Genomic DNA, 105,093 nt, shown 5'->3' on the forward strand with positions numbered 1-105,093 from the left:
ATTTCCTTGGCCACGGACACACCGTCCTTGGTCACCGTGGGGGCGCCGAACGAGCGTTCGAGCACCACGTTGCGGCCCTTGGGGCCCAGGGTCACTTTGACTGCGTTGGCCAGGATGTTGACACCCTCGACCATGCGTGCGCGGGCTTCACCGCCGAAGACTACGTCTTTTGCTGCCATGTTCAATTACTCCGAATGGGATGGAATGGATTACTTCTCGACGACCGCGAACAGGTCGTCTTCCTTCATGACGAGCAATTCGTCACCGTCGACCTTGACGGTCTGGCCGCTGTACTTGCCGAACAGGACGCGGTCGCCGACCTTGACGGTCAGTGCGGTCAGTTCGCCCTTGTCGGTGCGCTTGCCCGGGCCCACGGCCAGGACTTCGCCCTGATCGGGCTTTTCTGCGGCTGCGTCGGGGATGACGATGCCGGAGGCGGTCTTGGTTTCGCTGTCGATACGCTTGACGATCACACGATCGGCCAAAGGACGAAGTTTCATTGCATCTCCTGGATAAGAAACGGGGTTGGGGTCGGGCGCCGGACTGAAGGTCGGCGGCCCATCGACTGGGAGCGAGGGCTTGTTAGCACTCATCATCAGCGAGTGCTAATCATAAGGGCAATCGGTGGCCTTTCAAGGCCTGGGGGTTGCCGGCGGGCGGTCGCTTACAACTGGTCCGTGGGCACGAACCACGAGAAAAGCAGCAGTTGCAGCCGGGTCAGCATGCTGGAGTCGGGCTCGCTGTCGAGCACTTCGTTGGTGACGTCGCCGGTGCCGATCCACTGCACGTTCTGGCCGTCGGGCTTGAGCACGACGCGGTAGACGCCCTCGATGTCGTCCAGCTGGTAGGCGAAAAGCAGCGCCTGCGTGAGGTCGAAGCTGCGCACCCGCACGCCGAATTCGGTGTTCAGGCGGGCGGAGCGCGGATCCAGATTCATGGAGCCGAGCAGCACCCACTGGCGGTCGACCAGCGCCAGCTTGGCGTGCAGCCGGCCACGCGCCTTCTTGAGCAGATCGCGGAACTGGCCGCTGCGGCGCAGCTGCTGGGTGCTGACCTCGTACAGGTTCACGCCCAGCTTGAGCATGTCGACGCGGTAGCGGTTGTAGTTGATGTTGACCAGCGGCTCGTCGCTGTCGGCGAGCGAATTGGTGATGACGGTGATGTTGATCCCGTGCTCGCGCCCCATGCGGATGCGCGCCATGCCCTCCTCGCCCGGAATGAAGTAGGGCGAGATCACCACCACGTTCGACTGGGCGGTGGCCAGCATCTCGTGAAAGCGCTGCGCCAGCGACTCGGTGGGATGCGCCATCACGCCCAGTGCCTTGTTGGGGCTGTCGGCAGTGGCATGCGCTTCGGCGCGCATCCATTTCGCCTCGTCGATGTTGGCCAGCTGCGCGGCCAGCGGCGGGTCGCCCAGCAGGTCGGTGGCGGGCAGCGGATCGGGCGGCGGGGCGTGGGCGGGGCCGGTGTCGGCATCGAACGCGGATTTCAGCTCGGCCGGCGTGCGGGTGGTGCCGGCGACCCGCTGGAGCGGGTAGACCACGTCGCTGTTCCAGTAGGTGTCGAAGATGGCGGCCGACTCCGGCACCACGGGGCCGGCCATGACCAGCTCGAAATCGATGAAGTTCGCGACTTCGCTGCGCTGGAAATACTCGTCGGCGAGATTGCGGCCGCCCGCGATGGCCATGGCGCCGTCGGCCACGAACAGCTTGTTGTGCATGCGGTGGTTGAGCCGCCGGAAATCGCCGAAGAACTCCAGCCATCGCCCTGAGGAATGGTCGCGCAGGTTGACGAAGGGGTTGAACAGCCGGACCTCGGCGTTGGGCTCGGCGGCCAGGCCCAGCAGGAGGCGGTCCATGCCGGCCGTGTAGAAATCGTCGAGCAAAAGGCGAACGCGCACGCCGCGCCGGGCGGCATCGCGCAACTCGCGCAGCAGGAGCCGTCCGGTCTTGTCGTTGCCCAGTTGGTAGGTCTGCACGTCGAGCGAGGACTGCGCGCGCCGGATGAGTTCCAGCCGCGCGTCGAGCGCATAGGACGACTCGATCAGCGGCCGGAGGCTGGAGAGCCCGTCGGGCGGCGTGTTCAGGCGGATGGCGGCGCGGCCGAGCGCGGTGGCGGGGGAGGCCGCGATGGATGCGGTCGGCGGCTCGGGCGTGCGCGGGGGGAGCCCGGCGCAGCCGGTCAGCACCAGCGCGATCAGCAGCAGAACCGGGGCGCGCAGCGCAGGAAACAGAAGGGCGATGAGCTTGTGCATGAGGCCTGCCAGCACGGAAAAACGTGCCGCGGCATCGTAGCCGCTCTGCTTCGGGCCGAGGACGCGAATTCGCAACGCAACTCCCTTCGCCGAGCTTGGAAATGGGATGAATTGAGACTTTGTGACTATTACAATGAGAATGGTTCTTAATTGATATTTGGAGTGGAGCAGGATGAAGAGGACGTTGGTGCAGCGCAGAGCCGCTTCGGTGCTGGTGGGATGCATGGCCGTTTACACGCAGCACCAGGTGTTGGCGCAGACCGCCGCAGAGGGTTCGCTGTCTGAAATACGGGTCGATGCGAACGCCGCCCCCGAGACCGCCACCACCCCCGTCATCGGCTACCGCGCGAAAAACGCCGCGACCGCCACCAAGACCGACACGCCGCTGTCCGAAACGCCCCAGTCCGTGACCATCGTCACGCGCGACCAGATGGTCGACCAGGGCGCGACCAGCCTGCAGGACGCGCTCAACTACGCCGCCGGCGTGCGCTCCGACGCCTACGGCCTGGACTCGCGGACCGACTCCGTGCGCGTGCGCGGCGCCTACCCCGACGTCTACCTGGACGGCCTGCGCCAAGCCTACGGCTACTACACCAGCACCACCCGCACCGAGCCCTACACGCTGGAGCGGCTCGAAGTGCTGCGCGGTCCCTCGGGCATGCTGTTCGGCGCGGGCACGGCCGCGGGCGTGGTCAACATGGTCAGCAAGCGGCCGTTGCAGGACGCCCAGCGCGAAGTGGGCGTGCAGTTCGGCAGTTTCGGCCGCAAGCAGATCCAGGCCGACCTGACCGGCCCGCTCAATGCCGACGGCTCCCTGTCGTACCGGCTGATCGCCTTGCAGCGCAAGTCCGACACGCAGGTCGACTACGTGCCCGACGACCGCAGCCTGATCGCCCCTTCGCTCACCTGGCGGCCCAGCGCGGCGACCTCGCTCACGCTGCAAGGCCTGTGGCAAAAAGACAAGAGCGGCAGCAGCTCGCAGTTCCTGCCGTGGGAGGGCACGCTGCTGCCGAACCCGAACGGGCGTTTGCCGAGCAGCCGATTCATCGGCGAGCCGGGCGACTTCTACAACAGCGAGCGCAAGACCTTCGGCTGGCTGTTCGAGCACAAGTTCAACGACAACTGGACCGTGCGCCAGAACTTCCGCTACGCGCAGAACGAAAACGCCAACCAGTACCACTATGGCGCCGCGTTCAGCGGTTTCGACAGCTGGTCCAGCGACCCCGTCGCCAAGCGCGTGCTCGGCCGCTACTTCGACAACCAGCTGACCCTGAACCGCACCCAGACGCTGGACAACCACATCGAAGGCCATTTCCAGACAGGTGCGCTGAAGCACACGCTGCTCGTCGGCGCGGACTTCGCGCGCCAGCGCGAGAACGTCTGGAGCGGCACGACCGTCGACACCATCGACGTCTACGCGCCGGTCTACGGCCATCGCGATGTGCCCGAAGCCGTCGCGCTGCCGCGCACCCGCCAGCGCCAGACGGGCCTGTACCTGCAGGACCAGATCAAGCTCGATAACTGGATCTTCGTCGCGGGCCTGCGCCACGACAAGGCCGTCTCCAACGCCGCCGGCAGCGACGAGCAAAAGAGCAGCGCCACCACCAAGCGCTTCGGCCTCATGTACGCCTCGCCCTCGGGCTGGTCGCCCTACGTGAGCTACAGCGAGTCGTTCACGCCGCAGTCGCCGCGCCAGGGGCGCATCTTCACGCCGCTGCGCGGCGAGCAATGGGAAGTGGGCGTGAAATACGAGCCCAAGGACCGCGCCCTGGCCTTCAGTGCCGCGGTGTACGACCTGCGCGAGAAGAACCAGATCGTCGAGGAGCAGCCGAACGTGTTCTCGCAGCGCGGCCTCACCAAGACCAAGGGCGTCGAGCTCGAGGCCAAGGGCTCGATCGGCCGCGACCTGGACCTGGTCGCCCACTACAACTACACCGATGCCGACGCACAGATCGAGGGCCTGCCCAAGCACCAGGCCAGCGTCTGGGCCAAGTACCGCTTCTCGATCGGCGGCGTGAACGGCTTCTCGGCCGGTGCCGGCGTGCGCCTGATGAGCTCGTTCCGCGACACCCAGTTCGGCGTGGGCCCGCGCGTGCCGGGCATCGCGCTGGCCGACCTGGTGTTCGCCTACGAGACCGCGCAGTGGCGCTATGCGCTCAACATCAACAACGTGACGGACAAGGTGTACTTCAGCACCTGCCTGTCGCGCGGCGACTGCTGGTATGGCTCCCGCCGCAACGTCGTCGCGAGCGCGACCTACCGCTTCTAAACTCCGCCTTCAACCCACAGAGCACGACGACATGAACAGCCGAAAGATCAAGACCTGGGCCTGGGTGCACAAGTGGAGCAGCCTCGTGTGCACGGTGTTCATGCTGCTCCTGTGCATCACCGGGCTGCCGCTGATCTTCCACCACGAGATCGGCCACCTGCTGGGCACCGAGGTCGAGGCACCCAAGATGCCGGCGAACGCGCCGCGGGTGAGCCTGGACAAGGTGCTGGAGATCGCCAAGGCCAAGCACCCCGACCGCGTGGTGCAGTTCGCCTCGCAGCCCGAGGACGACGACGGACTGTGGTTCGTGACGCTCACGCCCACGCCCGAGCCCACCGACGACTTCAAGTCGGTCGCGGTCGACGCGCGCACCGGCGTCGTGCTGGCCCAGCCCAAGTTCGACGAGGGCTTCATGTACGTGATGTTCAAGCTGCACGTGGACCTGTTCGCGGGCCTGGCGGGCAAGCTCTTCCTGGGCTTCATGGGCCTCCTGCTGCTGGTGGCGATCGTCTCGGGCGTGGTGCTCTATTCGCCCTTCATGCGCAAGCTCGATTTCGGCACCGTGCGCCGCGAGAAGCGCCCGCGCCTGAAGTGGCTCGACCTGCACAACCTCCTGGGCGTGGTCACGCTGGTGTGGCTGTTCGTGGTGGGCTCCACCGGCATGATCAACACGTGGGCCGACCTGGTCATCAAGTACTGGCAGTACGACCAGCTCAGCGCGCTGCTCACGCCCTACAAGAACGAGCCGATCGTGCCTGCGGCCGAGCGCGGCTCGGTGCAGCGCTCGATGGACGAGGCCATGCAGCGCACGCCCGGCATGAAGCTGTCGTTCATCGCCTTTCCCGGCACCTCGTTTTCCAGCCCGCACCACAACACCTTCTTCATGCGCGGCAACGAGCCCTTCACCTCGAAGCTCCTGCAGCCCGTGCTGGTCGACGCCAAGACCGCGGAAGTGACGGCGGCGCCCAAGATGCCCTGGTACCTCACGGCGCTCCTGGTGTCGCAGCCGCTGCACTTCGGCGACTACGGCGGCATGCCGATGCAGATCCTCTGGGCGCTGCTGGACATCGCCACCATCATCGTGCTGGGCAGCGGGCTCTATCTCTGGCTCAAGCGCGGCAACACCGTGCCGGCCAAATCGACCGCGACCTCGACCGCGCCCGCCACGGAGCGCGCGCCACCCGCGGGATCGGGCCCGCAGCCCGACCCGGCACCGGCCATGAAGGTGCAGGCATGACGGCGCACCACAAGACGCAGCACCAGTCCTTCTGGCGCATGTGGGGCTGGCCGATCGTGCTCGGCCTCTTGACGAGCATCGGCCTCGTCTCCGCGCTTTTCAGCGACGGCGGGTTGGGCGACATGCTGGCCTGGGCGGCACTGGGCATTCCGGTCGCGGTGTGCGCCTGGTACGGCTGGCGCCGGTCGCCCGAGCGCTAGCCGCACGCCGTTTCCTTCTCGTCGGGTTCTCGCTAGGCGAGGGTGTTGGCGCGTCAACGCAGAATCGGTGCAATGAATGCCGCACTCGCCCACGCCGCCCGACTGCTGTTGCTGGGCGTTCCCATCGCGGCGAATGCCCAGCCGGCGCCAATGGCCGAAGCGCCAGCGGGCCAACTGCCCCCGATCACCGTCTCCACGCCCCGCGGCCAGGTCGCGCCGTTCAACGTGCCCGGCTCCGTCGACCGGGTCGATGGCCAGGAAATGCGCGAGGGCCGCCTGCAGGTGAACCTCTCCGAAAGCCTGGGCGCGGTGCCGGGGCTGCAGGTGCAGAACCGCTTGAACTACGCGCAAGACCTGCAGTTGTCGATCCGCGGCTTCGGCGCGCGCTCGACCTTCGGCGTGCGCGGGGTGCGGCTCTATGTCGACGGCATTCCGGCCACGCTGCCCGACGGGCAGGGGCAGACGTCGAACATCGACATCGGCTCCGTCGATCGCGTCGAGGTGCTGCGCGGGCCGTTCTCGGCGCTCTACGGCAACTCGTCGGGCGGGGTGCTGCAGGCCTTCACCGCATCGGGGGAGGGCGCGCCGCGCCTTTCCTATTCCGCGGCCGGCGGCAGCTTCGGCACCTGGCGGCAGTCGATGCAACTGAGCGGCTCGCAGGGCGCGGTCGACTACCTGCTGGGCGCGAGCCGCTTTCACACCGACGGCTGGCGCGAGCACAGCGCCGCGCGGCGCGACATCGCCAACGGCAAGCTGGGCATCGCGCTGGACAACGGCGACAAGCTCACGATCGTGCTCAACAGCGTGCGCATCGACGCGCAGGACCCGCTGGGCCTGACCGCCGACCAGTACGCGCTCGCGCCCCGCAACGCGCCGCTCGCGACGCAGTACGACACGCGCAAGACGGTCGAGCAGACGCAGGTGGGCCTGCTCTATGAGCGGCGCATCGACGCGACGCAGGGGCTGCGCCTCATGGTCTACGGCGGCGAGCGCAAGACGACGCAGTACCAGTCGATTCCGCCCTCGGCGCAGCAGAACCCGTTGCATGCGGGCGGCGTGATCGATCTCTCGCGGCAGTACGGCGGCGTCGATGTGCGCTGGACCGCCGCGCTGCAGCTGGCGGACCGGCCGCTCGACGTGGTGGCGGGTCTTGGCTACGACAGCCTGCGCGAGCGCCGCCGCGGCTACGAGAACTATCTGGGCAGCGTCGCGAATCCGGTGCTGGGCGTGCAGGGTCGCCTGCGCCGCAGCGAGCGCAACGAGGTCTGGAACCTCGACCCCTACGCGCAGGCCACCTGGCGCTTCACCGACCGCTGGACGCTGGAGGCCGGCGTGCGCCGCAGCAGCGTGCACTTCGCATCGAACGACCGCTACATCGTGGGCGCGAATCGCGACGACAGCGGCACCGCGCGCTACAGCAAGACGCTGCCGGTGGCGTCGCTGCGCTACCAGGCCACGCCCGATCTCGCGCTCTATGGTTCCATCGGCCGCGGGTTCGAAACGCCGACGCTCAACGAGCTCTCGTACCGCTCGGGCGGCGCGAGCGGCCTCAACTTCGCGCTGCGGCCGTCGGTCAACGACAGCATCGAGCTGGGCGCCAAGGCGCGGCTCGCGGGCGGACTGCTGACGGCGGCGCTGTTCCAGACACGCACGCGCGATGAGATCGTGACCGACACCAACGTCGGCGGCCGCGCGACCTTTCAGAACGCGGGGCGCACACGGCGCAACGGCTTCGAGCTCGGTTGGCAGCACGAGACGGCGAACCACTGGCGCACGCAGCTGGCCTACACGTGGCTCGATGCGACGTACCGCGATGCCTTCTGCTCGCCGTCGCCGTGCGCGGCCGCCAACACGGTGGCGGGCGGCAATCGCATTCCGGGCATCGCGCGGCAGTCGCTCTTCGCATCGCTGGGCTGGGTGCCGCCCGAGGGCTGGCGCGCCGGCATCGAGATGCGCGCGCTCGGGCGCATCCAGGCGAACGACGTCAACACCGCGAGCGCGCCGGGCTATGCCGTCGCGGCGCTGTATGCGGGCTATCTGAAGAAATGGGAGCGTTGGGAGTTCAACGCCTTCGCGCGTGTCGACAACCTGTTCGACCGGCGCTACGTGGGCTCGGTCATCGTCAACGAGGGCAATGCGCGCTATTACGAGCCCGCGCCGGGCCGTAACTGGACGGTGGGCCTCGGCGGCGCATACCGCTTCTGACGACCCACCGTCTTTTTCTGCTTACTTGAGGCCGGCTGCCGCGCGCAGTGCGGGCGCTTGCGTGGTCGCCTCCCAGGTGAACTCGGGCTCTTCGCGGCCGAAGTGGCCGTAGGCGGCGGTCTTCTGGTAGATCGGGCGCAGCAGGTCGAGCATCTGGATGATGCCCTTGGGACGCAGGTCGAAGTGCTCGCGCACGAGTTCGGCGATCTTCTCGTCGGGGATCACGCCGGTGCCTTCGGTGTAGACCGTGATGTTCATCGGCTCGGCCACGCCGATCGCGTAGGCCACCTGGATCTGGCACTGGCGCGCAATGCCGGCGGCCACGATGTTCTTGGCCACGTAGCGCGCGGCATAGGCGGCCGAGCGGTCGACCTTGGACGGGTCCTTGCCCGAGAACGCGCCGCCGCCGTGCGGGCAGGCGCCGCCGTAGGTGTCCACGATGATCTTGCGGCCGGTGAGGCCGCAGTCGCCCTGCGGGCCGCCGATGACGAAGCGGCCGGTCGGGTTGATCAGGTAGCGCGTGTCCTTGAGCCATTCCTTGGGCAGCACGGGCTTGATGATCTCTTCGATGATGGCTTCGTTGAACGAGGCCTTCATCTTGGTGGAGGTCTCGCTCTGGTCGGGGCTGTGCTGGGTGGAGAGCACCACGGTGTCGATGCTGTGGGGCTTGCCGTCCACGTAGCGCATCGTGACCTGGCTCTTGGCGTCGGGGCGAAGGAACGGCAGGCGGCCGTCCTTGCGCAGCTGGGCCTGGCGCTCCACGAGGCGGTGGGCGTAGTAGATCGGCGCGGGCATCAGCTCGGGCGTCTCGTCGCAGGCGTAGCCGAACATCAGGCCCTGGTCGCCGGCGCCGGTGTTCAGGTGGTCGTCGGAGGCGTGGTCCACGCCCTGGGCAATGTCGTTGGACTGCTTGTCGTAGCAGACCATCACCGCGCAGCCCTTGTAGTCGATGCCGTAATCGGTGTTGTCGTAGCCGATGCGCTTGATGGTGTCGCGCGCGACCTGGATGTAGTCGACGTGAGCGTTGGTGGTGATTTCGCCGGCGAGCACCACGAGGCCGGTGTTGGTCAGCGTCTCGGCGGCCACGCGGCTGCGGGGGTCCTGCTCGAAGATCGCGTCCAGGATGGCGTCCGAGATCTGGTCGGCGACCTTGTCGGGGTGGCCTTCGGAGACGGATTCGGAAGTGAAGAGGAAGTCGTTCGCCATTTTTTCAAAGCTCCTTGAAGTGGTTTGGCGCGTTGCCAACTCTGCGGAGCCCTGGCGAACGCTTTAGCAGATGTGCCGAGAATCGGCGGGGCACAATCGCTTCGCGCTTGTGTTTGTCGCCCTGCAAGTTGTTCCGTAACTCGGCGACAATTTGCATTCTATTCGAGCCGCGCAATACCATGCGCGCGCGTCCGTTTTTTGACTCCCCTCCCGTTTCAATGATCACCCTGTTCCGCCTGCTTGCCCGCGTGCCGATGCCGTTGATGCATCGCCTGGGCGCCATGCTGGGCTGGCTGGTCTGGTTCTGCGCGCCGAACTACCGCCGCCGATTCAAGGCCAATGCCGAAAGCGCGGGTTTCACCCCCGGCCAATACCGCCCCGCCATCGCCGCCGCCGGCCACATGGCGTCCGAACTGCCCTGGCTGTGGCTGCGCCCGCAAGGCGAGAGCGTGCTGCCCCGTGTCGTGCGCTGGGAAGGCGTCGAAGCCTTCGAGGCCGCCATGCGGGCGAAGAAGGGCGTGATCCTGGTGGCCCCGCACCTGGGCAGCTGGGAGATGTGCGGCCAGGCGATCGGCGAGCGCTTCTTCGAAGCCTTCGGGCCGATCACCGCGCTGTTCCGTCCGGCGCGCAAGAAGTGGATGGCCGACCTGATCGCCGCGGGTTCGCGCGACCGGCCCGGCCTGCAGACGCTGCCGACCAACAACACCGGCGTACGCGGCCTGATCCGCACGCTGCGAAGTGGCGGCTACACGGGCATCCTGCCGGACCAGGTGCCGCCGATGGGGCAGGGCGTCTGGGCGCCGTTCCTCGGCCGGCCGGCCTACACCATGACCCTGCTTCCGCGCCTCGCGCAGCAAACGGGTGCGGCGTGTTTCCTCAGCGTGTGCGAGCGGCTGCCGCGCGGCGCGGGCTACGTGATCCGCTTCGAGCCGATCGTCGGCACGGCGCTGACCGATCCGAAGGCCAGCGTCGAAGACGCTGCCGCTGCGATGAACGACGGCATCGGTCGCCTGATCCGCAGTCTGCCCGACCAGTACGTCTGGGACTACGCGCGCTACAAGGAGCCGCGTGCCGACCGGGCCGTTGCGGCCGCTGCCGGGGAGCAGACGCCATGAGCCTCAGTTCACGCCTGGGCATCGGCTTCATGCGGGTGCTGGCACCGCTGCCCCTGCCGCTCGTGCGCGGCTTCAGCAAGGTCCTCGGCCGCTTGCTTCACACCATCGCCGTGCCGCGGCGGCGCGTGGTCGACCGAAACCTGGCCCTTTGCTTTCCCGAGAAATCGGAGGCCGAGCGCCGCGCCATTGCGCGCGAAACCTTCGTCTTCGTCGCGCAGTCGTGGCTGGACCGCAGCTGGCTCTGGCATGCACCGGAGAAGGTGGTGGCGAGCCGGCTGAAGATCGTGGGCTCGGCGTCGGAGATCGCCGAAATCGCCGAGGGCGACGCGCCGATGATCCTGTTCGCGCCGCACTTCTACGGCCTCGACGCCGCAGCCACCGCGCTCACCATGCACACGGCGCGCCCCTCGGCCACGATCTACACGACCCAGCGCGACCCTATGGTCGATGCCTGGATCCGCGAAGGCCGCACGCGCTTCGGCGACGTGGCGGCGCTCAACCGGGTGGACGGCATCAAGCCGGTGCTCTCCGGGCTGCGCAAGGGCGGCCTGCTGTACCTGTTGCCCGACATGGACTTCGGCCGCGAGCAGACGATCTTCGTGCCGTTCTACGGTGTGCAGGCCGCGACCGTGCCCTCGCTCTCGCGCTTCGCGCGGCTGGGCAAGGCCAAGGTGGTGCCGGTGGTGGCGAAGCTCACGCCCGGCGGCTACGAGATCGAAGTGAAGTCGGCGTGGCAGAACTTCCCCACCGACGACGTCGAGGCCGACACCGCGCTCATGAACGAGCGGCTGCAGGGGTACATCGACGCGATGCCGTCCCAGTACTACTGGGTGCACCGCCGGTTCAAGACGCGCCCCGACGGCGAGCCCAAGATCTACTGATCACGGGTTGCGCTGCAGGAAGGCCTCGATCTCGCGCGCGACCAGTTGCGGCTGCTCGTGCACGATCCAGTGGGTCGCGTTCGGCACCTTCTTGACCTCGAGCTTCGGCACGTACTCCTCGAGGCCTTCGAGCAGGCCCGGCAGCAGCGCCGCATCGTCCAGCGCCCAGAACACGAATGTCGGCACGTTCACCACGAGCCGTTCGGGCGGCAGCACCGGAATGCCTTCGATGGTCTGGCCCGGCAGCGGCGGCTTCATCGGCGTCACGCGGTAGAGGTTGCAGGCGCCGGTGAGGCCCGCGCTCCAGACCTCGCGGTACTGTTGCTTCACTTCTTCGGTGAGCCAGCCGAAGCCGTCGGGGCCGGCCTTCATCAGCAGGAAGAAGGGCCACATGCGCTTGAAGTCGTCGGCCGCGAGCAACGCCTCGGCGTCGGGTCGCGCGAGGAAGTTCATGTACGCGCTGGCCTGCTGCTGCGCCGGGCTGTTGCGCAGTTCGCGCGTGAAGGTGCCGGGGTGCGGCGAATTGATGATCACGAGCTTGCCGACCTGCGCCGGGAACGCGTTGGCGTAGCCCCACGCGAAGGCGCCGCCCCAGTCGTGTGCAACCAGCGCGGCCATCGAACCGTCGGCGCTTTCGGTGGCGACGAGCTGCTGGATGTCCTGGATCAGCAGGTGCGCCTTGTACGCGGCCACCTCGGTGGGTGCGCTCGACTTTTCGAAGCCGCGCAGGTTGGGCGCCACGCAGCGGTAGCCGCCGTGCGCGGGGTCCGCGAAGTAATCGAGCAGCTCGTCCCAGATGAACGCCGCCTCGGGAAAGCCGTGCAGGAACACCATCAGCGGCTGTCCCGGCTTGCCGGCCGCGCGGCAGCTCAGGGTGGTGCCGTTGGGCAGGCTGCGTTGGAAGGTCTCGATCATGCTTCTCGTCTCCTTGGGTTGACTGTCGCTATTGTTTTGATAGTGAATGAAGCAGGCGGGACGGTCAATGCAGCCGTTCGGCCTCAGGTTTCTTCCGGAGGCTCCGGCGTTTCCTGTGGTTCCTGTCCGGCCGGCGCAGCGCCGCCTTCGGGGTGCACCCACTGCCACAGCAGTTGGGCCGCGTCGCCGACGCCCTGCTTCTTCAGCGCCGAGAACAGTTTGACCTCGCCGCCGCCGGCCTGGAGTCGCGTGATCGACAGCACCTTGGCGCCCTCGCTGCGCGTGAGCTTGTCCGACTTGGTCAAAAGGATGAGGAACTTGAGGCCTTGCTGCACGCGCGGGCGGATCACATCGAGCAGGATTTCGTCGAGCTCGGTCAGGCCGTGGCGCGGATCGCACATCAGGACAACCCCTCGCAGGCTTTCGCGCGTCATGAGGTAGTTGCCCATCACGCGCTGCCAGCGCAGCTTGGCTTCCTTCGGCACGGCCGCGTAGCCGTAGCCAGGGAGGTCGGCCAGCACCGCGTTGTCGACCTTCTGCTTGCCGATGCCAAAGAGGTTGATGTGCTGCGTGCGGCCCGGCGTCTTCGAGGCAAAAGCCAGGCGCGTCTGCTGGGTGAGGGTGTTGATGGCGGTCGACTTGCCGGCGTTCGATCGGCCGACGAAAGCGATCTCGGGCAGGTCCACGGGAGGCAGGTGTTCCAGCTGCGGAGCGCTGGTGAGGAAGTGGGCGGTGTGCAGCCAACCCAGTGCCACGCGCTCGCGTTCGGCGACCTGCGGGTCCGCGGCGGGGGCCGCGCGGGGAGGATAAGCGGCGGACTTGGCGCGCGGGGAGGTCATCAATGGGCTTTCGGAACGGGGCGCCATTGTAGAATCGCGGGGTTTTGCGCCATAAATCTAAGCCCCCGATATGAAGTTGTTTGCCAATATTCTGCTTGCGGCCCTCATGGGCGTCGTAGCCAGCGCGAGTTTCGCAGCCGATGAGCATGCCGCTGCCCCCGCAGCAGCTGTCGCCAAGCCGGCCAAGCCCGATCCCGCCAAGGGCGACACGGTGTTCAACGCAACGCCGGCCAACAGCCAGAGCTGCGCCTCGTGCCACAACGCCGACGGCAACTCGGCCATCGCGGCCAACCCGAAGCTGGCGCAACAACATCCCGAATACATCCTCAAGCAGCTGCAGGACTTCAAGTCCGGCGCCCGCAAGAGCGCGATCATGAAGCCGCTGGCCTCGGCGCTGTCGGACGAGGACATGCGCAACATCGCCTGGTTCGTCGGCTCCAAGAAGGTCAAGACGGGCTTCTCGAAGGACAAGGACACCATCGCCATGGGCGAGAAGATCTACCGCGGCGGCATCGGCGATCGCCAGATCCCGGCCTGCGCCGGCTGCCACAGCCCGAACGGCGCGGGCATCCCCGCCCAGTACCCGCGCCTGGGTGGCCAGAACGCCGAATACACCATCGCCCAGCTGACCGCCTTCCGCGACAACGTGCGCAACAACAGCCTGCCGATGACGGGCGTTGCCGCCAAGCTCAACGATCGCGAAATCAAGGCCGTGGCCGACTACATCGCCGGCCTGCGCTGATTCCGCGCTTTCCAGCGTGAACTAACCGCCGACAACAACCCCAAACAAAGGGCGGGCCGATCCAGGAGGATGGCCCGCCCTTTTGCTTTTCCTCTCTTTCCAGTCAGTCCCATCCGATGTCAGTCTCCACCCATGGCCTTCGCGTTCATCGCGGCCCGCAAGTGCTTCGCGCGGCGGTGGAGCTGTTCTCGTCGATGCGCTTCGCGATCGCGCTGCTCACCGTCATCTGCATCGCCTCGATCATCGGCACGGTCATCAAGCAGCACGAGCCGATCAACAACTACATCAACCAGTTCGGTCCGTTCTGGGCCGAGTTCTTCCGGGCAGCGCGGCTCGATTCGATCTACAGCGCCTGGTGGTTCCTGCTGATCCTGCTGTTCCTGGTGATCAGCACCTCCCTGTGCATCGCGCGCAACACGCCGCGCATCCTGGTGGACCTGAAGACCTTCAAGGAAGACATCCGCGCGCAGAGCCTGAAGGCCTTCGGCCAGCGCGCCGAGAACACGCTCGCCGAAACGCCGGACGCCGCCGCCAACCGCATCGGCCAGCTGCTGGTGAGCGGTGGCTGGAAGGTCAAGCTGCAACAGCGCGAGGGTTCCGGCGACGGCAAGGCAGCACCTGGCTGGATGGTCGCCGCGCGTGCCGGTGGCGCGCACAAGCTGGGCTACATCGCGGCGCACAGCGCCATCGTGCTGGTGTGCATCGGCGGGCTGCTCGACGGCGACCTCGTGGTGCGCGCGCAGACTTGGTTCAACGGCAAGAGCGTGTTCACCGGCGGCGGCATGATCGCCGACGTGGCCCCCGAGCACCGGCTCTCGGTCAACAACCCGACCTTCCGCGGCAACATCCTCGTGCCCGAGGGCGGGCAGGGCAGCGTGGCGATCCTGAACCAGGCCGACGGCGTGCTGCTGCAGGAGTTGCCGTTCTCCATCGAGCTCAAGAAGTTCATCGTCGACTACTACTCCACCGGCATGCCCAAGCTCTTCGCGAGCGAGGTGGTGCTGCACGACCGCGAGACCGGCGCGCAGGTGCCCGCGCGCATCGAGGTGAACCATCCGGCCAGCTACAAGGGCGTGGAGATCTACCAGTCGAGCTTCGACGACGGCGGCTCCAAGGTGAAGCTCAAGGCGGTGCCGATGGCGGCCGCGGCCAAGCCCTTCGAGGTCGAGGGCGTCATCGGCGGCCCCAACACCGAGATCACCAACGGCAAGGACAAGCTCACGCTCGAGTACGCCGCGCTGCGGGTGATCAACGTCGAGAACTTCGCGGACGGCGGAGCGATGGGAAGCGGCGCCGACGTGCGCAAGGTCGACCTGCGCCACAGCCTCGAATCGCGCCTGGGCGCCGCCAACAAGACCAACAAGCCCAAGGTGCTGCGCAACATCGGCCCGAGCATCGGCTACAAGCTGCGCGACGCGGCCGGCCAGGCGCGGGAGTACCAGAACTACATGGTGCCGGTCGATACCGGCGACGGCCAGCCGGTGTTCCTGCTGGGCATGCGCGAGAAGCCTGAGGACCCGTTCCGCTACCTGCGCGTGCCGGCCGACGAGCAGGGCTCGATGGACGGGTTCGTGCGCATGCGCACCGCGCTCGGCGACCCCGACACCCGCGCGCGCGCCATCGAGCGCTACGTGGCCAAGGCGAGCGATCCAAAGCGGCCGGAGATGGCCGAGCAGCTGCGCGTGTCGGCCACCCGCGCGCTCGCGCTGTTCTCGGGCAGCGAGCGCGCCCGGGCCGATGCCACCACCGCCGGCGGCTGGCAGGCGATTGCCGAATTCATGGAAGTCAACGTGCCCGAGGCCGAGCGCGAACGCGCCGGCGCGGTGCTGGTGCGCATCCTCAACGACGTGCTGTTCGAAGTGCTCAATCTGAGCCGCGAAGGCGCGGGCCTCGCGGCCCTGCCGAGCGACGACAAGTCGCAGGCCTATCTCACCCAGGCGGTGCTGGCCATCAGCGATGCGCATTTCTATCCGGCGCCCGTCGCGATGATGATGACCGACTTCACCCAGGTGCAGGCCAGCGTGTTCCAGGTGGCGCGTGCACCTGGAAAGAACGTCGTCTATCTCGGGTGTCTGTTGCTGATCGTCGGGATTTTTGCCATGCTGTACGTGCGCGAGCGGCGCCTCTGGGTGTGGCTGACACCCGATGGTGGCGCTTCCGCAGGCAGCGAGGGCGGCGCCACTGCCGCCACGATGGCCTTTTCGGTCAACCGCAAGACGATCGACAGCGACCGTGAATTCGAGCACCTCAAGCACAAGCTGCTCGCGCTGAACAAAGCAGAACCAGAGACACCATGAACACCACGACCCTCACGCTCAATGAAAGCTGGCTCTCGCGCCGCAACCTGTTCGACTGGGTGTTCGCGGCGCTGGTGCTGGCCGGCGGCCTGTTCGCCTTCACCCGTTATGCGGGGTCGATGGACTATTACGAGAAGCCGATCCTCGCCGCCGCGGTGATCGCGATGATCTCCATCGGCTGGTTCTGGCGGCCGCTGCGGGTGCTGGCCATCGTGGTGGCCGCGGCCTCGCTGCTGGCGATCACTTCGTACCAAGGCGACCTGGCGCGCGCCGATTCGGTGTTCTGGCTCAAGTACTTTCTCTCGAGCCAGTCGGCCATCCTCTGGATGAGCGTGCTGTTCTTCATGAGCACGGTCTTCTACTGGCTCGGCTTCTTCGGCGGCAAGCAGGCCGACACCTTCGACGCGATCGGCTCGCGCCTGGCCTGGGCCGCGGTGACGATGGCGCTGATCGGCACCATGGTGCGCTGGTACGAGAGCCACCAGCTCGGCCCGGACATCGGCCACATCCCGGTGAGCAACCTGTACGAAGTGTTCGTGCTGTTCTGCTGGCTGACGGCCGCGTTCTACCTCTACTTCGAGGAGCGCTACAACACGCGCGCGCTCGGCGCCTTCGTGATGCTGGTGGTGAGCGCCGCGGTCGGCTTCCTGCTCTGGTACACGATCGTGCGCGAGGCGCATGAAATCCAGCCGCTGGTGCCCGCGCTGCAGAGCTGGTGGATGAAGCTGCACGTGCCCGCCAACTTCATCGGCTACGGCACCTTCTCGCTCGCGGCGATGGTGGCGTTCGCCTACCTCATCAAGGAGCAGGCCACCGAGACCCGCTGGTACAAGCTCACGCCGATCTGGCTCTTGGGCGTGGCCCTCTGCTTCGTGCCGGTGGCGTTTCGCCAGCGCGTGCAGGAAGCCGGCGGCAGCTACTGGGTGATCTATGCGGGCATCTCGGCGTTGATCGCCGCGGGCATCCTGCTTGGGCGCAAACGCATCGCGGCGCGCCTGCCGGCCAACGAGGTGCTCGACGACGTCATGTACAAGTCGATCACCGTCGGCTTCGCCTTCTTCACCATCGCCACTGTGCTCGGCGCCCTGTGGGCGGCCGACGCCTGGGGCGGCTACTGGAGCTGGGACCCGAAGGAAACCTGGGCGCTGATCGTCTGGCTCAACTACGCGGCCTGGCTGCACATGCGGCTCGTGAAGGGCCTGCGCGGCACCGTGGCGGCCTGGTGGGCGCTGGGCGGACTGGCGGTGACCACCTTCGCCTTCCTGGGCGTCAACATGTTCCTGAGCGGGCTGCACAGCTACGGCACGCTGTAGGCGCAGGCCCTCGGCCTTTCGCGAAGAATTGAAACCGCGCGCCACCACGGCGCGTAACCAAACCAGGGGATGTCACGAACTACCCTGAGACCAACGATTCACGCGAAAGGCCTGTCATGTCGTTCCATTCCCGCTCGCACCGCCGCGACACCAGCGGCTTCATTCATCCGCTGTCGAGCGAGATCACGCCGCGCGCCGCCTACGAGGGCCGGCGCGACCTGCTCAAGCTGATGGCCACGGGCGCGGCAGGTGCGGCGCTCGCCAGCTTTGCCGGCCGCGAAGCCTTCGCCCAGGCCACCGGCCCGCACAAGCTCGCGTTGCTGCCCGCGGTCAAGTCGACGGTACCGGGTGCGCAGAGCATGGAAAAGCTCACCGACTACAAGGACGCGTCGAGCTACAACAATTTCTACGAGTTCGGCACCGACAAGGGCGATCCGGTCAAGAACGCCGGCACGCTGAAGACCCGCCCGTGGACCGTCGAGGTCGAAGGCCTGGTCAAGAAGCCGGGCAAGTACGGCATCGAAGACCTGCTCAAGTTGAGCGCACAGGAAGAGCGCATCTATCGCCTGCGCTGCGTCGAGGGCTGGTCGATGGTCATTCCGTGGATCGGCTATTCGCTGGCCGAGCTCATCAAGAAGGTCGAGCCGCAGGGCAACGCCAAGTTCATCGAGTTCGTGACGCTCGCCGACCCCAAGACCATGCCCTTCGTCGGCTCGCGCGTGCTCGACTGGCCCTACACCGAGGGCCTGCGCATGGACGAGGCGATGCACCCGCTCACGCTCCTGTCTTTCGGCATGTACGGCGAGGTGCTGCCCAACCAGAACGGCGCGCCGGTGCGCCTGGTGGTGCCGTGGAAGTACGGCTTCAAGTCGGCCAAGTCGATCGTGAAGATCCGCTTCGTCGAGAAGGAGCCGAGCACCGCATGGAACAAGGCGGCGGCGCAGGAGTACGGCTTCTATTCGAACGTGAACCCGAACGTCGACCATCCGCGCTGGAGCCAGGCGACCGAGCGCCGTATCGGCGACGGCGGCGGCCTGTTCGCCAAGCGCAACAAGACGCTGATGTTCAACGGCTACGAAGCGCAGGTCGGCCAGCTTTATGCGGGCATGGACCTGAAGAAGAACTACTGAGCGCTTCGACGCCCAGTCCTCGCGCCATGAACAAGCTGCTCATGCACCCGGCGACCAAGCCGGTCATTTTCCTGCTGTGCCTGCTGCCGTTCGCGCGGCTGGCGTACGGCGCATTCACCGATGGGCTGGGCGCGAATCCCGCGGAGTTCCTGATCCGCGCCACGGGCGACTGGACGCTGCGCTTCATCTGCATCGTGCTGGCGGTGACGCCGTTGCGCGTCATCAGCAAGTGGAATGCACTCGCGCGCTTTCGCCGCATGCTGGGCCTGTTCGCGTATTTCTACGTGGTGCTGCACCTCTTGTGCTACAGCTGGTTCGACATGGGCTTCGAGTGGGGCGAGATCGCCAAGGACATCGCCAAGCGGCCGTTCATCCTGGTGGGCTTCTCGGCCTTCGTGCTGCTGACACCGCTGGCGGCCACCTCGTTCAATCGCGCGATCAAGGCGATGGGCGCCAAGCGCTGGCAGATGCTGCACAAGCTGGTGTACGTGATCGCGGGGCTCGGCCTCTTGCACTTCTTCTGGATGCGCGCGGGCAAGAACAACTTCGCCGAGGTGTTCGTCTACGTCGCGATCATCGCGGTGCTGCTGGGATGGCGCGTGTGGAACTACGCGAGCAAGCGGAAAGCGAAGACGCCTGCCGCCGGTGCGCGCGGCGGCGAGAAGCCGCTGCGCAGCACCACCTAGAGAGCTTCAGAGCTGCTCGTTGCGCAGCTGATCTTCCATCGTCTCGCGGCGACGGATCAGCGTGGCGCTCTGGCCGCTCACCAGCACTTCGGCCGCGCGAGGACGCGTGTTGTAGTTGCTGGACATGCTCATGCAGTACGCGCCCGCCGACAGCACGGCCAGGAGGTCGCCGGCCAGCACGTTGAGCGCACGGTCGCGGCCGATCCAGTCGCCGCTCTCGCAGACCGGGCCGACCACGTCGTAGGTCGGCGCATCGCCGGCGCGGATGCGCAGCGGCACGATCTTCTGGAAGGCCTGGTACATCGCGGGGCGCGGCAGGTCGTTCATCGCCGCATCGACGATGCAGAAGTTCTTGTCTTCGCCGGGCTTGGTGTAGAGCACCTCGGTCACGCACACGCCCGCGTTGCCGACCAGCGAACGGCCGGGCTCGATGACCAGCTTGCGCGCGCCGAAGCCGCGCGCGTCGAGCTTGGCGAGCAACTGCTGCCAGAGGTCATCGGCCTTGGGCGGCACTTCGCCGTTGTAGTCGATGCCCAGGCCGCCGCCGAAATCGAGGTGATGGATCGGCACGCCGGCCGCTTCGATCGCTTCGACCAGGTCGAGCACGCGGTCGCAGGCGTCCAGGTAGGGCGAGGCTTCGGTGATCTGCGAGCCGATGTGGCAATCGATGCCCACGACCTCCAGGCCCGGCAGCTTCGCGGCATGTTGGTATGCCTGGACCGCGCGGTCGTGCGCGATGCCGAACTTGTTGCCCTTGAGACCCGTGGAGATGTAGGGGTGCGTCTTCGGATCGACGTTCGGATTGATGCGGATGCTGATTGGCGCGCGGTGGCCTTCGGCCAGTGCCACTTCATTCAGCACGTCGAGTTCGGCCTCGCTCTCGACGTTGAAGCAGGCGATGCCGGCAGCGAGGGCCTGGCGCATTTCGGCGCGGGTCTTGCCGACGCCCGAGAAGATGATCTTCTTCGGATCGGCGCCGACGGCCAGCACCCGGGCGAGCTCGCCACCCGAGACGATGTCGAAGCCGCAGCCGGCTTCTGCGAACACGCGCAGCACGCCGAGCGACGAATTGGCTTTCATCGCGTAGCAGATCAGGGCCTCGCGCCCTTCGAAGCCGCGCTGGTAGGCGGCCAGGGCGTCCAGCATCCATTGCTTCGAATAGACAAACAGTGGCGTGCCGTGCTCGCGCGCCAACGCATCGAGGGCCAGTCCTTCGACATGAAGGGCGCCGTCGCAGTGGGCGATATGGGGATGGCCGGGGAGGGAGGCGTTGGTCACTTGGGCGCTCCGCTGCCGGTGGTGGCTGCGGCCGGCGCACTGCTGGCGGCGGCAGGCTTGGGTGCGGCTTCATTGGAAGAAGCGCCGGAGCCGCCGGGGGTGATCAATTGCGGCAGGGTGGCCCGCTGGGCGGCTGCCGGATCGTTCGGCAGGTACAACGCACCGCGCTGGCCGCAGGCGGCGAGCCCGGCGGCCGCAGCGGCGATGCAAACCATGAGCACAGTGCGGCCGCGGGCGGTCACTAGAATTTGGCGAACATTCAACATAACGAAATTGTAATGACCGACACCGAGTACATGGACCGCGCCGAATCAGCGCTCGCTGCGATCGAGCAAGCCTGCGATCGCATCAACGACGCGACCGACGCCGACATCGACAACCAACGGGTGGGCGGGATGATCACGATGTCCTTCCAGAACGGGAGCCAGCTGATCGTGAACCTGCAGAAGCCGCTGCAGGAAATCTGGCTGGCCGCGCGGTCCGGTGGCTATCACTACCGGCACGACGGCCGGGCATGGGTCGACACCAAGACGGGCGAGGAGTTCTTCGGCAACCTCTCGCGCGAGGCCACGTTGCAGGCGGGCCAGCCGCTGGCGTTCGCGGCTGGCTGATCAACCGATTCGTCGTCGTCAGTTCCGGAAGAGATCGAGGATGCGGTTGCGCTCTTCCGGCGGCGCCGGTGGGCTCACCGGCACGCCGGTCAGGGCTTCCACCGGTGCCACGGGCGCAGCCGCTTCCACGCCCAGGCTCGCCACGCCGCGGCCCGGCGCGTAGTCGTCGTAGTACCACTCGCCGCCCACGTTCACGATGCCCGAGGGCGGCGTGGTCGACAGGTCGGTCACGGGCACGCCCTTGATGGCGGTCTCCATGTAGTTGATCCAGATCGGCAGGCTCAGGCCGCCGCCGGTTTCGCGGTCGCCCAGGTTGCGCGGCGTGTCGTAGCCGATCCACGAAATGGCCGTCATCGTGGGCTGGAAGCCCGCGAACCACGCATCGAGCGAATCGTTGGTGGTGCCGGTCTTGCCGTAGAGGTCGACGCGCTTGAGCGTGGCCTGTGCCTTGGCGGCGGTGCCGGCACGGGCCACCGAATTGAGCAGCGTGTCCATGATGAAGGCGTTGCGCTGGGGAATGGCGCGGTTCGCCTCATTGAGGAGCGACGGCTGCTTGTCGACCAGGAGCTTGTCCTTGTGGTCGGTGATGCGGGTCACGAGATACGGATTGACGCGGTACCCGCCGTTGGCGAACACCGAGTAGCCCACCGCCATCTGCATCGGTGTGACGGCGCCCGCGCCCAGCGCCATCGGCAGGTAGGCGGGGTGCTTGTCCTTGTCGAAACCGAAGTTGGTGATCCAGTCCTGCGCATAGCGGGTGCCGATGGATTGCAGGATGCGGATCGACACGAGGTTCTTCGACTTCATCAGCGCCGTGCGCATCGACATCGGGCCGTCGTAGCCGCCGCCGTAGTTCTTGGGCTCCCAGGGCTGGCCGCCGGTGGTACCGGCATCGAAGAAGAGCGGGCCGTCGTTGATGACCGTGGCGGGGGTGAAGCCCTTCTCCAAAGCCGCCGAGTAGATGAACGGCTTGAAGCTCGAGCCCGGCTGGCGCCAGGCCTGCGTCACGTGGTTGAACTTGTTCTTGCCGAAATCGAAACCGCCAACCAAAGCCTTGATGGCGCCGTCGCGCGGGTCCATGGCGATGAAGGCGCCTTCCACCTCGGGCAGTTGGGTGATTTCCCAGGTGTTCTTTGGCGTCTTCACCACGCGGATCACCGCGCCGCGGCGGATCTTGATGTTGGGCGGTGCCTTGTCGGAGAGACCCGACTGCGCGGGCTTGAGGCCTTCGCCGGTGATCTGCACCGGATCGCCGTTGCCGCGTACCGCGGTGATTTCTTTCGCATTGGCCTTGAGCACCACGGCGGCCATCACGTCGCCGTTGTCGGGATGGTCGGTGAGCGCATCGTCGACGGCTTCGTCGAGGTCCTTGTTGTCGGACGGCAGGTCGACGAACTTCTCCGGGCCGCGGTAGATCTGGCGGCGCTCGTAATCCATGATGCCCTTGCGCAGCGCCTTGTAGGCGGCGGCCTGATCGGCCGCGACCAGCGAGGTGTAGACCTTGAGGCCGCGCGTGTAGGTGCTGTCGCCGTACTGCGCATACATCAGCTGACGCACGGTCTCCGCCACGTACTCGGCATGCAGCCGGTTGGGGTCGGCGGCATCGCGCAGGTGCAGCTCTTCCTTCTTGGCTTCGGCTGCCTGCTCGGCGGTGATGAAGCCGGCTTCCTGCATGCGGTCGATCACATAGAACTGGCGGCCGCGCGCGCGCTGCGGGTTGTTGACCGGGTTGTTCGCGCCCGGTGCCTTGGGCAGGCCGGCCAGCATGGCGGCCTGCGCGATCGTCAGTTCCTGCAGGGGCTTGCCGAAATACGCGTCCGACGCGGCGGCGAAGCCGTAGGCACGGTTGCCCAGGTAGATCTGGTTCAGGTAGATCTCGAAGATCTGGTCCTTGCTGAGCAGGTGCTCCAGCTTGAAGGTGAGCAGCACTTCGTAGACCTTGCGGGTCAGCGTCTTCTCGGAGCTCAGGTAAACGTTGCGCGCCACCTGCATCGTGATGGTCGAGGCGCCCTGGCTTTTCACCCGGTTCAGGTTGGCCAGGCCCGCGCGGACCATGCCCTTGTAGTCGACGCCGCCGTGATCGTAGAAGCGCGTGTCTTCGGCCGCGAGGACCGCGTCCTTCACCACCTTCGGAATGGCGGCGATCGGCGTGAGGTTGCGGCGCTCTTCGCCGAACTCGCCGATCAACGTGCCTTCTGCGGAAAAAACCCGCAGCGGCAGCTTGGGCCGGTAATCGGAGAGTTCCGAGATGTCCGGCAGGTTCGGATAGGCGACCGCCAGGGCCACCGCTACCACGCACAGGACCGACAGCACACCGGCCGCGGCAATGCCGAACCCCCAGAACACGATGCGCAACAGCCATCGGAGCCAGGCTGGGCGTGCGGGAGGAGGGGTCTTGGCTGGCCCTTTGGGGCGTGAAGTTTCTTGCATGGAGGGCCGGAGAGTCACCGGACATTATAAAAAGCCGCCCCTCCCGCGCGATCCGATCTTTGTTTCCGCGTGCAGTCCTAATCCAAAAGTTACAGAATGCGGCTTTGACGTCAGGTTTTGACAACGGTTGTCCGTTTTGTCCCCCTGCGTTGCTTGGTTGGCGTTACGCCTGCTGCTAGAGTGCAACCGAACGCATATTTTTCCATTGGTTACAAATACAGGGGGAGAGGGACCTAACTTGGCTGCTCTTGGAACATTGTTTCGTCGTCAGAATGCCCCCCTGCTCGGGCTGGATGTCAGCTCGTCCAGCGTCAAGCTGGTCGAGCTCGGCCGTGATGCCAGCGGAAAGCTGGTCCTGGAGCGTTGCGCGATCGAGCCGCTCGAACGCGGCTGGATCACTGACGGCAACGTCGAGAAATTCGACGAGGTGGCCGAGGCCGTCCGGCGTGTCGTGCGCAAGAGCGGCACCAAGACGCGCAACGTCGCGCTCGCGCTGCCGCCCTCGGCGGTGATCACCAAGAAGATCATTCTTCCCGGTGGCATGAGCGAGCAGGAGCTCGAAATCCAGGTCGAGTCCGAAGCCAACCAGTACATCCCCTTCTCGCTGGACGAGGTGAGCCTCGACTTTTGCGTGACGGGCCCCAGCACCACCTCCGCGGGCGATGTGGAAGTGCTGATCGCCGCGTCCCGCAAGGAAAAGGTCCAGGACCGCGAAGGCCTGGCCGAAGCGGCCGGGCTGAAGGCCATGATCCTGGACGTCGAGTCCTATGCCTCGCGCCTCGCAACCGCACGCCTGATCGAGCAACTGCCCGGCAAGGGCGTGGACTCGATCGTGGCGCTGTTCGAGGTGGGCGCTTTCACCACCAGCATGCAGGTGCTGCGCAACCAAGAAGTGCTGTATGACCGCGACCAGGCCTTCGGTGGCGCCCAGCTGACCCAGCTGATCGTCCGTCAATACGGTTTTTCCGCAGAAGAAGCCGAAGCCAAGAAGCGCAGCGGCGACCTGCCCGACGACTACGGCTCGGGCGTGCTCAAGCCCTTCGTGGAAAGCATCGCGCAGGAAATTGCACGCGCGCTTCAGTTCTTCTTCACCAGCACGCCGCATAACCGCGTGGACTATGTGTTGCTGGCCGGCGGTTCGTCGTCACTGCCGGGTCTGACCAGTGCCGTGACCCGCCAGACCTCTTTTGCCTGCTCGCTCGTCAATCCGTTCGACGGCATGGACTTCGGGCCGAGCATCCGCGAGAAGAAGGTGCGGCGCGAAGCGCCCTCGTACCTGACCTCTTGCGGCCTAGCCATGCGGAGGTTTCTGCAGTGATCCTCATCAATCTGCTCCCGCACCGCGAAGCCGCGCGCAAGCGGCGCCGCGAAGCCTTCTATGGAACCCTCGGCGGCGCTGCGCTGCTGGGTGGCTTGATCGCGGGCCTCGGCTATCTCTGGTTCGAGGCACAGATCTCGACCCAGCAATCGAAAAACGGTTTCCTGCAGGCCGAGATCAAGAAGCTCGAAGTGGAGATCAAGGAAATCTCGACGCTGCAGGATGAAATTGCGGCGCTGCGCGCGCGCCAACAAGCGGTCGAAGACCTGCAGGGCGACCGCAACCTGCCCGTGCACCTGTTCAATGAGTTGGTGCGGCAACTGCCTGACGGCGTCTACCTGAGCAGCATGAAGCAGGACAACCAGACTGTCACGTTGCAAGGCATGGCCCAGTCCAACGAGCGCGTGTCGGAACTGCTGCGCAATCTGGGCAACAACAGCCCCTGGTTGGTGAAGCCCGAACTGGTCGAGATCACCTCGGCGAATGTGAACCTGAGCCAGCGCGACCAGCGTCGTGTTGCGAGCTTCACGATGCGCATCGGCCTGAAACGACCGACCGATGCACAGAAGGCGGCTGCCGAAAAGGCACTGGCCGCAGCGGCACAGTCCAAGGGGTAACCGATCATGGCAAGCAATCGCCCCTCCCAAAAAGTAGACGTCGGCGCCGCACTGCGGAACGTCGGCGAGCAGTTCCGCGGACTCAATCCGAACGATCCGTCGATGTGGCCGGCGGTCCCGCGCTATGCGCTGTGCCTGGCCGTGACCGCGCTGGTGCTCGTGGCGCTGTGGTTCGTCTGGCTCACCAACTCCAACGACCAGCTCGAGAGCGAGCGGGCCAAGGAAGTGACGCTCAAGGCCGACTACCAGAAGAAGGTCGCCCAGGCGGCCAACCTCGATCTGCTGAAGAAGCAGCGCGAACAGGTGCAGCAATACGTGACCCTGCTCGAGAAACAACTGCCCAGCAAGGCCGAAATGGACGCGCTGCTCTCGGACATCAACCAAGCGGGCCTTGGCCGCAGCCTGCAGTTCGAGCTGTTCCGCCCGGGCTCCATCTCGGTGAAGGACTACTACGCGGAGCTTCCGATCGCCGTTCGCGTCACCGGTCGCTATCACGACATGGGCGCCTTCGCGGCCGACGTTGCCAGCCTCTCGCGCATCGTGACGCTCAACAACGTGACGATCACGCCGCAAAAGGACAAGGACGTGCTGACGATGGACGCCACCGCGCGCACCTTCCGCTATCTCGATGAAGACGAGCGGGCCGCCCAGAAACGCGCCACGGCGCCGAAGGCGAAGAAATGAGGGCTGCAAACAAAGTCCTGTGGCTGATGCTGGCCACGGCGGGCCTGAGCGCCTGCGATTCCGGCCAGGAAGACCTCCAGCGCTGGATGGTCGAGCAGCGCGCCCAGGTGAAGCCTTCGGTGCCGCCGATCGCCGAGCCCAAGAAATTCACGCCGCAGGCCTACACCGAAGGCGCGTCTTTCGAGCCCTTCAACATGCTGAAGCTGACGCAGGCACTGCGCCGCGAATCGAACCAGCCGAGCACCTCGGAGCTGATCGCGCCCGAACTGGCGCGCCGCAAGGAATCGCTCGAAGCCTTCCCGCTCGATTCGATGGCCATGGTCGGCAGCATGAATCGCAACGGCCAGCCGGTGGCGCTGGTGCGTGTCGACAAGCTGCTCTACAAGGTGCGCGTCGGCGAATACCTGGGACTGAACTACGGGCGCATTACCCGTATCAACGAAACCGAAGTCGCCTTGCGTGAAATCGTGCAAGACGCCGCCGGTGAATGGATCGAACGCGTGGCGACATTGCAGCTGCAAGAGAGTGCGAAATGAACCAAAAAAAATCAACGATGGCACAGTGGCTGCGCGCCGCCGGGCTGGGTCTGCTGGCCTTCGGTGCACTTGCCGTCGCCCATGCGCAAAACGCGATCGAGGCTGTCACCAGCTCGACGCAATCCGGCGCTGAGGTGATCCGGATCGATCTGGCCCAGCCGCTCACCGCGGTGCCGGCCGGATTCGCCGTCCAGACCCCGGCGCGCATTGCGCTCGACTTCCCTGGCGTGACGAACGCCATCGGGCGCTCCGCCATTGAAGTGAACCAGGGCAACCTGCGTTCGGTCAACGTGGTGCAGGCCGGTGAGCGCAGCCGCGTGGTGCTGAACCTGAAGCAAGCCACGGCTTACAAGACCGAGATCCAGGGCAAATCGCTGCTGGTGATCCTCGAGCCGGTGGCCGGTACGGCACTGGCGGCTTCCTCGGCCACCGTTTTTGCCGAGAACCGCAACCGCGACACGCTGCCGTTGCGCGACGTCGACTTCCGTCTCGGCGCCGACAGCACGGGCCGCGTCATCGTCGACCTGCCGAACAATCAGGTGGGCGTCGATGTCAAGCAGCAAGGCAAGAACCTCGTGGTGGAGTTCACCAAGTCGACGCTGCCCGAAGGCCTGCGCCGTCGCCTCGACGTGGGCGACTTCGGAACACCGGTCCAGCTGATCACTTCGCAGCAATCGGGCGACCGCGTGCGCATGACGATCGAAGCCAAGGGCGACTGGGAGCACAGCGCCTACCAGAGCGAAAACCAGTTCGTGGTGGAAGTCCGCGCCCGCAAGGTCGACCCGACCAAGCTGACCCAAGGGGTGGGCTACAACGGCGAGAAGCTCTCGCTGAACTTCCAGAACATCGAGATCCGCTCGCTGCTGCAGGTGATCGCCGACTTCACGAACTTCAACATCGTGACCTCGGACTCGGTGACCGGCGCGCTGACGCTGCGTCTGAAGGACGTGCCGTGGGACCAGGCGCTGGACATCATCATGCAGGCGAAGAACCTGGGCATGCGCAAGAACGGCAGCGTGCTGTGGATCGCGCCGAAGGATGAAATCAACGCCAAGGAAAAGCTCGAGTTCGAGGCAAAGGCCGCAATCGAGAATCTGGAGCCGCTGCGTACGCAATCGTTCCAGTTGAACTACACGAAGGCCATTGCCATTGCGCAAGGTTTGACCGGCACTGGCGCCGGCAGCGGTGGCGGCGGTGGCGGCGGTACTACGACGCGTATCCTCAGCCCACGTGGCAGTGTGATTGCCGAGTCGCGCACCAACCAACTGTTCGTCTCCGATATCCCGTCGCGCCTGGCCCAGGTGACCGAGCTGATCCAGAAGCTGGACGTGCCCGTGCGCCAGGTCTTGATCGAAGCCCGCATCGTCGAAGCGTCTGACACCTTTGGCAAATCGTTGGGCGTGAGATTGGGAGGCGGTATCGCCGGAGAACGTGTTGCCTCCTCGGCAGGTAACCGGGCCTTCGGCAATCTTGGCGTCATGCCGATCGTTACCCCAGGCACCAACGGCGGGCCTAGCACAGCGAATACCACGTGGACCAACTCCAACTTCATCAACCTGCCCGCAGGTGATGCAGGCGGTACGGGTAACGCGGCTGGCAACTTCGCGATCTCGCTGTTCAACTCGAGCTTCTCGCGCATGCTGAACCTCGAAATCTCCGCGCTGGAAGCCGACGGCAAGGGCAAGCTGGTTTCCAGCCCCCGCGTCATCACGGCCGACCAAACCAAGGCGTTGATCGAACAGGGTGAGGAAATTCCCTACCAGCAGGCGACGTCCAGCGGCGCGACTTCCATCTCGTTCCGCAAGGCGGTGCTCAAGCTCGAAGTCACCCCGCAGATCACGCCCGAAGGCAACATCATCCTGACCCTGGACGTAAGCAAGGACGCCCGCGGCGTCAACACCTCGGCGGGCCCGGCCATCAACACCAAGCACGTGCAGACCGAGGTGCTGGTGGAGAACGGCGGCACGGTTGTCATCGGTGGTATCTTCGAACTTACCGAAACCAATGACGAGTCGCGCGTGCCGGTGCTGGGTGAAGTGCCCTACCTGGGTGCACTGTTCCGCAAGCGCGAACGCGTTGCCAACAAGACCGAAATGCTCGTCTTTATCACTCCAAAGATGATTACCGACCGCAACGCCGCGCGCTGACGCGCGGGCGTAGCAGCCACCGCGTGGCGGTCGCACTCGTCGGCTTGCCCGGCGCCGGAAAATCCGCAGTGGGCCGGCGCCTGGGGGCGCGGCTGAACACTCCGTTCATCGACACCGATCACGTGATCGAACAGCGTATCGGCTGCTCGATCCGTGACTACTTCGACCGCGAAGGTGAAGCGGTCTTCCGGGATCTCGAACAAACCGTCATCGCCGACTTGGCCGCGAACGCCCAGGGCGTGCTGGCCACCGGTGGCGGTGCCGTACTTCGCGAAGCCAACCGCGGTCAGCTGCGCGATCACTTCCACGTGATCTACCTGCGCTCCTCCCCCGAAGACCTGTTCCGGCGCCTGCGCCACGACGTCAAGCGGCCGCTGCTGCAGGTGGCCGATCCGCTGGGCCGGCTTCGCGAGCTGCACAACGCGCGCGATCCGCTCTACCGCGAAACGGCCCACGACGTGGTCGATACCGGCCGCCCCTCGATCGCCATGCTGGTCAACATCATCGTGATGCAACTCGAACTCGCCGGCCTCGTCGCGCCGGGCGCCCATCCCGAAGAGCCCGCCGCCTGAGTCGACCCGGCCGCAGCGCCTAAACTCGCCGCCATGCCATTGTCAGCACAGCCCGTACTTTCCGCCCCGCCAGAACGCGTCGACATTCAGCTCGGCGAGCGCAGCTACCCCATCCTGATCGGTGCCGGCTTGCTGGACGATCCGGCAAGCTTCGCGGCCACGCCCGCGGCGGCCAGTGCGTTGATCGTCAGCAACACCACGGTCGCGCCGCTCTACGCCCAGGCCCTTCGGGCCGCGCTGGCGAATCGCTTTCGTACCGTGCACCTGCTCGAGCTTCCCGACGGCGAGGTGTACAAGAACCTTGAGACCCTGAACCTGATCTTCGACGCGCTGCTGGGCCACGGCAGCGACCGCAAGACCGTGTTGTTCGCCCTGGGCGGCGGCGTGGTGGGCGACATGACCGGTTTCGCCGCCGCCAGCTACATGCGCGGCGTGCCCTTCGTCCAGGTGCCGACCACGCTCCTGGCGCAGGTCGATTCGTCGGTCGGCGGCAAGACGGCCATCAACCATCCGCTGGGCAAGAACATGATCGGCGCGTTCTACCAGCCGCAACTGGTGGTCTGCGACCTGGGCACGCTGCAGACGCTGCCGCCGCGCGAACTCAGCGCGGGCCTGGCCGAAGTGATCAAGTACGGGCCGATTCACGACATGGCCTTCCTCGACTGGATCGAGGCGAACGTCGATGCGCTGGTCGCACGCGACCCGGCCGCGCTCGCCTACGCCGTCAAGCGCAGCTGCGAGATCAAGGCGCTGGTCGTCGGCCAGGACGAGCGCGAGACGGGCCTGCGCGCCATCCTGAATTTCGGCCACACCTTCGGCCATGCGATCGAATCGGGGCTCGGTTACGGCGAATGGCTGCATGGCGAGGCGGTCGGCTGCGGCATGGTCATGGCGGCGCACCTGTCGCAGCGGCTGGGCGGCGTCGACGCGGCTTTCGTCGAGCGACTCACCCGCCTTATCGAGCGCGCGGGCCTGCCGATCGTCGGTCCGGCGCTGGGCGCGGATCGCTATCTCGAACTCATGCGCGTCGACAAGAAGTCGGAAGCCGGCGAGATCCGCTTCGTGGTGATCGACAAGCCCGGCTCCGCCGCGGTCAGCAGCGCGCCCGACGCGCTGGTGCGCGACGTGCTCGCGCAGTGCTGCGTGGAATGAGCCTTGCGGCTTTCGCCTGCCACCCCGCGCAGTCGCGCGGCCGCCGCCATGCCGAGCCGCCCGCGCCCACGCGCGATGCCTTCCAGCGCGACCGCGACCGCATCGTGCACTCCACGGCGTTCCGCCGGCTGGTCTACAAGACCCAGGTCTTCCTGAACCACGAGGGCGACCTGTTCCGCACGAGGCTCACGCATTCGCTGGAGGTCGCGCAACTGGGGCGATCGATCGCACGGGCTCTGCGCCTGAACGAAGACCTTGTCGAGGCGATTGCCCTCGCGCACGACCTGGGCCACACGCCCTTCGGCCATGCCGGGCAGGACGCGCTCAACGCCTGCATGGGCGATCACGGCGGCTTCGAGCACAACCTGCAGAGCCTGCGTGTGGTGGACGCCCTGGAGCACCGCTATCCGCAATACGACGGCCTGAACCTCAGCTTCGAGACCCGCGAGGGCATCCTCAAGCACTGCTCCCGCGCGAATGCCGAGCGCCTGGAACTGGCCGAGCCGAATGGCGTGGCGCGGCGCTTTCTCGACCGCACGCAGCCCGGCCTCGAGGCGCAGCTGTGCAACCTGGCCGATGCCATCGCCTACAACGCCCACGACATCGACGACGGCGTGCGCTCGGGCCTGATCAGCGTCGAGCAGCTCGCCGAGGTGGAGCTCTTCGAGCGCTACCGCCGCGAGGCGCTGTCCGAGTACCCCGAGCTGCAGGGGCGCCGCGTGCTCTACGAGACCATCCGGCGCATGCTGAGCGCGCAGGTCTACGACGTGATCGACGCCACGCGCGCCGCGCTGCAGACGCTGGCGCCCGCCGATGCCGACGGCGTGCGCCGTGCGCCGCCCATCGTTGCCTTCAGCGAGACCATGCGGGCCCAGTCGGACGAACTCAAGCGTTTCCTGTTCCGCAACCTCTATCGCCACCCGCAGGTGACGCAGACGACCGACCAGGCGCAGCAAGTGGTGCGAGAACTGTTCGAGGCGTATCTCGAGTGCGGCGCCGAAATGCCCGACTCCTACGCCGAGCGCCGCGACCGCCACCGGGCCGTGGCCGATTACATCGCCGGCATGACCGACCGCTTCGCGATGCGCGAGCACGAGCGGCTGACCGGCCGGCGGGGCATCGCGTGAGCGCGAACCCCGCGCCGCGCGTCCCGCTGGCGGCCTTCGCCGTCATGCTGGGCGGCGTCAGCGCCGCATTGCATCTGGGCAAGCTGCCGCCCGCCGTGCCGGCGCTGCAGGCTTCGCTCGGCATCGGGCTGGTCGAGGCGGGGTTCCTGCTCTCGCTCGTACAGGTGGCGAGCATGACGCTGGGTCTCGCGGCGGGTCTTGCGGCCGACACCATCGGCTTGCGCCGCAGCATGCTGGCGGGGCTCGTGGTGCTGACAGCCGCCAGCCTGCTCGGCGGCGCTGTCGGCGCCGGTCTCGTGGGCGGCGCGCATGCCGTGCAGTGGTTGCTGGTCCTGCGCGCGGTCGAAGGCATCGGTTTTCTGCTGGCGGTGATGCCGGGGCCCGGACTGATCCGCGCCCTCACGCCATCGGGCGCCGACAAGGCCGCGCTCGGCCTCTGGGGCGCCTACATGCCGCTTGGCGTAGCCCTCGCGCTGTTGCTGGGGCCCGCGCTGATCGCCTGGGGCGGCTGGGCCGACTGGTGGTGGGCGCTGTCGATCGTTTCGGCCGCGGCCGCGCTGTGGGTGTGGTCGGCCGTGCCGCCAGACCGGCTGCGTCCCGCCGCGGCGAGCGGCGCCAGCGAAGGCTGGGTCTCGCGCCTGCGCGCCACCGTCGGCGCGCGCGCACCCTGGCTGACCGCGCTGACCTTCGCCGTGTATTCCGCCCAGTGGATGGCGGTGATCGGTTTCCTCCCCGCCATCTACGCCGGCGCTGGCGTGCCGGCCGGCTGGAATGCGGTGCTCACCGCGATCGCGGCCGCGATGAACATCGTCGGCAACGTCGCGGGCGGCCGCTGGCTGCAACGCGGCGTGGCGCCCGAGCGCTTGCTGCAATGGGGCTTCCTGGCGATGGCGCTGGGCGGCGTGGCCGCGTTCGCGCAGGTGGGGCAGGGCGCGGATGCGCTGGGCTTGCCGCCTGCGCTTCGCTACGCCGCGGTCTGCGCCTTCTCGCTCGGCGGCGGCATGGTGCCGGCCACGTTGTTCCTGCTCGGCGTCCGGCTGGCGCCCAGTCCCACCACGGTGTCCACGACGGTGGGGCTCATGCAGCAGGCCTCGTCGCTCGGACAGTTCTTCGCGCCGCCCGCGGTCGCCTGGGTGGCGCACCGCGTGGGCGGCTGGCACTGGACGTGGACCGCGACGTTGGCCTGTTCGCTGGCCGGCATGGCCGTCGCTCAGCGCCTGGGCCGAATACGCCCTGCACCGGAGGTGGCATGACCGCCCCGGCGACAATCGACGCCTTTCAGGCCGAAGCCGACACGCGGCGCTGGCTGGAGCGGGCGGTGATCGGTCTCAACCTGTGCCCGTTCGCCAAGGCGGTGCATGTGAAGGCGCAGATCCACTACGCCGTGCACCTGCCCGCCGAGGAAGCCGGCCTGATGGAAGCGCTTCTTGCGGAAGCCAACGACCTCGCAGCCGTCGACGCCGCCGTGCGCGACACCACCCTTCTGATCGCACCCAACACCTTGGCGGATTTTCTGGACTTCAACGATTTTCTCGGCCGCGCCGAACGCAAGCTCACCCGCGCGGGCTTCGAGGGCGTGTTCCAGCTCGCGAGCTTTCACCCGCAATTCCAGTTCGCGGGCACCGAGCCGGACGACATCGAGAACGCGACCAACCGCGCGCCGTACCCCACGCTGCACCTGCTGCGCGAAGACAGCGTGAGCCGCGCGGTCGAGGCGTTTCCGGAAGCCGAGGCCATCTTCGAACGCAACATCGAGACGCTCGAAGCGCTGGGCCCCGAGGGCTGGGCTGCGCTCGACGTGGGCCCAGGGAGTGCCCGACCATGAACGCACACGCCACCAAGGCCCCGAAGACGAACAAGGCGGCGAAGGCCGACGCCGAATTGACCGAGGTGCTGCGCCCCGGGCAGTCCATCGAGCTGCTCAAGGAGCTGCACATCCTCACGCGCGAGGGCCGGCTCAACCAGGACTCGCGGCGCAAGCTCAAACAGGTTTACCACCTGTTCCAGTTCATCGAGCAACTGCTGCGCGAGCTGCCGGACGAGGGTGCGGAGGCCACGCTGGCCGACCACGGCGCGGGCAAGTCGTACCTCGGCTTCATCATCTACGACCTGTTCTTCCGGGTGCGCGAGGGCGGGCATGTCTACGGCATCGAGACGCGCGCGGAACTGGTCGAGCGCTCGCGCAAGCTGGCCGAGCACCTGGGTTTCGGCCGCATGTCGTTCCTCAACCTCACGGTGGCCGAGTCGGCGAATGCGAGCGAGCTGCCGGCGCAGATCGACGTGGTCACCGCGCTGCATGCCTGCGACACCGCGACCGACGACGCCATCGCCTTCGGCCTCGCGAAGAAGGCGCGCTGCATGGTGCTGGTGCCGTGCTGCCAGGCGGAAGTGGCCGCGTGCCTGCGCGAGACCAAGGCGCTGGCCCTGTCGCGCACACCGCTCGCGGAGCTGTGGCGCCATCCGCTGCACACGCGCGAAATCGGCAGCCAGCTCACCAACGTGCTGCGCTGCCTGTACCTCGAGGCCAATGGCTACAGCGTCACGGTCACCGAACTGGTGGGCTGGGAGCACAGCATGAAGAACGAACTGATCCTGGCGCGCTACACCGGCCAGCGCAAAGCCAGCGCGGCGACGCGGCTGGGCGAGCTGCTGTCGCAGTTCGGGCTCGATGCGCTGGGCGACACGCGGTTTCGCCTCGGCTGACGAGCCCGCATCTGGACGCTAGGCGGTGCGGGCTACCCCGCGCGAGGCCACCAGGTCGGCGAATGAATCACGCGCCGGCCACGCCACTTTCTTCCAGGGGCTGAGGTCGTCCGCGAGAAGTTTCTCCGCCACCGAGGCCAGCAGCTTGCGCCCGACGATGTTGCTGCCCGGCGCGTTGCGCTCTCCGGCGAGGAAGCTCCGCGCGTAGTGGTCCCAGCCGCTGAAGCGCTCGATGGCGAGCTCTGCCACGGGCTCCAGCCAGTCCAATGCTTCTTCGGCAGTCGAATGGCCGACTGCTGCTGCGCCGGTCGCCAGATGGGCGGCGCGGCCGATCCAGAGGGCCAGGTCGTCGTTGCTGCTATGTGACGCGAGGTCGTCGACGATCTCCGCTACCGCGGCCTCCGCCTCCGGGCCGTTCGTCACCGAGAAATCGCGCGCCAGCAGTTTCTTCCAGGCCTCGACTTCATCGGGCGGAATGCCGACACACAACAGGTGCACGGCGCTGCGCTGCGCCTCGTGGGCTTCTTTGAGGTCGGGCGCGAAGGTCTGCCGGTACACCGCGGCGAGCGCCACGGCGAAATTCTCGAACGGCGAGGAGGCCGCAAGGCGCGCGGCGAGCGCGGCGTTGGTTTCCTGCAGGGCGGCCTCGCGATCGGCTGTTTCCTGGGCCAGCTCGGCCCGTCCCTCGGCCATGCCTTCTTTCACCGTATCGACCAGTTCCTTGAAAAACTTGAACATTCGTTCCTCCCTGGGTGCATTGGTAAACCAGCCGCTTAGGATACAAGCCTCGCGCGTCACTTCATTCCATGGCCCGACTCCCTCGTCTCACGCTGGCCGACATGCCGCACCACGTGATCCAGCGCGGCAACAACCGCCAGCCGATCTTTGTCGATCGCGCGGACCACGAAAAGCTGCTCGGCCTCCTGGCCGACAACGCCGCGCGTTTCGGCATCGCGCTGCACGCCTACGTGCTGATGGACAACCACTTCCACCTGCTGACCACGCCCGCGAGCACCACCGGCCTGCCGCAGTTCATGCAGTCGGTGGGGCGCAGCTACGTGCGCTACTTCAACGACCGCCATGGCCGCAGCGGCACCCTGTGGGAGGGGCGCTACAGGTCGACGCTGATCCAGACCGATCGCTACCTCATGACCTGCATGGCCTACATCGACCTCAACCCGGTGCGCGCCGGCATGGCGGTCGATGCCCGCGACTACCCGTGGTCCAGCCACGGGCACTACGCGGGACTGCGCCACGACAAGCTGCTCACGCCGCATCCGCTGTACTGGGAACTGGGCAACACGCCGTTCGCGCGCGAGGCGGCGTATGTCGAACTGGTGCGCGGCGGGGTGCGGGCGGCCGATCAGGCCGCAATCACCGAGGCCACGTTGCGCGGCTGGGCGGCCGGCGACGGGGATTTTCTGGACTCATTGCAGAAATCAACCGAGCGTCGCGTGGTCAAGGCTAAGGCGGGCCGGCCGCCATCCGCTTCCAATTCCTGAGCTGAAATTGCCGGCTCCGCGGCGTGCTCTTGGCTCGTTGTGCTACCTTTTTTGATATGTCCCCAATTTAATTCCGATCAGAAAACTCGACTTTTAATAAGAATCTGACCCCAATTAAAGTGTTTGGCATTCTTTGTGCATCGCAATATGCTCCCTTTCCCTGCGAAAACTGAAGGAGTGCGCCATGACGACGGCTGCCGAGATCGAACATCTCCAAAAACACGGTCTGTATTCCGGTGCCGACGAGCACGATGCCTGCGGCGTCGGCTTCGTGGCCCACATCAAGGGCGAGAAAAGCCACGCCATCGTGCTGCAGGGCTTGAAGATCCTCGAGAACCTGGACCATCGCGGCGCAGTGGGCGCTGACAAGCTGATGGGCGACGGCGCCGGCATCCTGATCCAGCTGCCCGATCACCTCTACCGCGAAGAGATGGCCAAGCAGGGCGTCACGCTGCCCCCGCCGGGCGAATACGGCGTCGGCATGATCTTCCTGCCAAAGGAACACGCCTCCCGCGAAGCCTGCGAGCAGGAGATGGAACGCGCCATCAAGGCCGAAGGCCAGGTGCTGCTCGGCTGGCGCGATGTGCCGGTCAACCGCGACATGCCCATGTCGCCCACCGTGCGCGAAAAGGAGCCGCTGCTGCGCCAGGTCTTCATCGGCCGCGGCAACGACGTGATCGTGCAGGACGCGCTGGAACGCAAGCTCTACGTGATCCGCAAGACCGCCAGCGCCAACATCCAGCGCCTGAAGCTCAAGCACAGCAAGGAATACTACGTTCCGAGCATGTCCAGCCGCACCGTGGTCTACAAGGGCCTGCTGCTGGCCGACCAGGTCGGTACCTATTACCTGGACCTGCAGGACAAGCGCTGCGTCTCGGCCCTGGGCCTGGTGCACCAGCGCTTCTCGACCAACACCTTCCCCGAGTGGCCGCTGGCCCACCCATACCGCTACGTCGCGCACAACGGCGAAATCAACACGGTCAAGGGCAACTACAACTGGATGAAGGCGCGCGAGGGCGTCATGTCGTCGCCCGTGCTCGGCGCCGACCTGCAGAAGCTCTACCCGATCAGCTTCGCCGGCCAGTCCGACACCGCCACCTTCGACAACTGCCTCGAGCTCCTGACGATGGCCGGCTACCCCATCAGCCAGGCCGTGATGATGATGATTCCCGAGCCCTGGGAACAGCACGCCACCATGGACCCGCGCCGCCGGGCTTTCTACGAATACCACGCCGCCATGCTGGAGCCGTGGGACGGCCCGGCCTCCATCGTCTTCACCGACGGCCGCCAGATCGGCGCCACGCTCGACCGCAACGGCCTGCGGCCGTCGCGCTACTGCGTGACCGACGACGACCTGGTCATCATGGCGTCCGAGTCGGGTGTGCTGCCCGTGCCCGAGCAGAAGATCGTGCGCAAGTGGCGCCTGCAGCCCGGCAAGATGTTCCTGATCGACCTGGAGCAGGGCCGCATGATCGACGACGAGGAGGTCAAGGCCACCCTCGCCAACAGCAAGCCCTACAAGCAGTGGATCGAGAACCTGCGCATCAAGCTCGATAGCGTCAAGGCCGAGCCTGTTTCCGCGCCGCTCAGCCAGGTCGCGCTGCTCGACCGCCAGCAGGCCTTCGGCTACACCCAGGAAGACATCAAGTTCCTGATGAGCCCGATGGCGCAGGCCGGCGAAGAGGGCATCGGTTCCATGGGCAACGACAGCCCGCTGGCCGTGCTCTCCAACAAGAACAAGCCGCTCTACAACTACTTCAAGCAGTTGTTCGCGCAGGTGACCAACCCGCCGATCGACCCGATCCGCGAAGCGATCGTGATGTCGCTGGTGTCCTTCATCGGCCCCAAGCCCAACCTCCTGGACATCAACCAGGTCAACCCGCCGATGCGGCTCGAAGTGAGCCAGCCGATCCTTGACTTCGCCGACATGGCCAAGCTGCGCGACATCGGCAAGTACACGCAGGGCAAGTTCAAGAGCTACGCGCTGGACATCACCTACCCGCTCGCCTGGGGCGACGAGGGCGTCGAAGCCAAGCTCGCGTCGCTGTGCGCCGAAGCGGTGGACGCCATCAAGGGCGGCCACAACATCCTGATCGTGAGCGACCGCGGCGTGAGCCCGACGCAGGTGGCGATTCCGGCGGTGCTGGCCCTCTCGGCCGTGCACCAGTACCTGGTTCGCGAAGGCCTGCGCACCACGGCCGGCCTCGTGGTCGAGACCGGTTCGGCCCGCGAAGTGCATCACTTCGGCGTGCTCGCCGGCTACGGCGCGGAAGCCGTGCACCCGTACCTCGCGATGGAAACCCTGGCGGCCATGCACGCCGACCTGCCGGGCGACCTGAGCGCCGACAAGGCGGTCTACAACTACGTCAAGGCCATCGGCAAGGGCCTGTCCAAGATCATGTCGAAGATGGGTGTCAGCACCTACATGAGCTACTGCGGCGCGCAGCTGTTCGAAGCCATCGGCCTGAACACCGAGACGGTGAACAAGTACTTCACCGGCACCGCCAGCCGCGTGGAAGGCATCGGCGTCTTCGAGATCGCCGAGGAAGCCATCCGCATGCACAAGGCCGCGTTCAGCGACGACCCCGTGCTCGCCAACATGCTGGACGCCGGCGGCGAATACGCCTGGCGCACGCGCGGCGAAGAGCACATGTGGACGCCCGACGCCATCGCCAAGCTGCAGCACAGCACGCGCTCCAACAACTGGAACACGTACAAGGAATACGCGCAGCTCATCAACGACCAGAACCGCCGTCACTTGACGCTGCGCGGCCTGTTCGAGTTCAAGATCGATCCGGCCAAGGCGATTCCGGTGGACGAGGTCGAAGCGGCCGCGGACATCGTCAAGCGCTTCGCCACCGGCGCGATGTCGCTCGGATCGATCAGCACCGAGGCGCACGCCACGCTCGCCATTGCCATGAACCGCATCGGCGGCAAGAGCAACACGGGCGAAGGCGGCGAAGACCCCGCGCGCTACCGCAACGAATTGAAGGGCATCCCGATCAAGCAGGGCGACACGCTCAAGAGCGTGATCGGCGCGGCCAACGTCGAGGTCGACCTGCCGCTGCAGGACGGCGACTCGCTGCGTTCGCGCATCAAGCAGGTCGCCTCGGGCCGCTTCGGCGTCACGGCCGAATACCTGCATTCGGCCGACCAGATCCAGATCAAGATGGCGCAAGGCGCCAAGCCGGGCGAAGGCGGCCAGCTTCCGGGCGGCAAGGTCACCGAATACATCGGCAAGCAGCGCTATGCCGTGCCGGGCGTGGGCCTCATCTCGCCGCCGCCGCACCACGACATCTACTCGATCGAGGACCTGGCGCAGCTCATTCACGACCTGAAGAACACCGCGCCGCACGCGAGCATCAGCGTCAAGCTGGTGAGCGAGATCGGCGTGGGCACCATCGCGGCAGGCGTGGCCAAGTGCAAGAGCGACCACGTCGTGATCGCGGGCCACGACGGCGGCACGGGCGCCTCGCCCTGGTCGTCGATCAAGCATGCGGGCAGTCCGTGGGAAATCGGCTTGGCAGAAACGCAGCAAACGCTGGTGCTCAACCGGCTGCGCAGCCGCATCCGCGTGCAGGCCGACGGCCAGATGAAGACCGGCCGCGACGTCGCCATCGGCGCGCTGCTGGGCGCGGACGAGTTCGGCTTCGCCACCGCGCCGCTGGTGGTGGAGGGCTGCATCATGATGCGCAAGTGCCACCTGAACACCTGCCCGGTGGGCGTGGCCACGCAGGACCCGGTGCTGCGCAAGAAGTTCTCGGGCAAGCCCGAGCACGTCGTCAACTACTTCTTCTTCGTCGCGGAAGAAGTGCGCCAGATCATGGCCCAGCTGGGCATCCGCAAGTTCGACGACCTGATCGGCCGCGCCGACCTCTTGGACACCCGCAAGGGCATCGAGCACTGGAAGGCCTCGGGCCTGGACTTCAGCCGCCTGTTCGCGCTGCCGAACGTGCCGGCCGATGTGGCGCGCTTCCATGTCGAGAACCAGGACCACGGTCTGGAGCGTGCGCTGGACGTCAAGCTCATCGAGAAGTCGCGTCCCGCCATCGACAAGGGCGAGAAGGTGCAGTTCATCGAGGTGGCGCGCAACGTCAACCGCTCGGTGGGCGCGATGCTCTCGGGCGCTCTGACCAAGGTGCATCCGCAGGGCCTGCCCGACGATTCGATCCGCATCCAGCTGGAAGGCACGGGCGGCCAGTCGTTCGGCGCGTTCCTGGCACGCGGCATCACGCTGTACCTGATCGGCGACGCCAACGACTACACCGGCAAGGGCCTCTCGGGCGGCCGCGTGGTGGTGCGTCCGAGCCTCGACTTTCGCGGCGAAGCGGTGCGCAACACCATCGTCGGCAATACCGCGCTGTACGGCGCGACCACTGGCGAGGCGTACCTCTGCGGCGTGGCCGGCGAGCGTTTCGCGGTGCGCCTCTCGGGTGCCACGGCGGTCATCGAAGGCACCGGCGACCACGGTTGCGAATACATGACCGGCGGCACGGTCGCGGTGCTCGGCAAGACCGGCCGCAACTTCGCGGCCGGCATGAGCGGCGGCGTGGCTTTTGTCTACGACGAGGACGGGCAGTTCGCCACGCGCTGCAACCTCTCGATGGTGTCGCTCGACAAGGTGCTGACCTCCGCCGAGCAGACCGCCAGCGTGCACCGCAAGATCTGGCACGGCGGCGAGACCGACGAAGCGCAGCTGAAGAAGCTGCTCGAAGAGCACCACCGCTGGACCGGCAGCAAGCGCGCGCGCGAACTGCTGGACAGCTGGGCCGTCTCGCGCACCAAGTTCGTCAAGGTGTTCCCGAACGAATACAAGCGGGCACTCGCCGAACTGCACGACCGCAAGGTCGAGCTGACCAGCAGCGGCAACAACGCGCACGTGGGCCTGGAGCCGCACGCACTGGTCGCACCGGCCACGACGGCAGCGGTCTGAGCGGCAACGAAAACGAAGAACAGAGGAAAGCACGATGGGAAAGATCACCGGCTTCATGGAGCATGAGCGCATCGAAGAGGGCTACAAGCCCATCGACGAGCGCGTCAAGCACTACAAGGAATTCGTCGTCGGCCTGACGCCCGAGCAGGCCAAGGTGCAGGGCGCGCGCTGCATGGACTGCGGCACGCCGTTCTGCAACAGCGGCTGCCCGGTCAACAACATCATTCCGGACTTCAACGACCTCGTGTACCGCGACGACTGGCAGAACGCCTTCGCGGTGCTCGACTCGACCAACAACTTCCCCGAGTTCACCGGCCGCATCTGCCCCGCACCGTGCGAGGCGGCCTGCGTGCTCAACGTGAACGACGACGCGATCGGCATCAAGTCGATCGAGCACGCGATCATCGACCGCGCCTGGGATGAAGGCTGGGTCGCGCCGCGCGTGGCAAAGCACAAGACCGGCAAGAAGGTGGCCGTGGTGGGCGCGGGCCCGGCGGGCATGGCGGCTGCGCAGCAACTGGCGCGCGCCGGCCACGACGTGACCCTCTTCGAGAAGAACGACCGCATCGGCGGCCTGCTGCGCTACGGCATTCCCGACTTCAAGATGGAGAAGACCCACATCGACCGCCGCGTCGAGCAGATGAAGGCCGAGGGCGTCACCTTCCGCACCGGCGTGATGATCGGCGCCGCGAAAGAGCCGCTGGGCAAGGGCTCCAAGGTGACCAACCTCGCCAAGGAAACCATCACGCCCGAGCAACTGCAGAAAGATTTCGACGCCGTGGTGCTCACCGGCGGCGCCGAGCAATCGCGCGACCTGCCGGTGCCCGGCCGCGACCTGGACGGCATCCACTTCGCGATGGAGTTCCTGCCGCAGCAGAACCGCGTCAACGCGGGCGATAAGGTCAAGGGCCAGCTGCGCGCCGACGGCAAGCATGTGATCGTCATCGGCGGCGGCGACACCGGCTCCGACTGCGTGGGCACCAGCAACCGCCACGGCGCGGTCAGTGTCACGCAGTTCGAGTTGATGCCCCAGCCACCCGAGGAAGAAAACCGCCCGCTGACCTGGCCCTACTGGCCGATCAAGCTGCGCACCAGCTCCAGCCATGAAGAAGGTTGCGAGCGCGAGTTCGCCATCTCCACCAAGGAGTTCATCGGCGAAAAGGGCAAGGTCACGGGCCTGAAGACCGTTCGCGTCGAGTGGAAGGACGGCAAGATGCAGGAAGTGGCCGGCAGCGAGCAGATCCTCAAGGCCGACCTCGTGCTGCTGGCGATGGGCTTCATCAGCCCCGTGGCCACCGTGCTCGACGCTTTCGGCGTGGAGAAGGACGCACGCGGCAATGCCCGCGCGAGCGTCGACTTCATCGGCGGCTATGCCACCAACGTGCCGAAGGTGTTTGCTGCAGGCGACATCCGCCGCGGCCAGTCGCTGGTGGTGTGGGCGATTCGCGAGGGCCGCCAGGCCGCGCGCTCGGTGGATGAATTCCTCATGGGATTCAGCGATTTGCCGCGCTGATTTTTGTTTCAATTTCGCGGGGCCTGTCACGGCCCCGCTATCATTCGCGGAAACCGCATGCCGGGATGCCTGAAAAGGCGCCCGGCTTTTTTATTGAGATGGACCCAGCCGCACAGCCACAACCCTTCGTAGAGTTCCGCGACGTCACGTTCGGCTACGGCGCGCGCGCGATTCTCGACGGCGTCTCTTTCGCCGTCCCGCGCGGCAAGGTCACGGCCTTGATGGGCGCCTCCGGCGGAGGCAAGACCACCGTGCTGCGATTGATCGGCGGGCAGCAGCGGGCGCAGCGCGGCGAGGTGCATTTCGACGGCCACGATGTCGGCAAGTTCGACAACGCGGCGCTCTACGCGGCCCGGCGCCGCATGGGCATGCTCTTCCAGTTCGGTGCCCTCTTCACCGACATGACCGTGTTCGACAACGTGGCGTTCCCGCTGCGCGAGCACACGCAGTTGTCCGAAGCGCTGGTGCGCGACGTGGTGCTCATGAAGCTCGATGCGGTGGGCCTGCGCGGTGCGCGCGACCTGATGCCCAGCGAGGTGTCGGGCGGCATGGCGCGGCGCGTGGCGCTCGCGCGTGCCATCGCGCTCGACCCCGACCTCGTGATGTACGACGAACCTTTCGCCGGCCTCGATCCGATTTCGCTCGGCACCGCGGCGCGCCTCATTCGCCAGCTCAACGACACGCTCGGGCTCACCAGCATCGTGGTGTCGCACGATCTCGAAGAAACCTTCCGCATCGCCGATCACGTGATCATCCTGGCCAACGGCAGCATCGCCGCGCAGGGCACGCCGGCCGAAGTGCGCGAGAGCACCGACCCGCTGGTGCACCAGTTCGTCAATGCGCTGCCCGATGGGCCCGTGCGCTTCCATTACCCGGGCGTCAGCATCGAAGACGATTTCGGCAACGTCGAAGGAGGGCGCTCATGAGCTGGTGGAAGCCCGCCGACGTCGGTTTTTCCGTGCGCAGCCATCTGGCGAATCTGGGCTATGGCGCCAAGCTCTTCATGCGCCTGGTCGGGCCCGGCGCGCAGATCATGCGTCGCTTCAGCCTCGTGCGCGACCAGATCCATTTCCTGGGCAACTACTCGCTCGCGATCATCGGCGTGTCGGGGCTGTTCGTCGGCTTCGTGCTGGGGCTGCAGATGTACTACGCGCTGCAGCGCTACGGCTCGTCCGAGGCGCTCGGCCTCCTGGTCACGCTGAGCCTGGTGCGCGAACTCGGGCCGGTGGTGGCGGCGCTGCTCTTCACCGGGCGCGCGGGCACGTCGCTCACGGCCGAGATCGGCCTCATGAAGGCCGACGAGCAATTGAGCGCCATGGAAATGATGGCGGTCGACCCGGTGCAGCGCATCCTCGCGCCGCGATTCTGGGCCGGCGTCATCACCATGCCGCTGCTGGCGGCCGTGTTCAGCGCCGTCGGCATCATGGGCGGCTACGTGGTGGGCGTGCTGATGCTGGGCGTCGATCCGGGCGCGTTCTGGGGCCAGATGCAGGGCGGCGTCGATGTGTGGCGCGACGTCGGCAACGGCGTGATCAAGAGCATCGTCTTCGGCTTCACCGTGACTTTCATTGCGCTGCTGCAGGGCTACGAAGCCCAGCCCACGCCCGAGGGCGTGTCGCGCGCGACGACGCGCACGGTCGTGACGGCATCGCTCGCGGTGCTGGGGCTGGACTTCCTCCTCACCGCCATGATGTTCAGTATCTAAAGGAGCACCGCTCCCATCGTTCTAGAGAGTGCAAACCATGCAACGTACCAACAACGACATCTGGGTCGGCCTATTCGTGCTCATCGGCGCGGCCGCACTGCTGTTTCTCGCGCTGCAGTCGGCCAACCTGCTGAGCCTGAACTTCCAGCAGACCTACGCGGTCACCGCGCGCTTCGACAACATTGGTGGTTTGAAGCCACAAACCGCGGTCAAGAGTGCCGGTGTGGTGGTCGGACGTGTGGAATCCATCGCGTTCAACGACAAGGCCTTTCAGGCCGACGTCACACTGGCCCTGCAAAAACGTTACAGTTTTCCCAAGGACAGCTCGCTCAAGATCCTGACCAGTGGCCTGCTCGGCGAGCAGTACATCGGCATCGAAGCGGGCGCCGAGGAGAAGAACTTGCAAGCCGGCGACACCATCACTTCGACCCAATCGGCCGTGGTGCTGGAGAACCTGATCAGCCAGTTCCTTTACAGCAAGGCGGCCGAAGGGGGCTCGAATACGGCGCCGGGAACAGCCAACAAAAAATGAAATCACGATTCTTTGCATCGAATGCTATGAAAAGCATAGCTAATAGTGCCCGCTGGGCGATGGCAGCCGCCGCCTTGGCGATCGTTGCCGGGTGTGCCACAGGGCCCAACGCCAATCCGGCCGATCCGTTCGAGCCGTTCAATCGCGGCGTTTCTCGCTTCAACGACACGGTGGACGACGCCGTGCTCGTGCCGGTGGCCACCGCCTACCAGCGCGCGTTGCCGCAGATGGTGCGCACGGGTGTCAACAACTTCTTCAACAACCTGGGCGACGTCTGGAACCTTGCCAACAACGTGGTGCAGTTCAAGGTGCAAAACAGCGCCGAGACCTTCATGCGGCTCAACGTCAACACCTTCTTCGGGCTCGGCGGGCTGCTCGACGTGGCCACCGAGGCGGGCATTCCGCGCCATGAAGAAGACTTCGGCCAGACGCTGGGCCACTGGGGCGTAGGCGCCGGTCCGTACGTCGTGCTGCCGCTGCTCGGGTCTTCGACCCTGCGCGACACGGCCGCGCTGCCGGTGGACCGCTTCGGCGACCCGGTCGCCCAGATGGACGACGTGGCCTGGCGCAATTCGCTCTCGGTGCTGCGCATCGTCGACACGCGTTCGCAGTACCTGCGCGCGAGCCGCCTCCTCGGCGAAGCGGCGCTCGACAGGTATTCGTTCACGCGCGATGCGTTCCTGCAGCGCCGCCGCAGCCAGGTCTACGACGGCAATCCGCCGGACGACGGTGCGGGCAACAGCCCGGCCGACGACGGCGCCGAAAGCAAGTAAAAAGCGCGGGGCGGACGATGAAGCCGCTTGCATCCGGTTGCAAGGCTTCACCTGCGCTTCAGGAACCCGGTCGGCTCCGGGCCTGTCGAATCCGTTCTTGTCGCAGCACTCAAACGCCTTGCGCGACCTGGGTGCTTCGTCCATTTTCAAAATTCTGAGGGACTCTCCATGAACAACAAGATCTTGCAACGACGCGATGTGGGCCGGCTGGTTCTGGCCGGTGCCCTGCTGTTCGGCGCCGCCGTCGCCTTCGTCCGCCCGGCCTACGCTGCCGACGAGGCGCCCGACGCGCTGGTCAAGCGCCTGTCGAGCGACGTGCTCGAGACGATCAAGGCCGACTCGTCGATCAAGGCTGGCGACGTCAACAAGATCATGGTGCTGGTCGACAGCAAGATCATGCCCAACGTCAACTTCCAGCGCATGACGGCCTCGGCCGTCGGCCCGGCCTGGCGCCAGGCCACCCCCGAGCAGCAAAAGCGCCTGCAGGAAGAATTCAAGGCCCTGCTGGTTCGCACCTACGCCGGCGCGCTCGACCAGGTGGTCGACCAGACCGTCACCGTCCGTCCGTTCCGCGGCTCGGCCGACGACAAGGAAGTGCTGGTGCGCACCGAGATCCAGGGCCGCGGCGACCCCGTGCAGCTGGACTATCGCCTCGAGAAGACGCCGGGCCAGGGCGCGGGCTGGAAGGTCTACAACCTCAATGTGCTGGGCGTCTGGCTGGTCGATACCTACCGCACGCAGTTCGCGCAGGAAATCAACAAGAGCGGCATCGACGGCCTGATCACCGCGCTGGCCAGCCGCAACAAGAGCAACACCAAGGGCTGACCGGCCCACGGCAACGCACATGCTGGTCCTGCCCACCAAGCTCACCCACGACGAGGCCCCCGCCTGCATGCGCATGCTGCAGCAGGGGCTCAAGGGCCAGACGGATTCGTCGTCCACGGTGGTCGACGCCACCGCGCTGGCCCAGTTCGATTCGTCGGCGCTGGCGGTGCTGCTCGAATGCCGCCGCGAATCCAGTGCGCTGGGCCGCGGTTTCTCGGTCAAAGGTCTTTCGCCGCGCCTGCGCGAACTGGCTGCGCTGTACGGCATCGCGGGCCTTTTGCCCGCCGCGCCCTGACTGTTGGCCCCCCGGCTTTTCACTCCGCTTCGCTGCGTGTAATTCGCCACCCCCCGAGGGTGGGGCGCGGCCCGCCTTGGGGCGGCCCGGCGGCGGCCGCATGAGGGCAATCGAGCCGCTGCGCGCCAGCTCGCGGGGGCGCCCTTAAAATCGCGGGCTCCCATGCCCGCGATCTCATTCCAATCGGTCTCCAAGACCTACCCTCCCTCCAGACAGCAGAAAGCCCAAGGCAAACAAGGCTTGCGCGCGGTCGACGAGGTTTCCTTCCAGATCGAGCCGGGCGAGTTCTTTGGCCTGCTCGGCCCCAACGGCGCGGGCAAGACCACCCTGATCAGCATGCTCGCGGGCCTCTCGCGGCCCACGTCCGGCGCCATCAGCGTGCACGGCTTCGACGTGCAGCGCGACTACGCCGAAGCGCGCCGCCAGCTGGGCATCGTGCCGCAGGAGCTGGTGTTCGACCCTTTCTTCAACGTGCGCGAGTCGCTGCGCATCCAGTCGGGCTACTTCGGCATCAAGAACAACGACGACTGGATCGACGAACTGCTGCACAGCCTGGGCCTCACCGACAAGGCCACGGCCAACATGCGCCAGCTGTCGGGCGGCATGAAGCGCCGCGTGCTGGTGGCGCAGGCGCTGGTGCACAAGCCGCCCGTCATCGTGCTGGACGAGCCCACCGCCGGTGTCGACGTCGAGTTGCGCCAGACGCTCTGGCAGTTCGTCGCCCGGCTCAACAAGCAGGGCAGCACCGTGCTGCTCACCACCCATTACCTCGAAGAGGCCGAGGCGCTTTGCAGCCGCATCGCGATGCTCAAGCTGGGCCGCGTGATCGCGCTGGACCGCACCAGCGAACTCCTGAAATCGGCCGCGAGCAACGTGCTGCGTTTCAAGACCGACGCGATGCTGCCCTGGGCCATCGCCCAGCATGCGCGCATCACCGGGCGGATCGTGCAGCTGCCGGCGCAGAACGCCCATGAAGTCGAACAACTGCTGGCCGCGATCCGCGAAGCCGGCGTCGCGGTGGAAGACGTGGAAATGCGCAAGGCCGACCTGGAAGACGTGTTCATCGACCTGATGGCGGGCGAGCAGACGCCGCTGGAGGTGTCGCGATGATGGCCGTCACTGGGTGGCGCGCGCTGCTCTACAAGGAGACGCTGCGCTTCTGGAAAGTCGGCTTCCAGACCGTCGGCGCGCCGGTGCTCACCGCGCTGCTGTATCTGATGGTGTTCGGCCACGTGCTCGAAGACCACGTGAAGGTCTATGGCTCGGTGGGCTACACGGCCTTCTTGGTGCCGGGGCTCGTGATGATGAGCGTGCTGCAGAACTCTTTTGCGAACAGTTCGTCCTCGATCATCCAGAGCAAGATCATGGGCAACCTCGTGTTCGTGCTGCTCACGCCGCTGTCGCACTGGGGCTGGTTCTTCGCCTACGTGGGCTCGTCGATCATCCGCGGGCTGGCGGTGGGGCTCGGCGTGTTCGTCGTCACCGTGTTCTTCGCGATGCCGAATTTCGTGGCGCCGGTCTGGATCGTCGTTTTCGCGCTGCTGGGCGCCGCGATGCTCGGCACCCTGGGCCTGATCGCCGGCCTCTGGGCCGAGAAGTTCGACCAGATGGCGGTGTTCCAGAATTTCCTGATCATGCCCATGACGTTCCTCTCGGGCGTGTTCTATTCGATCGGCTCGCTGCCGCCGTTCTGGCAGGGGGTGAGCCACCTGAACCCGTTCTTCTACATGATCGACGGCTTTCGCTACGGCTTCTTCGGCGTGAGCGATGCCTCGCCCTGGCTGAGCCTGGGCATCGTGGGCACCGCCTGGCTGGTGGTGAGCGCCGTCGCTGTCCATCTCCTCCGTATCGGCTACAAAATCCGGGGCTAACATGGCTCTCCCCCAGTCTTCGCGCACTTCGTGTCGCTCCGCCAACCCCCTTCCGGGGGCAACACCAGCGGCCCGGCAAAGCCGGTTCCGCGGTGTTTCCCGATGAATACGTACCCCAATGACCGCTGAAGAACTCCAAGCCATCATCGCTGCCCACCTCCCCTGCGAGCACATCTCGCTGGAAGGCGACGGCCGACATTGGTACGCGACCATCGTCTCGGCCGAATTCGAGGGCAAGCGCGCCATCCAGCGCCACCAGCGGGTCTATGCCACCCTCGGTGCGAAAATGCACACCGACGAAGTGCATGCGCTCTCGATGAAAACCTACACGCCGGCCGAATGGGCGGCGGTGGAAAAGTAACTTTCCGGCCCCCGGGCCACCCCATTTCGCTGGATCCTCGATGGACAAACTTCTGATTCGCGGCGGGCGCCAGCTTCGCGGCGAGGTGCTCATTTCCGGCGCCAAGAACGCCGCGTTGCCCGAGCTGTGCGCCGCCCTCTTGACCGACCAGCCCGTGACGCTGCACAACGTGCCGCGCCTGCAGGACGTGTCGACCATGCTCAAGCTGGTGCGCAACATGGGTGTCGTGGCTGAGCGCGATGACAACGGCACCGTGCAACTGAACGCCGGCGACCTCACCAACCCCGAGGCCCCTTATGAGCTCGTGAAGACCATGCGCGCCTCCGTGCTGGCCCTCGGCCCGCTGCTCGCGCGCTTCGGCCACGCCAAGGTGTCGCTGCCGGGCGGCTGCGCCATCGGCTCGCGGCCGGTCGATCAGCACATCAAGGGCCTGCAGGCGATGGGCGCCGAGATCGTGGTCGAGCACGGCTACATGATCGCCAGCCTGCCCGCGGGCCGCACCCGCCTGAAGGGCGCGCGCATCCTGACCGACATGGTCACCGTCACCGGCACCGAGAACTTCCTCATGGCCGCCGCGCTCGCCGAGGGCGAGACGCTGCTCGAAAACGCCGCGCAGGAGCCCGAGATCGTCGACCTGGCCGAAATGCTGATCCGCATGGGCGCGAAGATCGAAGGCCACGGCACGAGCCACATCCGCATCCAGGGCGTCGAAAAGCTGCACGGTTGCGAGCACGCCGTGGTGGCCGACCGCATCGAGGCCGGCACGTTCCTGTGCGCCGTCGCGGCCACGGGCGGCGAGGTGTTCCTGCGCCACGCCCGCGCCGACCACATGGACGCGGTGATCGACAAGCTGCGCGACGCCGGCTGCACGGTCGCGCGGGAAGAGGGCGGCGTGCGCATCAGCTCCAAGGCCCCGGCCAGCGAGCACCTGAAGGCGCAGAGCTTCAGCACCACCGAATACCCCGGTTTCCCGACTGACATGCAGGCCCAGTTCATGGCGCTGAACGTGATCGCGCGCGGCGCCTCGATGGTCACCGAGACCATCTTCGAGAACCGCTTCATGCACGTGAACGAGATGGTGCGGCTGGGCGCGACCATCCACGTCGAGGGCAAGGTCGCGATGGTCGAGGGCGTGCCCCAGCTCTCGGGCGCTACCGTGATGGCCACCGACCTGCGCGCCTCCGCCAGCCTCGTGATCGCCGGCCTCGTGGCCGAGGGCGAGACGCTGGTCGACCGCATCTACCACCTCGATCGCGGCTACGACCGCATGGAGGCCAAGCTGCGCGGCCTGGGCGCCGACATCGAGCGCGTGACCGGAGCCGCCGCATGATCACGTTGGCCCTCTCCAAAGGCCGCATCTTCGAAGAGACGATGCCTCTCCTGGCCGCGGCCGGCATCGAGGTCACGGAAGACCCCGAGAAGTCGCGCAAGCTGATCCTGGAAACCACCCGTCCCGACGTGCGCGTGGTGCTGGTGCGCGCCTCCGATGTGCCCACCTACGTGCAGTACGGCGGCGCCGACCTGGGCGTGACCGGCCTCGACGTGCTGCTGGAAAACGGCAACCAGGGCATGTACCAGCCGCTGGACCTGCGCATCGCCGCCTGCCGCCTGAGCGTGGCCGTGCGCGCCGACTACGACTACGCCTCGGCCGTGCGCCAGGGCTCGCGGCTGCGCGTGGCGACCAAGTACGTGGGCCTCTCGCGCGACTTCTTCGCGAGCAAGGGCGTGCACGTGGACCTCATCAAGCTCTACGGCAGCATGGAGCTCGCGCCGCTCACGGGCCTGGCCGACGCCATCGTCGACCTGGTCTCCACCGGCAACACGCTCAAGGCCAACCACCTCGTCGAGGTGGAACGCATCATGGACATCAGCGCCCGGCTGGTCGTCAACCAGGCTGCGCTCAAGCTCAAGCGCGAACCCATTCGCCGCATCATCGACGCGTTCGCGTCAGCCATTCCTCCCGCCCAATCTCCCGCCCCATGACTCTGAAAGCAGCCCCCGCCCGCCTCTCCACGACTTCAGCCAGCTTCGACGCTGAATTCAAGGCGCGGCTGCATTGGTCCGCGGACGCGGATGCTGCAATCGAGAAAGTGGTGGCCGACATCCTGGCCGATGTGCAAAAGCGCGGCGACGACGCGGTGCTCGAATACACCAACCGCTTCGACAAGCTCGACGCCAAGACGCTGCCCGAGCTGGAACTCACGCAAGCCGAACTGAAGGCCGCTTTCGAGGCACTGCCCGCCGCCCAGCGCGACGCGCTCGAAGCCGCCGCGCGCCGCGTGCGCAGCTACCACGAGGCCCAGAAGAAGGCGAGCGGCGAGAGCTGGAGCTACCGCGATGCCGATGGCACGCTGCTCGGGCAGAAGGTCACGCCGCTGGATCGCGTGGGCATCTACGTGCCGGGCGGCAAGGCCGCGTATCCGTCGAGCGTGCTGATGAACGCGATTCCCGCGCACGTCGCGGGCGTGGGCGAAATCATCATGGTCGTACCGACGCCCAGAGGCGAAAAGAACCCGCTCGTGCTCGCCGCCGCCTACGTGGCCGGCGTGACGCGCGGCTTCACCGTCGGCGGCGCGCAGGCCGTGGCGGCGCTGGCCTACGGCACCGCCACCATCCCCGCGGTCGACAAGATCACCGGCCCCGGCAACGCCTACGTGGCCGCCGCCAAGCGCCGCGTGTTCGGCACCGTGGGCATCGACATGATCGCGGGCCCGAGCGAGATCCTCGTGCTGGCCGACGGCACCGCGCCGCCCGAGTGGGTGGCGATGGACCTCTTCAGCCAGGCCGAGCACGACGAGCTCGCGCAAAGCATCCTCCTGTGCCCCGACGCCGCCTACATCGACCGCGTGCAGGCCGAAATCGATCGCCTGCTGCCCGCCATGCCGCGCGCCGAAATCATCGCCGCCTCGCTCAACGGGCGCGGCGCGCTGATCCATACCAAGAGCATGGAAGAGGCCTGCGAGATCAGCAACCGCATCGCCCCCGAGCACCTGGAAGTCAGCAGCAGCGAGCCGGGCCGCTGGGAGCCACTCTTGCGCCACGCCGGCGCGATCTTCCTGGGCGCCTTCACCAGCGAGAGCCTGGGCGACTACTGCGCCGGCCCGAACCACGTGCTGCCCACGAGCGGCACGGCGCGCTTCTCCAGCCCGCTGGGCGTCTACGACTTCCAGAAGCGCTCCAGCCTCATCGAAGTGAGCGAAGCCGGCGCGCAGGTGCTCGGCCCGATCGCGGTCACGCTGGCCGAAGGCGAGGGCCTGCAGGCGCACGCCGAAGCCGCCCGCATGCGCCTGCGTAAGATCTGAGGCTCCAACAACCCCGCTTCAGGGAGGAGCACGCCAGATGATTCAACGTCTCTATCGTTCGAGATTTTTCCGTTTCGCCACCGGCCTCGTGGCAGGCGCCGCCTTGCTGGCCGCCTGCACGCAGATGCCGCAGAACAGCGGCGAAACGGCCGCGATGTCCGCCACGCCCAGCGCCGCGCCGGCCGCACCTGCACCCGCACAACTTGGCACCCAATGGGGCGAGGGCATCGAGTCGAAGACCCGCACCGTCGTGGCCAAGCGGCTGTCCGAGCAGCCCGACGAAGTGGCTTCGGTGGGCTACAACGAAGCGTCCGCTGTGCGCCACGATGTGGGCAACAACCCCGAGCGCCGGCTCAACCTGCAGCTCGCCCAGGGCGACGTCGAATGGTCGGTGCTCGACGAGAGCAACCGCCCGCTGCCGCTGCAGCGCGCACGCCGCGGCAGTAGCAGCAGTAGCGGCAGTAGCAGCAGCGACATGTTCCGCCTGGCCGGCATCGAAGGCGCGCGCTACACGCTGCGCTTTCGCAACCTGAGCGACCGCAGCTACGAGGTGATCGCCACCGTCGACGGCCTGGACGTGCTCACCGGCAAGGCCGGGAGCCTGCGCAACGGCGGCTACGTGCTGCGCCCGCAGGAGACGCTGAACATCGAGGGCTTCCGCAAGAGTCAGAGCGAGGTCGCGGCCTTCCGCTTCGCCACGCCGGGCCGCGCCTACGCGGCGAACACCGAGGCCGGCGATGTGCGCAACATCGGCGTGATCGGCGCCGCGCTGTTCGAGCTCGAACAGCCGCAGGCCCCGCGCCGTCCGCGCCGCGATGCCACGCCGCCGCAGCCCAGCGCCTTCCCGGCCGACGGCGCCTACGCGCCGCCGCCGCGCTACCGCAAGTAAATGCCATGAAGCGCACCGTTCGTCTGCCGATGCTGGGGTTCGCACTTGTGTTCGCGCTCGCGGCCGGCGTCGGTGCGCACGCCATGACCCTGCGCGAGTTCCACACGCTCGAGGTCAAGGAAAAGAAAGAGGGCAAGGCCTACGCGAGCTACTACCTCGTGGGCGTGCTCGAAGGCCTGCGCGAAGCCAGCGACACGGCGCGGCGCACCGGCCAGAAGCCGCTGTTCTGCGTCGACGGCCGCCGGCTCGAGCCCTCGATGGCGCGCTCGCTCTTCCAGGCCGAGCTCAAGCGCAATGCCGAGCTCTACGAGGCCGACATGCCGGTGCAGCTGGTGCTGTCCAGCGCGCTGCAGAACAGCTTTCGCTGCGCATCCTGATCCCGCCATGTTCGACAAGTTGAAAAAGGCCCTGATGGGCGGTGCGGCAGCCGCGGCGCCGACGCGCGCCCAGCTGCGCCTGCAGGCCATGCTCGACGCGCTCGAAGACGAGCCCGAGCAGACCTTCCTGGACAGCGCCGACGCCGAGCACCGCGTCGACATCCACGCCTTCGGCCGCAACTTCGTCGAGGACAGCGAGGGTGAGGAGTTGGCCGACGACGAGGGCTACGTGCTCGTCACCAACGGCATGAGCGACCGGCTCATGCCCGCGCCGCCCCACGGCGTGCCCGAGGGCATGACGCGCGCGGCCGAGCTGGTCTGGTACGTGCGCGACCTGAACCCCGAATACATCTCGAACCTGCGCTGGCTCGCCAAGCTGCCGGCCTTCGACCGCTTCTTCCTGGCCAGCGGCCATCGCGTGCCGATGCCCGAGCCGCCGCTGTCGTTCTGCGGGTTCCAGACCTTCTTCTTCCTCACGCCGATCTACGGGCCTGATGCGCGCATGCTCTCCGGCGTCACAGTGGACGAGGGCGAGGCCATCGCCATGCTGACCGTCAACCTCATCTCCGAAGCCGAATACGCGCTGGTCAAGCGCGAGGACGGCTTGGGCGAACTGCTCGACCTGTTCGACGCCAACGACCACCCGATGGTCTTCGACCCCCAGCGAATCTCCTATGTCTGACTCTCTCCCCGCGCTGCAGCGCATCCGCGCCGACGTGCGCGCCATGCACGCCTACGCCGTGCAGGACGCGCGCGGCTTCATCAAGCTCGATGCGATGGAAAACCCCTTCGGCCTGCCGCCCGCGCTGCAGGCCGAACTCGGCGCGCGGCTGGGCGCGCTCGCGCTCAACCGCTACCCGGGCGACCGCGGCGCCGACCTGCAGCGCGCGCTGGCCGCGCACGCGCAGATGCCCGAAGGCTTTTCGCTGATGCTGGGCAACGGCTCGGACGAGCTGATCTCGCTCCTGGCCATCGCCTGCGACCAGCCCGGCGCCAGCGTGCTCGCGCCCGTGCCCGGCTTCGTGATGTACGCCATGAGCGCCCAACTGCAGGGCCTTCGCTTCGTGGGCGTGCCGCTCACGGGCGACTTCGAGCTGGACGAGGCCGCCATGCTGGCTGCCATCGCGCGCGAGAAGCCCGCCATCGTCTATCTGGCCTACCCGAACAACCCGACCGCCAACCTCTGGGACGACGCCGTCGTCGAGAAGATCGTCCAGGCCCAGGGCGCGCAGGGCGGCCTGGTGGTGATCGACGAGGCCTACCAGCCCTTTGCCGCCCGCAGCTACATCGATCGCCTTGCGAAACACCGCCACGTGCTCCTGATGCGCACGCTCAGCAAGTTCGGCCTGGCGGGCATTCGCCTGGGCTACCTCATGGGGCCGGCCGCGCTGGTCGCCGAGGTCGACAAGGTGCGCCCGCCCTACAACATCAGCGTGCTCAATTGCGAGTGCGCGCTGTTCGCCTTGGAGCACACCGAAGTGTTCGAGGCGCAGGCGAAACAGATCCGCGAGGAGCGCGAGCGCCTGATGACCGGCCTGGGCCGCCTCCCCGGCGTGAAGACCTGGCCGAGCGACGCGAACATGATCCTTTTGCGCGTCCCCGATGCCGCCAAGACCTTCGAGGGCATGAAGGCTCAGGGGGTGCTGGTGAAGAACGTTTCTAAAATGCACGAACTGCTGGCAAATTGCCTGCGCCTGACCGTCGGAACGGCCGACGAGAATGCGCGGATGCTGGCGGCACTCGAAGCCTCACTATGACCACCCCACAGAGCACCGACCGCACCGCGTCGGTCACCCGCAACACCGCCGAGACGAAGATCACCGTCAGCGTGAACCTCGACGGCACCGGCAAGGCCAAGCTGTCCACCGGCATCGGCTTCTTCGACCACATGCTCGACCAGATCGCCCGCCACGGGCTGATCGACCTGGACATCGACTGCCAGGGCGACCTGCACATCGACGGCCACCACACGGTGGAAGACGTGGGCATCACGTTCGGCCAGGCCGTGGCCCAGGCCATCGGCGACAAGAAGGGCATCCGCCGCTACGGCCATGCCTACGTGCCGCTGGACGAGGCATTGAGCCGCGTGGTCATCGACTTCTCGGGCCGCCCCGGCCTCGTGATGCACGTGCCCTTCACCAGCGGAATGATCGGCACCTTCGACAGCCAGCTCACCTACGAGTTCTTCCAGGGCTTCGTGAACCACGCCTTCGTCACGCTGCACATCGACAACCTCAAAGGCGTGAACGCGCACCACCAGTGCGAGACGGTCTTCAAGGCCTTCGCCCGTGCCATGCGCGGCGCGCTGGAGCTCGATCCGCGCTCCGTCGGCGTCATTCCCTCGACCAAAGGCTCGCTCTGAGAGCCGCTGGCGAACAGCTATGAAATCTGTAGCAACGAATTCCGTCGCCGTCGTCGACTACGGCATGGGCAACCTGCACTCGGTGTCGCAGGCCGTGCGCCATGCGGCCGACCAGGTGGGCGTGGAGGTGTTCGTCACCTCCGACCCGGACGTGGTGCGCAAGGCCACGCGCGTGGTGCTGCCGGGGCAGGGCGCAATGCCCGACTGCATGCGCGAGCTGCGCGACTCGGGTCTTCAGGAATCGGTGCTCGAGGCGGCCGCGAGCAAGCCGCTCTTCGGCGTGTGCGTGGGCATGCAGATGCTGCTGTCGCGCAGCGACGAAGGCCCGACCGACGGGCTTGGCCTCATACCGGGTGAGGTCATCAAGTTCGAACTGGCCGGGCGCCTGCAGGCCGACGGCAGCCGCTTCAAGGTGCCGCAGATGGGCTGGAACCAGGTGCGCCAGGCCCAGCCGCACGCGGTGTGGGCGGGCATTCCCGACCAGAGCTATTTCTACTTCGTGCACAGCTTCTACGCGCGGCCGGCCGACGCCCGGCACAGCGTGGGCGAGGCCGATTACGGCGCGAGCTTTACCGCAGCCATCGCACGCGATAACATTTTTGCCACCCAGTTCCACCCGGAGAAGAGTGCGGACCATGGGCTGCAGCTCTATCGCAACTTCCTCCACTGGAACCCATGACTTGTTGCTCGCCCCCAGGCTGCGCGGCACTGCGTGTCCGCTTCGCCAACCCCCTACCGGGGGCGACACCGACGGCCCGGCAAAGCCGGTTCCGTGGTGTCCTTGAACAATTCCTCCCTCCTTTCTTGAACCTTCGCTTCTGCTGACCGGCACCATGCTCCTCATTCCCGCCATTGATCTCAAAGACGGCCACTGCGTTCGCCTCAAGCAGGGCGACATGGACCAATCCACCATCTTCAGCGAAGACCCTGCCGCCATGGCCCGCAAGTGGGTCACCGCCGGCGCGCGGCGGCTGCACCTGGTCGATCTGAATGGCGCCTTCGCCGGCAAGCCGCAGAACCACGCGGCGATCAAGGCGATCCTGAAGGAAGTCGGCGACGACATCCCGGTGCAGCTGGGCGGCGGCATCCGCGACCTGGACACCATCGAGCGCTACATCGACGACGGCCTGCGCTACGTGATCATCGGCACCGCCGCGGTCAAGAACCCGGGCTTCCTGAAGGACGCGTGCAGCGCCTTCGGCGGCCACATCATCGTGGGCCTGGACGCCAAGGACGGCAAGGTCGCCACCGACGGCTGGAGCAAGCTCACCGGCCACGAGGTGGCCGACCTGGGCAAGAAGTTCGAGGACTACGGGGTCGAGTCGATCATCTACACCGACATCGGCCGCGACGGCATGCTCTCGGGCATCAACATCGAGGCCACCGTCAAGCTCGCGCAGGCACTGAGCATCCCGGTGATCGCCTCGGGCGGCCTGTCGAACATGGCCGACATCGACCAGCTCTGCGCGGTCGAGTTCGAAGGCGTGGAAGGCGTGATCTGCGGACGCGCCATCTACTCGGGCGACCTCGACTTCGCCGCCGCCCAGGCGCGCGCCGACGAGCTGGCCGGCGCCTGACGCCGTTCTTCTCTTCCTTCTCTACGCCCTGTAGCGCGTGCTCTCCGCGCTCGCCATTGCCAACTACCGGTCGCTGCGCCAGCTGACGGTGCCGCTGGGCCGCCTCACGGTGGTGACGGGCGCCAACGGCAGCGGCAAGTCGAGCGTGTACCGCGCGATGCGCCTCCTGGCCGACATCGCCAACGGCGGGGTGATCCGCTCGCTGGTGCGCGAGGGCGGGCTGTCTTCCACCCTGTGGGCCGGGCCCGAGCGCTTCTCGGCGGCGATGCTGCGTGGCGACGTGCCGGTGCAGGGCACCACGCGCAGCGAGCCGGTCGCGCTGAAGCTGGGCTTCGCGGGCGCCGAATCGGAAGATTTCGGCTACGCCATCGACATCGGCCTGCCGCCGCCGATTCCCTCGACGGCCTTCTCGCGCGACCCGCAGATCAAGCACGAGGCGATCTGGAGCGGCCCGCTGCTGCGGCCCTCCACGCAACTGGTCGACCGCAAGGGCGGGGCGCTGCGCCTGCGCGAAGGCAAGAGCTGGCAGGCCGTGGGCCGGCCGATCCCGGCCTTCGCCAGCATGATGACCGAGCACGCCGACCCGCGCGACGCGCCCGAGATGCTCACGCTGCGGGAGCAGATGCGCTCCTGGCGCTTCTACGACCACTTCCGCTCCGATGCCGACGCGCCCGCGCGCCTGCCGCAGCTGGGCACCTACACGCCCGTGCTCGCCAACGATGGCGCCGACCTGGCGGCCGCGCTGCAGACCATTCGCGAGATCGGCGACGGCGAGGCGCTCGACCGCGCCGTGGACGATGCCTTTCCGGGCGCCCGCGTCGAGGTCGAGGCCGAGGGCGATCGCTTCCAGACGCTGATGCACCAGCACGGCCTTTTGCGGCCCCTCACGGCCGCCGAACTCTCGGACGGCACCCTGCGCTACCTGCTTTGGATCGCGGCGCTCCTGACGCCCCGGCCGCCCGCGCTGCTGGTGCTCAACGAGCCCGAGACCAGCCTGCACCCCGACCTGCTGCCGGCGCTCGGCCGTCTCATCGCGCAGGCGGCGCGGCAGTCGCAGGTGATCGTGGTGTCGCACGCGGCACGCCTGATCGCCGCGCTGGACGACTGCGACGGCCTGCAGCCCGTGGTGCTCGAAAAGCAGTTCGGCGAGACGCGCATCGCCAACCTGGACATGAGCGAAATCCCGCGCTGGGAGTGGCCAGCGCGATAGGTCCGTTGACCCCCCGGCTTTTCACTTCGCTGCGCTGCGTGTAATTCGCCACCCCCCGAGGGGGAAGCGCGGACCGCCTTGGGGCGACCCGGCGGCGGCCGCACAAGGCCTACTCGGCCTTCACCGACATCGTCTGGATGATCGTCTCCAGCTGCGCGCTCATCGGCAGGTTGATGCTCTCGCCCGAAGGGAGCTTGCGCAGGAACCAGCGCTTGTACTGCCGCTCGATCTCGCCGTCTTCGGCCAGCACCTGGAAGGTGTCGTTGACCACCTTGGCCAGTTGCGCGTCGCCCTTGCGGTACATGATCCCGTAGGGGTCGTAGGAGAGGAAGTCGCCCACCACCTCGTAGTCGGCCTTGGCGGCGTCCTGCGCGATGAGGCCGTAGAGCAGCACGTCGTCGGTGGCAAACGCATCGGCCTGGCCGCTTTTCACGAGCCCGAACGATTCCGCGTGGTCGCGCGCCACCTGCAGGTTGATGCCGAGCTTGAACTTCTCCGAGAGCTCCCGCAGCGTCTTCTCGTTGGTGGTGCCGGCGGTAACCGCCACCTTTTTGCCGGCGAGGTCGCGGAACGACTTGATCGGCGCGCCCTTTTTCACCAGCACCTTGGTGCCCGAGACGAACATCGTGGGCGAGAAGGCGACGCGCTTCTGGCGCTCCAGATTGTTGGTGGTGGAGCCGCACTCCAGGTCGACCTTGCCGCCGGCGACCGCGTCGATGCGCGAATCGGACGTCACGGGCACCCACTTGATCGCGAGGCTCTTGTTCACCGCGTCCTCGATGGCGGTGACCAGTGCGCGGCACAGCTCGATCGAATAGCCGATCGGCTCCTTGCGCGCATTGAGGTACGAGAAGGGCACCGATGACTCGCGGTAGCCGATGGTGATGGCGCCCGACTCGCGCGCCTTGGCGAGCGTGCCGGTGAGCTGCTCCTGCGCCTGCGCCGGTGCGGTGGCCAGCGAGGCGGCCGCCAGCAGTCCGGCAAGAAGAACCGAGGGCAGCATGGCCTTGAGGTTCATGGCGCGCCTCACGCGTGGGCCGGGTGGGCGAGGGTGGCGTTGGCCTCCTCGTCGATCGCCTTCGCATTGACCTCGGCATCGCCCTCGGAGAGCAGCTCGCCCTCCCACTTGGCGACCACCGCGGTGGCGATGGAATTGCCCACCGCGTTGGTGGCCGAGCGGCCCATGTCCAGGAACGTGTCCACGCCCAGGATCAAGAGCAGGCCGGCCTCGGGAATGTCGAAGTGGTTGAGCGTGGCGGCAATCACCACCAGCGAAGCGCGCGGCACGCCGGCCATGCCCTTGGAAGTGAGCATGAGGATCAGCAGCATGGTGACCTGCGTGCTGATCGGCATGTGGATGTTGTAGGCCTGCGCGATGAAGAGCACGGCGAAGGTGCAGTACATCATCGAGCCGTCCAGGTTGAACGAGTAGCCCATCGGCATCACGAAGCTGGAGATCTTGCGCTTCACGCCGAACCGGTCGAGCGCCTGCAGGATCTTGGGATACGCCGCCTCGGAACTGGCCGTGGCGAACGACAGCAGGAAGGCTTCCTTGATGAGCACCAGCAGCTTGAACACGCGCGGCCCGAGGAAGAGGAAGCCCGCCAGCACCAGCACGCTCCACAGCACGAAGAGGCCCAGGTAGAAGTCGCCCATGAAGACGGCGAACTTCAGGAGAATGCCCAGGCCGTTCACCGCGACCGTGGCGGCCATGGCGGCGAGCACCGCGAGCGGCGCGAGCTTCATCACGTAGCCTGTGATCTTGAGCATCGCGTGCGAGAGCTCCTCGATGGCGGCCACCAGCGTCTTGGCCTTGTCGCCCAGCGAGGCGAGCGCCACGCCGAAGAACATCGAGAACACCACGATCTGCAGGATCTCGTTGTTGGCCATGGCCTCCACGAACGACTTGGGCACCGTGTGGCTCACGAAGTCCTTGAGCGTGAACTTGGAGGTGGCCAGGTTGGCCGAGGCGCCGATGTCGGGCAGCGGCAGGCCCAGGTTCTCGCCGGGCTTGAGCAGGTTGGCCATGACCAGGCCGATGACCAGCGAGATGAGCGAGGCGGTGAGGAACCAGCCGATCGCCTTGCCGAACACTCGGCCCACCGATTTGGCGTCGCCCATGTGCGCGATGCCCACCACCAGCGTGGAGAACACCAGCGGGCCGATCAGCATCTTGATCAGGCGCAGGAACACGTCCGAGACGATGGACACGTAGTCCGCGATTTCCTTGGCAGCCTTCTTGTCCGGGAAGCTGGAGAAGATCATGTAGCCGACGATGATGCCGAGCACCATGGCAATCAGGATCCATGCGGCCATCGGCAGCTTTTTCTTCATGAGATTCCCCTTTGGATGTGTGAGTGTTTTTTAGAGGGAGACAGGGTATCCAAGAAGGCCCCGGCCACGCAATGGGCCCCCGATGCCAATTCCGTGCCATGGTGCGGGGGCTGCCTACAATTCCTCACATGGAAATCACCCCGATCGACTTGCGCGGCCAGCCCGCGATCCGTGCCACCGGCGCGGACGGAAGCACCCTCGCGATCGCCCTGCACGGTGCGCAGGTGCTCTCGTGGACCACGGCCGACGGAGGGGAAAGGTTCTTTCTCAGCCCCCGCGCGGTGTTCGACGGCAAGACCGCGATCCGGGGCGGCGTGCCCATTTGCTGCCCGCAGTTCAACATGCGCGGCATGCTGCCCAAGCATGGGTTCATGCGCAATTTGCCTTGGGAACTCCAGGCCTCGGGTACCGCGCCGGGAACCCTGGCGTTCCGGCTGCGCGACAACGAGGCCACTCGGGCGCTCTGGCCGCACGCTTTCGAGGCACGCCTGGAAGTCACGCTGGCCCCCGGCCAGTTGCGCATCGCGCTCACGCTGACCAACACCGGCCCCGCGCCCTGGGCCTTTGCCGCGGCGCTGCATTCCTACTTGCACGTCGACGACATCGCCCAGGTGCGGCTCGAGGGCCTCGAAGGCGCCAACCGCTGGGATTCGCTGCGCGACGACCGCCATGTGGAGACCGCTGCCGCATTGCGGTTCGACGCCGAGTTCGACAGCGTCTATGCGGCGCCCGCAAAACCGCTGCGCCTCGTGCAGCCGAGCGGCACGCTCGAGATCTCGCAAAGCGCGAGCTGCACCGAAACCGTGGTGTGGAACCCCGGCGCCGAACTCTGCGCCAAACTGACCGACATGCCGGCCGACGGCTACCGCCACATGCTCTGCGTCGAGGCCGCGCGCATCGACGAGCAAGTGACGCTGGCGCCCGGCGCCCAGTGGCAGGGCTGGCAACAGCTCACCGTTCTCTGATTTCCTTCCGGTTCACATTCCCATGCTTGCCAAACGCATCATTCCCTGCCTCGACGTCACCGGCGGCCGCGTCGTCAAGGGCGTCAACTTCCTCGAACTGCGCGATGCCGGCGATCCGGTCGAGATCGCCGCGCGCTACAACGCGCAGGGCGCCGACGAGCTCACCTTCCTGGACATCACCGCCACCAGCGACGGGCGCGACCTGATCCTGCCGATCATCGAGGCGGTGGCCTCGCAGGTCTTCATTCCGCTCACGGTGGGCGGCGGCGTTCGCACCGTGGCCGATGTGCGCCGGCTCCTCAATGCGGGCGCGGACAAGACCAGCTTCAACTCGGCCGCCATCGCCGATCCGCAGGTGATCAACGACGCCTCGCAGAAATACGGCTCGCAGTGCATCGTGGTGGCCATCGATGCCAAGCGCCGCACGCCCGAAGAGGCGGCCACGCGCGGCCCGGGCTGGGACGTTTACAGCCACGGCGGCCGCAAGAACACGGGCCTGGACGCGGTTCAGTGGGCCACCGAGATGGCGCGCCGCGGCGCGGGCGAGATCCTCCTCACGAGCATGGACCGCGACGGCACCAAGAGCGGCTTCGACCTCGCGCTCACCCGTGCGGTGAGCGATGCAGTCAGCGTGCCGGTGATCGCCTCGGGCGGCGTCGGCAACCTGGACGACCTGGCCGACGGCATCCAGACCGGCGGCGCCGACGCGGTGCTGGCCGCCAGCATCTTTCACTACGGCGAGCACACCGTGGGCGAGGCGAAAGCCCGCATGGCCGCGCGGGGCATTCCCGTGCGAATCGACCGTTGATCGGCCGCTGAGGGGTCTTTGCCCCATCCCCGACAATACCGCCCATGAAATGGCTCGATGAAGTGAAGTGGGACGCGAACGGACTCGTACCCGTGATCGCGCAGGAACAAGGCAGCAACGACGTGCTGATGTTCGCCTGGATGAACCGCGAGGCGCTCGAAAAGACCGCCGAGCTGGGCCGCGCGGTGTATTTCAGCCGCTCGCGCAACAAGCTGTGGTTCAAGGGCGAGGAATCGGGCCACGTGCAGACCGTGCACGAGATCCGCATGGACTGCGACAACGACGTGGTGCTGCTCAAGGTCACCCAGCTGGGCCACGAGCCCGGCATCGCCTGCCACACCGGCCGCCACAGCTGCTTCTTCAGCAAGTACGAAAAGGGCCAGTGGACCGTGGTGGAGCCGGTCTTGAAAGACCCGGAATCGATCTACAAATGACCGGCACCGTGAACACCACCTCCAACACTTCCGATGGCCTCGCACGCCTGGCCGCGGTCATCGAGACCCGCCTGCCCGCCAACGGCGGCGACCCCGAGAAGAGCTACGTCGCGCGCCTGCTGCACAAGGGCCCCGACGCCTTCTTGAAGAAGATCGGCGAGGAAGCCACCGAGGTCGTGATGGCCGCCAAGGACGCCGACCACGGCGGCGACCGCTCGAAAATAGTGAACGAAGTGGCCGACTTGTGGTTCCACACCATGGTGGCGCTCGCGCACTACGGTTTCTCGCCGGCAGAAGTGGTCGCGGAGCTCGAGCGCCGCGAGGGCACCAGCGGCATCGAGGAAAAAGCCCTGCGCAAGGTGCAGGCCCGCGAAGCAAGCAACGATTGAAAGGACATCCCATGGCCAACGACATCGTGAACGTGGAACCCGACGAATCGCTCAAGACCTGGGGCTGGGTGAGCTACATCCTGCACCTGATCGTGGCCATTGGCGCGGTCCTCCCGGGGGCTCAGGCCTCCGTCGTCATCCTGCTCGTGGCCCTGGTGATCGATTTCGTCAAGCGCGACGACGCGGCCGGCACCTGGCAGGCCTCGCACTTCAGCTGGCGCATCCGCTCGGTGCTCTGGGCCGGCCTCCTGTACATCGTCACCTCGTGGCTGTGGCTGCTCTTTTTCATTCCGGGCTGGATCGCCTGGAGCCTGATTTCGCTGTGGTTCCTCTACCGGATCGTCAAAGGCATGATCCGCATGAACGACAACCGCCCGATGGAACCCAAAGATGTCATCTGATCCGAACTGCGTTTTCTGCAAAATCGTCGAAGGCAAGATCCCTTCGCGCAAGGTCTACGAAGACGAGGACCTGTTCGGTTTCCATGACATCTCGCCCTGGGCGCCGGTGCATTTCATGCTGGTGCCCAAGAAGCACATCGCCTCGATGGCCCAGCTCACGCCCGACGACGCCGCGCTCATGGGCAAGATCATGACCCTGGCGCCCAGGCTGGCGCTGGAGCAGGGCTGCAGGCCCTATCCGGACGGCGGCTACCGCGTCGTCGTCAACACCGGCACCGAGGGCGGGCAGGAGGTTCACCATCTCCATGTGCACGTCATGGGCGGTCCCCGGCCATGGCTTCGCGGCTGACTTTCGTCAAGCCAAACTGTCACATTCCGACCGACTAAAATCGGACACATTCTTAGGAGTCTTCCATGGGTTCTTTTTCTATCTGGCACTGGCTGATCGTGCTGCTCGTCGTGGTCATGATCTTCGGCACCAAGAAGCTGCGGAACATGGGTTCGGACCTTGGCGGCGCCGTCAAGGGCTTCAAGGACGGCATGAAGGATGCCAACGGCAATCCCACCACCGACGCATCGGCCGCTTCCGCCCCCGCGGCGCAAGTGACCGGCCAGCCGGCCAACAGCGACAAGACGATCGACGTCGAAGCGCGTCAGAAGTCCTGAGCGCGGACCGCACGTGCTGGACCTCGGCATTGAGAAGCTGGCGCTGATCGGCGTCGTGGCGCTGATCGTCATCGGGCCGGAGAAGCTGCCGCGCGTGGCCCGCACGGTGGGCACCCTGCTGGGCAAGGCGCAGCGCTACGTGAACGACGTCAAGGCCGAAGTCAACCGCTCGATGGAGCTGGACGAGCTGCGCAAGATGAAGACCACGGTGGAGGATGCGGCCCGCGACGTCGAGCACAACATCCACACCGGCGCGAGCGAATTCGAGAAGCAGTTCTCCGGCTCCGGCGAAACGCTCTCGGCCCTGGCCGAGCCCGAAGCCCCGGTGCCCGAATACAAGCACCCCCGCAAGAACTGGCGCCTGAAGCAGGGCGCCACGCCGAATTGGTACAAGGCGCGCAACGGCGTGCGGACCAAGGCGTTGTCGGGTGCGGCGCGGGTTGCGCGCTTTCGCCCCCACAAGATCAATTAGCGCTTCAACACCCCCGCGTTTCTCGCTTGCCGCACGCCGGCCGAAGCCACGCTCTTTCCTTTCCCCATGGCCGATTCCGACGAAAAGAAAAAAGACAAAGAAGACGAGCTGGCGGGCACCGAGCAGCCGTTCGTGCAGCACCTGGTCGAGCTTCGCGACCGGCTGCTCTACTGCGTCTACGGCCTGGCGATTGCCGGCATCCTGCTGTCCATCTGGCCTGGCCCGGGCGGGCTGATCGACCTGATCGCAATGCCCATCCGCGCGCACATGCCGCCGGATGCCAAGCTGATCGCCATCGGCGTGTTCTCGCCCTTCTTCGTGCCGCTGAAGGTGCTGATGATGACGGCCGTGCTGCTGGCGCTGCCCTGGCTCATGTACCAGGCCTGGATGTTCGTGGCGCCCGGGCTCTACAGCCACGAAAAGCGCTTTGCGCTGCCGCTGATCTTCTTCGGCAGCATGCTGGCCTATGCGGGCATCGCCTTCGTGCAGTTCTTCGTGCTGGACAAGATGTTCAGCTTCATCCAGAAGTTCACCCCCGCCGCGGTGGCTGCCACACCCGACATCTCGTCGTACGTGGAGGCGATCCTCTCGCTCTACATCGCGTTCGGCGTCGCCTTCCAGGTGCCAATCGTTGTGATGCTGCTGGTGCGCTTCGAGATGGTGACCATCGAGAAGCTCAAGTCCTTCCGCGGCTACTTCATCGTGGTGGCCTTCGTGGTGGCCGCGGTGCTCACGCCGCCCGACGTGGTGTCGCAACTCGCGCTGGCGGTGCCGATGTGCCTGCTGTACGAGGTGGGCATCATCGGCGCGCGTTACTTCGCGCAGAGTGGCAAGAAGCCTGAAGAAGAAAACGCCGACTCTTCAGCGTCGAGCTGAGGCCTTCACCGAATCCGCCTTCGCCGGAAACACCGAGGAACCGGCTTTCGCCGGGCCTCAGGTGTTGCCCCCGGTAGGGGGTTGGCGCAGCGACACGAAGTGCGCGAAGCCTGGGGGCGAGCCTTTTATTCCTGCTGATTGGGGACTTGCCGGACCGGGCTCTTCGGCCTGAGCCCCGGCGTCACGTCCAGTTCCATCTTGTCGCTGCCGCGCTGCAGCGCAAAGCGCGAGGTGTCGCCGGGCTTCAGGCCCGCCACGGCGGTCAGCAGCGCCTGCACGTTGTCGGTCTTCTTCTCGCCCACCGAGGTGATCACGTCGCCCGGCCGGATGCCGGCCTTGGCGGCGGGGCCGTTCTGCAGCACGCCGGTGATGATCACGCCCGCATCGGCCTTCACGCCGAAGGTCTCGGCCAGTTCGGGCGACAGGTCGTTCGGCTCGACGCCGATCCAGCCGCGGCGCACCTGGCCTTCCTTCACGATGCCCTCGAGCACGATCTTGGCCATCGACACCGGGATGGCGAAGCCGATGCCCATGCTGCCGCCCGAGCGCGAGTAGATCGCGGTGTTGATGCCCTGCAGGTTGCCGTTGACGTCGATCAGCGCGCCGCCCGAGTTGCCGGGGTTGATGGCCGCATCGGTCTGGATGAAGTTCTCGAAATTGTTGATGCCCAGCTGGTTGCGGCCGAGCGCCGAGACGATGCCGCTGGTCACGGTCTGGCCCACGCCGAAGGGGTTGCCGATGGCCAGCACCTGGTCGCCCACGAGCAGTTCGTCGGAGTTGCCCAGAACGATCACCGGGAGCTTGTCCAGCTCGATCTTGAGCACCGCCAGGTCGGTGTCGGGGTCGGTGCCGATCACCTTGCCGCGCGCGTGGCGGCTGTCGTTCAGGGTCACCTCGATTTCATCGGCGCCCTCGACCACGTGGTTGTTGGTGAGGATGTAGCCGTCGGTGCTCACGATCACGCCGCTGCCCAGGCCCACCTGGGGCTGGTCGGCCTGGTCGCCGAAGAAGAAGCGAAACCACGGGTCGTTGCTGCGCGGATGGCGCTGCGCGGCCTTGCTGGTGTTGATGCTCACCACCGCCGGCGAGGCCTTCTTGGCCGCCGCGCTCAGGCTGCCGACGGCGGGCACGCTCGGGGCGCCGGCCGGGGCCTCGACGATCGACACCACGCCGCCGAGCGAGGTCGCGCGCTTGTTGATCCATTCGGGCTTGAGCGTCGCGACGACGAAATAGGCCGCCAGGAGGACGGTCACGGCTTGGGCAAAGAGCAGCCAGGTGCGTTTCATGAAAACTTGATGAAAAGACGTTTGAAGACACCGCCTGCGACGGCGATGCGTGCGATTGTCCCTCAATGGGGTTGACCATAGACCGCGCCGCACGGTCGAGATTGGCAAAGCCCGGCTGCGTGAATACGGGATAACCCCTAGCATCGCGCAGCGATCCCACCCGGCTCCCACCTTTTCAGGCCTCCCGCGCTGCCCACCCGGCGGATGCGGCCAGGCGTTTCGTCAGCGCGCTGTCCCCCGTTTTTCCCATCCGGTCTGGCGACGGCGCGCGATCACGATTTCCCTGCCAGCCATGACTTCAGAAGCAACCCTCGCGGACGGCGCAAAAAAGCCCGCTCCGGCCCGCACGCTCGACGCGCGCGACTACAAGACCCTCGCCCTCTCGGCCCTCGGCGGCACGCTGGAGTTCTACGACTTCGTCATCTACGTCTTCTTCGCGACGGTGCTGGGCGGGCTCTTCTTTCCCACCGACATGCCCGACTGGCTGCGGCAGCTGCAGACCTTCGGCATCTTCGCGGCGGGCTATCTCGCCCGTCCCGTGGGCGGCATCGTCATCGCGCATTTCGGCGACCTGCTGGGCCGCAAGCGGATGTTCACGCTGTCGATCTTCCTCATGGCTGCGCCCACGCTGGTGATCGGCCTCTTGCCCACCTACGCGAGCATCGGCGTGGCGGCGCCCCTCCTGCTGCTGGCGATGCGCGTGCTGCAGGGCGCGGCCATCGGCGGCGAAATGCCCGGCGCCTGGGTGTTCGTCGGCGAGCACGTGCCGGCCAGGCGCTACGGCCTGGGCATCGGCACGCTCACCTCGGGCATCACCGGCGGCATCCTGCTGGGTTCGCTGGTGGCGGTGGCCGTCAACCGCCATTACTCGCCCGGAGAGGTGAGCGATTTCGCCTGGCGCATTCCATTCATCCTGGGCGGCGTGTTCGGGCTGGTGTCGGTGTACCTGCGCCGCTTCCTGCACGAGACGCCGGTCTTCAAGGAGCTGGCCGGCCTGAAGTCGGTCGCGCGCGAGCTGCCGCTGCGCACCGTGCTGCGCGAGCACCGGCTGGCCTGCGTGTACGTGGCGCTGCAGACCTGGGTGCTGTCGGCCGCGATCGTGGTGGTGGTGCTGTACACGCCTACCTACCTGCAGAAGGTGCACCACATCCCGGCCGCGCTGGCGCTGGAAGCCAACGCGCTCGCCACGCTGACCCTGACCATCGGCTGCGTGATCGTCGGCTGGGCCAGCGACCGCATCGGCACGCGCGCGGTGATGCTCATCGGCTGGGGCGGCCTCTTCGCCACGGCCTACCTGTTCTACACGGGCCTGCCCGGCACGCCGGCCACGCTGTTCTGGCACTACGGGCTGGTGGGCTTTTTCGTGGGCACCATCGCCACGGTGCCGATCGCGGGCGTGCGCGCCTTCCCGGCGCCGGTGCGCTTCACGGGGCTTTCGTTCGCCTACAACATGTCGTACGCGGTCTTCGGCGGGCTCACGCCGGTGATCCTCACGCTCTGGCTGCAGCGCGACCCGATGGCGCCGGCGCACTACGTCGCGGCCCTCGCGGCGCTGGGTTTCCTGCTCGCCCTGTGGCCACTGGCCGCGCGCGGCCATGCCATGCGCGATGGCGTCGGGGCCCCGGGCGGCGCGACAATGTCGCGATGAGCACCACACGCCACGAACTGCTCCACGCATTCGACCTGTTGCTGGCCCCCGGGCGCTTCAAGGACTACGGACCCAACGGCCTGCAGGTCGAAGGGCGCACCGTGGTCCGCAAGATCGTCTCGGGCGTGACCGCCAGCCGCGCGCTGATCGAGGCCGCGATCCACGCCGAGGCCGATGCCATCTTCGTTCACCACGGCCTCTTCTGGCGCGGCCAGGACGGCTGCGTCACCGGCTGGATGAAGCAGCGGCTGGGCCTGCTGCTGGGCGACGACGTCAACCTCTTCGCGTACCACCTGCCGCTCGATGCGCATCCGGAACTGGGCAACAACGCGCAGCTCGGGCTGCAACTGGGGCTCGTGGCGCACGGGGGTTCTGGCGGGCGGTTCGGGGAGCAGGAGCTCGGCTTCCTCGGCGCGCGCGAGAACGGTGAGCACTTCGCCAGTGCCAAGGCGCTGGCCACGCACGTCGAGAAGGTGCTCAAGCGCCCGGTCACGCTGCTCGACACGGCGCACCGCCCCATCAAGAACATCGCCTGGTGCACCGGTGGCGCCCAGGGCTATTTCGAGGCCGCCATCGCGGCCGGCGCCGACGCCTTCATCACCGGCGAGATCTCGGAGCCCCAGGCGCACTACGCGCGCGAGATGGGCGTGGCGTTCCTCGCCTGCGGGCACCACGCCACCGAGCGCTACGGCGCGCAAGCCGTGGCGGCGCACGTGGCGGCACAACTCGGCTTGAAGCACGAGTTCATCGACATCGACAACCCTGCATGAGCGGAGCCATCGCCATCACGCTGGGCGATCCCGCGGGCATCGGCCCCGAGATCATCGCCAAGGCCTTCCGCGACGCCCCTGATGCGACCCGTGGCGCCTTCGTGGCCGGCGACGTGGCCACGCTGCGGCGTGCGTCGCAGGCGCTCGCCGCACCGGGACAGCCCGCATGGCCCGTCGCGCAGATCGAGAGCGTCGCCGAGGTGAGCACCCTGCCGCCCGGCTGCATCCCGGTGCTGCAGGTGATCGCGCCGCCGGCGAACATCGTGCTCGGCCAGATCAGCGCCGAGGCCGGCCGCGCGGCGGGCGACTGCGTGGTCTGGGCCGCGCGGGCGGCGCTGCGCGGCGAAATCGCCGCCATCGTGACCGCGCCGCTGCACAAGGAGGCGCTGGCCGCGGCCGGCTTTCCTTACCCCGGCCACACCGAGCTGCTGCAGGCCGAGGCGGCCGCGCACCTGGGCCGCGGCGTCGCCGACGTGCCTGTGCGCATGATGCTGGCCAACGACGAGCTGCGCACCGTGCTCGTGAGCATCCACATGTCGCTGCGCGATGCCATCGAGGCGGTGCATTTCGAGGGCGTGCTGCAGACGCTGCGCATCACGCACCGGGCGCTCTCCCATGCGCTGGGCCGCGCGCCGCGCATCGGCGTGGCGGGCCTGAATCCGCACGCGGGGGAGGGCGGCCTCTTCGGTTCGGAAGAACGCGAGATCATCGCGCCGGCCATCGCCGCCGCGCGCGCCGAAGGTATCGACGCCAACGGGCCGCACGCGCCCGACACGGTGTTCATGCGCGCCCGCGCCCGGCACGGCGTGCCCGACAGCGGCGAGTTCGACGTGGTGATCGCGATGTACCACGACCAGGGGTTGATCCCGGTCAAGTACCTCGGCGTGGAGAAGGGCGTGAATGTGACGCTGGGGCTGCCGCTGGTGCGCACCAGCCCCGATCACGGCACCGCGTTCGATATCGCGGGCACGGGCCTGGCCGATGCGTCGAGCCTCGTCGAGGCGCTTCGCATGGCAAGGACGCTCGGGAGCGCCTGAAAGAACTCAGGGGCGCTTGAGGCTGTCGCGAATTTCGCGCAGCAGCGTGATGTCTTCCGGCGTCGCGGCCGGTGCGGCGGGCGCCGCCACTTCGGTTTTCCGCAGCTTGTTGACCTGCTTGACCATCATGAAAATGATGAATGCGAGGATCACGAAGTTGACCGCCACGGTGATGAAGCTGCCGTAGGCCAGCACCGGCACGCCGGCTTTCTTCAGGTCGGCCAGCGTGTTGGCCACGCCGGCGGGTGCTGTGCCCAGCACCACGTAGAGGTTCGAGAAATCGAGCTTGCCGAACACCACGCCCACCAGCGGCATGATGATGTCGGCGACCAGCGAGTCGACGATCTTGCCGAACGCCGCGCCGATGATCACGCCGACCGCCAGGTCGATGACGTTGCCCTTGACGGCAAATTCCTTGAATTCACTGAGGATGCTCATGATTCAAAAGGCTGCTGGAGCTCTGCTGTTGAAGGAGTGCCGAGTATGCCCGCGATTGCTCACTTCTCCAGCGGCCGCAGCGCAACGCCGATGTGCTCCGGCGGCAGTCCTTCGCGGCTGCGCGCGGCGATCTGCTTGAAGCCGTCTTCCAGGTGCCGCACGAAGCGCGGCGTGTCGAAGTAGCCGCGGCGCGCGGCTTTCGCTTCGGCCAGCCGGCCGCGCAGCACCGCCAGTTCGTCCGGGTGCGTGGCGTAGTGCACGGCCTTCTCGACGTACTCGTCGTGGTTCGTCGCCACCAGTTCCGGCAGCCCGATGGCGCCCAGCAGGCTGCCCGCCATGCGCGAGACCATCGTCGTGCCCGTGAGCGCGAGCAGCGGAACGCCGGCCCACAGCACGTCGTTGGCGGTGGCGCCGCTGCTGTAGGGGAATGTGTCGATGAACAGGTCGCCCAGGCCGATGCGCGCCAGGTGCCTGTCGATCGGCATGCGCGGCGAGACGATGAGCCGCTCGGCCGGCAGGCCCGCGGCCTCCCATTGCGCGCGCAGGTTGGGCTCGAAGCCGCTCGGGCCCTGCGCGAGCCAGAGCACCGCGTTCGGAATCCGCTGCACGATGCGCACCCAGGCCGCGAAGGTCTCCGGCTGGATCTTGAAGGACTGCGAGAAGTTGCACAGCACGAAGGCGTCCTCGGGCAGCCCGTGGTCGGCGCGCGTGGCCTTCGCGGGGCTGGTGGGGCGCTGCGAGTCGATCACCTGGAAGGTCTCGGGCAGGCGCAGCAGCTTCTCCGAATAGCAGTCTTCCGTGCCCGGCGGCGAGAGGAAGTTGTCGGACACCAGGTAGTCGTAGTTCGGCGTGCCGCTGGTGCCCATGTAGCCCAGCCACATGAGTTGCGCCGGCGCCGCGTGGTAGGCCATCACCTGCGGCTTGGCGCCGCGCGTGTCGCCCGAGAGGTCGATGAGGATGTCGACCTCGTCCTCGCGGATGCGCTCGGCCATCTGCTGGATCGACTGGCCCTGCATGTCCACGAAATGCTCCACCGACGCGGCGATGCGGGCGCGCGCCGGATGGCCGTCGTCGGGGCCGTAGGAGTACGCGAACACCTCGAAGTCTTTGCGGTCGTGCCGCGCGAAGAGCTCGGCCGTGAGGTGCGCGACCGGGTGGTTGCGAAAGTCGAACGAGTAGTAGCCCACGCGGATGCGCGGCGAGGTGCGGCGTGCGCCGGCATCGGCAAAAGCCTTGATGCCCGCGTTCCTGTCGGCCAGCGTGGCCGAGCGCTGCGTCCACGCCATGAGCCGCCGCGCATCGTCGTAGTTCGACATCAGGATGAACGACGACACCGTCTGGTCGTTGCCCGGGTTGTCCAGCTGCGCGGCGATCTTCTCGCGCAGTTCGGGCACGCCGCGCCAGTCGGCGATGTGGGCCTTCTCGCCCAGCATCCACACCATGGCGGGCATGAAGTTCGGGTCGTCGCGCAGGCACTGCTCGAACTCCGCGATGGCGTCCTCCGACCGGCCGGCCATCACGTAGGTCACGCCCAGGTTGCAGCGCGCGAGCACCTGCTTGGGGTGCACGTCGAGCGCCTTCTTGAGCACCTCGATGGCGGTGTCGAAATGGCCGAGCCGGAAGTTCACCGTGCCCAGGTTGTTCAGCAGCAGCTCGTGCTCGGGCAGGCTCTCGAGCGCGAGCTTGTAGAGCTCGGCCGATTCCGCGAAGCGCATCGACACGCCCTCCAGCGCGCCGCACACGCCATAAAGCGCCGCCACGCCTTCGGGGTCGGACAGCGCCTTGTGGCGCTCCTCGGCCGGCCAGTTGCGCATGGCGTGCTGCATGGGCGCGATGGCGTCCTCGGTGCGGCCGGCGTTGAGCAGCGCGCGCGCGAGCAGGTACGAAGCCTCGAAGTCGCTCGGATCGGCCGTGGCCTGTTGCAGCGAGGCGAGGGCGCCGGCCCAGTCCTTCTGGTGCGCGCGGATCTTGCCGATGTTCTTGTGGGCGGCGGTGTAGTTCGCGTCGAGCTTCAGGGCCTGCTGGAACTGCACGACGGCTTCGTCGAAGCGGTTTTGCTCCATGTCGATCGCGCCGGCGTTGTTCCATGCCGCGGGCACCTGCGGCGCGAGGCGCGTGGCATCGGCCGCGGCCTCGCGCGCCTGCCGGAATTTTTTCTGCTGGCGGTAGACCGCCGACAGGTTCACGTACGCCTCGGGGTAGTTCGCGAATGCCTTGATCGCGCGGCGCAGGTCCTGCTGCGCCTCGGCCAGGAGGCCCAGGTGCATGAAGATCGTCGCGCGGGTGTTGAAGTAGAAGTGATGCGCCGACTGCACGATCGCGCGGTTCACATAGTTGAGCGCCAGCCGCGGGCGGCCTTGCCGGTACAGCGCCTCGCCCGTCAGGTGCAGCGCGTCGGCGTGTTCGGGGAATCGGGCGAGCAGCGTTTCGTAGACCTTCAGCGCCTCGGCGAAGAGGCCCTGGCGGTGCAGCACGAGGCCCTGCTCCAGCAGGCGAGGCGCGTTGTCCTCGATGTTGTCTTCGGAGCCAAGGGGCGCGATGGAGGAAGTGGTCATGAGGCCATGTGATGGACGGGTCGAAAGGGCCGCCGAGAACACCGGCCCCGACCCCTTGCTGCAACGAAAAAGACCGGTCACCCAGTATAGGTGCCGGCCTTCGATTTTCACCCTCGGGAACACCCCTCGCGCGTCGGCGCCGAGGGGGTCCGCGGGCGGATTACCAGGACCAGGAGGCGCCGATGCCGCCGCCGACCTTGCCGTTGTTGCCGCTGCCGAAGTTCACCTTGATCTGGGCCGATTCGCTCAGGCGGAAGCTGGCTGCCGCAGCGACCGCCGAGCGGCCGTCGTAGGAGCCCACACCCACGCCGATGCCGAAGCTCTTGCCCGCTTCGAGCGCCGGCACCGAGGCCGCGGCCAGCGCGATGGCCGCGCCGGTGCTGGCCGTCTTGCGCATGTCCTGCACCTCGCTGCGAACCTGGTTCAACTGCGAGATGTTGGCTGCGTCCGTCGGCAGGATGCCGGGCGCCACGTTCTGCACGCGGCCGTTGGCGACCACGCCGTTGCCCGCAGTGATCGTGCCACCCGCCGTCACATTGCCGGTGACGTTCACCGTGCCTGCGTTCAAGGTGGTGACGTTGCCGGTCACCGCGTTGATCGTGGTGATGTTGCCGGTCTGCGTGTTCAGCACCGTGATGTTGCCGTTGGCGGCCGTCAGCGTCTGGAAGTTGCCGGTGTTGGCATTCACCGTGGTGGCGTTCACCGTGCTTGCATTGACCGTGCTGGCGTTGACCGTGGTCGCGGCCACCGTGTTGGCGGTCAGCGCATTGATGGTTGCGCTGGCTGCCGACAGGTTGGTGGTGCTCACGTTGGTGGCGCTGATCGTGTTGATCGTGGCGCGGCTTGCCGTCAGGTTGGTGGTGCTGACGTTGGTCGCGCTCAACGTGTTGATCGTGCCGCTGTTGGCCGTCAGGTTGGTGGTGCTGACGTTGGTGGCGCTCAGCGTGTTGATCGTGCCGGCGTTGGCCGTGAGGTTGGTGGTGCTGACGTCGGTCGCGCTCAACGTGTTGATCGTGCCGGCGTTGGCCGTCAGGTTCGTGGTGCTGACATCGGTGGCGCTCAACGTGTTGACCGTGCCGTTGGAGGCCGACAGGTTCGTCGTGCTGACATTGGTGGCGCTCAGCGTGTTGACCGTGCCATTGGAAGCCGACAGGTTGGTCGTGCTGACGTTGGTCGCGCTCAGCGTGTTGATCGTGCCGTTCGATGCCGTCAGCTGCGTGGTGCTGACGTTGGTCGAGGTGAGCGTCGAGATGCTGCCGGTGTTGGCCGTCAGGTTGGTCGTGAGGATGCTGGTCGATGTGACGCCGGTTGCCTGGATGTTGGTCGCGGTCACGCCGGTCGCCAGGATGTTCGTCGAGGTGAGCGACTGGATCGTGCCGTTGCCCGACGACAGGTTGCCGGTGGTCACATTGCCCGCGCTGACCGTGCCGGCCGTGATGCTGGTGGAGCTCAGCGTGTTGATCGTGCCCGTGTTGGCCGAGATGCTGGTGGTGGACAGGTTGTTGATGGTGCCGTTGGTAGCGGACACATTGGTTGCGCTGACGCTGGCGGCGCTGACGGTGCCGGCACTCAGGTTGGTGACGGTTCCGTTGGCGGCCGACACATTGGTCGCGCTGACGCTGGCGGCGTTGACGGTGCCGGCGCTCAGGTTGGTGATCGTGCCGTTGGTGGCCGAGACATTGGTCGCGCTGACGCTGGCGGCGCTGACGGTACCGGCGCTCAGGTTGGTGATCGTGCCGTTGGTGGCCGAGACGTTGGTCGAACTGACGCTGGCGGCGCTAACGGTGCCGGCGCTCAGGTTGGTGATGGTGCCGTTGGTGGCCGACACGTTGGCCGTGCTGATGCTGGTGGCGGTGACAGTGCCGGCACTCAGGCTGGTCGAGCTGATGCTGGTGGAACTCAACGTGCCGAGCGTGCCATTGGCCGCAGAGATGCTGCCCGAGCTGATGCTGGTCGCGGTCACGGTGCCGGCGGTGATGCTCGTGGCGCTCAGCGTGCGGATGGTCCCGTTGCTGGCCGTGAGCGCGGTGCTGCTGAGGCTTGCGGCGGAGAGCGTTGTCGTGGTGATGCCGCCTCCAGCATTCAGCACGCCGTTGTTGTTGGTGAGGGGGCCACCAGTGCCGAAAGGATTGCTCGGCGTGGCGATGGCGTTGCCACCGATGGTGACCTGCGCCTGTGCCATGGGCAACGTCATGACGAAGCCCGCACCCACCAGGACAGAAGCGAGGACGCGGCTGACACCCGTGTAGCGGGTGATGGTGATGGTGCGAACTGAACCGGCGTTCTTGCGTGTAGTCATTTGGACTGTTTTCCTTGATGGAGAAGTGACAACTTCGCGAGCCCGACATGTCCCTCGCAGCCTCGAAGCAGGGTTGGGTTTCATTGAGTTACCCAATGCAACGAATGCTAGAAATCGAGTCCTCCGGTGAACATCACCGGTATCCGTAGTTCTCGGCCTATGTGGTTTGGCAGATACGCCGACGGCGCGTTGGCCGATGGACCGCAAAGCCACTGCCCATGCGGCTTCGCGGGCATCACGTGAACATGGGATGGGCCCCTCGCGCAGCGTTTTCCGGCGTGTTCCGCGTGGCCCGGTGCTACGTAACACGCGTCGTCACAAGCGCGTAACAACGGGTCAAAAACGGCTTTCAAAAGGCCGTGGCGAGAGGGCGTTCAACGCCTCTTTTTTGATGAATTTCCCAATGAAATCAAAGTACTACTCACCTTGACGCCGGTGTTCCGGTTGACGTGTTTCCGCGCGGGCATTGTTCCTGCGACATCTGAAACGAAAGTCAACATTTGGAAGCTACCTTGCGTAGCGAAGAGGGGCGAGCGCGTGGCCATCAATCTTTCCTGTCACCCTGTGAGAACAGCCCCGATGCCGTCGGCATCGCAGCTGTCGTACGTGAGCATCTTTCATGGCGCATTGATCGTCGAGGACGATCCCGCGGTGGCCGATCGCATGCGACGCATACTGGGTAACCTCGCGCCGGGCCGCCGCGTCGTGGTGGCCTCCACGCGCTCCGAAGCGTGCAACCTGCTGGCCTCGCTGCCCTACGACCTCGTGCTGGTGGGCATGCGCCTGCCGCGCAGCGAAGGCGTCTCGCTCATCGCCCACATCCGCCGCACCTACCTGCACATCGAGACCATCGCCATGTCGCCGTCGGACGACCACGAACTGGTGAACGCCGCGATCTCCGCGGGCGCCATCGGCTACCTGCTGACGGAAGCGGACGACATGGAGCTGTCGTTCCTGCTGCGCTCGATCGAGCGCGGCGGCGCACCGATGGACTCGCGCGTCGCGCGGCGCATCCTCGGGCTGATCGCGGCTTCGGCGAAGACGCGCACGATCGAGCCGATCCGCACCGAGCCGCGGATCGAGCCGCGCGCCGAACCGGCGCCGCGCTCCGTGCCGGCGCTGCTGTCCCCACGCGAACTCAAGGTGCTGCGCCTGATCGCGCAGGGCTGGAGCAACCGGCAGATCGCCGAGGCGGTGTACCTCTCGGTCAACACGATCGAGTTCCACGCCAAGAGCATCTATCGCAAGCTTGCGGTCAAGTCGCGCACGCAAGCGGTCCACGAGGCGACGCAGCACGGGCTTCTGAACTGAAGCGCGTCCGGCGAGGGCCCTTGCTGCCCTTGCCGCTCTCGCCGCCCTCGCCGTGGCATGGCCGGCGCTCCTCGGACGCGCCGCGCCGACCATCGGCCGCCGGCCACGCGCATGGCGCCCATTGAATATCCCTGCAGCGGCCCGCTACAATCGCGGGTTGACCCCTGCTCCAGCGAAGAAGACAAGAGGATCCCCATGAGTGACATGACCTCCGGCTCGCCCCGGATCGACACAAGCAAGCGGACGTGGTTGATCGCATCCAGCTGTGCCGGCGTAGCGGGTGGCGTGGCCACCGTAGTTCCATTTGTGAGCACTTTCCAGCCTTCCGAGAAGGCCAAGGCCGCCGGCGCCGCTGTCGAAGTCGACATCTCGGGCCTGAAGGTCGGCGAGAAAATGACCGTCGAATGGCGCGGCAAGCCGGTCTGGATCCTCAAGCGCACCCCGGAGCAGATCGCCGAGCTGCCCAAGCTGGACGGCCAGCTGGCCGATCCGCTTTCCAAGCGCCACCCCGACGAATTCACCCCCAAGTACGCGCAGAACGAGCACCGCTCGATCAAGCCCGACGTGCTGGTCGTGGTGGGCATCTGCACCCACCTGGGCTGCTCGCCGACCGACCGCTTCCAGGCCGGCCCCCAGCCTTCGCTGCCGGCCGACTGGGAAGGCGGCTTCCTCTGCCCTTGCCACGGTTCCACGTTCGACCTGGCCGGCCGCGTCTTCAAGAACAAGCCCGCCCCCGACAACCTGCCTGTGCCCCCGCACATGTACCTGTCGGAGACCAAGCTCCTGATCGGTGAAGACTCCAAGAAGGCCTGAGGCAGAAGAAGAACATGGCTGAATACCACGAAATTTCCCCCAATGCGCCCGCCGGCGCCAAGCTGCTCAACTGGGTCGACAACCGCTTCCCGCTGACCAAGCTCTGGAACGACCAGTGGGGCAAGTACTACGCGCCGAAGAACTTCAACTTCTGGTACATCTTCGGCTCGCTGGCGATGCTGGTCCTGGTGATCCAGATCGTCACCGGCATCTTCCTGGTGATGCACTACAAGCCCGACGCGAACCAGGCGTTCGCATCGGTCGAGTACATCATGCGCGACGTGCCCTGGGGCTGGCTCATCCGCTACATCCACTCGACGGGCGCCTCGGCGTTCTTCATCGTGGTGTACCTGCACATGTTCCGCGGCCTCATGTACGGCAGCTATCGCAAGCCCCGCGAGCTGATCTGGGTGTTCGGCTGCGCGATCTTCCTGTGCCTCATGGCCGAAGCCTTCATGGGCTACCTGCTGCCCTGGGGGCAGATGAGCTACTGGGGCGCCCAGGTGATCGTGAACCTGTTCGCGGCCATCCCGTTCATCGGTCCTGACCTGGCGCTCCTGATCCGCGGCGACTACGTGGTGAGCGATGCCACGCTGAACCGCTTCTTCAGCTTCCACGTGATCGCCGTGCCGCTGGTGCTGCTGGGCCTCGTGGTGGCCCACCTGATCGCGCTGCACGAAGTGGGTTCCAACAACCCCGACGGCATCGAGATCAAGGCCAACCGCGGCCCCGACGGCCATCCGCTGGACGGCATTCCGTCGCATCCGTACTACACGGTGCACGACATCTTCGGCGTGGTGGTGTTCCTCACGATCTTCTCGGCGGTGATCTTCTTCGCGCCCGAAGCCGGTGGGTACTTCCTGGAGTACAACAACTTCATCCCGGCCGACTCGCTCAAGACGCCCAACCACATCGCCCCGGTCTGGTACTTCACGCCGTTCTATTCGATGCTGCGCGCGACCACCGACGACATGGTCAACGTGTTCGCACTCATCATCGGCGCGGCTGCCATCCTGAACTTCGTCAAGGGCAGGTCGGGCACGGCGCTGAAGATCGCGATCGTCGTCGTGGCGGCCGTGGCCATCTTCCTGCTCAAGGCCTTCGACGCCAAGTTCTGGGGCGTGGTCGTGATGGGCGGCTCGGTCATCATCCTGTTCTTCCTGCCGTGGCTGGACCACAGCGAAGTCAAGTCGATCCGCTACCGCCCGAGCTGGCACAAGTATGTGTACGGCGTCTTCGTCTTCTTCTTCCTGATCCTGGGTTACCTGGGCATACAGCCGCCCGGCGTCTGGGGTGAACTGGGCATCGGCTCGTTCAAGCTGGACATCGCCCAGACCATCTCGCAGATCGGCACGCTCTTCTACTTCGGCTTCTTCCTCCTGATGCCCTGGTGGAGCCGCAAGGGCGAATTCAAGCCCGTGCCCGAGCGCGTGGTCTTCGCCGCGCATTGAGACGAGACACGAGAAGTGCAAGAGCTTGAGAGAAACACGATGAAGAAAAGAATTTCCGGCTGGCTCGCGGTCATGGGTCTGGCGCTGGGGCTGACCTTTTCCGCCGCCGCATCGGCCGAATCGGGCGGCCTGGCCTGGGACAAGGCACCCAACAAGACGAACGACGTGCAGGCGCTGCAGAACGGCGCCAAGCTGTTCGTCAACTACTGCCTCAGCTGCCACTCGGCCGCCTTCATGCGCTACAACCGCCTGCAGGACATCGGCATCACCGAGCAGCAGATCAAGGACAACCTTCTGTTCACGACCGACAAGGTCGGCGAAACCATGAAGGCCAACATCGACGCGCGCCAGGCCAAGGACTGGTTCGGCACCACGCCGCCCGACCTCACGCTGGTCGCGCGCTCGCGTGCCGGCCACGGCGGCACCGGCGCCGACTACCTCTACACCTTCCTTCGCACCTTCTACCGCGACGACACCAAGGCCACCGGCTGGAACAACCTCGCGTTCCCGGCCGTCGCCATGCCCAACCCCCTGTGGGAACTGCAGGGCGAGCGCCGGCCGGTCTACACCAAGGTCGAGCAGCACGGCCACGAGACCGAAGTGTTGACGGGCAAGTGGGAGCAGGTCACGCCCGGCGCCCTGACGCCCGTGCAGTACGACAACGCGGTCGGCGACCTGGTGAGCTATCTGCAGTGGATGGCCGAGCCCGCGCAGAACACCCGCATCCGCATCGGCGTGTGGGTCCTGCTGTTCCTGGCCATGTCGGTGATTTTCGTGTGGCGACTGAACGCCTCGTACTGGAAAGACGTCAAGTAGTTCCGTCCACGCCGACCGGTCATGCCCCGTGCATCCGGTCCCACAGAGTGGGTTGCCAACGCGACCCACTCTTTTTGATTTTTAGGAGTCTCTCGCCATGATGGTCTTGTATTCAGGAACGACCTGCCCCTTTTCCCACCGCTGCCGCTTCGTTCTGTTCGAAAAGGGCATGGACTTCGAGATCCGCGACGTCGATCTCTACAACAAGCCCGAAGACATCAGCGTGATGAATCCGTACGGCCAGGTGCCGATCCTGGTCGAGCGCGACCTGATCCTGTACGAGTCGAACATCATCAACGAGTACATCGATGAGCGCTTCCCGCATCCGCAACTGATGCCCGGCGACCCGGTCGACCGCGCCCGCGTGCGCCTGTTCCTGCTCAACTTCGAGAAGGAACTGTTCGTGCACGTCTCCACGCTGGAGAACCGCACCACCAAGGGCAACGAGAAGGCCATCGAAAAGGCCCGCTCGCACATCCGCGACCGCCTGACGCAACTGGCGCCCGTGTTCCTCAAGAACAAGTACATGCTGGGCGACAACTTCTCGATGCTCGACGTGGCCATCGCGCCGCTGCTCTGGCGCCTGGACTACTACGGCATCGACCTCAGCAAGAACGCGGCACCGCTTCTGAAGTACGCTGAGCGCATCTTCTCGCGCCCGGCCTACATCGAAGCACTGACGCCTTCCGAAAAGGTCATGCGCAAGTAAGACTGCGCCCACCGTACCGTTCTCCGCTGTCTTTTTCATGATCAACGCGCTCGAGTCGTCCTCCACCCGCCCGTACCTCATCCGGGCGCTGTACGAATGGTGCACCGACAACGGGTTCACGCCCTATGTCGCGGTGCAGGTCGACGATTCCGTCCAGGTGCCGCGCGAGTACGTGAAGAACGGCGAGATCGTGCTCAACATCAGCTTCGACGCGACCAGTTCGCTCAAGCTGGGCAACGACTTCATCGAGTTCAAGGCCCGCTTTGCGGGCAGTGCGCGCGAAATCAGCGTGCCCGTGGGGCGCGTGATCGCGATCTATGCGCGCGAGAACGGGCAGGGCATGGCGTTTCCGGCACCGGCGCCGGCGCCCGCGGGCGACAACGGCGACGTGCCGGCCTCGCCCACGGGTCCCGCGCGCATGCCGCTGCGTGACGCCTCGCGCGGAACCGAAGGCGATGCCGGCAAGATCGTTCATCTGGTCACGGGCGAAGACGGCGGTGAAACGATCGATGCGGCGCCCGCCGACTCGGCCACCGGCCCCGTCGACGAGCCGCCGCGCCCGCCGGCCGGTGGCGGTTCGCGGCCCTCGCTCAAGCGCGTCAAGTAACAGGCGCCGGAAACGGCGCCTTTAGAATCACGCACCGAAGAAATTCAGCCGCTTTAGCTCAATTGGTAGAGCACCCGCCTTGTAAGCGGAAGGTCGTCAGTTCGATTCCGACAAGCGGCACCAAGCCCTCACAATCCTCCCGGTGGTCCACCGCCCGGAGGGTTTTTCTTTGGGTGGCAGACGGCGCGATGGACGGCGCCTACGACAACGCCGTCTTCCGCTCCGCGCTCCCCGGCTCCGCCAGCTTGCGGTGCTGCTCCGCCAGCTTCGGCCCCGGCATCACCCGCGACAGCGCCACCTGCATCTTGTTGCGCCAGCCCGCGATCACGCCGCTCTCGCCCTTCATCATCGCGTCGAAGCCGGCCTTGGCCACGTCGGCCGGATCGGCCTTGTCGCTCTGCTGGCCGACGCGCGTGTCCAGCATGTCGGCGCGGGCGAAGAAGTGGGTGTCGGTCACGCCCGGCATGAGGCAGCTCACCGACACGCCCGTGCCCTTCAGTTCGTTGCGCAGCGCCATCGCAAAGGAATCGATGAAGGCCTTGCTGCCGTTGTAGATCGCCTGGAAGCTCCCCGGCTGGAAGCCCGCGATCGAGCCGGTGATCAGGATGCGGCCCTGGCCCGCCTGGCGCATCTCGCGCCCCACGCACTGCACGAGATAAATTGTGCCGGTGATGTTGGTGTTGATCACGTGCTGCACGTCGTGAAAGTCCTGGTCGAGAAAGCCGTGCCCGAGGCCGTGGCCCGCGTTGGCGAAGAGCGCGTCGATGGGCCGGCCTTGGGTGGCCGCCAGCAGCGCATCGACGCCGTCGCGCGTGGCGAAGTCGGCGCGCACCGACGTCACGTTCGCGCCCAGCACGCGCAGTTCGGTCTCGGCCTGTTCCAGTGGCTCGTCGGCGCCGATCAACAGGTCATAGCCGTTGCGCGCTGCGAGCAGCGCCAGTTGAAATCCGATGCCGGACGAGGCGCCCGTCACCACCGCGAGCGGGCGAAGGTCTGTGGTTTCCATGTCGGTCTCCTGAATGAGTTGAGTAAACGAACGAAGCGCACACCGCTTCACACGGCGTCACACCGCGCCCACGCTCCCCGTCACCGGCAGCACGATGCCGGTGATGTAGCTCGCGCAGCTCGGCGCGGCCAGGAACACGTAGGCGGGCGACAGCTCTTCGGGCTGCGCGGGGCGCTTCATGTCGGTGTCCTTGCCGAAGTCCTGCACTTCCTCGGCGGGGCGGTCGGCCGGGTTCAGCGGCGTCCACACCGGGCCGGGCGCGATGGCGTTCACGCGGATGCCCTTGGCGAGCAGGTTGCTCGCGAGCGACTTGGTGAAGGCGTGGATCGCGCCCTTGGTGGTCGAGTAGTCCAAGAGCTGCGCGCTGCCTTCCAGGCCCGTGACCGAGCCGGTGTTGATGATCGAGGCGCCCTTGCCCAGGTGCGGCACGGCCGCGCGCGCCATCTGGAAATAGCCGAACACGTTGGTGCGCAGCGTGAGGTCCAGCCGCTCGTCGGTGATGTCCTCGATGGACGCGGCGTGCAGCTGGAACGCCGAGTTGTTCACCAGGATGTCCAGCTTGCCGAACGCTTTCACCGCGCGCTCGACCGACGCGCGGCAGAAGGCCGGATCGCGCACGTCGCCCTTGATGAGCACGCAGCGCGCGCCCTCGGCCTCCACGTGGCGCCGGGTTTCCTCGGCATCGGCGTCCTCCTCCAGGTAGACGATGGCCACGTCCGCGCCTTCGCGCGCATAGAGCACGGCCACCGCGCGCCCGATGCCCGAATCGCCGCCGGTGATGAGCGCGGCCATCCCCTGCAGCTTGTGGCTGCCCTGGTAATCGGGCGCCTCGAAGCGCGGGCGCAGCGCCATGTCGGCTTCGTTGCCGGGCTTGCGCAGGTGCTGCGCGGGCACCGGGTTCTCCGGCTGCGGGCGCGGGCCGGCCTGCATGGGCTTTTTCTTCTTCGATGTGCCGGCCTCGGACGTCGCGCGGTCCTTCGCATCCTGCGCGCGCTGCACGGCGCGGTGCCGGGTGGCGACCTCGCTGGTCTTGCGGGTCTTCGGCTTCGGGGTGGTGGTGGATGCCATGGACGGTGCTCCTGCGATTGCGTGGTGGATTGCGGTGGTGATTTGCCTCTGAAGAACCACCGTAGAACGCCGACGCCCGGCGTGCGTAGGAGTGCGTCCCGAACCTGCGCCCGTCACGGCATGCGCTTGCGACCCACGGCCACCCCCTCACAACCAATCGCCGGCTCGGCGAAAGCCAGGTCTTTCCACCCATAAGAAGCAGCCAATTCGGCGGCGCCGAAACACGCGATCAACGCCCTGGCCCGTCAGTTATTTTTCCCAGTTGACTTAGTTATCTTTAGTAAAGTCATGGAATGGATGAACTGACCGAAGCCCGTCGTGCAGCGCTGCGCCGCTTCATCGACGGCGAAGGCGGCTACAGCAAGGTCGCGGCCAAATACGGTCTCACGCCATCCCACATGAGCTACCTCTCCCAATTGATCGCCAAGGGCTCCCGCGCCCCGCTGGGCGAGCGCAGCGCCCGCAACTGGCAGGAGCGCCTGAAGATCGAGGGCGACCCGATCCTGCACCCGTCGCTGGACCCGCAAGGCGGCGCCGCCGCGGTGTCGCTGCAGACCGTGATCGACCGGCTCGCGGAGTTCCTGCAGGCCGTGCCCACGGACCAGCGCGAAGTCATCGCCTCGGTCATAGGCGCGTTCGCGCGCAAGCCGCTGCCGGAATTGGGCACGGCGCTGGTCACGCTGCTGGACAGCGGGCCGGCCAATAGAAACTGGAATTCCTGAATTTCCCTGTTCGCGATTCCCGATTTTCCAGATTCCCAATTCAAAAAATAAGAAATACCTGTCGGAAATGTCAATGATCAACGTGTTGTTTGTAGAAGACCAGCCTCTGGTGTCGGAGGCGACCGCCGAAAAGATTGCGCGAAGTTCTCGCGTCGCCAATATCGACATCTGCAACAGCGCCGAAAAGGCGCTGCTCGCATTGAAGGCGACACCCGACCGCTGGGGCCTCATTCTTCTGGACCTGGACGTGCCTGGCGCCGTCGGCCTTTCGCTGGCCATGGAAATCAAGAAAATGGGCAAGGAGGCATTGACCTGCATCCTGACCGGAACGTACCGGGCCGATTACATCGCACAAGCCAAGGCCAGCGGATTCCAGGGCTATATCCTGAAAGCCATTGAAATCAAGGAACTCGAGGCCAGCCTGGAAAAGGCCATTGCCGGTGAAAAAGTATTCCCCGACATTCCCGACCTGAGCGCAGATTCGGGTGCGGTGCGTTTGACCAACCGCCAATGCCAATGCCTGGAATTCGTCGGCGCCGGACATTCCACGAAAGAAATCGCGCGATTGCTGTCATTGCATCCCGGAACGGTCAATTACCACATCGACTCCGCCATGGAGGCATTGGGCGTCAAATCGCGCGCGCATGCCGTTCAGAAGGCATTGCAATTGGGGCTCCTCGCCGGATTTGCGGCAAGGAGCAGCGATGGAAATGCTTGAGAATTTCCGCCGCAATATCGCAAAAAACGCCGGAGCGATCGATGAATCGCTCATGGAAAATCAGGGAAAAGTCTCGCGCTCCCTGATCAATGTGACGCTGGCGCACCGGCATCTGGCGCAGCGGCAATTCGTCGTCCAGCAGATCGCGTATTGGATCACCGTGCTCGGCTTACTGGTGGCCGAGGCGAGCGCGCCTGTTCTTAACTCGACCTCCATGTGGATATGGCTCGGGGTGTCGGTCGGAACGTGGATTGTCCGGGTCAGCCTTTTCTGGCCATTGACGCAATTGCCGCCGGCCGTGGTCAAGAAATCGCTCTGGCTGAAATTGATTCCGCTCACCATCAGCGTCATTGCGTGCCTGTATTGGATATGGACCATCAAATTGTTCGCGGGCCCGGTGCTCACGGTGCGCGAATTGATCATGTGCATCGGCCTGCTCAGCATCAGCGTGTCGATGACCGGCATGTGGCCGGTCACGCCGCTGGCCGTGGTCATCTACAACAGCGTGCTGTGGGGCGCTTTTTCGATCAGCCTGTACGCGAACGGGGTGGCGAGCTTTCCGGTCATCGTGGCGCTCGACGTGGGGGTGCTGGCCGTGCTGTGGCTCAATATTTTCATTGCCATCCGCCAGCTCAACGACCAGCTCGAGCGCACCCGTGAAACCAGCCAATTGGTGGTCGCGCTCGAAACCGCCAACAGCAAACTGGAACGCCTGAAGGACACGGCCTACAAGACGCTGGACACCCGCTCCGAATTCTTTGCCGGCGCGAGCCACGATTTCCAGCAGCGGCTGCATGCCGCCAAATTGTGGGTGCTGTCCGCCATGGCGGCCACCAAGGCGAATCAATCCGCGGAATCGACGCTCGACCGGCTGGGCCAGGAAGTCGATGCGCTGCAGGTCTATATCAACAATATCCTGGAATTCGCGCGGATCGAATCGCTCGATGCGGGCGTGAAAATCCGGGCGACGGAGATTCAATCACTGTTTCAGAAGCTGGATCTTCATTTCGAGAAGATCGCGGAGCAGAACGGCGTGCAACTGCGTTTTCGCATAGCCCGCATCACCATCGGCACCGACGCTTCCATGCTTTTGCGGATGCTCGAAAACCTGGTTTCCAATGCGCTCAAATACACCAAGGGCGGTGTATTGGTGTGCGCCCGCAAGACTTCACGCGGCGTGTCCATAGAAGTCTGGGACCAGGGCAATGGCATCAAGCCCGAAGCGCAGCAGCGGATATTCGATGCGTTCCACCAGGAGGATTCAGGCGATCAGGGCCGCGCCAAAGGCGTCGGGTTGGGACTGGCCATCGTCAAGCGCTTTGCGGCGCGCCTGAGTTACCGCATCGAAGTCAAATCGGTCATGGGCCGGGGCACGCTGTTCAGGATTCTCATTCCCCGGGAATTCGTGATCGGCACGGTTTCCAGCGATTAACTGGTCAGGTCGAAAAACGTCACGCGCCAGCGACGGTTTTCGGCGCGCGGCAATTCGATGGCCAATTTGTCGACGCGGTGGCGCGCCTCGGTAATCTGCTGGCCGATCACGGCCACGGCTTCCTGGAATTGGCTTTCGGCTATTTCCCGGTAATCGCAGCCGAAATGCGATTTCAGCCTTGCCGTGCAATTGAGATGAAAACCCCGGTGCAGCGCCTTCGGCAGATCCTGCGCGGCCTGCTCCAGTGCAATGCGCAATGCATCGAGCCTGGCAGCCGACAAAGGTCCGCCTTCGCCCTTGATGTGCCGCAGCGCGCCGAACTCGGCTTCGATGTCAGCGGCCAGCGGCGACAGATAAAGGGCTTTCGATTGTTGCGGGCTCTTTGCCATGCATCCCTGGGAACCGCGCCATCGTGAAAACGAAAAAGCGGGCGCGTGCAGCGCTTCAACGTGTGTCCATTGCAGCACCGCGGCCCGCCGGAGGGAATACGCAGAATTCACTGGTGTTGCGGGAAGTCGCGTAGCCGGAAGTTTTATCGGCCGGCCAAACGTCGAACTTTCAGCCTCCGGCAATTGCGTCATTGGCGGGTGCGACTGGTATTAGTCATTAGTTGTTTCAAATTTAGTTTTCACTAAAGTCGCTGCATGCGCCTCATCGGACGGCGCGGGAGTGAAAGCAATGCAGGCCGCATCGAGGGCAATGATCCTGGGAGGGAGCGTGACGACCGTTTCCGTCCACGGGCGGGAGAGCGATCGCCTCGGCGCGGCTGGCTTGCGGGACAGGGAGGTGCTGTGAGGAGGGGGGTGGACGTGATGGACATCGACCGGTTGCTGGTTCGCAATTCCGAGGCCCGGCAGGCGCATTGGCGTGCGACGGAAGACAGCCGCAGGGCGGCGGGCTTTCTCGTGGGCATGTGCGTGGTCGCCGTCTACAGCTGTGCGTTCGTGGTGTCGATGATCTGCCTGTGCGACGACCCGGCCGAGTGCGGATGCAGCCGCTCGGCCGTGGCGCTGATCGAACAGGCGGTCGGCTTGCGTCCGCCGGTCTGCGCGTGCCTGAAATGAGACCGCCGACGCGGCGAAACGCAGTCTCCCCCCTCTGATCAGGTTCTCCGGGCAGGTTCCCCGGGTCTTTTCCTCTAGAACTCCGCCCCTTCGACCAGGAAGCGCAGGCGCCGCACGCCCTGCCACTCGTCCGCGTCGAGGCGGAACGCGAGCTTCACCTTCGGCGGCAGCGGCTCGGTGTGGCTGAACCAGATCGCATCGATGGGCTGGCCCTGGTGGCGCAGCTTGAGCGCCAGGTGCTTCTCGCCCACAAGGCGCTGCGACACCACTTCCACCTCTTCGCTGAAGGTCGGCGGCGCAAAGCCCTGGCCCCACACCTCGCGGTGCAGCGTGTCCACCAGGTCGATGCGCATGTACTCGCGCGCGATCGGCCCGTCGGTCTCGATCTGGCGCGTGAGCGCGGCCACGGCGAGCCATTCGCCCGCCACCTGCGCGAGCGCCTGCTCGAAGGTCTTGAAGTGCTCGCGTGCCACGGTGCAGCCCGCGGCCATCGCATGCCCGCCGAAGCGCAGCAGCACGCCCGGATGGCGCTTGGCCACGAGGTCCAGCGCATCGCGCAGGTGAAAGCCCGGAATCGACCGGCCCGAGCCCTTGAGCTCCTGCTCTTTCCCCGGCGCGCCGCTCGCGGCGAACACGAAGGTCGGGCGATGGAAGCGGTCCTTGATGCGCGAGGCCACGATGCCGACCACGCCTTCGTGGAAGTTCGCATCGAACACGCTGATGGCGGCCGGCGGCGCTTCGATGCCTTCACCGTCGGTGGCGAAGAGCGATTCGGCCAGCAGCAGCGCCTGGTCGCGCATGCCGCCCTCGATGTCGCGCCGCTCGCGGTTGATGCCGTCCAGCATGCGCGCGAGTTCGTCGGCGCGGCCGGCGTCGTCGGTCAGGAGGCATTCGATGCCGAGCGTCATGTCCGCGAGCCGCCCCGCCGCATTGATGCGCGGGCCGAGCGCAAAGCCGAAGTCGAAGGTGGTGGCCACCGACGCCGTGCGGCCCGCGGCCTTGAAGAGCGCGGCCACGCCCGCGGGCATCGCGCCCGCGCGGATGCGGCGCAAGCCCTGCGCGACGAGGCGGCGGTTGTTGGCATCGAGCTTCACCACGTCGGCGACGGTGCCGAGAGCGACCAGCGGCAGGAGCGCATCGAGCTTGGGCTGCGTCGCCACGTCGAACACGCCGCGCGCGCGCAGCTCGGAGCGCAGTGCGAGCAGCACGTAGAACATGACGCCCACGCCGGCGATGCTCTTGCTCTCGAATTCGCAGCCGGGCTGGTTCGGATTCACCAGCACGTCGGCGATCGGCAGTTCGGGGCCGGGCAGGTGGTGATCGGTCACCAGCACCTGCAGGCCGCGCGCCTTGGCCGCCGCCACGCCTTCGACGCTCGCGATGCCGTTGTCCACGGTGATCAGCATGTCGGCGCCGCTGTCGGCCACGCGCTCGGCGATCGGCGGCGTGAGGCCGTAGCCGTCGACCACGCGATCGGGCACGAGGTAGCTCACGTGCTTGGCGCCGAGCAAGCGCAGGCCCCGCACGCCGACCGCGCAGGCGGTGGCGCCGTCGCAGTCGTAGTCGGCGACGATGCACAGGCGCTTGTCCTGCGCCATCGCGTCGGCCAGCAGCACGGCGGCTTCGCGCGTGCCGCGCAGGGTGTCGGGGAGCAGCAGGCGGGCGAGCCCGTCGTCCAGCTCGTCCTTGGCCATGACGCCGCGCGCGGCGAAGAGGCGCGCGAGCAGCGGGTGCACGCCGGCCTGCTCCAGCGCCCAGACGGTGCGCGGGGGGATGTCGCGGGCGATGATCTTCACAGCGACTCCAGCACCGTGCCCGCGCGCGTTCGGTCGAACAGGCTCCTGGCCCAGCGCGCGAGGCCGCGCTGCTGCACGGTGTAGCGCTGCGCGGCGCGGTCGCCGCAGAGGGTGAGCGCGACGTCGGCGCCGCGCGTGTAGTCGGCCAGCAGCGAGGCGATCTCGCCCGCGTCCAGCGCCTGCCAGGCCTCGGCCCAGCCCGCGCCGTCGTCGCGCAGGGCGGATACGCGCAGGGCTTCGCTCACGGTTGGCGCAGGCGCTGTCGGCGTGGCGCCTTTCAACGCGCCGGTGCCGCTGAGCCAGAAGGAGTTGATCGGCGGCACGCCGCGCGCGGCGCGGTCGTCGTTCACGCGCTGCGTGTAGAGCAGCATCTGCATCTCGTTCTGCAGGCGGCGCAGCGGCCGCGCCGAATCGCCCAGCGGCGACCACTGCGAGATCGGGTAGCCCACCGCGCGGTCGATGGAGGCCGTGGCCAGCCCATCGAAGATGCGTGCGCGCGCGAGCCAGCGGCCGGGCGTGGTAGAGGCGTGCAGCGCGATGCCGTCTTCCTCGAAGAACGGCTTGGCGACATCGAGCAGCGCGGTCGATTCGGCGGCGTCGATCTCGATGGCGGCAGGATCGCCCAGCGCCACGTCGTCGATGCCCACCTGCCAGTTGCACAGCGTGACGACGCCCCAGCCTTCGGCGTCGTCGGGGGTGGCGAGGCCGGCCTTTCGGGCTTCGAGCGCGGCCCAGGGGATGCAGCCGTCGGCGGCGGCAATGCCCAGCGCCTTGGCGAGCGCGCGTTCATGCGGAGGCGAGCGCGTGCTTTCGTCCTGCGTGTCGGTGTCCGCGAGGGTGAGCCGGGAGAGGAGGGATTCGAGATTCGGGAGCTTCAGCGCCGGCAATGCCGCGCGGCACGCCGGGGAACCGCGGCCGGCGAAAGGGATCAACAAGTGACGTGGGGGTTGTTCGGCCATTCCCCTATTGTCCCGGAAGCCCCCGGGTTTTCCGTGATGCCACAATCCCGCCGTATATGACCCACCCCCTTGCTCCTCACTTCGTGTATTCGCTGCCCCCCAAGGGCGGGCAAATTTCCTTTGAGGCGGCTCGGCAGGAAATTTGATGCGACTCCCTTATGAACTGCAGCTCGGCTGGCGCTACACGCGCGCAGGCCGGGCGACGCGGCGCAACGGCTTCATCTCCTTCATCTCCGGTGTCTCGATGCTTGGCATCGCCCTGGGCGTGGCGGCGCTGATCATTGTGCTCAGTGTGATGAACGGCTTCCAGAAAGAGGTGCGCGACCGCATGCTCGGCGTGGTGTCGCACATCGAGATCTTCTCGCGCGACGGCCAGGCGCTGCAGAGCCTGGATGAAATCATGGCCGCCGCGCGCAAGAACCCCGAGGTCATCGGCGCGGCCCCCTTCATCAACACGCAGGCGCTGATCGCGCGCGGCGAGGACATGAAGGGCGCGATCGTCCGCGGCATCGACCCCAAGCTCGAACCCGAAGTGACCGACACCGGCGGCATCGCGAGCAAGGGCACCTTCGACAAGCTGGTGCCGGGCGAATTCGGCATCGTGCTGGGCGTGGAACTCGCGCGCTCGATGTTCGTGCAGCCGGGCGACAAGGTCACGCTGGTGGCGCCGGGCGGCCAGGTCACGCCGGCCGGCGTGGTGCCGCGCCTGAAGCAGTTCACCGTGGTGGGCACCTTCGATTCGGGCCACTACGAGTACGACTCGGCCCTCGCGATGGTGCACGAGCAGGACGCGGCCAAGGTGTTCCGCCTCGAAGGCCCGACCGGCATTCGCCTGAAGCTCAAGGACCTGAACGAAGCCCGCGACATCGCCGACCAGCTGGCCGTGAGCCTGCCGGGCGAATTCCTGATCCGCGACTGGACGCGCCAGAACAAGACCTGGTTCGCGGCCGTGCAGGTGGAGAAACGCATGATGTTCATCATCCTCACGCTGATCGTGGCGGTGGCGGCGTTCAACCTGGTTTCCACGCTCGTCATGACGGTGACCGACAAGCGCGCCGACATCGCCATCCTGCGCACGCTCGGCAGCTCGCCGCGCAGCATCATGGGCATCTTCGTGGTGCAGGGCGCGATGGTGGGCGTGATCGGCACGGTGGCGGGCCTGCTGCTGGGCCTGGGCATCGCCTACAACATCGACGTGATCGTGCCCTTTCTGGAGCAGCTCTTTCACGCGAGCTTCCTGCCCAAGGACATCTACCTGATCAGCAAGATGCCGAGCGACCCGCAGCAGAGCGACATCATGCCCATCGCGATCATCTCCCTCGTCCTGGCTTTTCTTGCAACGCTGTACCCGAGCTGGCGCGCCAGTCGCGTCAACCCCGCGGAGGCGCTGCGCTATGAGTGAAGTCGTATTGAAGGCACGCGGGCTCACCAAACGTTTTCACGAAGGACGCATCGACCTCACCGTGCTGCACGGCGTGGACCTGGATGTGCATGCCGGCGAAACGCTGGCCATCGTCGGCGCCTCGGGCTCGGGCAAGAGCACGCTGCTGCATTTGATGGGCGGGCTCGATGCGCCGACCGCGGGCAAGGTCGAACTGCTCGGCAAGGACATCGCGCATGCCGATGCCGCGGAGCAGGGGCGGCTGCGCAACCAGCACCTGGGTTTCGTCTACCAGTTCCATCACCTGCTGCCCGAATTCAGCGCGCTGGACAACGTGGCGATGCCGCTGAAGATCCGCCGCGTCGAGGCGGCGCAGGCCGCGGAGTCGGCCCGCAAGATCCTCGCGAGCGTGGGCCTCGGTGAGCGCGTGCACCATCGCCCGGCCGAGCTCTCTGGCGGCGAGCGCCAGCGCGTGGCCATTGCGCGCGCGCTGGTCACGCAGCCAGCGTGCGTGCTGGCCGACGAGCCCACGGGCAACCTGGACCGCAGCACGGCCGACACGGTGTTCGCGCTGATGCTCGACCTGGCGCACCGGCATGGCACGGCGTTCGTGATGGTCACGCACGACCAGGAGCTGGCCAAGCGCTGCGACCGCGTGCTGCAGTTGGTGGCGGGCCGGCTCGCGGGCTGACCCTTGCCTTTCTCCCTCCCCCGCTGGGGGAGGGCCGGGGTGGGGGCTCGCGGCCTCCAACGCCATGCAGCCTTCAAGGCCGCGCGTGCCCCCATCCCAACCTTCCCCCAGCGGGGGAAGGGGCTAATGCAACGCTTCTTCGACCTGGCTCGCATCCAGCGGCAGCACGCACAGCACCTTGCCGCCGAGCGTCAGCACGAGGCCGAGCTGTCCGCCGATCTGCATCACCTGGCACATCGCGCGCGGTGCATCGGACTTGGGTGCCATCGCAGCCGACATGGCGAGCGCACGCGCCGGCGGCTGCCGCAGCATCGCGAACAGCGTACGCGCATCGCAGTCATGCAGCGCTTGTCGGTACACATGGAAGACCGCTTCAGAGCCGCCGTCTCCCGCGTCCTTGTTGTCCTGCCGCAGCCGCAGCAATGCGCGATGCAGCTGCTGCCGGCACGCCGCCTCGGTCTTGCCAGCGGCCTCTGCAATTTCCTTGAAGCTGGCCTCGAACACTTCGCGCAGCAGCACCGCGGCGCCGTCTGCGGGACTCAGCCGCGCGGCCAGCAACCGCAGCGCCTGTTCGACCTCTTGCGCCAGCGCTGCGTGGGATTCGATGGAAGCAGCCTCGGCCGCAGGCTCCAGCGCCTGCGCATCCTGAAGCCAACGCTGCATCCAGTTGCGCCGTCGCAGCCGGTCGATGGCCAGGTGCTGCATCACGGTGGTGAGCCAGGCCTGCGCAACATCGAGTGCCGGCTGGTCACCCTCTTCGAGGGCGCGCAGATACGTGTCCTGCACCACGTCTTCGGCCTCGGCCGTGTTGCCCAGGAGCCGTGCCGCGGCACGGACGAGCCGGCCGCGATGCGCCGGCAATTGCGACAGGTAGCGTTCATCGAGCATCGATGCAGCTTGCCACAGCCCCCGCAATGTCACGAAACTGTGGGCTTGTTCGTCAAGACAGTTCAACCACAGGAGTTTTTCTTGATCATGGAAACCGACGACGACACCAAGCCCGCGGCCACGGCCGAGCCGCGCAACTCCTACCTGGAGGAGAAGGCATTCAAATCGCGCACGCTGCTGATCTTCGGCAGCATCACCGACGCGGTGGCCGCCGACGTCACGCGCCGGCTCATCGCGCTCGATGCGGACAACCAGCAACCCATCGACATCCTGGTGAGCTCGCCCGGCGGGCACCTGGAGTCGGGCGATGCGATCCACGACATCGTGCGCTTCATCGGCGCGCCGGTGAACATGATCGGCACCGGCTGGGTCGGCAGCGCGGCGACGCACCTCTTTCTCGCGGCCCCGCGCGAGCGCCGCGTGTGCCTGCCCAACACGCGCTTTTTGATCCACCAGCCCAGCGGCGGCGCGGGCGGGCAGGCGACCGACATCGCGATCCAGGCACAGGAAATCATCAAGGCCCGCCAGCGCATCGCGCACGAGATCGCGCGCGAGACGGGCAAGCCCATCGACGTGGTGCTGGCCGACATCGAGCGCGACCGCTGGCTCTCGGCCGAGGAGGCGGTGGAATACGGGCTGGTCTCGCGGATCATCCAGCGCAAGACCGAGCTGAAGTAGCAGTTACTTGGGCTTGTAGGCCACCACGTCGATCTCGACCTTCGCATCGACCATGAGGCGCGCCTCGGTGGTCGAGCGCGCCGGCTTGTTCTCGCCGAAGTAGCCCATGTAGATGCGGTTGAAGGCACCAAAGTCGCGCGCATCGTGCAGCCAGACGGTGCTCTTGCACACGTCGTCGAGCGTCGCGCCGGCCAGCGCGAGCACTTTCTTCAGGTTCTCCATCACCTGGCGCGTCTGCGCCTCGATGCCGCCCACCACGATCTCGCCGTCGGCATTGGCCGGCACCTGGCCCGAGACGTAGATGAAATCGCCCGCGCGCACGGCCGGGGAGAAGGGGCGGGCCTGGCGGTCCGAGGCGACGGGCGGGGCGCCGAGGTATTCGAGGGGCATGGGAGGACTCCTGAAGTGGGGGAATGAAAGAAAAGCGGACCGCAAGTATCGATCCAATCTGAAAATCTATTTCAGAATAACCCTCGAACAAGGGTTAACACGGATGATTTGGCATGAATACTGCTTCAAAGTCCGGGCCGAAAAGAAAATTTCTTTCACAAACCCTGCCCGACCCCACGAAGGAGTTCTCCCCATGCCCAACGCCGCCCACGCCGCCCACGCTGGTCTCGTCCAGCGCCTGCCCACGCTGTCCAAGCGCAGCCTGCTGGGTGCGTCTCTCCTCGCGATGCTGTGCGCCGCGCTGCCGCAGCACGAGGCGCATGCCCAGGGGCCGCGCAACTTCGCCACGCTCGCGATGGTGGCCGAGCCGCAGACGCTCGACCCGATGGCCTCCACGGCCGACCTGGTCGGAACCATCATGCAGCACGTGTACGAGACGCTCTACACCTTCGATGCCAAGTGGAACGTGGTGCCGATGCTGGCCGAAACGATGCCGAAGATCTCCGCCGACGGCAAGACCTACGCCATCACCCTTCGCAAGGGCGTGATGCTGCACAACGGCCGCGAACTCAACGCCGACGATGTGGTCGCGAGCCTGCAGCGCTGGATGGACCAGTCGCCGCGCGGCAAGGCCGTGGGCAAGGAAATCGAGACGCTCAAGGCCAAGGGCCCGCTCGGCGTGGAGATCGTGCTGAAGGCGCCGTATGCGCCGCTGCTCTCGCAGCTGGCCCTCCCCAGCGGCATGGCCGCGATCATGGCCAAGGACTCGATCGCCTCGCCGCTCAAGGAGTTCGTCGGCACCGGCCCCTACAAGTTCAAGGAGCGCCGCCCCGACCAGTTCGTGCTGCTCACCCGCTTCGACAAGTACGCCGCGCGCAAGGAACCCGCGAGCGGCTACGGCGGCAAGCGCGAAGCAGCGATCGAGGAGCTGCGCTTCGTGCCCGTGCCCAACGCCAGCACGCGCGTCGAAGGCGCGCTCGCGGGCCAGTACGACTTCGCCGACCTGCTGCCGGTGGAGGCGCTGCCGCGCCTGGAAAAATCGGGCGGCAAGACCGTGCCGATCATGACGCCGTCGTTCGGCTTCCCCTACCTCGTGCTCAACACCAAGGAAGGCGTGGCCGCGAGCCAGCCGGTGCGCCAGGCGATCCAGACCGCGCTCGGCGAAGGCGAGATGCTCGCCGCGGGCTTCGGCGACACGCGCTTCTTCGTGGCCGAGGGCAACCACTTCCCCAAGGGCTCGCCGTTCTATTCGACCGCCGGCGGCGACCAGTACAACCAGCGCAACGCCGCCAAGGCCAAGGAACTTGCGGCCAAGGCCGGCTACAAGGGCGATCCGATCCGCGTGCTCACCAGCCGCCAGTACGACTTCCACTACAACATGTCGCTGCTGATGGCCGAGCAATTGAAGCGCGCGGGCTTCAAGGTCGACCTCAACGTGGTCGACTGGGCCACGCTCGTGCAGCGCCGCAACGACTCCAAGCTCTGGGACATCTACGTGACCCACTCGGGCCAGTTCCCCGAGCCGATGCTCTCGCCGCCGCAGCTGGGTGACGGCGCCCCCGGCTGGTGGGACACGCCCGCCAAGAAGTCGGCGCTGCAGGCCTTCAACGTCGAGAGCGATCCGGCCAAGCGCGGCGCGCTGTGGGGCAAGGTGCAGCAGGTCGTCTACGACGAGGTGCCGTACATCAACGTCGGCAAGTTCAACGGCCTCTCGGCCAAGAGCCCGGTGCTGGACAACTACACGCCCGCGACCTGGCCGTTCTTCTGGAACGCGAAGATCAAGTAAGGCCGCGAAGGACATCCGCCATGCCATCGCGTCGCCAACTTCTGCAAGCCAGCGCACTGGCCTCCGGCCTCGGAGCCCTGGGTCTCACGACCTCCACCGCACAGGCCGCCACGTCGGCTCCTGTCTACGCCTACGTCGGCACCTACAGCGACGGCGGCAAGCCGTGGCGCGGCGGGCGCGGCCTGGGCGTTCACCAGTTCGTGGTGGACAGCGCGACCGGCGCGCTCAAGCCCATCCCCGGCGCGCCGCCTGCGGTGGCGAGCACCGGCGATAGCGCCAAGCTGCGCAACCCCGCATCGCTCGCGCGGCACCCGAAGCTGCCGATGCTCTATGCGGCCAACGAGTTCGAGGCCGGCTCTGTTTCCGCCTTCCGCATCGGCACAAGCACCAGCGACCGTGGCGCGCTGTCGTTCGTGGCCGAAATGGCCTGCGGCGGCAAGGACCCGGCCTACATCAGCGTGCATCCCGACGGTCGTTTTCTCTTCACCGCGAACTACGCTAGCGGCGATGTGAGCGTGATCGCGCTGCGCACCGACGGCGGCTTCGATCCGGACGTCGCCGCCGTCGTCTACAAGGACGTGGCCGCCTGCGGCGCCACGCCCTGCAAGCCCGGCGCCGACGTGGTGCCGGCCGCGGCCCGCTCGCACGAAGGCTTTGCCACGAGCGACCACGACGGCCCGCATGCGCACATGGTGCACAGCGATCCGACCGGCAACTTCGTGCTGGTGGCGGACCTGGGCCTCGATCGCGTGATCTCGTACCGCTTCGACCGCATCACCGGCGTGCTGAGCGAGCCGAGCACGGTCGCCGTGTCCGAAAGCTCGGGCGCGCGCCACTTCGTCTTCCACCCGAACGGCAAGTGGCTCTACCTCGTGAACGAAGAGGCCTCGACCATCGCCTTCATGCGCTACGACAGCGCCACCGGCGTGCTCACGCTGGTGAGCGAAACCTCGGCGCTGCCCAAGGGCTTCAAGGGCACCAGCTACGCCTCGGGCATCCGCATGCTGCCGGACGGCCAGCACTTCGTGTCGCTCAACCGGCTGCACGATTCGATCTCGCTCTTCAAGGTCGACGCCCGCACCGGCGCGCCCACGCTCGTGCGCGAGGAGTGGACGCGCGGCAACTACCCGCGCAGCTGCACGCTCGATCCGAGCGGGCGCTTTCTCTACGTGTGCCACAACAAGCAGGGCGACAACGTCACGGTGTTCCGCGTGAAGAAGGGCGACATCCAGTTCACCGGCCAGTACGTGGCCGTCGGCAGCGCGGCCGCCATCGAGTTCTCGTCGTGATGCCGAAGATGAAAAGTGCGCCGCTGCGCTACATCGCCTCGCGCGCGGGCGGCATGCTCGTCGTGCTCGCCATCGTGGCGGTGCTGGTCTTCGTGCTCACGCGCGCCGCGTCGGGCGATCCGGTCTCGGTGCTGCTGGGCGACCAGGCCACCGCGGCCGACATCGCGCGCGTGCAAAAGGACTACGGCCTGGACAAGCCGCTGCCCGTGCAGTTCGGCTACTGGCTGCGCGAAGTGCTGCAGGGCAACCTGGGCACCTCGATCTTCCTGCAGCGCCCGGTGACGCAGGCGCTGTGGGAGCGTGCCGAGCCCACCACGCTGCTCGCGCTCATGGCCGTGGCCATCGCGGCGCTGATCGGCGTGCCCTGCGGCATCGTCTCGGCGGTGTTTCGCGGGCGCGTGGTCGACCAGCTGTTCACCGGCATCGCGATGCTCGGCGCGAGCATTCCGAGCTTCTGGCTGGGCATCGTGCTGATCCAGATCTTCGCGGTGTCGTTCGGCTGGTTCCCGGTGTCGGGCTACGGCGCGCCCGATGCGGCGCTGGCCGAGCGACTGCATGCGCTGGTGCTGCCGGCCGCGGTGCTGGGCCTGTTGAACTCGGCGCTCATCATCCGCTTCACGCGCGCCTCGATGCTCGACGTGCTCGGCGAAGACTACGTGCGCACCGCGCGCTCCAAGGGCCTCTCCGAAAGCAAGGTGGTGCTCAAGCACGCGCTGCGCAATGCGCTGGTGCCCATCGTCACGGTGATCGGCCTCACGGTCGCGCTGATGATCGGCGGCGCCGTCATCACCGAGACGGTGTTCGGCCTGCCGGGCGTCGGCAACCTCGTGGTGAGCGCGGTGCTGCGGCGCGATTACCCCGTCATTCAAGGCGCGCTGCTCGTGATTGCCGCGATCTACGTGCTCATCAATTTCTCGATCGATCTGCTGTATGCGGTGGTCGATCCGCGCGTGAAGGTCTGAGGGAAGAAAAATGCAAATGCCCCGCATGCTCCGCCAGCTGATGCACCGCCGCATCGTGATGGTCTCCGCGCTGGTGCTGCTGGTGATCGCGGTGCTCGCCATCGGCGCGCCGCTGTTCGCCTCCATCGACCCCAACGACACCGCCGTGCTCGACCGCCTGAAGGCACCGAGCGCCGAGCATTTGCTCGGCACCGACGAACTCGGCCGCGACCTCTATTCGCGCATCGTGCACGGCGCGCGCTACTCGCTGGCCATCGCGGCGCTCACCGCGCTGGGCTCGGTCATCGCCGGCACGGTGCTGGGCCTGATGGCCGGGTTCTTTCGCCGGCTCGACACGCCGCTCATGCGCGTGGTCGACGCGATGATGTCCTTCCCCGACATCCTCCTGGCCATCGCGCTGGTGGCGATCCTCGGGCCTTCGCTGATGAACACCGTGCTCGCGCTGGTGCTGGTGTACACGCCCCGCGTGGCGCGGGTGGTGCGGGCTTCCACGCTGGTGGTGCGGGAGCTGCTGTTCGTCGAGGCGGTGCGCGCGCTGGGCGTGCGCACCTCGCGCATCCTGTGGCGGCACATATTGCCGAACCTCATGTCGCCGATCCTCGTGCAGGTGTCGTTCATCTTCGCCTACGCGATCCTGGCCGAGGCGGGGCTCTCGTTCCTCGGCGTCGGCGTGCCGCCCGAGATTCCGACCTGGGGCACCATGGTCGCGGGCAGCCAGCAGTACGCGCACCAGGCCTTCTGGGTGGTGCTGTTCCCGGGGCTCGCGATCATCTTCACGGCGCTCTCGCTGCAACTGCTCGGCGACGGCGTGCGCGACCTGCTGGACCCCAAGCTCAAGAAGACCTCGTGATGACGAACCCCACGAACCCCACGAACAACACACCGCGTTTGACGGTCAGCAACCTGAGCACGAGCTTTCCCACCGAGGACGGCCTGATCCGCTCGGTGGCCGATGTGAGCTTCTCCATCCAGCCGGGCAAGACCACCGCGCTGGTCGGCGAATCGGGCTCGGGCAAGTCGGTCACCAGCCTCACGCTGATGCGCCTTTTGCCCAAGACCGCGAACGCGCAGGTCAGCGGCTCGGCCGCTTTCGTCACGCGCGAAGGCAAGACGCTCGACCTGCTGCAGATCGGCGAGCGCGAGATGCGGTCGCTGCGCGGCAACCAGCTGTCGATGATCTTCCAGGAGCCGATGACCAGCCTGAACCCGGTCTTCACCATCGGCGAGCAGATCGCCGAGAGCGTGCGGCTGCACAAGGGCCTGGACCGCAAGGCCGCGCTCGCGCATGCGCTGCGCATGCTGGAGCTGGTGGAAATTCCTGCGGCGGCGCAGCGCATCCACGAGTACCCGCACCAGCTCTCGGGTGGCATGCGCCAGCGCGTGATGATCGCGCTCGCGATGGCCTGCGACCCGACGCTCCTGATCGCCGACGAGCCCACCACCGCGCTGGACGTGACCATCCAGGCGCAGATCCTCGAGCTCATGCGGCGGCTGCAGGCCGAGACGGGCATGAGCATCCTCTTCATCACCCACAACCTGGGCGTGGTCGCGCACCATGCGGACGACGTGGTGGTGCTCTATGCAGGCCGCGTGGTCGAGAGCGCGCCCGTGCGGCCGCTGTTCGCGCAGCCCGAGCACCCGTACACCCAAGGCCTGCTGGCGTGCCTTCCGGGCAAGGCGCGTGTTCCCGGGCAACCCAAGCCCAAGCGCCTGTTCGCGATCCGCGGGCAGGTATCGAGCCCGCTCGCGCCGCCGCCCGGCTGCGCCTTCGAGCCGCGCTGCGACCTGGCGCTGGCCGGCTGCAGCGCCGCGATCCCGCCGCTCATCGACATCCGCCCGGGCCGCCAGGCCCGCTGCATTCGCGTGCAGCCCGATGCCCCACTCGCGAGGGTCGCATGACCGCCATTTCTTCTTCCTCTCCTCCTCTGATCGAAGTCCGCGGACTCAAGAAATACTTCGGCAGCAGCGACCGCCCGGTGCGCGCGGTCGACGACGTGTCGTTCGCGATCCAGCCCGGCGAAACGCTGGGCCTGGTCGGCGAATCGGGCTCGGGCAAAAGCACCATCGGCCGCACCGTGCTGCGGCTGGTCGAGCGCACCGAGGGCCAGGTGCTCTACCGCGGCGACGACATCGGCGCGCTCTCGGGCGAGCGCATGCGCAAGCTCCGCAGCAAGCTGCAGATCATTTTCCAGGACCCGTATGCGAGCCTGAACCCGAAGATGCGCATCAGCGCGATCCTGGGCGAAGCGCTTTCCACGCACGGCCTGCACAAGGGCGCGGCGGCGCGCGACAAGCGCATCGCCGAACTGCTGGAGACCGTGGGCCTGCGCGCCGAGCATGCGAGCCGCTTTCCGCACGAGTTCTCGGGCGGGCAGCGCCAGCGGATCGGCGTGGCGCGCGCGCTCGCGGTGGAGCCCGAATTCATCGTGGCGGACGAGCCGCTGTCGGCGCTCGATGTGTCCATTCAATCGCAGGTCATCAACCTGCTGGCCGACCTGCGCGAGCGCCTGGGCCTCACCATGCTCTTCATCTCGCACGACCTCGATGTGGTCGAGTACCTGTGCGACCGCGTGGTGGTGCTGTACCTGGGCAAGGTGATGGAAGTGGCCGAGACCGACGAGCTCTTCGCGCGCCCCGCGCACCCCTACACCCAGGCGCTGCTGGCCGCGAGCCCGAAGCCCGACCCCACGCTCGCCACCGAGCGCATCGCGCTCAAGGGCGATATTCCCAGCCCCATTTCGCCGCCCTCGGGCTGCGTGTTCCGCACGCGCTGCCCGCACGCCATCGAGGCCTGCGCGCAGACCGTGCCGCCGCTGGACGAGATTTCCACCGGACACTACAGCGCCTGCATCCGCAAGGAACTGCTCTCCAACATCGCCGCATGACGACCATGACAGACACCGCAACCACCACCGCCACGAGCTTCACCGACCCGCTGCTGGGCAGCAATTTCAAGGGCTACCCGCGCACCCAGCAGCCGCGCCTGCGCAGCGAAGTCGGCGCCGCCGGCTGGAACGTGCTGGCCGGCGACCTGCCGCTGCCGCTCGCGATGCTCAAGCGCGAGGCGCTGGAGCACAACCTCGCATGGATGCAGTCGCGCGTGCGCGAGTGGGGCATCGACCTCGCGCCGCACGGCAAGACCAGCATGTCGCCGCAGCTCTTCCAGCGCCAGCTGGACGCGGGCGCGTGGGGCCTGACCTTCGCGACCGTCACGCAGCTGGCCGTGGGCGTGGCGGCCGGCGCGCGCCGCACGCTCATCGCCAACCAGGTGGTGAGCGACGAAGACCTCGCGGGCATCCAGCTGCTGCTGCGCGCGAACGCGGGCCTGCGCATCGTGTTCCTGGTCGATTCGCTCGCGCAGCTCGGCCTCATCGAGGACTGGGCGAAGCGCCATCCCGCGAGCGTGCCGTTCGACGTGATGATCGAGATCGGCGTCGAAGGCGCGCGCACCGGCTGCCGCACGCACGAAGAGGCCGTCGCGCTCGCCACGCGCCTGCGCGCGAGCGATGCGGTCAAGCTCGTCGGCATCGAGACCTACGAAGGGCAGGGCGCCACCGGCGTGAGCGAGCCCGATACCGCGTATGCCAACACGCTGATGGACCGCGTGGAAGCCATCGCGCGCCACTGCGATACGCACAAGCTCTTCGAGACCGACGAGGTGCTGGTCTCGGCCGGCGGCTCGGCCATCTTCGATCTCGTGGCCGGGCGGCTGAAGCCCGCGCTGGGCTCGCCGGTGCGCGGCCTCCTGCGCTCGGGCTGCTACGTCACACACGACCATGGCTTCTACAAGCGCATGGTCAGCGCGGTCGATGAGCGCCTGGGCTGCGACTGCGGCGAGAGCCTGCGTCCCGCGATGGAGGTCTGGGCCACGGTGCAATCGCGCCCCGAGCCGGGCCTGGCGATTCTTGCCGTGGGCAAGCGCGACATCTCGTTCGACCTCTCGATGCCCGTGCCCATCGCACGCGCAGCACGCGGCGCGCTCGAAGCGCAGGGCGTGCCGGCCGGTTGGAAGATCACCGCGCTCAACGACCAGCATGCGTACCTGCGCTGGGAGGCCAGCGAGGAGGCGGATGCGCCCAAGGTCGGCGACCGCGTGGGCCTGGGCATCTCGCACCCCTGCACCACCTTCGACAAATGGCACTGGATGCCCATCGTCGAGAACGACTACCGCGTGAGCGACGCCGTCGCCATGCACTTCTGAAAACGCGCACACCGATGGCCCCCTCCCTGCTCCAGAAGATCGCGCAGATCCGCAGCAGCGCCCCGGCAACGCGGCGCGCGATCCTGGACCTGATCCTGGAAGACCCCGACCGCGTGCTCGAAGAGAGCTTCGAGCAGCTGGCCGAGCGCTCGCGCAGCTCGGTGCCCACCATCATGCGCACCTGCCGCGACCTCGGCTTCGCGGGCCTGCGCGAATTCAAGCTCGCGCTCGCGCAGGAGCTCGCGCTCGGCGGCTCGCCGCTGCACCGCCGCGTGAACATCGAGGACGCGGCCGACGAAGTGGTCGGCAAGATCGCGCGCAGCGCCGCGGCCTCGGTCTCGGGCGTGCGCGGCCAGCTCGACATGCAGGTGCTCGACGGCGCCGTGGCCGCCATCGCGGCCGCGCCGCATGTGGACCTGTACGGCGCGGGCGCCACCTCGTGGTTCATGGCCAACGACCTGCAGGCGCGGCTCTTTCGCCTCGGCCTCTCGGCCAACGCCTGGGCCGACTACCACCTGCAGCAAGTCGCCGGCGCGGCGCAGCGGCCGGGCGGCGTGGTCATCGCGATCTCGCACGTGGGCGGCATGCCCTCGCTGCTGGATGCGGTGGACATCGCACGCGGGCAGGGCGCCAAGGTGGTCGCGCTCACGCGGCCCGGCACGGCGCTCGCGGCGAAGGCCGACTTCCTGCTGGGCCTCTCGGTGCCCGACGACGCGGTGATGCACGTGGGCATCGATGCCTACCTCACGCACCTCACGGCCATCGAGATCCTCACGGTGCTGGTTGCGCAACGCCGCGGCGAGCCCGCGGTGCAGCGCCTGCAGCGTGCGCGCGAAGCCTTCCAGCGCCATGGCATCGACGCCACCACGCACCCGCTGCAAAGCTGGGACGGCGGCGGCATCAACGAAAAGGGAGGGCGCGCATCGTGAGCGAGCCGAAAGCCGTAAAGGCCATATTGCTCGAAGCCGGCCTCGTGGTCGACGGTTCGGGCGGACCTTCGTGGCCCGGCGACGTGCTGTTGCAGGGCGACCGCATCCTCGCGCTTGGCGAGGGCCTGCGCGGACGGCTGCCCGAAGGGCTGAGCGTCGCTGATCTCGACATCGTCGACTGCCGCGCGAAAGTGATCGCCCCCGGCTTCATCGACGCGCACACGCACGACGATGCGATCGTGCTGCGCGATCCGCTGTGCCTGCCGAAAGTGTCGCAGGGCATTACCACGGTGGTGACGGGCAACTGCGGCATCTCGCTCGCGCCGTACCGCACGCCGCAATCGAAACCGCCGCTCACGCTGCTGGGCGCCGATTCGTTCAGGCACTCGACGATGGCCGAGTACCGCGCCGCCGTCGATGCGACGCAGCCCGCGCTCAACGTGGCCGCGCTCGTCGGCCACACCACGCTGCGCTTCGCGACGATGCAGGCGCTCGAGCGGCCCGCGAGCGGCGAGGAGCTCGCGCGCATGGAAGCGCTGCTCGACAGCTGCATGGCCGACGGCGCGCACGGCATGTCGTCGGGCCTGTTCTACGAAGAGGCCTTCGCCGCACCGGCAGAAGAAGTCACCGCACTCGCGCGCGTGGTCGCGCGGCACGGCGGCGTGTACGCCACGCACCTGCGCAGCGAGATGCAGCAGATCATCGAGGCGCTGCACGAGGCCGGCGACTCGGCTTTCAATGCCAGCGTGCCGCTGGTCATCTCGCACCACAAGTGCGCCGGCCCCGCGAACTGGGGCCGCACGAAAGAGACGCTGCCGCTGATCGAATCGCTCGCGCAGCGCCAGCAGATCGCGATGGACGTGTACCCCTACGTGGCCGGCTCGACCGTGCTGCGCGAAGACCTGGTGGACGGCGTCATCGACGTGCTGCTCACCTGGTCCGACCCGCATCCCGAGATGACCGGGCGCCTCGTGTCCGACATCGCGCGCGAATGGGGCATCACCGAACAGGCGGCGTGCCTGCGCCTGAAGCCCGGTGGCGCCTGCTACTTCCAGATGCAGGAGGAAGACGTGGAGCGCGTCATCGCGCACCCGCTCACGATGATCGGCAGCGACGGCCTGCCGCACGACCGGCATCCGCATCCGCGCCTGTGGGGCGCGTTCCCGCGCGTGTTCGCGCGCTACTGGCGCCAGCGCCGCCTCTTCACGCTGGAGCAGGCGGTGCACAAGATGACCGGCATGACCGCGCGCAACCTGCGCATCGCGGACCGCGGCCTGCTGCGCGCGGGCACGATGGCGGACGTGGTGGTGTTCGACCCCGAGACCATCGCCGACACCGCGACCTACGACAAGCCGCACGGCGTGAGCGTGGGCGTGGAGCGTGTGTTCGTGAACGGCGTGCTCGCGTATCGCGGCGGTGAGGCCGAAGCGCGCGTGCTTGCGCGTGCCGGGCGGATGTTGACGCGCGGGGGCTGAAGTCATTCGGGGCGGGTGCGCAGGCCGCCGGGTGCTCCCCTCCGCGAATGTCCCCCGGCCTGCGGCCTCCTCCTTGATTTCG

Annotated in this window: 102 protein-coding genes, 1 tRNA gene and 1 pseudogene; 81 read left to right on the forward strand and 23 right to left on the reverse strand. The window is 66.8% G+C overall.

The features are described from left to right. The 3 genes and pseudogenes from JC881_RS26950 to JC881_RS26960 all read right to left on the reverse strand — a co-directional run. Positions 1 to 179, reverse strand: a pseudogene (locus tag JC881_RS26950) (TCP-1/cpn60 chaperonin family protein); the annotation flags it as partial. A gap of 30 nt (positions 180 to 209) precedes the next feature. Further along, a complete protein-coding gene (gene groES / locus JC881_RS26955) occupies positions 210 to 500 on the reverse strand; it encodes a co-chaperone GroES (protein ID WP_042579050.1) in 291 nt (96 codons plus the stop codon). A gap of 164 nt (positions 501 to 664) precedes the next feature. After that, a complete protein-coding gene (locus JC881_RS26960) occupies positions 665 to 2,329 on the reverse strand; it encodes a phospholipase D-like domain-containing protein (RefSeq protein ID WP_233102069.1) in 1,665 nt (554 codons plus the stop codon). A gap of 97 nt (positions 2,330 to 2,426) precedes the next feature. On the opposite strand from JC881_RS26960, the gene JC881_RS26965 reads away from it, so the two are divergent. The 4 genes from JC881_RS26965 (at position 2,427) to JC881_RS26980 (ending at position 8,165) form a co-directional block, all read left to right on the forward strand. Then, positions 2,427 to 4,523: a TonB-dependent siderophore receptor gene (locus JC881_RS26965; RefSeq protein WP_198788775.1), complete on the forward strand. Its 2,097-nt coding sequence runs from the start codon at positions 2,427 to 2,429 to the stop codon at positions 4,521 to 4,523. Between the two features lie 31 nt (positions 4,524 to 4,554). Continuing rightward, positions 4,555 to 5,760, forward strand: a complete 1,206-nt coding sequence (locus JC881_RS26970) for a PepSY-associated TM helix domain-containing protein (protein ID WP_198788776.1) — start codon at positions 4,555 to 4,557, stop codon at positions 5,758 to 5,760. Beyond that, complete coding sequence (locus tag JC881_RS26975; RefSeq protein WP_198788777.1) at positions 5,757 to 5,960, forward strand: hypothetical protein; 204 nt, start codon at positions 5,757 to 5,759, stop codon at positions 5,958 to 5,960. Before JC881_RS26970 ends, JC881_RS26975 begins: the two co-directional genes overlap by 4 nt. A gap of 72 nt (positions 5,961 to 6,032) precedes the next feature. Then, positions 6,033 to 8,165, forward strand: a complete 2,133-nt coding sequence (locus tag JC881_RS26980; RefSeq protein WP_198788778.1) for a TonB-dependent receptor — start codon at positions 6,033 to 6,035, stop codon at positions 8,163 to 8,165. Between the two features lie 21 nt (positions 8,166 to 8,186). Here the strand turns inward: JC881_RS26980 and metK are convergent, their stop codons facing one another. After that, entirely contained in the window at positions 8,187 to 9,371 is a 1,185-nt protein-coding gene (gene metK, locus JC881_RS26985; RefSeq protein ID WP_042579056.1) for a methionine adenosyltransferase, read from the reverse strand. Between the two features lie 218 nt (positions 9,372 to 9,589). On the opposite strand from metK, the gene JC881_RS26990 reads away from it, so the two are divergent. Continuing rightward, positions 9,590 to 10,486: a lysophospholipid acyltransferase family protein gene (locus JC881_RS26990; protein ID WP_198788779.1), complete on the forward strand. Its 897-nt coding sequence runs from the start codon at positions 9,590 to 9,592 to the stop codon at positions 10,484 to 10,486. Next, the gene (locus JC881_RS26995) at positions 10,483 to 11,367 is read left to right on the forward strand and encodes an LpxL/LpxP family acyltransferase (RefSeq protein WP_198788780.1); all 885 of its coding nucleotides are present in this window, start codon (positions 10,483 to 10,485) and stop codon (positions 11,365 to 11,367) included. Before JC881_RS26990 ends, JC881_RS26995 begins: the two co-directional genes overlap by 4 nt. Here JC881_RS26995 and JC881_RS27000 read toward each other — a convergent pair whose 3' ends face one another. Then, complete coding sequence (locus JC881_RS27000; protein ID WP_198788781.1) at positions 11,368 to 12,282, reverse strand: alpha/beta fold hydrolase; 915 nt, start codon at positions 12,280 to 12,282, stop codon at positions 11,368 to 11,370. 83 nt (positions 12,283 to 12,365) lie between these two features. After that, the gene (gene yihA, locus JC881_RS27005) at positions 12,366 to 13,121 is read right to left on the reverse strand and encodes a ribosome biogenesis GTP-binding protein YihA/YsxC (protein WP_198788782.1); all 756 of its coding nucleotides are present in this window, start codon (positions 13,119 to 13,121) and stop codon (positions 12,366 to 12,368) included. A gap of 70 nt (positions 13,122 to 13,191) precedes the next feature. Between yihA and JC881_RS27010 the strand changes: the two genes are divergently transcribed. The 5 genes from JC881_RS27010 (at position 13,192) to JC881_RS27030 (ending at position 19,289) form a co-directional block, all read left to right on the forward strand. Next, complete coding sequence (locus JC881_RS27010) at positions 13,192 to 13,863, forward strand: c-type cytochrome (protein ID WP_198788783.1); 672 nt, start codon at positions 13,192 to 13,194, stop codon at positions 13,861 to 13,863. Positions 13,864 to 13,979: 116 nt separating this feature from the next. Continuing rightward, the gene (locus tag JC881_RS27015; protein ID WP_198788784.1) at positions 13,980 to 16,160 is read left to right on the forward strand and encodes a cytochrome c biogenesis protein ResB; all 2,181 of its coding nucleotides are present in this window, start codon (positions 13,980 to 13,982) and stop codon (positions 16,158 to 16,160) included. Further along, complete coding sequence (gene ccsB, locus JC881_RS27020; protein WP_198788785.1) at positions 16,157 to 17,473, forward strand: c-type cytochrome biogenesis protein CcsB; 1,317 nt, start codon at positions 16,157 to 16,159, stop codon at positions 17,471 to 17,473. Before JC881_RS27015 ends, ccsB begins: the two co-directional genes overlap by 4 nt. Before the next feature lie 116 nt (positions 17,474 to 17,589). Continuing rightward, entirely contained in the window at positions 17,590 to 18,603 is a 1,014-nt protein-coding gene (gene msrP / locus JC881_RS27025; protein ID WP_198788786.1) for a protein-methionine-sulfoxide reductase catalytic subunit MsrP, read from the forward strand. Between the two features lie 26 nt (positions 18,604 to 18,629). Further along, positions 18,630 to 19,289, forward strand: coding sequence for a sulfite oxidase heme-binding subunit YedZ (locus tag JC881_RS27030; protein ID WP_198788787.1), 660 nt, complete (start codon positions 18,630 to 18,632; stop codon positions 19,287 to 19,289). A 6-nt stretch (positions 19,290 to 19,295) separates the two neighbouring features. Here the strand turns inward: JC881_RS27030 and lysA are convergent, their stop codons facing one another. Together lysA and lptM are read right to left on the reverse strand one after the other, a co-directional pair. Then, positions 19,296 to 20,567 (reverse strand): diaminopimelate decarboxylase, encoded by a 1,272-nt coding sequence (gene lysA, locus JC881_RS27035; RefSeq protein ID WP_198788788.1) that lies wholly within the window; start codon positions 20,565 to 20,567, stop codon positions 19,296 to 19,298. After that, positions 20,564 to 20,782 (reverse strand): LPS translocon maturation chaperone LptM, encoded by a 219-nt coding sequence (gene lptM / locus JC881_RS27040; RefSeq protein WP_233102075.1) that lies wholly within the window; start codon positions 20,780 to 20,782, stop codon positions 20,564 to 20,566. The genes lysA and lptM overlap by 4 nt, the downstream gene beginning before the upstream one ends. Before the next feature lie 63 nt (positions 20,783 to 20,845). Here lptM and cyaY point away from each other — a divergent pair, with 63 nt between their 5' ends. Next, on the forward strand, positions 20,846 to 21,178 hold the full coding sequence (gene cyaY / locus JC881_RS27045) for an iron donor protein CyaY (protein WP_198788789.1): 333 nt from the start codon (positions 20,846 to 20,848) through the stop codon (positions 21,176 to 21,178). 18 nt (positions 21,179 to 21,196) lie between these two features. Here the strand turns inward: cyaY and JC881_RS27050 are convergent, their stop codons facing one another. Beyond that, on the reverse strand, positions 21,197 to 23,608 hold the full coding sequence (locus tag JC881_RS27050) for a penicillin-binding protein 1A (protein ID WP_198788790.1): 2,412 nt from the start codon (positions 23,606 to 23,608) through the stop codon (positions 21,197 to 21,199). Positions 23,609 to 23,846: 238 nt separating this feature from the next. Here JC881_RS27050 and JC881_RS27055 point away from each other — a divergent pair, with 238 nt between their 5' ends. Genes JC881_RS27055 through JC881_RS27105 form a run of 11 tightly spaced genes read left to right on the forward strand, consistent with a single transcriptional unit; the run spans position 23,847 to position 34,464 of the window. Beyond that, complete coding sequence (locus JC881_RS27055; protein WP_198788862.1) at positions 23,847 to 24,926, forward strand: pilus assembly protein PilM; 1,080 nt, start codon at positions 23,847 to 23,849, stop codon at positions 24,924 to 24,926. Beyond that, on the forward strand, positions 24,923 to 25,543 hold the full coding sequence (locus tag JC881_RS27060; RefSeq protein ID WP_198788791.1) for a PilN domain-containing protein: 621 nt from the start codon (positions 24,923 to 24,925) through the stop codon (positions 25,541 to 25,543). The genes JC881_RS27055 and JC881_RS27060 overlap by 4 nt, the downstream gene beginning before the upstream one ends. 6 nt (positions 25,544 to 25,549) lie before the next feature. Beyond that, positions 25,550 to 26,227 (forward strand): type 4a pilus biogenesis protein PilO, encoded by a 678-nt coding sequence (locus JC881_RS27065; protein ID WP_198788792.1) that lies wholly within the window; start codon positions 25,550 to 25,552, stop codon positions 26,225 to 26,227. Beyond that, positions 26,224 to 26,763: a pilus assembly protein PilP gene (locus tag JC881_RS27070; protein ID WP_198788793.1), complete on the forward strand. Its 540-nt coding sequence runs from the start codon at positions 26,224 to 26,226 to the stop codon at positions 26,761 to 26,763. Before JC881_RS27065 ends, JC881_RS27070 begins: the two co-directional genes overlap by 4 nt. Beyond that, positions 26,760 to 28,910 (forward strand): type IV pilus secretin PilQ, encoded by a 2,151-nt coding sequence (gene pilQ, locus JC881_RS27075; RefSeq protein WP_198788794.1) that lies wholly within the window; start codon positions 26,760 to 26,762, stop codon positions 28,908 to 28,910. Before JC881_RS27070 ends, pilQ begins: the two co-directional genes overlap by 4 nt. 23 nt (positions 28,911 to 28,933) lie before the next feature. Continuing rightward, positions 28,934 to 29,482 (forward strand): shikimate kinase, encoded by a 549-nt coding sequence (locus JC881_RS27080; RefSeq protein WP_198788795.1) that lies wholly within the window; start codon positions 28,934 to 28,936, stop codon positions 29,480 to 29,482. A 33-nt stretch (positions 29,483 to 29,515) separates the two neighbouring features. Beyond that, the gene (gene aroB, locus JC881_RS27085; protein ID WP_198788796.1) at positions 29,516 to 30,634 is read left to right on the forward strand and encodes a 3-dehydroquinate synthase; all 1,119 of its coding nucleotides are present in this window, start codon (positions 29,516 to 29,518) and stop codon (positions 30,632 to 30,634) included. Then, complete coding sequence (locus tag JC881_RS27090; protein ID WP_198788797.1) at positions 30,631 to 31,761, forward strand: deoxyguanosinetriphosphate triphosphohydrolase; 1,131 nt, start codon at positions 30,631 to 30,633, stop codon at positions 31,759 to 31,761. The genes aroB and JC881_RS27090 overlap by 4 nt, the downstream gene beginning before the upstream one ends. Positions 31,762 to 31,805: 44 nt before the next feature. Further along, positions 31,806 to 33,014, forward strand: a complete 1,209-nt coding sequence (locus tag JC881_RS27095) for an MFS transporter (protein ID WP_198788863.1) — start codon at positions 31,806 to 31,808, stop codon at positions 33,012 to 33,014. Further along, the gene (locus tag JC881_RS27100) at positions 33,011 to 33,586 is read left to right on the forward strand and encodes a DUF1415 domain-containing protein (protein WP_198788798.1); all 576 of its coding nucleotides are present in this window, start codon (positions 33,011 to 33,013) and stop codon (positions 33,584 to 33,586) included. Before JC881_RS27095 ends, JC881_RS27100 begins: the two co-directional genes overlap by 4 nt. Beyond that, a complete protein-coding gene (locus JC881_RS27105; RefSeq protein ID WP_198788799.1) occupies positions 33,583 to 34,464 on the forward strand; it encodes a class I SAM-dependent methyltransferase in 882 nt (293 codons plus the stop codon). The genes JC881_RS27100 and JC881_RS27105 overlap by 4 nt, the downstream gene beginning before the upstream one ends. A gap of 18 nt (positions 34,465 to 34,482) precedes the next feature. On the opposite strand, the gene JC881_RS27110 is transcribed toward JC881_RS27105, so the two are convergent. Continuing rightward, positions 34,483 to 35,202 carry a DUF1266 domain-containing protein gene (locus JC881_RS27110; protein WP_198788800.1) on the reverse strand — a complete coding sequence of 240 codons (720 nt, stop codon included), beginning with the start codon at positions 35,200 to 35,202 and terminating at the stop codon, positions 34,483 to 34,485. 68 nt (positions 35,203 to 35,270) lie between these two features. Between JC881_RS27110 and JC881_RS27115 the strand changes: the two genes are divergently transcribed. The 23 genes from JC881_RS27115 to JC881_RS27225 all read left to right on the forward strand — a co-directional run bounded on the left by JC881_RS27115 (position 35,271) and on the right by JC881_RS27225 (position 58,491). Next, positions 35,271 to 35,966, forward strand: a complete 696-nt coding sequence (locus tag JC881_RS27115; RefSeq protein ID WP_198788801.1) for a transposase — start codon at positions 35,271 to 35,273, stop codon at positions 35,964 to 35,966. Positions 35,967 to 36,150: 184 nt separating this feature from the next. Then, positions 36,151 to 40,899, forward strand: a complete 4,749-nt coding sequence (locus tag JC881_RS27120) for a glutamate synthase-related protein (RefSeq protein WP_198788802.1) — start codon at positions 36,151 to 36,153, stop codon at positions 40,897 to 40,899. Positions 40,900 to 40,933: 34 nt separating this feature from the next. Next, positions 40,934 to 42,412: a glutamate synthase subunit beta gene (locus JC881_RS27125; RefSeq protein WP_198788803.1), complete on the forward strand. Its 1,479-nt coding sequence runs from the start codon at positions 40,934 to 40,936 to the stop codon at positions 42,410 to 42,412. 98 nt (positions 42,413 to 42,510) lie between these two features. Further along, positions 42,511 to 43,338, forward strand: a complete 828-nt coding sequence (locus JC881_RS27130; protein ID WP_233102071.1) for an ABC transporter ATP-binding protein — start codon at positions 42,511 to 42,513, stop codon at positions 43,336 to 43,338. Beyond that, positions 43,335 to 44,117, forward strand: a complete 783-nt coding sequence (gene mlaE / locus JC881_RS27135; RefSeq protein ID WP_198788805.1) for a lipid asymmetry maintenance ABC transporter permease subunit MlaE — start codon at positions 43,335 to 43,337, stop codon at positions 44,115 to 44,117. The genes JC881_RS27130 and mlaE overlap by 4 nt, the downstream gene beginning before the upstream one ends. Before the next feature lie 37 nt (positions 44,118 to 44,154). After that, positions 44,155 to 44,649, forward strand: a complete 495-nt coding sequence (gene mlaD, locus JC881_RS27140; protein ID WP_042579085.1) for an outer membrane lipid asymmetry maintenance protein MlaD — start codon at positions 44,155 to 44,157, stop codon at positions 44,647 to 44,649. Between the two features lie 26 nt (positions 44,650 to 44,675). Next, on the forward strand, positions 44,676 to 45,422 hold the full coding sequence (locus JC881_RS27145; RefSeq protein ID WP_198788806.1) for an MlaA family lipoprotein: 747 nt from the start codon (positions 44,676 to 44,678) through the stop codon (positions 45,420 to 45,422). A gap of 168 nt (positions 45,423 to 45,590) precedes the next feature. Further along, the gene (locus JC881_RS27150) at positions 45,591 to 46,247 is read left to right on the forward strand and encodes an MlaC/ttg2D family ABC transporter substrate-binding protein (RefSeq protein ID WP_198788807.1); all 657 of its coding nucleotides are present in this window, start codon (positions 45,591 to 45,593) and stop codon (positions 46,245 to 46,247) included. Between the two features lie 19 nt (positions 46,248 to 46,266). Next, a complete protein-coding gene (locus JC881_RS27155; protein WP_013539706.1) occupies positions 46,267 to 46,542 on the forward strand; it encodes an STAS domain-containing protein in 276 nt (91 codons plus the stop codon). Between the two features lie 162 nt (positions 46,543 to 46,704). Next, positions 46,705 to 47,652: an ABC transporter ATP-binding protein gene (locus tag JC881_RS27160; RefSeq protein ID WP_198788808.1), complete on the forward strand. Its 948-nt coding sequence runs from the start codon at positions 46,705 to 46,707 to the stop codon at positions 47,650 to 47,652. After that, positions 47,649 to 48,413, forward strand: a complete 765-nt coding sequence (locus JC881_RS27165; protein ID WP_198788809.1) for an ABC transporter permease — start codon at positions 47,649 to 47,651, stop codon at positions 48,411 to 48,413. Before JC881_RS27160 ends, JC881_RS27165 begins: the two co-directional genes overlap by 4 nt. 118 nt (positions 48,414 to 48,531) lie before the next feature. Beyond that, a complete protein-coding gene (locus tag JC881_RS27170) occupies positions 48,532 to 48,774 on the forward strand; it encodes a BolA family protein (protein ID WP_198788810.1) in 243 nt (80 codons plus the stop codon). 40 nt (positions 48,775 to 48,814) lie between these two features. Next, on the forward strand, positions 48,815 to 50,104 hold the full coding sequence (gene murA, locus JC881_RS27175; protein ID WP_198788811.1) for a UDP-N-acetylglucosamine 1-carboxyvinyltransferase: 1,290 nt from the start codon (positions 48,815 to 48,817) through the stop codon (positions 50,102 to 50,104). Beyond that, entirely contained in the window at positions 50,101 to 50,757 is a 657-nt protein-coding gene (hisG, locus tag JC881_RS27180; RefSeq protein WP_198788812.1) for an ATP phosphoribosyltransferase, read from the forward strand. The genes murA and hisG overlap by 4 nt, the downstream gene beginning before the upstream one ends. Then, on the forward strand, positions 50,754 to 52,076 hold the full coding sequence (gene hisD, locus JC881_RS27185) for a histidinol dehydrogenase (RefSeq protein WP_198788813.1): 1,323 nt from the start codon (positions 50,754 to 50,756) through the stop codon (positions 52,074 to 52,076). The genes hisG and hisD overlap by 4 nt, the downstream gene beginning before the upstream one ends. A 37-nt stretch (positions 52,077 to 52,113) precedes the next feature. Beyond that, positions 52,114 to 52,965: a hypothetical protein gene (locus JC881_RS27190; RefSeq protein ID WP_198788814.1), complete on the forward strand. Its 852-nt coding sequence runs from the start codon at positions 52,114 to 52,116 to the stop codon at positions 52,963 to 52,965. 5 nt (positions 52,966 to 52,970) lie between these two features. After that, entirely contained in the window at positions 52,971 to 53,342 is a 372-nt protein-coding gene (locus JC881_RS27195) for a hypothetical protein (protein WP_198788815.1), read from the forward strand. A 7-nt stretch (positions 53,343 to 53,349) separates the two neighbouring features. After that, positions 53,350 to 54,024, forward strand: a complete 675-nt coding sequence (locus JC881_RS27200) for a suppressor of fused domain protein (protein WP_198788816.1) — start codon at positions 53,350 to 53,352, stop codon at positions 54,022 to 54,024. Then, positions 54,017 to 55,099 carry a histidinol-phosphate transaminase gene (gene hisC / locus JC881_RS27205; RefSeq protein ID WP_198788817.1) on the forward strand — a complete coding sequence of 361 codons (1,083 nt, stop codon included), beginning with the start codon at positions 54,017 to 54,019 and terminating at the stop codon, positions 55,097 to 55,099. Before JC881_RS27200 ends, hisC begins: the two co-directional genes overlap by 8 nt. Further along, on the forward strand, positions 55,096 to 55,704 hold the full coding sequence (gene hisB / locus JC881_RS27210) for an imidazoleglycerol-phosphate dehydratase HisB (RefSeq protein WP_198788818.1): 609 nt from the start codon (positions 55,096 to 55,098) through the stop codon (positions 55,702 to 55,704). The genes hisC and hisB overlap by 4 nt, the downstream gene beginning before the upstream one ends. A gap of 19 nt (positions 55,705 to 55,723) precedes the next feature. Beyond that, a complete protein-coding gene (hisH, locus tag JC881_RS27215; protein ID WP_198788819.1) occupies positions 55,724 to 56,383 on the forward strand; it encodes an imidazole glycerol phosphate synthase subunit HisH in 660 nt (219 codons plus the stop codon). Positions 56,384 to 56,537: 154 nt separating this feature from the next. Continuing rightward, positions 56,538 to 57,281 carry a 1-(5-phosphoribosyl)-5-[(5-phosphoribosylamino)methylideneamino]imidazole-4-carboxamide isomerase gene (gene hisA, locus JC881_RS27220; RefSeq protein WP_093439766.1) on the forward strand — a complete coding sequence of 248 codons (744 nt, stop codon included), beginning with the start codon at positions 56,538 to 56,540 and terminating at the stop codon, positions 57,279 to 57,281. Positions 57,282 to 57,318: 37 nt separating this feature from the next. Next, the gene (locus JC881_RS27225; protein ID WP_198788820.1) at positions 57,319 to 58,491 is read left to right on the forward strand and encodes an AAA family ATPase; all 1,173 of its coding nucleotides are present in this window, start codon (positions 57,319 to 57,321) and stop codon (positions 58,489 to 58,491) included. A gap of 109 nt (positions 58,492 to 58,600) precedes the next feature. On the opposite strand, the gene JC881_RS27230 is transcribed toward JC881_RS27225, so the two are convergent. Together JC881_RS27230 and JC881_RS27235 are read right to left on the reverse strand one after the other, a co-directional pair. Next, complete coding sequence (locus JC881_RS27230; protein ID WP_198788821.1) at positions 58,601 to 59,509, reverse strand: amino acid ABC transporter substrate-binding protein; 909 nt, start codon at positions 59,507 to 59,509, stop codon at positions 58,601 to 58,603. Positions 59,510 to 59,517: 8 nt separating this feature from the next. Next, positions 59,518 to 60,825, reverse strand: a complete 1,308-nt coding sequence (locus tag JC881_RS27235) for a dicarboxylate/amino acid:cation symporter (RefSeq protein ID WP_198788822.1) — start codon at positions 60,823 to 60,825, stop codon at positions 59,518 to 59,520. Positions 60,826 to 60,953: 128 nt separating this feature from the next. On the opposite strand from JC881_RS27235, the gene JC881_RS27240 reads away from it, so the two are divergent. The 9 genes from JC881_RS27240 to tatC all read left to right on the forward strand — a co-directional run bounded on the left by JC881_RS27240 (position 60,954) and on the right by tatC (position 65,836). Further along, the gene (locus JC881_RS27240; protein WP_198788823.1) at positions 60,954 to 61,790 is read left to right on the forward strand and encodes a D-hexose-6-phosphate mutarotase; all 837 of its coding nucleotides are present in this window, start codon (positions 60,954 to 60,956) and stop codon (positions 61,788 to 61,790) included. Positions 61,791 to 61,812: 22 nt separating this feature from the next. Then, positions 61,813 to 62,598: an imidazole glycerol phosphate synthase subunit HisF gene (gene hisF, locus JC881_RS27245; protein WP_198788824.1), complete on the forward strand. Its 786-nt coding sequence runs from the start codon at positions 61,813 to 61,815 to the stop codon at positions 62,596 to 62,598. Positions 62,599 to 62,633: 35 nt separating this feature from the next. Next, positions 62,634 to 63,032, forward strand: a complete 399-nt coding sequence (hisI, locus tag JC881_RS27250) for a phosphoribosyl-AMP cyclohydrolase (RefSeq protein ID WP_198788864.1) — start codon at positions 62,634 to 62,636, stop codon at positions 63,030 to 63,032. Positions 63,033 to 63,040: 8 nt separating this feature from the next. Then, positions 63,041 to 63,421, forward strand: a complete 381-nt coding sequence (locus JC881_RS27255; RefSeq protein ID WP_443083377.1) for a phosphoribosyl-ATP diphosphatase — start codon at positions 63,041 to 63,043, stop codon at positions 63,419 to 63,421. Between the two features lie 11 nt (positions 63,422 to 63,432). After that, the gene (locus JC881_RS27260) at positions 63,433 to 63,822 is read left to right on the forward strand and encodes a DUF4870 family protein (protein ID WP_198788826.1); all 390 of its coding nucleotides are present in this window, start codon (positions 63,433 to 63,435) and stop codon (positions 63,820 to 63,822) included. Next, positions 63,812 to 64,171 (forward strand): histidine triad nucleotide-binding protein, encoded by a 360-nt coding sequence (locus JC881_RS27265; RefSeq protein ID WP_198788827.1) that lies wholly within the window; start codon positions 63,812 to 63,814, stop codon positions 64,169 to 64,171. The genes JC881_RS27260 and JC881_RS27265 overlap by 11 nt, the downstream gene beginning before the upstream one ends. A 65-nt stretch (positions 64,172 to 64,236) precedes the next feature. Then, on the forward strand, positions 64,237 to 64,488 hold the full coding sequence (gene tatA / locus JC881_RS27270) for a Sec-independent protein translocase subunit TatA (protein WP_042579106.1): 252 nt from the start codon (positions 64,237 to 64,239) through the stop codon (positions 64,486 to 64,488). A 13-nt stretch (positions 64,489 to 64,501) separates the two neighbouring features. Beyond that, on the forward strand, positions 64,502 to 64,960 hold the full coding sequence (gene tatB, locus JC881_RS27275; RefSeq protein ID WP_198788828.1) for a Sec-independent protein translocase protein TatB: 459 nt from the start codon (positions 64,502 to 64,504) through the stop codon (positions 64,958 to 64,960). Positions 64,961 to 65,026: 66 nt separating this feature from the next. Continuing rightward, positions 65,027 to 65,836: a twin-arginine translocase subunit TatC gene (gene tatC / locus JC881_RS27280; RefSeq protein WP_198788829.1), complete on the forward strand. Its 810-nt coding sequence runs from the start codon at positions 65,027 to 65,029 to the stop codon at positions 65,834 to 65,836. A 125-nt stretch (positions 65,837 to 65,961) separates the two neighbouring features. Here tatC and JC881_RS27285 read toward each other — a convergent pair whose 3' ends face one another. Continuing rightward, on the reverse strand, positions 65,962 to 67,122 hold the full coding sequence (locus JC881_RS27285) for a S1C family serine protease (protein WP_198788830.1): 1,161 nt from the start codon (positions 67,120 to 67,122) through the stop codon (positions 65,962 to 65,964). A gap of 292 nt (positions 67,123 to 67,414) precedes the next feature. On the opposite strand from JC881_RS27285, the gene JC881_RS27290 reads away from it, so the two are divergent. From JC881_RS27290 to pdxA, 3 genes are read left to right on the forward strand one after another with little or no spacing between them, the layout of a single operon-like run. Next, a complete protein-coding gene (locus JC881_RS27290; RefSeq protein WP_198788831.1) occupies positions 67,415 to 68,770 on the forward strand; it encodes an MFS transporter in 1,356 nt (451 codons plus the stop codon). After that, the gene (locus JC881_RS27295) at positions 68,767 to 69,540 is read left to right on the forward strand and encodes a Nif3-like dinuclear metal center hexameric protein (RefSeq protein WP_198788832.1); all 774 of its coding nucleotides are present in this window, start codon (positions 68,767 to 68,769) and stop codon (positions 69,538 to 69,540) included. The genes JC881_RS27290 and JC881_RS27295 overlap by 4 nt, the downstream gene beginning before the upstream one ends. Then, a complete protein-coding gene (gene pdxA / locus JC881_RS27300) occupies positions 69,537 to 70,577 on the forward strand; it encodes a 4-hydroxythreonine-4-phosphate dehydrogenase PdxA (protein ID WP_198788833.1) in 1,041 nt (346 codons plus the stop codon). Before JC881_RS27295 ends, pdxA begins: the two co-directional genes overlap by 4 nt. A gap of 6 nt (positions 70,578 to 70,583) precedes the next feature. Here pdxA and mscL read toward each other — a convergent pair whose 3' ends face one another. From mscL to JC881_RS27315, 3 genes are all read right to left on the reverse strand, one after another. Beyond that, entirely contained in the window at positions 70,584 to 71,015 is a 432-nt protein-coding gene (mscL, locus tag JC881_RS27305; protein ID WP_198788834.1) for a large conductance mechanosensitive channel protein MscL, read from the reverse strand. Between the two features lie 59 nt (positions 71,016 to 71,074). Then, entirely contained in the window at positions 71,075 to 73,570 is a 2,496-nt protein-coding gene (locus tag JC881_RS27310) for a tetratricopeptide repeat protein (protein WP_198788835.1), read from the reverse strand. 160 nt (positions 73,571 to 73,730) lie between these two features. Next, entirely contained in the window at positions 73,731 to 75,869 is a 2,139-nt protein-coding gene (locus JC881_RS27315; RefSeq protein ID WP_198788836.1) for a beta strand repeat-containing protein, read from the reverse strand. A 579-nt stretch (positions 75,870 to 76,448) separates the two neighbouring features. On the opposite strand from JC881_RS27315, the gene JC881_RS27320 reads away from it, so the two are divergent. The 7 genes from JC881_RS27320 (at position 76,449) to JC881_RS27350 (ending at position 81,699) form a co-directional block, all read left to right on the forward strand. Next, positions 76,449 to 77,180 carry a response regulator transcription factor gene (locus JC881_RS27320; protein WP_198788837.1) on the forward strand — a complete coding sequence of 244 codons (732 nt, stop codon included), beginning with the start codon at positions 76,449 to 76,451 and terminating at the stop codon, positions 77,178 to 77,180. Between the two features lie 195 nt (positions 77,181 to 77,375). Beyond that, positions 77,376 to 77,993, forward strand: coding sequence for a ubiquinol-cytochrome c reductase iron-sulfur subunit (gene petA / locus JC881_RS27325; RefSeq protein ID WP_198788838.1), 618 nt, complete (start codon positions 77,376 to 77,378; stop codon positions 77,991 to 77,993). Between the two features lie 14 nt (positions 77,994 to 78,007). After that, positions 78,008 to 79,444, forward strand: a complete 1,437-nt coding sequence (locus tag JC881_RS27330) for a cytochrome b (RefSeq protein ID WP_198788839.1) — start codon at positions 78,008 to 78,010, stop codon at positions 79,442 to 79,444. A gap of 39 nt (positions 79,445 to 79,483) precedes the next feature. Further along, on the forward strand, positions 79,484 to 80,260 hold the full coding sequence (locus JC881_RS27335) for a cytochrome c1 (RefSeq protein WP_198788840.1): 777 nt from the start codon (positions 79,484 to 79,486) through the stop codon (positions 80,258 to 80,260). 97 nt (positions 80,261 to 80,357) lie between these two features. Beyond that, positions 80,358 to 80,969, forward strand: coding sequence for a glutathione S-transferase N-terminal domain-containing protein (locus JC881_RS27340; RefSeq protein WP_042579119.1), 612 nt, complete (start codon positions 80,358 to 80,360; stop codon positions 80,967 to 80,969). Between the two features lie 37 nt (positions 80,970 to 81,006). Then, positions 81,007 to 81,576, forward strand: coding sequence for a ClpXP protease specificity-enhancing factor (locus JC881_RS27345; RefSeq protein ID WP_198788841.1), 570 nt, complete (start codon positions 81,007 to 81,009; stop codon positions 81,574 to 81,576). A 47-nt stretch (positions 81,577 to 81,623) separates the two neighbouring features. Then, positions 81,624 to 81,699 (forward strand) — tRNA-Thr (locus JC881_RS27350). 76 nt (positions 81,700 to 81,775) lie between these two features. On the opposite strand, the gene JC881_RS27355 is transcribed toward JC881_RS27350, so the two are convergent. Next, positions 81,776 to 82,582, reverse strand: coding sequence for an SDR family NAD(P)-dependent oxidoreductase (locus JC881_RS27355; RefSeq protein WP_198788842.1), 807 nt, complete (start codon positions 82,580 to 82,582; stop codon positions 81,776 to 81,778). A gap of 57 nt (positions 82,583 to 82,639) precedes the next feature. Further along, the gene (locus tag JC881_RS27360; protein ID WP_198788843.1) at positions 82,640 to 83,650 is read right to left on the reverse strand and encodes an SDR family oxidoreductase; all 1,011 of its coding nucleotides are present in this window, start codon (positions 83,648 to 83,650) and stop codon (positions 82,640 to 82,642) included. A gap of 293 nt (positions 83,651 to 83,943) precedes the next feature. On the opposite strand from JC881_RS27360, the gene JC881_RS27365 reads away from it, so the two are divergent. The 3 genes from JC881_RS27365 to JC881_RS27375 all read left to right on the forward strand — a co-directional run bounded on the left by JC881_RS27365 (position 83,944) and on the right by JC881_RS27375 (position 86,522). Continuing rightward, on the forward strand, positions 83,944 to 84,372 hold the full coding sequence (locus JC881_RS27365; protein ID WP_198788844.1) for a hypothetical protein: 429 nt from the start codon (positions 83,944 to 83,946) through the stop codon (positions 84,370 to 84,372). A gap of 73 nt (positions 84,373 to 84,445) precedes the next feature. Next, a complete protein-coding gene (locus tag JC881_RS27370; protein WP_198788845.1) occupies positions 84,446 to 85,090 on the forward strand; it encodes a response regulator transcription factor in 645 nt (214 codons plus the stop codon). Beyond that, the gene (locus JC881_RS27375) at positions 85,077 to 86,522 is read left to right on the forward strand and encodes a sensor histidine kinase (protein WP_198788846.1); all 1,446 of its coding nucleotides are present in this window, start codon (positions 85,077 to 85,079) and stop codon (positions 86,520 to 86,522) included. Before JC881_RS27370 ends, JC881_RS27375 begins: the two co-directional genes overlap by 14 nt. Here the strand turns inward: JC881_RS27375 and JC881_RS27380 are convergent. Continuing rightward, a complete protein-coding gene (locus JC881_RS27380) occupies positions 86,519 to 87,022 on the reverse strand; it encodes a hypothetical protein (RefSeq protein ID WP_233102073.1) in 504 nt (167 codons plus the stop codon). The genes JC881_RS27375 and JC881_RS27380 overlap by 4 nt on opposite strands. A 309-nt stretch (positions 87,023 to 87,331) precedes the next feature. Between JC881_RS27380 and JC881_RS27385 the strand changes: the two genes are divergently transcribed. Beyond that, complete coding sequence (locus JC881_RS27385) at positions 87,332 to 87,586, forward strand: hypothetical protein (protein WP_198788848.1); 255 nt, start codon at positions 87,332 to 87,334, stop codon at positions 87,584 to 87,586. A gap of 74 nt (positions 87,587 to 87,660) precedes the next feature. On the opposite strand, the gene recJ is transcribed toward JC881_RS27385, so the two are convergent. Beyond that, on the reverse strand, positions 87,661 to 89,382 hold the full coding sequence (recJ, locus tag JC881_RS27390) for a single-stranded-DNA-specific exonuclease RecJ (RefSeq protein ID WP_198788849.1): 1,722 nt from the start codon (positions 89,380 to 89,382) through the stop codon (positions 87,661 to 87,663). Then, on the reverse strand, positions 89,379 to 90,317 hold the full coding sequence (locus JC881_RS27395) for a hypothetical protein (protein ID WP_233102074.1): 939 nt from the start codon (positions 90,315 to 90,317) through the stop codon (positions 89,379 to 89,381). Before JC881_RS27395 ends, recJ begins: the two co-directional genes overlap by 4 nt. Before the next feature lie 169 nt (positions 90,318 to 90,486). On the opposite strand from JC881_RS27395, the gene JC881_RS27400 reads away from it, so the two are divergent. Both JC881_RS27400 and lolD read left to right on the forward strand, forming a co-directional pair. After that, on the forward strand, positions 90,487 to 91,743 hold the full coding sequence (locus JC881_RS27400; protein WP_198788851.1) for a lipoprotein-releasing ABC transporter permease subunit: 1,257 nt from the start codon (positions 90,487 to 90,489) through the stop codon (positions 91,741 to 91,743). Beyond that, the gene (gene lolD, locus JC881_RS27405; RefSeq protein WP_198788852.1) at positions 91,736 to 92,413 is read left to right on the forward strand and encodes a lipoprotein-releasing ABC transporter ATP-binding protein LolD; all 678 of its coding nucleotides are present in this window, start codon (positions 91,736 to 91,738) and stop codon (positions 92,411 to 92,413) included. The genes JC881_RS27400 and lolD overlap by 8 nt, the downstream gene beginning before the upstream one ends. A gap of 123 nt (positions 92,414 to 92,536) precedes the next feature. On the opposite strand, the gene JC881_RS27410 is transcribed toward lolD, so the two are convergent. Then, positions 92,537 to 93,301, reverse strand: coding sequence for a sigma-70 family RNA polymerase sigma factor (locus JC881_RS27410; protein ID WP_198788853.1), 765 nt, complete (start codon positions 93,299 to 93,301; stop codon positions 92,537 to 92,539). Between the two features lie 87 nt (positions 93,302 to 93,388). Here JC881_RS27410 and JC881_RS27415 point away from each other — a divergent pair, with 87 nt between their 5' ends. After that, positions 93,389 to 93,979 (forward strand): ATP-dependent Clp protease proteolytic subunit, encoded by a 591-nt coding sequence (locus tag JC881_RS27415; protein ID WP_198788865.1) that lies wholly within the window; start codon positions 93,389 to 93,391, stop codon positions 93,977 to 93,979. Positions 93,980 to 93,982: 3 nt separating this feature from the next. On the opposite strand, the gene JC881_RS27420 is transcribed toward JC881_RS27415, so the two are convergent. Continuing rightward, positions 93,983 to 94,369: a RidA family protein gene (locus JC881_RS27420; RefSeq protein WP_093439950.1), complete on the reverse strand. Its 387-nt coding sequence runs from the start codon at positions 94,367 to 94,369 to the stop codon at positions 93,983 to 93,985. A gap of 193 nt (positions 94,370 to 94,562) precedes the next feature. On the opposite strand from JC881_RS27420, the gene JC881_RS27425 reads away from it, so the two are divergent. The 9 genes from JC881_RS27425 to JC881_RS27465 are packed head-to-tail and all read left to right on the forward strand — an operon-like array spanning position 94,563 to position 105,011. Continuing rightward, positions 94,563 to 96,155 carry an ABC transporter substrate-binding protein gene (locus JC881_RS27425; RefSeq protein ID WP_198788854.1) on the forward strand — a complete coding sequence of 531 codons (1,593 nt, stop codon included), beginning with the start codon at positions 94,563 to 94,565 and terminating at the stop codon, positions 96,153 to 96,155. A gap of 20 nt (positions 96,156 to 96,175) precedes the next feature. After that, entirely contained in the window at positions 96,176 to 97,444 is a 1,269-nt protein-coding gene (locus tag JC881_RS27430; protein WP_198788855.1) for a lactonase family protein, read from the forward strand. 8 nt (positions 97,445 to 97,452) lie between these two features. Next, positions 97,453 to 98,406 (forward strand): ABC transporter permease, encoded by a 954-nt coding sequence (locus tag JC881_RS27435; protein ID WP_198788866.1) that lies wholly within the window; start codon positions 97,453 to 97,455, stop codon positions 98,404 to 98,406. A gap of 10 nt (positions 98,407 to 98,416) precedes the next feature. Further along, positions 98,417 to 99,256, forward strand: coding sequence for an ABC transporter permease (locus JC881_RS27440; protein WP_041942799.1), 840 nt, complete (start codon positions 98,417 to 98,419; stop codon positions 99,254 to 99,256). Further along, positions 99,256 to 100,305: an ABC transporter ATP-binding protein gene (locus tag JC881_RS27445; RefSeq protein WP_198788856.1), complete on the forward strand. Its 1,050-nt coding sequence runs from the start codon at positions 99,256 to 99,258 to the stop codon at positions 100,303 to 100,305. The genes JC881_RS27440 and JC881_RS27445 overlap by 1 nt, the downstream gene beginning before the upstream one ends. Further along, a complete protein-coding gene (locus tag JC881_RS27450) occupies positions 100,302 to 101,291 on the forward strand; it encodes an ABC transporter ATP-binding protein (protein WP_198788857.1) in 990 nt (329 codons plus the stop codon). Before JC881_RS27445 ends, JC881_RS27450 begins: the two co-directional genes overlap by 4 nt. Then, positions 101,288 to 102,607 carry an amino acid deaminase gene (locus JC881_RS27455; protein WP_198788858.1) on the forward strand — a complete coding sequence of 440 codons (1,320 nt, stop codon included), beginning with the start codon at positions 101,288 to 101,290 and terminating at the stop codon, positions 102,605 to 102,607. Before JC881_RS27450 ends, JC881_RS27455 begins: the two co-directional genes overlap by 4 nt. Positions 102,608 to 102,621: 14 nt before the next feature. Continuing rightward, positions 102,622 to 103,536 carry a MurR/RpiR family transcriptional regulator gene (locus JC881_RS27460; RefSeq protein ID WP_198788859.1) on the forward strand — a complete coding sequence of 305 codons (915 nt, stop codon included), beginning with the start codon at positions 102,622 to 102,624 and terminating at the stop codon, positions 103,534 to 103,536. Further along, a complete protein-coding gene (locus JC881_RS27465; RefSeq protein WP_198788860.1) occupies positions 103,533 to 105,011 on the forward strand; it encodes an N-acyl-D-amino-acid deacylase family protein in 1,479 nt (492 codons plus the stop codon). The genes JC881_RS27460 and JC881_RS27465 overlap by 4 nt, the downstream gene beginning before the upstream one ends. Positions 105,012 to 105,093: the final 82 nt, after the last annotated feature.

The organism is Variovorax sp. IB41 (assembly GCF_016405905.1).
Taxonomy (GTDB): domain Bacteria; phylum Pseudomonadota; class Gammaproteobacteria; order Burkholderiales; family Burkholderiaceae_C; genus Variovorax.

Bases quoted from the DNA above. Each gene is read 5' to 3' on its own strand.
- JC881_RS27065 (WP_198788792.1), top strand. From the start codon at position 25,550: ATGGCAAGCAATCGCCCCTCCCAAAAAGTAGACGTCGGCGCCGCACTG.
- JC881_RS27155 (WP_013539706.1), top strand. From the start codon at position 46,267: ATGCTGGTCCTGCCCACCAAGCTCACCCACGACGAGGCCCCCGCCTGC.
- JC881_RS27050 (WP_198788790.1), bottom strand. From the start codon at position 23,608: ATGCAAGAAACTTCACGCCCCAAAGGGCCAGCCAAGACCCCTCCTCCC.
- JC881_RS27105 (WP_198788799.1), top strand. From the start codon at position 33,583: ATGAACGCACACGCCACCAAGGCCCCGAAGACGAACAAGGCGGCGAAG.
- JC881_RS27335 (WP_198788840.1), top strand. From the start codon at position 79,484: ATGAAGAAAAGAATTTCCGGCTGGCTCGCGGTCATGGGTCTGGCGCTG.
- JC881_RS27070 (WP_198788793.1), top strand. From the start codon at position 26,224: ATGAGGGCTGCAAACAAAGTCCTGTGGCTGATGCTGGCCACGGCGGGC.
- hisB (WP_198788818.1), top strand. From the start codon at position 55,096: ATGACCACCCCACAGAGCACCGACCGCACCGCGTCGGTCACCCGCAAC.
- JC881_RS27000 (WP_198788781.1), bottom strand. From the start codon at position 12,282: ATGATCGAGACCTTCCAACGCAGCCTGCCCAACGGCACCACCCTGAGC.
- JC881_RS27345 (WP_198788841.1), top strand. From the start codon at position 81,007: ATGATCAACGCGCTCGAGTCGTCCTCCACCCGCCCGTACCTCATCCGG.
- JC881_RS26975 (WP_198788777.1), top strand. From the start codon at position 5,757: ATGACGGCGCACCACAAGACGCAGCACCAGTCCTTCTGGCGCATGTGG.
- JC881_RS27400 (WP_198788851.1), top strand. From the start codon at position 90,487: ATGCGACTCCCTTATGAACTGCAGCTCGGCTGGCGCTACACGCGCGCA.
- tatA (WP_042579106.1), top strand. From the start codon at position 64,237: ATGGGTTCTTTTTCTATCTGGCACTGGCTGATCGTGCTGCTCGTCGTG.
- JC881_RS27240 (WP_198788823.1), top strand. From the start codon at position 60,954: ATGGAAATCACCCCGATCGACTTGCGCGGCCAGCCCGCGATCCGTGCC.
- ccsB (WP_198788785.1), top strand. From the start codon at position 16,157: ATGAACACCACGACCCTCACGCTCAATGAAAGCTGGCTCTCGCGCCGC.
- JC881_RS27375 (WP_198788846.1), top strand. From the start codon at position 85,077: ATGGAAATGCTTGAGAATTTCCGCCGCAATATCGCAAAAAACGCCGGA.
- JC881_RS27100 (WP_198788798.1), top strand. From the start codon at position 33,011: ATGACCGCCCCGGCGACAATCGACGCCTTTCAGGCCGAAGCCGACACG.
- hisC (WP_198788817.1), top strand. From the start codon at position 54,017: ATGTCTGACTCTCTCCCCGCGCTGCAGCGCATCCGCGCCGACGTGCGC.
- hisF (WP_198788824.1), top strand. From the start codon at position 61,813: ATGCTTGCCAAACGCATCATTCCCTGCCTCGACGTCACCGGCGGCCGC.
- JC881_RS27360 (WP_198788843.1), bottom strand. From the start codon at position 83,650: ATGGCATCCACCACCACCCCGAAGCCGAAGACCCGCAAGACCAGCGAG.
- JC881_RS27230 (WP_198788821.1), bottom strand. From the start codon at position 59,509: ATGAACCTCAAGGCCATGCTGCCCTCGGTTCTTCTTGCCGGACTGCTG.
- JC881_RS27095 (WP_198788863.1), top strand. From the start codon at position 31,806: ATGCTGGGCGGCGTCAGCGCCGCATTGCATCTGGGCAAGCTGCCGCCC.
- msrP (WP_198788786.1), top strand. From the start codon at position 17,590: ATGTCGTTCCATTCCCGCTCGCACCGCCGCGACACCAGCGGCTTCATT.
- JC881_RS27160 (WP_198788808.1), top strand. From the start codon at position 46,705: ATGCCCGCGATCTCATTCCAATCGGTCTCCAAGACCTACCCTCCCTCC.
- JC881_RS27340 (WP_042579119.1), top strand. From the start codon at position 80,358: ATGATGGTCTTGTATTCAGGAACGACCTGCCCCTTTTCCCACCGCTGC.
- JC881_RS27285 (WP_198788830.1), bottom strand. From the start codon at position 67,122: ATGAAACGCACCTGGCTGCTCTTTGCCCAAGCCGTGACCGTCCTCCTG.
- JC881_RS27435 (WP_198788866.1), top strand. From the start codon at position 97,453: ATGAAAAGTGCGCCGCTGCGCTACATCGCCTCGCGCGCGGGCGGCATG.
- JC881_RS27355 (WP_198788842.1), bottom strand. From the start codon at position 82,582: ATGGAAACCACAGACCTTCGCCCGCTCGCGGTGGTGACGGGCGCCTCG.
- pilQ (WP_198788794.1), top strand. From the start codon at position 26,760: ATGAACCAAAAAAAATCAACGATGGCACAGTGGCTGCGCGCCGCCGGG.
- JC881_RS27310 (WP_198788835.1), bottom strand. From the start codon at position 73,570: ATGACCACTTCCTCCATCGCGCCCCTTGGCTCCGAAGACAACATCGAG.
- hisD (WP_198788813.1), top strand. From the start codon at position 50,754: ATGACTCTGAAAGCAGCCCCCGCCCGCCTCTCCACGACTTCAGCCAGC.
- JC881_RS26980 (WP_198788778.1), top strand. From the start codon at position 6,033: ATGAATGCCGCACTCGCCCACGCCGCCCGACTGCTGTTGCTGGGCGTT.
- JC881_RS27455 (WP_198788858.1), top strand. From the start codon at position 101,288: ATGACGACCATGACAGACACCGCAACCACCACCGCCACGAGCTTCACC.
- mlaD (WP_042579085.1), top strand. From the start codon at position 44,155: ATGCAACGTACCAACAACGACATCTGGGTCGGCCTATTCGTGCTCATC.
- JC881_RS27450 (WP_198788857.1), top strand. From the start codon at position 100,302: ATGACCGCCATTTCTTCTTCCTCTCCTCCTCTGATCGAAGTCCGCGGA.
- JC881_RS27190 (WP_198788814.1), top strand. From the start codon at position 52,114: ATGATTCAACGTCTCTATCGTTCGAGATTTTTCCGTTTCGCCACCGGC.
- JC881_RS26990 (WP_198788779.1), top strand. From the start codon at position 9,590: ATGATCACCCTGTTCCGCCTGCTTGCCCGCGTGCCGATGCCGTTGATG.
- JC881_RS27290 (WP_198788831.1), top strand. From the start codon at position 67,415: ATGACTTCAGAAGCAACCCTCGCGGACGGCGCAAAAAAGCCCGCTCCG.
- JC881_RS27370 (WP_198788845.1), top strand. From the start codon at position 84,446: ATGATCAACGTGTTGTTTGTAGAAGACCAGCCTCTGGTGTCGGAGGCG.
- JC881_RS27150 (WP_198788807.1), top strand. From the start codon at position 45,591: ATGAACAACAAGATCTTGCAACGACGCGATGTGGGCCGGCTGGTTCTG.
- JC881_RS27145 (WP_198788806.1), top strand. From the start codon at position 44,676: ATGAAAAGCATAGCTAATAGTGCCCGCTGGGCGATGGCAGCCGCCGCC.
- JC881_RS27165 (WP_198788809.1), top strand. From the start codon at position 47,649: ATGATGGCCGTCACTGGGTGGCGCGCGCTGCTCTACAAGGAGACGCTG.
- JC881_RS27090 (WP_198788797.1), top strand. From the start codon at position 30,631: ATGAGCCTTGCGGCTTTCGCCTGCCACCCCGCGCAGTCGCGCGGCCGC.
- aroB (WP_198788796.1), top strand. From the start codon at position 29,516: ATGCCATTGTCAGCACAGCCCGTACTTTCCGCCCCGCCAGAACGCGTC.
- JC881_RS27420 (WP_093439950.1), bottom strand. From the start codon at position 94,369: ATGCCCCTCGAATACCTCGGCGCCCCGCCCGTCGCCTCGGACCGCCAG.
- JC881_RS27235 (WP_198788822.1), bottom strand. From the start codon at position 60,825: ATGAAGAAAAAGCTGCCGATGGCCGCATGGATCCTGATTGCCATGGTG.
- mscL (WP_198788834.1), bottom strand. From the start codon at position 71,015: ATGAGCATCCTCAGTGAATTCAAGGAATTTGCCGTCAAGGGCAACGTC.
- JC881_RS27015 (WP_198788784.1), top strand. From the start codon at position 13,980: ATGTCAGTCTCCACCCATGGCCTTCGCGTTCATCGCGGCCCGCAAGTG.
- JC881_RS27115 (WP_198788801.1), top strand. From the start codon at position 35,271: ATGGCCCGACTCCCTCGTCTCACGCTGGCCGACATGCCGCACCACGTG.
- JC881_RS27460 (WP_198788859.1), top strand. From the start codon at position 102,622: ATGGCCCCCTCCCTGCTCCAGAAGATCGCGCAGATCCGCAGCAGCGCC.
- JC881_RS26995 (WP_198788780.1), top strand. From the start codon at position 10,483: ATGAGCCTCAGTTCACGCCTGGGCATCGGCTTCATGCGGGTGCTGGCA.
- JC881_RS27010 (WP_198788783.1), top strand. From the start codon at position 13,192: ATGAAGTTGTTTGCCAATATTCTGCTTGCGGCCCTCATGGGCGTCGTA.
- petA (WP_198788838.1), top strand. From the start codon at position 77,376: ATGAGTGACATGACCTCCGGCTCGCCCCGGATCGACACAAGCAAGCGG.
- JC881_RS27260 (WP_198788826.1), top strand. From the start codon at position 63,433: ATGGCCAACGACATCGTGAACGTGGAACCCGACGAATCGCTCAAGACC.
- mlaE (WP_198788805.1), top strand. From the start codon at position 43,335: ATGAGCTGGTGGAAGCCCGCCGACGTCGGTTTTTCCGTGCGCAGCCAT.
- JC881_RS27425 (WP_198788854.1), top strand. From the start codon at position 94,563: ATGCCCAACGCCGCCCACGCCGCCCACGCTGGTCTCGTCCAGCGCCTG.
- metK (WP_042579056.1), bottom strand. From the start codon at position 9,371: ATGGCGAACGACTTCCTCTTCACTTCCGAATCCGTCTCCGAAGGCCAC.
- JC881_RS26965 (WP_198788775.1), top strand. From the start codon at position 2,427: ATGAAGAGGACGTTGGTGCAGCGCAGAGCCGCTTCGGTGCTGGTGGGA.
- pdxA (WP_198788833.1), top strand. From the start codon at position 69,537: ATGAGCGGAGCCATCGCCATCACGCTGGGCGATCCCGCGGGCATCGGC.
- JC881_RS27195 (WP_198788815.1), top strand. From the start codon at position 52,971: ATGAAGCGCACCGTTCGTCTGCCGATGCTGGGGTTCGCACTTGTGTTC.
- cyaY (WP_198788789.1), top strand. From the start codon at position 20,846: ATGACCGACACCGAGTACATGGACCGCGCCGAATCAGCGCTCGCTGCG.
- JC881_RS27265 (WP_198788827.1), top strand. From the start codon at position 63,812: ATGTCATCTGATCCGAACTGCGTTTTCTGCAAAATCGTCGAAGGCAAG.
- JC881_RS27410 (WP_198788853.1), bottom strand. From the start codon at position 93,301: ATGCTCGATGAACGCTACCTGTCGCAATTGCCGGCGCATCGCGGCCGG.
- hisH (WP_198788819.1), top strand. From the start codon at position 55,724: ATGAAATCTGTAGCAACGAATTCCGTCGCCGTCGTCGACTACGGCATG.
- JC881_RS27125 (WP_198788803.1), top strand. From the start codon at position 40,934: ATGGGAAAGATCACCGGCTTCATGGAGCATGAGCGCATCGAAGAGGGC.
- JC881_RS27415 (WP_198788865.1), top strand. From the start codon at position 93,389: ATGGAAACCGACGACGACACCAAGCCCGCGGCCACGGCCGAGCCGCGC.
- JC881_RS27200 (WP_198788816.1), top strand. From the start codon at position 53,350: ATGTTCGACAAGTTGAAAAAGGCCCTGATGGGCGGTGCGGCAGCCGCG.
- hisG (WP_198788812.1), top strand. From the start codon at position 50,101: ATGATCACGTTGGCCCTCTCCAAAGGCCGCATCTTCGAAGAGACGATG.
- murA (WP_198788811.1), top strand. From the start codon at position 48,815: ATGGACAAACTTCTGATTCGCGGCGGGCGCCAGCTTCGCGGCGAGGTG.
- lptM (WP_233102075.1), bottom strand. From the start codon at position 20,782: ATGGTTTGCATCGCCGCTGCGGCCGCCGGGCTCGCCGCCTGCGGCCAG.
- JC881_RS26970 (WP_198788776.1), top strand. From the start codon at position 4,555: ATGAACAGCCGAAAGATCAAGACCTGGGCCTGGGTGCACAAGTGGAGC.
- JC881_RS27320 (WP_198788837.1), top strand. From the start codon at position 76,449: ATGCCGTCGGCATCGCAGCTGTCGTACGTGAGCATCTTTCATGGCGCA.
- JC881_RS27445 (WP_198788856.1), top strand. From the start codon at position 99,256: ATGACGAACCCCACGAACCCCACGAACAACACACCGCGTTTGACGGTC.
- hisA (WP_093439766.1), top strand. From the start codon at position 56,538: ATGCTCCTCATTCCCGCCATTGATCTCAAAGACGGCCACTGCGTTCGC.
- JC881_RS27315 (WP_198788836.1), bottom strand. From the start codon at position 75,869: ATGACTACACGCAAGAACGCCGGTTCAGTTCGCACCATCACCATCACC.
- groES (WP_042579050.1), bottom strand. From the start codon at position 500: ATGAAACTTCGTCCTTTGGCCGATCGTGTGATCGTCAAGCGTATCGAC.
- yihA (WP_198788782.1), bottom strand. From the start codon at position 13,121: ATGACCTCCCCGCGCGCCAAGTCCGCCGCTTATCCTCCCCGCGCGGCC.
- JC881_RS27120 (WP_198788802.1), top strand. From the start codon at position 36,151: ATGACGACGGCTGCCGAGATCGAACATCTCCAAAAACACGGTCTGTAT.
- JC881_RS27295 (WP_198788832.1), top strand. From the start codon at position 68,767: ATGAGCACCACACGCCACGAACTGCTCCACGCATTCGACCTGTTGCTG.
- JC881_RS27030 (WP_198788787.1), top strand. From the start codon at position 18,630: ATGAACAAGCTGCTCATGCACCCGGCGACCAAGCCGGTCATTTTCCTG.
- JC881_RS27365 (WP_198788844.1), top strand. From the start codon at position 83,944: ATGGATGAACTGACCGAAGCCCGTCGTGCAGCGCTGCGCCGCTTCATC.
- lolD (WP_198788852.1), top strand. From the start codon at position 91,736: ATGAGTGAAGTCGTATTGAAGGCACGCGGGCTCACCAAACGTTTTCAC.
- JC881_RS27170 (WP_198788810.1), top strand. From the start codon at position 48,532: ATGACCGCTGAAGAACTCCAAGCCATCATCGCTGCCCACCTCCCCTGC.
- JC881_RS27440 (WP_041942799.1), top strand. From the start codon at position 98,417: ATGCAAATGCCCCGCATGCTCCGCCAGCTGATGCACCGCCGCATCGTG.
- JC881_RS27330 (WP_198788839.1), top strand. From the start codon at position 78,008: ATGGCTGAATACCACGAAATTTCCCCCAATGCGCCCGCCGGCGCCAAG.
- JC881_RS27130 (WP_233102071.1), top strand. From the start codon at position 42,511: ATGGACCCAGCCGCACAGCCACAACCCTTCGTAGAGTTCCGCGACGTC.
- JC881_RS27430 (WP_198788855.1), top strand. From the start codon at position 96,176: ATGCCATCGCGTCGCCAACTTCTGCAAGCCAGCGCACTGGCCTCCGGC.
- tatC (WP_198788829.1), top strand. From the start codon at position 65,027: ATGGCCGATTCCGACGAAAAGAAAAAAGACAAAGAAGACGAGCTGGCG.
- JC881_RS27110 (WP_198788800.1), bottom strand. From the start codon at position 35,202: ATGTTCAAGTTTTTCAAGGAACTGGTCGATACGGTGAAAGAAGGCATG.